Source organism: Pseudoalteromonas sp. SR44-5 (assembly GCF_014163675.1).
GTDB lineage: Bacteria > Pseudomonadota > Gammaproteobacteria > Enterobacterales > Alteromonadaceae > Pseudoalteromonas > Pseudoalteromonas rhizosphaerae.
The window spans coordinates 1-115343 of record NZ_JACJDT010000007.1; the positions used below are offsets into that span (position 1 = coordinate 1).

General features: G+C 40.9%; 101 protein-coding genes (1 of these 101 running past the window's edge). 65 read left to right on the forward strand and 36 right to left on the reverse strand.

All coding sequences use genetic code 11. The features are described 5' to 3' along the window. Positions 1-195 precede the first annotated feature (195 nt). From H5154_RS05450 to H5154_RS05485, 8 genes are all read left to right on the forward strand, one after another. Positions 196-1785 carry an alkaline phosphatase gene (locus H5154_RS05450; protein WP_145238328.1) on the forward strand — a complete coding sequence of 530 codons (1590 nt, stop codon included), beginning with the start codon at positions 196-198 and terminating at the stop codon, positions 1783-1785. Between the two features lie 11 nt (positions 1786-1796). Further along, the gene (locus H5154_RS05455) at positions 1797-3587 is read left to right on the forward strand and encodes an alkaline phosphatase (protein WP_182717652.1); all 1791 of its coding nucleotides are present in this window, start codon (positions 1797-1799) and stop codon (positions 3585-3587) included. A 120-nt stretch (positions 3588-3707) separates the two neighbouring features. After that, positions 3708-4418, forward strand: a complete 711-nt coding sequence (locus H5154_RS05460; protein ID WP_182717653.1) for a hypothetical protein — start codon at positions 3708-3710, stop codon at positions 4416-4418. A gap of 273 nt (positions 4419-4691) precedes the next feature. After that, positions 4692-5498: a VOC family protein gene (locus tag H5154_RS05465; RefSeq protein WP_145238336.1), complete on the forward strand. Its 807-nt coding sequence runs from the start codon at positions 4692-4694 to the stop codon at positions 5496-5498. A gap of 103 nt (positions 5499-5601) precedes the next feature. Further along, positions 5602-6267, forward strand: a complete 666-nt coding sequence (locus H5154_RS05470; RefSeq protein ID WP_182717654.1) for an SDR family oxidoreductase — start codon at positions 5602-5604, stop codon at positions 6265-6267. 127 nt (positions 6268-6394) lie between these two features. Continuing rightward, entirely contained in the window at positions 6395-6757 is a 363-nt protein-coding gene (locus H5154_RS05475) for a hypothetical protein (protein ID WP_145238340.1), read from the forward strand. A gap of 4 nt (positions 6758-6761) precedes the next feature. Then, complete coding sequence (locus tag H5154_RS05480; protein ID WP_182717655.1) at positions 6762-9095, forward strand: fatty acid cis/trans isomerase; 2334 nt, start codon at positions 6762-6764, stop codon at positions 9093-9095. A 123-nt stretch (positions 9096-9218) separates the two neighbouring features. Beyond that, complete coding sequence (locus H5154_RS05485; protein WP_182717656.1) at positions 9219-10946, forward strand: response regulator; 1728 nt, start codon at positions 9219-9221, stop codon at positions 10944-10946. Positions 10947-10951: 5 nt separating this feature from the next. Here the strand turns inward: H5154_RS05485 and H5154_RS05490 are convergent, their stop codons facing one another. After that, complete coding sequence (locus H5154_RS05490; protein ID WP_182717657.1) at positions 10952-11569, reverse strand: hypothetical protein; 618 nt, start codon at positions 11567-11569, stop codon at positions 10952-10954. 145 nt (positions 11570-11714) lie between these two features. Between H5154_RS05490 and modF the strand changes: the two genes are divergently transcribed. From modF to H5154_RS05535, 9 genes are all read left to right on the forward strand, one after another. After that, positions 11715-13157 carry a molybdate ABC transporter ATP-binding protein ModF gene (modF, locus tag H5154_RS05495; protein ID WP_182717658.1) on the forward strand — a complete coding sequence of 481 codons (1443 nt, stop codon included), beginning with the start codon at positions 11715-11717 and terminating at the stop codon, positions 13155-13157. A gap of 506 nt (positions 13158-13663) precedes the next feature. Next, positions 13664-14446, forward strand: coding sequence for an RES family NAD+ phosphorylase (locus tag H5154_RS05500; RefSeq protein WP_220491332.1), 783 nt, complete (start codon positions 13664-13666; stop codon positions 14444-14446). A gap of 443 nt (positions 14447-14889) precedes the next feature. Further along, positions 14890-15939, forward strand: coding sequence for an ankyrin repeat domain-containing protein (locus tag H5154_RS05505; RefSeq protein ID WP_182717659.1), 1050 nt, complete (start codon positions 14890-14892; stop codon positions 15937-15939). Between the two features lie 122 nt (positions 15940-16061). Beyond that, positions 16062-16625 carry a hypothetical protein gene (locus H5154_RS05510; protein ID WP_182717660.1) on the forward strand — a complete coding sequence of 188 codons (564 nt, stop codon included), beginning with the start codon at positions 16062-16064 and terminating at the stop codon, positions 16623-16625. Positions 16626-17190: 565 nt separating this feature from the next. Continuing rightward, entirely contained in the window at positions 17191-17517 is a 327-nt protein-coding gene (locus tag H5154_RS05515; protein WP_149982583.1) for a hypothetical protein, read from the forward strand. A 97-nt stretch (positions 17518-17614) separates the two neighbouring features. Further along, positions 17615-17935 (forward strand): hypothetical protein, encoded by a 321-nt coding sequence (locus H5154_RS05520; RefSeq protein WP_149982584.1) that lies wholly within the window; start codon positions 17615-17617, stop codon positions 17933-17935. Between the two features lie 18 nt (positions 17936-17953). After that, positions 17954-18265: a hypothetical protein gene (locus H5154_RS05525; RefSeq protein WP_182717661.1), complete on the forward strand. Its 312-nt coding sequence runs from the start codon at positions 17954-17956 to the stop codon at positions 18263-18265. Positions 18266-18376: 111 nt separating this feature from the next. Continuing rightward, a complete protein-coding gene (locus H5154_RS05530) occupies positions 18377-19012 on the forward strand; it encodes a DUF4272 domain-containing protein (protein ID WP_182717662.1) in 636 nt (211 codons plus the stop codon). Between the two features lie 66 nt (positions 19013-19078). Further along, on the forward strand, positions 19079-19354 hold the full coding sequence (locus tag H5154_RS05535) for a DUF6881 domain-containing protein (RefSeq protein ID WP_182717663.1): 276 nt from the start codon (positions 19079-19081) through the stop codon (positions 19352-19354). A 474-nt stretch (positions 19355-19828) separates the two neighbouring features. Here the strand turns inward: H5154_RS05535 and H5154_RS05540 are convergent, their stop codons facing one another. The 6 genes from H5154_RS05540 to H5154_RS05565 are packed head-to-tail and all read right to left on the reverse strand — an operon-like array spanning position 19829 to position 26903. Then, positions 19829-20707 carry a TraB/GumN family protein gene (locus H5154_RS05540; protein WP_182717664.1) on the reverse strand — a complete coding sequence of 293 codons (879 nt, stop codon included), beginning with the start codon at positions 20705-20707 and terminating at the stop codon, positions 19829-19831. A gap of 46 nt (positions 20708-20753) precedes the next feature. Beyond that, positions 20754-22202: a sensor histidine kinase KdpD gene (locus H5154_RS05545; RefSeq protein ID WP_182717665.1), complete on the reverse strand. Its 1449-nt coding sequence runs from the start codon at positions 22200-22202 to the stop codon at positions 20754-20756. After that, a complete protein-coding gene (locus tag H5154_RS05550) occupies positions 22183-22857 on the reverse strand; it encodes a response regulator transcription factor (RefSeq protein WP_182717666.1) in 675 nt (224 codons plus the stop codon). The genes H5154_RS05545 and H5154_RS05550 overlap by 20 nt, the downstream gene beginning before the upstream one ends. Before the next feature lie 56 nt (positions 22858-22913). Next, positions 22914-24878, reverse strand: coding sequence for an LTA synthase family protein (locus H5154_RS05555; RefSeq protein WP_182717667.1), 1965 nt, complete (start codon positions 24876-24878; stop codon positions 22914-22916). Beyond that, on the reverse strand, positions 24869-25243 hold the full coding sequence (locus H5154_RS05560) for a diacylglycerol kinase (protein ID WP_182717668.1): 375 nt from the start codon (positions 25241-25243) through the stop codon (positions 24869-24871). The genes H5154_RS05555 and H5154_RS05560 overlap by 10 nt, the downstream gene beginning before the upstream one ends. Next, entirely contained in the window at positions 25236-26903 is a 1668-nt protein-coding gene (locus H5154_RS05565; protein ID WP_182717669.1) for a phosphoethanolamine transferase, read from the reverse strand. The genes H5154_RS05560 and H5154_RS05565 overlap by 8 nt, the downstream gene beginning before the upstream one ends. A 567-nt stretch (positions 26904-27470) precedes the next feature. Between H5154_RS05565 and ilvG the strand changes: the two genes are divergently transcribed. The 7 genes from ilvG to can all read left to right on the forward strand — a co-directional run bounded on the left by ilvG (position 27471) and on the right by can (position 35975). After that, positions 27471-29120: an acetolactate synthase 2 catalytic subunit gene (gene ilvG / locus H5154_RS05570; protein WP_182717670.1), complete on the forward strand. Its 1650-nt coding sequence runs from the start codon at positions 27471-27473 to the stop codon at positions 29118-29120. Further along, entirely contained in the window at positions 29117-29359 is a 243-nt protein-coding gene (ilvM, locus tag H5154_RS05575) for an acetolactate synthase 2 small subunit (RefSeq protein ID WP_145238377.1), read from the forward strand. Before ilvG ends, ilvM begins: the two co-directional genes overlap by 4 nt. A gap of 115 nt (positions 29360-29474) precedes the next feature. Continuing rightward, positions 29475-31331 carry a dihydroxy-acid dehydratase gene (ilvD, locus tag H5154_RS05580; protein WP_145238380.1) on the forward strand — a complete coding sequence of 619 codons (1857 nt, stop codon included), beginning with the start codon at positions 29475-29477 and terminating at the stop codon, positions 31329-31331. A 2-nt stretch (positions 31332-31333) separates the two neighbouring features. Beyond that, positions 31334-32884, forward strand: coding sequence for a threonine ammonia-lyase, biosynthetic (ilvA, locus tag H5154_RS05585; protein WP_182717671.1), 1551 nt, complete (start codon positions 31334-31336; stop codon positions 32882-32884). 156 nt (positions 32885-33040) lie between these two features. Next, positions 33041-34090 carry an ABC transporter substrate-binding protein gene (locus tag H5154_RS05590; protein WP_182717672.1) on the forward strand — a complete coding sequence of 350 codons (1050 nt, stop codon included), beginning with the start codon at positions 33041-33043 and terminating at the stop codon, positions 34088-34090. Between the two features lie 32 nt (positions 34091-34122). After that, positions 34123-35316 (forward strand): methyltransferase, encoded by a 1194-nt coding sequence (locus H5154_RS05595; protein ID WP_182717673.1) that lies wholly within the window; start codon positions 34123-34125, stop codon positions 35314-35316. Further along, complete coding sequence (gene can, locus H5154_RS05600; protein ID WP_145238393.1) at positions 35316-35975, forward strand: carbonate dehydratase; 660 nt, start codon at positions 35316-35318, stop codon at positions 35973-35975. The genes H5154_RS05595 and can overlap by 1 nt, the downstream gene beginning before the upstream one ends. Positions 35976-36083: 108 nt before the next feature. Here can and H5154_RS05605 read toward each other — a convergent pair whose 3' ends face one another. From H5154_RS05605 to ubiK, 4 genes are all read right to left on the reverse strand, one after another. Then, positions 36084-36881 carry an AraC family transcriptional regulator gene (locus H5154_RS05605; RefSeq protein WP_182717674.1) on the reverse strand — a complete coding sequence of 266 codons (798 nt, stop codon included), beginning with the start codon at positions 36879-36881 and terminating at the stop codon, positions 36084-36086. A gap of 14 nt (positions 36882-36895) precedes the next feature. After that, entirely contained in the window at positions 36896-37681 is a 786-nt protein-coding gene (map, locus tag H5154_RS05610; RefSeq protein WP_182717675.1) for a type I methionyl aminopeptidase, read from the reverse strand. Next, complete coding sequence (locus H5154_RS05615; RefSeq protein WP_149982600.1) at positions 37674-37880, reverse strand: ParD-like family protein; 207 nt, start codon at positions 37878-37880, stop codon at positions 37674-37676. Before H5154_RS05615 ends, map begins: the two co-directional genes overlap by 8 nt. A gap of 112 nt (positions 37881-37992) precedes the next feature. Further along, positions 37993-38265, reverse strand: a complete 273-nt coding sequence (gene ubiK, locus H5154_RS05620; protein ID WP_145238407.1) for a ubiquinone biosynthesis accessory factor UbiK — start codon at positions 38263-38265, stop codon at positions 37993-37995. A 113-nt stretch (positions 38266-38378) separates the two neighbouring features. On the opposite strand from ubiK, the gene rep reads away from it, so the two are divergent. Continuing rightward, positions 38379-40397: a DNA helicase Rep gene (rep, locus tag H5154_RS05625; RefSeq protein ID WP_145238754.1), complete on the forward strand. Its 2019-nt coding sequence runs from the start codon at positions 38379-38381 to the stop codon at positions 40395-40397. A gap of 47 nt (positions 40398-40444) precedes the next feature. Here the strand turns inward: rep and H5154_RS05630 are convergent, their stop codons facing one another. The 3 genes from H5154_RS05630 to elbB form a co-directional block, all read right to left on the reverse strand. Beyond that, entirely contained in the window at positions 40445-43024 is a 2580-nt protein-coding gene (locus H5154_RS05630; RefSeq protein ID WP_182717676.1) for a diguanylate cyclase domain-containing protein, read from the reverse strand. 188 nt (positions 43025-43212) lie between these two features. After that, positions 43213-43605 (reverse strand): cytochrome c5 family protein, encoded by a 393-nt coding sequence (locus H5154_RS05635; RefSeq protein ID WP_149982602.1) that lies wholly within the window; start codon positions 43603-43605, stop codon positions 43213-43215. 192 nt (positions 43606-43797) lie between these two features. Then, positions 43798-44448, reverse strand: a complete 651-nt coding sequence (gene elbB, locus H5154_RS05640) for an isoprenoid biosynthesis glyoxalase ElbB (RefSeq protein ID WP_149982603.1) — start codon at positions 44446-44448, stop codon at positions 43798-43800. 567 nt (positions 44449-45015) lie between these two features. Here elbB and polA point away from each other — a divergent pair. Further along, positions 45016-47751 (forward strand): DNA polymerase I, encoded by a 2736-nt coding sequence (polA, locus tag H5154_RS05645; RefSeq protein WP_182717677.1) that lies wholly within the window; start codon positions 45016-45018, stop codon positions 47749-47751. Positions 47752-47888: 137 nt separating this feature from the next. Here polA and H5154_RS05650 read toward each other — a convergent pair whose 3' ends face one another. Together H5154_RS05650 and H5154_RS05655 are read right to left on the reverse strand one after the other, a co-directional pair. Beyond that, the gene (locus H5154_RS05650) at positions 47889-48698 is read right to left on the reverse strand and encodes a lipase secretion chaperone (RefSeq protein WP_182794221.1); all 810 of its coding nucleotides are present in this window, start codon (positions 48696-48698) and stop codon (positions 47889-47891) included. Between the two features lie 3 nt (positions 48699-48701). Continuing rightward, entirely contained in the window at positions 48702-49622 is a 921-nt protein-coding gene (locus tag H5154_RS05655; protein ID WP_182717679.1) for a triacylglycerol lipase, read from the reverse strand. 437 nt (positions 49623-50059) lie between these two features. Between H5154_RS05655 and H5154_RS05660 the strand changes: the two genes are divergently transcribed. Then, entirely contained in the window at positions 50060-50647 is a 588-nt protein-coding gene (locus tag H5154_RS05660; protein WP_182717680.1) for a YceI family protein, read from the forward strand. After that, on the forward strand, positions 50647-51168 hold the full coding sequence (locus tag H5154_RS05665) for a DUF1285 domain-containing protein (RefSeq protein ID WP_182717681.1): 522 nt from the start codon (positions 50647-50649) through the stop codon (positions 51166-51168). Before H5154_RS05660 ends, H5154_RS05665 begins: the two co-directional genes overlap by 1 nt. On the opposite strand, the gene yihA is transcribed toward H5154_RS05665, so the two are convergent. Beyond that, positions 51169-51831, reverse strand: coding sequence for a ribosome biogenesis GTP-binding protein YihA/YsxC (yihA, locus tag H5154_RS05670; RefSeq protein WP_145238434.1), 663 nt, complete (start codon positions 51829-51831; stop codon positions 51169-51171). Positions 51832-52126: 295 nt separating this feature from the next. Here yihA and H5154_RS05675 point away from each other — a divergent pair, with 295 nt between their 5' ends. From H5154_RS05675 to H5154_RS05685, 3 genes are all read left to right on the forward strand, one after another. Then, positions 52127-52759: a cytochrome c gene (locus tag H5154_RS05675; protein ID WP_149982610.1), complete on the forward strand. Its 633-nt coding sequence runs from the start codon at positions 52127-52129 to the stop codon at positions 52757-52759. A gap of 755 nt (positions 52760-53514) precedes the next feature. Next, positions 53515-54099, forward strand: coding sequence for a Der GTPase-activating protein YihI (yihI, locus tag H5154_RS05680; protein WP_182717682.1), 585 nt, complete (start codon positions 53515-53517; stop codon positions 54097-54099). Continuing rightward, positions 54099-54611 (forward strand): DUF2489 domain-containing protein, encoded by a 513-nt coding sequence (locus H5154_RS05685; RefSeq protein ID WP_220491317.1) that lies wholly within the window; start codon positions 54099-54101, stop codon positions 54609-54611. The genes yihI and H5154_RS05685 overlap by 1 nt, the downstream gene beginning before the upstream one ends. A 61-nt stretch (positions 54612-54672) precedes the next feature. Here the strand turns inward: H5154_RS05685 and hemN are convergent, their stop codons facing one another. Both hemN and H5154_RS05695 read right to left on the reverse strand, forming a co-directional pair. After that, positions 54673-56046, reverse strand: coding sequence for an oxygen-independent coproporphyrinogen III oxidase (gene hemN, locus H5154_RS05690; RefSeq protein ID WP_182717683.1), 1374 nt, complete (start codon positions 56044-56046; stop codon positions 54673-54675). A gap of 110 nt (positions 56047-56156) precedes the next feature. Continuing rightward, positions 56157-58187, reverse strand: coding sequence for a methyl-accepting chemotaxis protein (locus H5154_RS05695; RefSeq protein WP_182717684.1), 2031 nt, complete (start codon positions 58185-58187; stop codon positions 56157-56159). 126 nt (positions 58188-58313) lie between these two features. Here H5154_RS05695 and H5154_RS05700 point away from each other — a divergent pair, with 126 nt between their 5' ends. Beyond that, a complete protein-coding gene (locus tag H5154_RS05700) occupies positions 58314-59087 on the forward strand; it encodes an NADP-binding protein (protein ID WP_182717685.1) in 774 nt (257 codons plus the stop codon). Here H5154_RS05700 and hutH read toward each other — a convergent pair. The 3 genes from hutH to hutC all read right to left on the reverse strand — a co-directional run bounded on the left by hutH (position 59084) and on the right by hutC (position 63102). Next, on the reverse strand, positions 59084-60616 hold the full coding sequence (gene hutH / locus H5154_RS05705; RefSeq protein ID WP_182717686.1) for a histidine ammonia-lyase: 1533 nt from the start codon (positions 60614-60616) through the stop codon (positions 59084-59086). The genes H5154_RS05700 and hutH overlap by 4 nt on opposite strands. Positions 60617-60618: 2 nt before the next feature. Continuing rightward, positions 60619-62292, reverse strand: a complete 1674-nt coding sequence (gene hutU / locus H5154_RS05710; RefSeq protein WP_145238458.1) for a urocanate hydratase — start codon at positions 62290-62292, stop codon at positions 60619-60621. 102 nt (positions 62293-62394) lie between these two features. Further along, positions 62395-63102 carry a histidine utilization repressor gene (hutC, locus tag H5154_RS05715; protein WP_149982615.1) on the reverse strand — a complete coding sequence of 236 codons (708 nt, stop codon included), beginning with the start codon at positions 63100-63102 and terminating at the stop codon, positions 62395-62397. A 108-nt stretch (positions 63103-63210) separates the two neighbouring features. Between hutC and hutI the strand changes: the two genes are divergently transcribed. Further along, positions 63211-64458 (forward strand): imidazolonepropionase, encoded by a 1248-nt coding sequence (gene hutI, locus H5154_RS05720; protein WP_182717687.1) that lies wholly within the window; start codon positions 63211-63213, stop codon positions 64456-64458. Between the two features lie 130 nt (positions 64459-64588). Beyond that, on the forward strand, positions 64589-66244 hold the full coding sequence (locus H5154_RS05725) for a GGDEF domain-containing phosphodiesterase (protein ID WP_182717748.1): 1656 nt from the start codon (positions 64589-64591) through the stop codon (positions 66242-66244). A gap of 7 nt (positions 66245-66251) precedes the next feature. Here H5154_RS05725 and H5154_RS05730 read toward each other — a convergent pair whose 3' ends face one another. Both H5154_RS05730 and rraA read right to left on the reverse strand, forming a co-directional pair. Beyond that, positions 66252-67298, reverse strand: a complete 1047-nt coding sequence (locus tag H5154_RS05730) for a formimidoylglutamase (protein WP_182717688.1) — start codon at positions 67296-67298, stop codon at positions 66252-66254. Positions 67299-67301: 3 nt separating this feature from the next. Next, positions 67302-67799, reverse strand: a complete 498-nt coding sequence (gene rraA, locus H5154_RS05735; RefSeq protein WP_145238473.1) for a ribonuclease E activity regulator RraA — start codon at positions 67797-67799, stop codon at positions 67302-67304. Between the two features lie 218 nt (positions 67800-68017). On the opposite strand from rraA, the gene H5154_RS05740 reads away from it, so the two are divergent. From H5154_RS05740 to H5154_RS05755, 4 genes are all read left to right on the forward strand, one after another. Next, positions 68018-68557: a phosphatase PAP2 family protein gene (locus tag H5154_RS05740; protein WP_145238476.1), complete on the forward strand. Its 540-nt coding sequence runs from the start codon at positions 68018-68020 to the stop codon at positions 68555-68557. Beyond that, positions 68554-69582, forward strand: coding sequence for an MJ1255/VC2487 family glycosyltransferase (locus H5154_RS05745; protein ID WP_149982619.1), 1029 nt, complete (start codon positions 68554-68556; stop codon positions 69580-69582). Before H5154_RS05740 ends, H5154_RS05745 begins: the two co-directional genes overlap by 4 nt. A 116-nt stretch (positions 69583-69698) precedes the next feature. After that, positions 69699-71579: a methyl-accepting chemotaxis protein gene (locus H5154_RS05750; RefSeq protein WP_182717689.1), complete on the forward strand. Its 1881-nt coding sequence runs from the start codon at positions 69699-69701 to the stop codon at positions 71577-71579. 584 nt (positions 71580-72163) lie between these two features. Next, on the forward strand, positions 72164-72424 hold the full coding sequence (locus H5154_RS05755) for a hypothetical protein (RefSeq protein ID WP_149982621.1): 261 nt from the start codon (positions 72164-72166) through the stop codon (positions 72422-72424). Positions 72425-72704: 280 nt separating this feature from the next. On the opposite strand, the gene H5154_RS05760 is transcribed toward H5154_RS05755, so the two are convergent. The 5 genes from H5154_RS05760 to priA form a co-directional block, all read right to left on the reverse strand. Further along, positions 72705-73079 carry a gamma-butyrobetaine hydroxylase-like domain-containing protein gene (locus tag H5154_RS05760; RefSeq protein WP_182717690.1) on the reverse strand — a complete coding sequence of 125 codons (375 nt, stop codon included), beginning with the start codon at positions 73077-73079 and terminating at the stop codon, positions 72705-72707. A gap of 68 nt (positions 73080-73147) precedes the next feature. Then, a complete protein-coding gene (gene hslU / locus H5154_RS05765; RefSeq protein WP_182717691.1) occupies positions 73148-74476 on the reverse strand; it encodes an HslU--HslV peptidase ATPase subunit in 1329 nt (442 codons plus the stop codon). 11 nt (positions 74477-74487) lie between these two features. Continuing rightward, positions 74488-75006, reverse strand: a complete 519-nt coding sequence (gene hslV, locus H5154_RS05770; RefSeq protein WP_145238496.1) for an ATP-dependent protease subunit HslV — start codon at positions 75004-75006, stop codon at positions 74488-74490. Positions 75007-75086: 80 nt separating this feature from the next. Further along, positions 75087-75617 carry an SPOR domain-containing protein gene (locus tag H5154_RS05775; RefSeq protein WP_182717692.1) on the reverse strand — a complete coding sequence of 177 codons (531 nt, stop codon included), beginning with the start codon at positions 75615-75617 and terminating at the stop codon, positions 75087-75089. Between the two features lie 21 nt (positions 75618-75638). Next, entirely contained in the window at positions 75639-77825 is a 2187-nt protein-coding gene (priA, locus tag H5154_RS05780) for a primosomal protein N' (RefSeq protein WP_182717693.1), read from the reverse strand. Positions 77826-78058: 233 nt separating this feature from the next. Here priA and rpmE point away from each other — a divergent pair, with 233 nt between their 5' ends. Both rpmE and H5154_RS05790 read left to right on the forward strand, forming a co-directional pair. Continuing rightward, the gene (rpmE, locus tag H5154_RS05785) at positions 78059-78271 is read left to right on the forward strand and encodes a 50S ribosomal protein L31 (RefSeq protein ID WP_145238505.1); all 213 of its coding nucleotides are present in this window, start codon (positions 78059-78061) and stop codon (positions 78269-78271) included. Positions 78272-78835: 564 nt separating this feature from the next. Further along, entirely contained in the window at positions 78836-80077 is a 1242-nt protein-coding gene (locus H5154_RS05790; protein ID WP_145238508.1) for a malic enzyme-like NAD(P)-binding protein, read from the forward strand. A 109-nt stretch (positions 80078-80186) separates the two neighbouring features. On the opposite strand, the gene metJ is transcribed toward H5154_RS05790, so the two are convergent. Then, positions 80187-80507, reverse strand: coding sequence for a met regulon transcriptional regulator MetJ (metJ, locus tag H5154_RS05795; RefSeq protein ID WP_016709540.1), 321 nt, complete (start codon positions 80505-80507; stop codon positions 80187-80189). Between the two features lie 235 nt (positions 80508-80742). Between metJ and metB the strand changes: the two genes are divergently transcribed. Continuing rightward, entirely contained in the window at positions 80743-82005 is a 1263-nt protein-coding gene (metB, locus tag H5154_RS05800) for a cystathionine gamma-synthase (RefSeq protein WP_182717694.1), read from the forward strand. 6 nt (positions 82006-82011) lie between these two features. Next, positions 82012-84357 (forward strand): bifunctional aspartate kinase/homoserine dehydrogenase II, encoded by a 2346-nt coding sequence (gene metL / locus H5154_RS05805; RefSeq protein ID WP_182717695.1) that lies wholly within the window; start codon positions 82012-82014, stop codon positions 84355-84357. Positions 84358-84438: 81 nt separating this feature from the next. Here metL and H5154_RS05810 read toward each other — a convergent pair whose 3' ends face one another. Beyond that, positions 84439-86934, reverse strand: coding sequence for a penicillin-binding protein 1A (locus H5154_RS05810; RefSeq protein ID WP_182717696.1), 2496 nt, complete (start codon positions 86932-86934; stop codon positions 84439-84441). A 132-nt stretch (positions 86935-87066) separates the two neighbouring features. Between H5154_RS05810 and H5154_RS05815 the strand changes: the two genes are divergently transcribed. From H5154_RS05815 to H5154_RS05855, 9 genes are all read left to right on the forward strand, one after another. Then, on the forward strand, positions 87067-88146 hold the full coding sequence (locus H5154_RS05815; RefSeq protein WP_145238520.1) for a pilus assembly protein PilM: 1080 nt from the start codon (positions 87067-87069) through the stop codon (positions 88144-88146). After that, positions 88134-88697 carry a PilN domain-containing protein gene (locus tag H5154_RS05820; protein WP_149982630.1) on the forward strand — a complete coding sequence of 188 codons (564 nt, stop codon included), beginning with the start codon at positions 88134-88136 and terminating at the stop codon, positions 88695-88697. Before H5154_RS05815 ends, H5154_RS05820 begins: the two co-directional genes overlap by 13 nt. After that, positions 88697-89317, forward strand: a complete 621-nt coding sequence (locus H5154_RS05825; RefSeq protein ID WP_149982631.1) for a type 4a pilus biogenesis protein PilO — start codon at positions 88697-88699, stop codon at positions 89315-89317. Before H5154_RS05820 ends, H5154_RS05825 begins: the two co-directional genes overlap by 1 nt. Continuing rightward, a complete protein-coding gene (locus H5154_RS05830) occupies positions 89314-89850 on the forward strand; it encodes a pilus assembly protein PilP (protein WP_182717697.1) in 537 nt (178 codons plus the stop codon). Before H5154_RS05825 ends, H5154_RS05830 begins: the two co-directional genes overlap by 4 nt. After that, positions 89837-91921 carry a type IV pilus secretin PilQ gene (locus H5154_RS05835; protein WP_149982633.1) on the forward strand — a complete coding sequence of 695 codons (2085 nt, stop codon included), beginning with the start codon at positions 89837-89839 and terminating at the stop codon, positions 91919-91921. Before H5154_RS05830 ends, H5154_RS05835 begins: the two co-directional genes overlap by 14 nt. A 184-nt stretch (positions 91922-92105) precedes the next feature. Next, positions 92106-92624: a shikimate kinase AroK gene (gene aroK / locus H5154_RS05840; RefSeq protein WP_008466255.1), complete on the forward strand. Its 519-nt coding sequence runs from the start codon at positions 92106-92108 to the stop codon at positions 92622-92624. 25 nt (positions 92625-92649) lie between these two features. Further along, a complete protein-coding gene (gene aroB / locus H5154_RS05845; protein WP_149982634.1) occupies positions 92650-93720 on the forward strand; it encodes a 3-dehydroquinate synthase in 1071 nt (356 codons plus the stop codon). Further along, on the forward strand, positions 93720-95060 hold the full coding sequence (locus H5154_RS05850; protein WP_182717698.1) for an AAA family ATPase: 1341 nt from the start codon (positions 93720-93722) through the stop codon (positions 95058-95060). The genes aroB and H5154_RS05850 overlap by 1 nt, the downstream gene beginning before the upstream one ends. Before the next feature lie 53 nt (positions 95061-95113). Further along, positions 95114-95965: a Dam family site-specific DNA-(adenine-N6)-methyltransferase gene (locus H5154_RS05855; RefSeq protein ID WP_149982636.1), complete on the forward strand. Its 852-nt coding sequence runs from the start codon at positions 95114-95116 to the stop codon at positions 95963-95965. Here the strand turns inward: H5154_RS05855 and H5154_RS05860 are convergent. Next, the gene (locus tag H5154_RS05860) at positions 95928-96113 is read right to left on the reverse strand and encodes a DUF2970 domain-containing protein (protein ID WP_182717699.1); all 186 of its coding nucleotides are present in this window, start codon (positions 96111-96113) and stop codon (positions 95928-95930) included. The genes H5154_RS05855 and H5154_RS05860 overlap by 38 nt on opposite strands. Positions 96114-96117: 4 nt before the next feature. Further along, positions 96118-96411: a hypothetical protein gene (locus H5154_RS05865; RefSeq protein ID WP_145238548.1), complete on the reverse strand. Its 294-nt coding sequence runs from the start codon at positions 96409-96411 to the stop codon at positions 96118-96120. 284 nt (positions 96412-96695) lie between these two features. On the opposite strand from H5154_RS05865, the gene rpe reads away from it, so the two are divergent. The 4 genes from rpe to H5154_RS05885 all read left to right on the forward strand — a co-directional run bounded on the left by rpe (position 96696) and on the right by H5154_RS05885 (position 99565). Then, positions 96696-97379 (forward strand): ribulose-phosphate 3-epimerase, encoded by a 684-nt coding sequence (gene rpe / locus H5154_RS05870; protein WP_182717700.1) that lies wholly within the window; start codon positions 96696-96698, stop codon positions 97377-97379. Then, positions 97379-98044 carry an HAD-IA family hydrolase gene (locus H5154_RS05875; RefSeq protein ID WP_182717701.1) on the forward strand — a complete coding sequence of 222 codons (666 nt, stop codon included), beginning with the start codon at positions 97379-97381 and terminating at the stop codon, positions 98042-98044. Before rpe ends, H5154_RS05875 begins: the two co-directional genes overlap by 1 nt. Before the next feature lie 50 nt (positions 98045-98094). Next, positions 98095-99099, forward strand: coding sequence for a tryptophan--tRNA ligase (trpS, locus tag H5154_RS05880; RefSeq protein WP_145238557.1), 1005 nt, complete (start codon positions 98095-98097; stop codon positions 99097-99099). Positions 99100-99256: 157 nt separating this feature from the next. Then, on the forward strand, positions 99257-99565 hold the full coding sequence (locus H5154_RS05885; RefSeq protein ID WP_145238560.1) for a hypothetical protein: 309 nt from the start codon (positions 99257-99259) through the stop codon (positions 99563-99565). 156 nt (positions 99566-99721) lie between these two features. Here the strand turns inward: H5154_RS05885 and H5154_RS05890 are convergent, their stop codons facing one another. Next, complete coding sequence (locus tag H5154_RS05890; RefSeq protein ID WP_182717702.1) at positions 99722-100780, reverse strand: hypothetical protein; 1059 nt, start codon at positions 100778-100780, stop codon at positions 99722-99724. A gap of 30 nt (positions 100781-100810) precedes the next feature. Beyond that, positions 100811-103636 carry an excinuclease ABC subunit UvrA gene (gene uvrA, locus H5154_RS05895; RefSeq protein WP_149982641.1) on the reverse strand — a complete coding sequence of 942 codons (2826 nt, stop codon included), beginning with the start codon at positions 103634-103636 and terminating at the stop codon, positions 100811-100813. 164 nt (positions 103637-103800) lie between these two features. Here uvrA and H5154_RS05900 point away from each other — a divergent pair, with 164 nt between their 5' ends. The 6 genes from H5154_RS05900 to H5154_RS05925 all read left to right on the forward strand — a co-directional run bounded on the left by H5154_RS05900 (position 103801) and on the right by H5154_RS05925 (position 112046). Beyond that, positions 103801-105168 carry an MFS transporter gene (locus H5154_RS05900; RefSeq protein ID WP_182717703.1) on the forward strand — a complete coding sequence of 456 codons (1368 nt, stop codon included), beginning with the start codon at positions 103801-103803 and terminating at the stop codon, positions 105166-105168. Positions 105169-105188: 20 nt separating this feature from the next. Further along, positions 105189-105917, forward strand: coding sequence for a single-stranded DNA-binding protein (ssb, locus tag H5154_RS05905; RefSeq protein WP_149982642.1), 729 nt, complete (start codon positions 105189-105191; stop codon positions 105915-105917). 419 nt (positions 105918-106336) lie between these two features. After that, a complete protein-coding gene (locus tag H5154_RS05910) occupies positions 106337-107032 on the forward strand; it encodes a response regulator transcription factor (RefSeq protein ID WP_182717704.1) in 696 nt (231 codons plus the stop codon). Then, a complete protein-coding gene (locus tag H5154_RS05915) occupies positions 107023-108282 on the forward strand; it encodes an ATP-binding protein (RefSeq protein WP_182717705.1) in 1260 nt (419 codons plus the stop codon). The genes H5154_RS05910 and H5154_RS05915 overlap by 10 nt, the downstream gene beginning before the upstream one ends. 88 nt (positions 108283-108370) lie before the next feature. Further along, complete coding sequence (locus tag H5154_RS05920) at positions 108371-109819, forward strand: S41 family peptidase (RefSeq protein WP_182717706.1); 1449 nt, start codon at positions 108371-108373, stop codon at positions 109817-109819. A gap of 571 nt (positions 109820-110390) precedes the next feature. Continuing rightward, complete coding sequence (locus tag H5154_RS05925; RefSeq protein ID WP_220493369.1) at positions 110391-112046, forward strand: EAL domain-containing protein; 1656 nt, start codon at positions 110391-110393, stop codon at positions 112044-112046. Between the two features lie 25 nt (positions 112047-112071). Here H5154_RS05925 and H5154_RS05930 read toward each other — a convergent pair whose 3' ends face one another. Continuing rightward, positions 112072-112983 carry a 1-aminocyclopropane-1-carboxylate deaminase/D-cysteine desulfhydrase gene (locus tag H5154_RS05930; protein WP_182717708.1) on the reverse strand — a complete coding sequence of 304 codons (912 nt, stop codon included), beginning with the start codon at positions 112981-112983 and terminating at the stop codon, positions 112072-112074. An 87-nt stretch (positions 112984-113070) separates the two neighbouring features. Between H5154_RS05930 and H5154_RS05935 the strand changes: the two genes are divergently transcribed. The 4 genes in view from H5154_RS05935 to H5154_RS05950 are tightly spaced (each overlapping or abutting the next) and all read left to right on the forward strand, a layout consistent with a single transcriptional unit that may run on beyond the window. After that, entirely contained in the window at positions 113071-114012 is a 942-nt protein-coding gene (locus H5154_RS05935; RefSeq protein ID WP_182717709.1) for an MSHA biogenesis protein MshI, read from the forward strand. Continuing rightward, positions 114002-114607: a PilN domain-containing protein gene (locus H5154_RS05940; RefSeq protein WP_182717710.1), complete on the forward strand. Its 606-nt coding sequence runs from the start codon at positions 114002-114004 to the stop codon at positions 114605-114607. Before H5154_RS05935 ends, H5154_RS05940 begins: the two co-directional genes overlap by 11 nt. Further along, positions 114597-115277: a type II secretion system protein GspM gene (gene gspM, locus H5154_RS05945; RefSeq protein ID WP_182717711.1), complete on the forward strand. Its 681-nt coding sequence runs from the start codon at positions 114597-114599 to the stop codon at positions 115275-115277. The genes H5154_RS05940 and gspM overlap by 11 nt, the downstream gene beginning before the upstream one ends. After that, positions 115255-115343 carry the start of an agglutinin biogenesis protein MshK gene (locus H5154_RS05950; RefSeq protein ID WP_182717712.1) on the forward strand. It continues 232 nt past the right edge of the window, so the window shows 89 of its 321 coding nt (coding positions 1-89); the start codon lies at positions 115255-115257; its stop codon lies off the right edge, out of view. The genes gspM and H5154_RS05950 overlap by 23 nt, the downstream gene beginning before the upstream one ends.

Below are 115343 nucleotides of genomic sequence, written 5' to 3' on the forward strand. Positions count from 1 at the left end.
CCGCTTACCGCTTACCGCTTACCGCTTACCGCTTACCGCTTACCCATCATAACGTTATGATATAACAAATAAAAACAATGTAACTTTTAATTTTTATGTAACATAAAGTCACTTTTTAAGTAACAAAACCTACCTAATATTATGCTCTCATTACTACAGACATTCTTGACCAAATCGTATCAATGGAACTTAAAAATGAAAATTAATAAAATTGCGACTGCAATTGGTTTAACACTGGCGTTGTCAGCGGGTGCTAATGCAGGTGTGTTACCTGATAACCAAATGAAAAGTGATTGGTATAGCGCTGCACAGGCTAAATTAACCTCTAAAGAAACGATGGCTAATGCAACACCAGCCACTAAAGCAAAGAACGTAATTCTATTTGTTGGTGATGGCATGGGTATATCAACCCTCACCGCAGCACGTATCCTTGCAGGCCAAAAACAAGGCGCTTTAGGAGAAGAGGGCTTTTTGAGCTTTGAAGAATTTCCGTATTCGGCACAAATAAAAACGTATAACGTCGATGCGCAAACACCGGATTCAGCAGGCACCATGACGGCTATTATCTCAGGTGTTAAAACGGATGTTGGTGTTATTGGTGTTAACGAAGACATTGAACGTGGCAAATGTGCAACTGTAGCAGGTAATGAATTAATTACAGCTACAGAGCTTGCAGAAATTAAAGGCCTAGCCACAGGTATTATTTCTACTGCACGGATCACCCACGCAACGCCAGCTGCAACGTATGCAAAATCAGCTGATCGTAATTGGGAAGACATTTCCGACATGCCTGCAGATGCAGTCACTGCAGGTTGTGAAGATATTGCGTCGCAATTAGTTAATTTCGAAAAAAATCTTGAAGCGCGCTTTGCGGGTGTTGATGTTGATGGTCTAGAAGTGGTGATGGGTGGCGGCCGTCGTCATTTCTTACCAAAAGATGCTGCATTTAACTCTAATGATGCTATGAGTGCAGTCGAAGGTGATCGTACTGATGAACGTGATTTAACAGCGCAATGGCAGCAAATGTATAGCGATGGTAAATACATTACTGATCAGGCCGGCTTTGACGCAATAAATGGCGATACCAAACGCGTATTTGGATTATTTAATGAATCGCATATGCAATATGAAGCGGATCGCAGTAATGATATTGCAGGTGAGCCTTCATTAACGCAAATGACGACTAAAGCGATTGATATCTTAAAGAATAATGAAAAAGGGTTTTTCCTAACGGTAGAATCGGGTCGTATCGATCACGCCCACCATGCCGGTAATGCTTACAACGCATTAAATGACACAATTGAATTTGCCAATGCGGTAAAAGCAGCAGTAGAAAATACCGATCCAAATGAAACACTTATTTTAGTCACTGCGGATCACAGCCATGTATTTACCATTGCTGGCTATCCAAAACGCGGTAACCCAATTTTGGGTCAAGTTGTAGCAGTAGGTCGCGATACTCCAACCCTTGCAGCTGACGGTATGCCTTATACCACAGTCGGTTACGCAAATGGCTTGGGCTTTAGAGATTTAGGTGATGAAACAGATGCAGACGCTTCATATTTAGCCGCAGCCGTTGCTGGGCGTGTTGAATTAAGTGGTGTTGATACCTTAACACCGGGCTTTCATCAAGAAGCAGCAGTCCCACTTAGCTCGGAAACTCATGCAGGTGAGGATATTTCATTGCATGCTAAGGGCCCTGGGGCACAGTTGGCACAAGGCGTTGTGGAGCAAAATGTTATTTTCCACATTATCAGTCAAGCGCTCGAACTAATAGAAGAATAATGGTGATTACAATGAAAAAACTTAACTTAATATCTCTTGCTGTGGTTGTTGCGTTAGCGGGTTGCTCTGATGATGACGATAAAATTGAGTCAATGACGGTTAAAAATACGCTTGCAGTTGGCTCTGAGCAATGTATCAATGGTGGCATTGAGACCCTAACAGGTGACGACAGCAATCAAAATGGTGAGCTGGATGCAGATGAAGTAACTACAACCACTGTAGTGTGTAACGATGCTGAAACTTCATTGAATCCACAACAGTTAGCGCCGCTTACTACCAATACTTGGTATAAAGAAGCACACACTAAATTAGCTAGTAGCCAAGATAATATTGCTAATATTGTTAAAGAGTCTGGCAAAGCGAAAAACGTCATTTTGTTTGTTGGCGACGGTATGGGGATTTCAACAGTAACAGCTGCGCGTATTTTAGCGGGTCAGTTACAGGGCAAAATGGGTGAAGAACATCAGTTAAGCTTTGAAACACTACCGTTTTCAGGGTTTGCTAAAACTTATAATGTTGATGCACAAACACCTGATTCTGCCGGTACGATGACAGCAATGGCATCAGGCGTAAAAACTGATGTCGGTGTTATTGGTATTGATGAAGCAGTGGTTAATGGTAATTGTTTGTCAGGTAAAGGCCATGAATTAGTAACGTCATTAGAGCTTGCGGAAATTGCAGGTAAATCAACGGGACTTATTTCAACGGCACGTATTACCCATGCCACACCAGCTGCAACGTATGCAAAAGCGGCAAACCGCAATTGGGAAGATGTTTCAGATATGCCTGAGTCGGAAGCGGCTAATTGTGAAGATATTGCATCGCAACTGGTTAACTTTGAAAAGAACTTAGAAGCGCGTTTTGCTGGGATCGATGTTGATGGTCTTGAAGTGGTAATGGGTGGCGGTCGTCGTCATTTCTTACCAAAAGACGCAGCATATAATTCAGCTGATGCAGTAAGCTCGGTAGAAGGCGATCGTACTGATGGCCGTGATTTAACTGCTGAATGGCAAGCTCAGTATCCAAATGGTCAATACGTAATGGATCAAGCAGGTTTTAATGCGATTGATGTGACTAATACTAAACATATTTTTGGCTTGTTTAATGAATCTCACATGCAATACGAAGCTGACCGTGGCAATGATATTGCGGGTGAACCATCGTTATCAGAGATGACAGCAAAAGCACTGGATGTATTGGATAACAACGAGAAAGGCTTTTTCTTGACGGTTGAAGCTGGACGAATTGACCATGCTCACCATGCGGGCAATGCCTATAACGCTTTAAGTGATACCATTGAGTTATCAAAAGCGGTGCAAGTGGCGCTTGATAAAACCAGCATTGAAGATACGCTGATTATTGTTACTGCCGATCACAGCCATGTATTTACTATCGCAGGCTACCCAAAACGCGGTAATCCAATTTTAGGTAAAGTGGTTGCCGTGGGTGAAACCGAGCCAACACTTGCTGCCGATAATATGCCATACACCACCGTAGGTTATGCTAATGGTGGCGGCTTTAGAGATTTAGGTCAGGAAACGGATGCTGAAGTAGGTTACGACTTTGCCCCAGTAACCGGTCGTGTTGATTTAACCGATGTGGATACGCAAAGTCCAGGTTTCCACCAAGAAGCACTTGTGCCGCTGTCATCTGAAACTCATGCTGGTGAAGATGTTGGTGTTTATGCAATTGGCCCTGGTGCGCATTTGGTAACAGGTACTAACGAGCAGAGCTTTATTTTTCACGTGATGGATTATGCAGCTGACTTAGTAAAACAAGCGGATGCTAAAGTTACAAATTAAGTAATTGTCATGTAATACGCTTTACTAAAGAGCAACCCAAAACTGAGTTGCTCTTTGTCATTAATCTGCAAAATAAACACATTACAGTGACCCACGGTATTAAATCGAAAAGAGAATCCAGTGAAAAAAATTATCCTATCTTTAGCGTTAATAAGTCCATTGGCCAGTGCCACGCAGTGTGCGTTGGACAGTCAATATGTGCAAGCAAGCTATCAGGTTGGTAAGCAAGTTGCGGGCAAAGCTGTGGCTGAATCTCAACAGTTTACATTATGGCGAACACCCCATCAGGTTGCAGAGCAAGGCCTTGAATTAGTTGAAGTGTGGCAACAGTTGAGTAATCAGCAAATTCGGCCAATTCGTTACTTTCAAACACCGCAGCGTGGTATTGAATATCAACCTTCAGATGTGCAAGGTCAGCAAGATTGGAGTACTAAATACCAATTAGTGAGTGATGATTTTATTGCCAAGATGACTTTAACCGATGAGCAAGGTGATGGCTGCGATAAAATACAGCATTATCAATTAGTGCAAGGTGATACTACGATTGAGCTTGCATGGTTGGTAAATCAAAAGCTGGTAAGCGCAATGAGTATTGCTAAACCGCAACTTACTCAAACATTAACGTTGGGCACTGTGGACTTTAAAAAAGCTCAGATACAGCAGCAATTTGCCCTGTGGGATGCTTATCAAACGACTGACTATGCAGATATTGGTGATAACGAAGGCGACCCATTTTTAGCCAAAATGATTAACTTAGGATTTATCGAGCATGGTGCGTCTGGCTTTTATGATGCTAATGGTAAAGCGCTTGGTGGTGGGCACAGCCACTAAAAAGGGCCGGTGAATGCTCTTTTAAAGTCTCGATTTGGATGTTAAAAGGCCAAATTTCAGCTTTATAAATTAGCATGTGGCCAGTGCCCGCAAAAGTATCGATTCGTTTAACCGTAATAAGTGATATTACACTATCGCAGCTGTATTTAGGCCGGGTTCAAATCATTCGTTGTTTGTTTTGCTATAAAGATCACCTTACGATACAAATAAAATTGGCTAAAATGGCTTTCCTCTTTTAACTTTAGTAGATGTACTATTTAAGGAGATTGAATCGTGAGTGACACACAAAGTAATCACCCCCACGGGGTTTTCTGTTGGTCAGAGTTATGTACATCTAACTGGAAAAGCGGCAAAGCTTTTTACACTGAGTTATTTGCTTGGGGGGCTGATGATCAACCCATTGGTGATGGTCTTTATTACACTATGTTACAAAAGCAAGGTGATGATATTGCTGCCATGTATCAAATGCCGAACGAACAAAAAAACGCAGCGACATCAAGTCATTGGTTAGCCTATATTGCAGTAGATAATATTGATGAAGTAGCTGAAAAAGCCAAACAATTAGGTGCTGATATTATCGCCGGTCCTCATGATGTAATGGACGCGGGTCGCATGGTGTTGCTAAATGAGCCTGGTGGTGCATTATTTGCCTTATGGCAAGGTAATCAGCATAAAGGTTGCAAACGTTTAGGTGAACTTAATACTCCCTATTGGCATGAACTGGCAACCCGCAACAGTGCTGCAAGCCGTGAGTTTTATTGCCAGTTATTGGGTTGGCAGAGCGTTGAAAAACCTATGCAAGGAATGAGCTACACATTATTCACTGTTGCTGACCAACCCGTTGCAGGGATGATTGAGATGACCGATGAATGGCCTGCAGAAATTCCTGCTCACTGGATGATTTATTTTGCTGTCGATGATTGTGATAACTATGTCGCAACGGCTCAGCAACTTGGCGGTGAAGTGTGTGTGGCACCAACCGATATTCCCGAGGTGGGCCGCTTTAGTGTGATCACCGATCCACAAGGCGCAGTGTTTTCAATTATGACCTCCGCTATGAATGATGTGAAATGTAACTAGTTATGCTTAATTTAATTAACTAAAAAAGCACTTAGGTGCTTTTTTTATTTTTGTTTGCCCCAAGCTCTCAGTTATAGAGTGTATATAGAATGGGAGTAAAAGTATGACAAAGCATGTGGTAATTACAGGCGCTAATCGTGGCATCGGCCTTAATTTATGTCAGCAATATTTAGCAAAGGGTTACCAGGTTACGGCCGTGGTGCGTACTCCAAGCGATGAACTTAAAGAATTAGATGTGACAGTGATCAGCAATATCGATGTTGCCAATGCAGCAGATATCGAAACACTTGAAAACCAGTTACATGGGCATAAGATAGATCTGCTTATTAACAATGCCGGTATTTTCCATAATGAAAGTATGGCAGAGATGGATTTTGATACCATTAATCAACAGATAGCCATCAATGCTGTAGCACCAATTCGAGTTACCCATGCGTTAATACACTGCTTAGGTATTGACGCTAAAGTTGCCATGATCAGCAGTCGCTTAGGGTCGATTGCTGATAATGACTCAGGTGGTTATATTGGTTATCGTATGTCAAAGGCTGCACTTAACGCGGCATCAGTCAGTTTAGCTCATGAGCTAAAAAGCAAAAAAATTGCGGTTGGTTTATTTCATCCGGGCTTTGTGCAAACACAAATGGTTAATTATGCCGGAGACATTTCGCCTGAATTATCTGCAGAGCTTTTAGCACAACGTATTGATGAACTAAACCTAAGCAATAGTGGTGGTTTTTGGCATTCAAATGGTGAAACCCTACCTTGGTAAATAATATTTAATGTAGGTTATCTTTAATAGCTAAACAGGCTGTAAATCAGCAGTCAGTTTAGCTAAATTTAATTAATTTTTGCTATAATACTGTCATATTAACGATTTTAGTATTTGAGAGCAGCACATGGAATTAGAGCAAGATAGTAGTTTAACACTTCCGTTATTTCTTTTTGATGAGACCTTAAATGAGCGAGATTTATCGACCCCTGATCTCTCAATAAGCGTACTTTTAGATGACGACTTACTGACCCAGCTTTGTCAAAATCCAGCACCGGATAGCAGCATTGCTATTACTATTTCAGATTATATTGTAGAAGCCCATAACCCGGCGTTTGCAGACTTAGCAAGCAATGCACATCAAGCACAGCTAACTTTAACGCGTGGACCATTATTGAGCGCAGTACTCGATACCCAATCAGAGCAAACATTTGTGTCCCCACAAATGGATATGATGCCGACGTTTGACTTGGGCGATGAGGACGAATAATTCGATGAGAAAGTCTTTTTTGCTGAGTGCACTAATTGTTGTGCTCAGTGGCTGCGCTTATTTAGGTGCCGCTCATTACAATGAGCTATTCGGGCCAGAGCAAACACAGCAGCGTATGGTTGAACATAACTCAGGTAGCGGTGCTGAGTTTTTACAGCATGTACAACCTGTGCTCGAGAGTCGTTGTGTGGTTTGTCATGGCTGCTATGATGCACCATGCCAACTGAAACTTTCATCTCCAGAAGGAATTGACCGCGGCCTAAGTAAGGAACGTGTTTACAATGGTACTCGTTTATTAGCATCGACTCCCAGCCGCTTACTTTTTGATGCAACGAATACTAGCCAGTGGCGTGATAAAGACTTTACCCCAGTATTGAATGAACGAGCGCAAACAGAGCAAGCAAATCTTGCCGGTAGCGTGTTGTACAACAGTTTAGTGTTAAAAATGAGCTCACCGCTACCAAATGATGAGATCTTAGGTGATGAGTTTGATTTTTCTTTAGATCGCTCGCAAAGCTGCGCCACTATAGGAGAATTTGACAGCCTTGCCAACAGCCTACCTCATTCCGGGATGCCATATGGATTACCTGGTATTTCGCGTACTGAATTTAAGCACCTTGAAAAGTGGCTTAAAGAGGGCGGTAAAATGGCGCATATTAAACCGCCAAGCACAGCTGCTTTAGCTCAAGCACAACGCTGGGAGAGCTTTTTAAATCAAGACGGTTTAAAGTATCAATTAACAGCACGTTATGTGTTTGAACATTGGTATTTAGCGCATATTTATTTTGCTCAAGATGATGAAAAAAGCTTTTTTAAATTGGTGCGTTCGAGTACACCACCAGGGCAGGACATTGAGTTAATAAATACCCGCCGCCCTTACGATGATCCTAAAGTGGAACGTGTGTATTATCGCTTAATGCATGACCGTTCGACTATTTTGGCAAAAACTCATTTACCACTGGCACTGAATGACAGTAAATTAGCGCGCTTGTACAGCCAGTTTATTGCGCCAGATTATCACGTTGACAGCATGCCAAGTTACTTGCCAGAAATAGCATCCAACCCATTTAAAGTGTTTGCCGCCATGCCGGTTAAATCTAAATATCAATTTATGTTAGATGAAGCTGAATTAATCATTATGGGCTTTATTAAAGGGCCTGTTTGTCGTGGTCAAATAGCGTTAAATGTTATTAATGATCATTTTTGGGTGGCATTTGCTGATCCAGCTAAAGCGGCAACGCCAGAAGTGGGTGAAATGCTGCTACAACATGAAGATGCCTTGGCATTGCCAGCGGCTGAAGAAAGCAACGCTTTACCTATTTCTAGCTGGGTCAAATATGCCAAACGTCAGAATACTTACCTTAAAGCCAAGGCAACGTTGGCAAATAGCATGTTCAAAAATGGTGAAAATCTAACCACAGACCTATTATGGCGTGGTGACGAGGTGAATGATAATGCTGCTCTGACTATTTTCCGCCATTTTGATAGTGCGACTGTGGTTAAAGGTTTTATTGGCCAAGAGCCAAAAACCATGTGGGTATTAGATTACGCACTGTTTGAGCGGATACATTATTTATTAGTTGCCGGGTTTGATGTCTACGGTAATGTTGGCCATCAGTTGATCACTCGTTTATACATGGATTTTTTGCGTCTAGAAGGCGAGCAAAACTTTTTAGCACTGTTACCTAAGCCTCAGCGTAAAGAGTTAAAAGCAAACTGGTATCGTAAAGCACCACCGAGTTTAACTAATTTCTTTGAAAGTGGTGATGAGTTTAGTCAGCCAACTGGTATTGACTACAAAACACAGGATCAACAACACGAGTTATATGGCTTAATTAAACAAACGCTAAAACCGGTGTTAAGTCCGCGCTTTGATTACACACAAGTACCAGAGCCGTTACAGCAGTTAAATAATATGCCTGCAAAAGCAATTAATTTACTGCCGCAAATCTCGTTTATATTAGTGAAAGACGGTGCTGCAGAGCATCAAGCGTATACCATGATCCATCACAATGCCCATTATAATATTTCTAGTTTATTGAACGAGGAAGGGCAGCGCGCTTATGCAGAAGATACCGTCACCATTGTGCCTGGTTTCATTGGTGATTACCCTGAAACAATTTGGTATTTGAATAATCCACAACAACTTGCATCATTTGCCGAGCAACTACCATTGATGCAAATAGAAGCCGATTACAGAGCATTAAAGAGTCAGTTTGCAATTCGCCGAACACATCCGCAATTTTGGCAATACAGTGATATTTTGCACAAAGTTGCCAAACAATACGGTGGTGTTGAATACGGTTTGTTTGATTATAATCGTTTAGAAAATCGGTAATTATTAAACCAAAACTGATAAACCCCGCATTTAAGCGGGGTTTATTTTTTTAATAATATCATTGCGTAAAGTGTCACTTTATCCCCTTTGGTCTACACTTATTAAAAAATAATAGGGCCTATTATGATTCAAATTATTGCTAATATTCGGTCGCGCTATCGTTGGGCGTTATTAGCGATAGCGATTCTCTCGAGCGCGAGTGCTTTGCTTATTCAGTTTATGTTTTTTGTGCAAAAAGACGATGCTCATATTATCAATGTTGCAGGTAAGCAGCGGATGTTGTCACAAAAAATCGCTTGGCATAGTAATGCCATGGTTACTGAGATTGGTAGCAATATTAAATTACATCGTAATGTATTAGCTAAAGCGAGCGCAGAGTTTAGAGCAGGGCATGAATTTTTAGTGCAACAGCATTCTAATGGCGATTATTTATATTTAGACGACGAGTTGGTTGCTTATTATTTTTCGTCACCGATTAATCTTGCGCAAACGTCGCTAGCGTATTTGGCTAAAGTGCAGCAACTGTTAAATGATCCTAGTGTAAGCAAAGTAGAAAAGCGATTTACAGTTGCAGAGGTTGAACGCTTGCTCAAGGAGCTTGATGGTGCAGTCTCGCTATTTGAACAACAAGCAAAGTTCAAAACCCGAGTGCTGTCCAACCTAGAGCTGGCTTTTTGGCTATTAACTTTAGTGTTGCTATTCATTGAGCTGAAATTTATATTTCAGCCTATGGAGCTGCAAATTATCGCTGCGATTAATAAATACCAACAACAAAAGTTGCGAGCAGAGCAGATAAGCACTTATAAAGAGCGCTTTATCGCACGGGCAAGTCATGAATTTAGAACACCGCTACAAGGGCTGATAGACTCGATTGAGCAACTTCAGCTATCAGAATCTCAGCAAGCATTGCAAAAACAAGCAAAATATTGTGCCAGCAGGATTGTAAGTATGCTGGATGAGTTACATGAACTACAGCAGTTTAATACTGGGCAATGGCAGTTAAAATTTATCAAGCGTAATTTAATAACCACGCTTGAGTCGGCTATTACACCTTTTCAGTTTGCCTGTGATAACAAACAGTTAAAGTTTGAAGTAAAACTCAGTCCTGAGTTAGATCGCTATACAGAGTTTGATCATTTACGATTGCAGCAAATCATTACCGAGCTACTTAGTAATGCCATTAAATTTACTAGCACTGGGCAGGTTTCAATATCCGTTAGTTACCAAGATGATCATATTAAAATAGTGGTCGCTGATAGCGGCGTTGGTTTTGCTCAATGCTATCCATATTTAAATCATCATAGTATAGAACAGAGCAATGACTTTCAGGGCTTACAAACCGGTTTGGCACGTGTGCAACATATTGTCAGTGCTATGCAAGGCGGCGTTGAGTTTAAAGATGTCATACCGCATGGTGCACAGATTAAGATCCGTTTGCCATTATCTAAAGCTGCACTAATAACGAATCAAGGCAACTTACCCGCACAACTGCATTGCTTAATTGTGGAAGACAATTTATTAAACGCGACAATTTTATCGCGAATTTTAACCGAGCTTAATTACACGGTTGAAGTGGCTGAAAACGGTTTAATAGCAACACAAAAAATCGCGGAGAGTGAGTTTAATGTAATTTTTATGGATTTGAACATGCCGGTTATGGATGGCTTTCAAGCGATAGATATCATTCGCCAAGAATTAAATTCAACGGTTCCGATCATTGTGATCACCGCCAACACTGCGCCAAGTGATTTAGAGCGAACTTATGAACTTGGCTCTAATGTACATGTTTATAAACCATTTTCGGTTGCGGATATTAAAAAAGCCCTCATGAATGTATTTAACGAGGGCTGATAGTTTTAGTGGCTGATTTTTATATCACCTACACCGACTTTAACGTTAATGCGGTATTGGCCGTCACCGTTATATTTACTAGTTGAGGTGACCAGCTTACGGCTATGTTTAGCATCATTTTTCATGCCTGCTATTTTGGTGTCGCCAACACCGCTATCTAAGGTGATCGTTTGATAGTCAGCTAACGCACTGCTGATCCGTACTGCGCCCACACCGACATCGATGCTGGCAGTGTTAGCAAAATTGTTTACTTCAATATCGCCCACACCTAGCTCTAAATCTATCGCCATGGTTGTTGGTATACTTACCAGCCAGCTTTGTTGCACATCGTCATTATCAATCGAGAGGCTCAGCTTATCGCTACTTTGTTGATTTTTTAAAGTGATATCTTCAAGTGCAACATCATCACTAAACCAATTATCATTTTTCGCTTTTAGCTCAATCGACACGGTTACTTGGTTACCTTGATGGGTGCTAAGTTCAAGGCTGCCAACGGGCACGTTGATCGCCAATGCCTGCTTGGCAGTGACATCAAAGGTCTGTTCAATTTTTTGCTCAGCATGAGCAGCTAAACTACTGGTTAATAAGATTACGGCTAAACTAGAGATACTAAGTGTATTCATTATTTTTACTCGTTGTTAATGGCTTTATAGATTAGACGTTAGCAGATTTAAAAAGGTTTAAACCGCGTGAATTTTATTCTATAGCCATGCTAATAAAAGTCATGTATTTTCAAACTAATTAATTTAAAAGCTAAAAAGGATCGCTGTGCAGTCAATTAAACTCAATAATGTGACGGCTAACCTTGGTACCAATGAACGCGAAAGTTTTCTCGTAAGTAAGCTAACTTGGCAGGTTGAGAGCGCTCAGCATTGGGTGCTGCTTGGCGGTAACGGAGCAGGAAAATCAGCCATAACAGCAGTATTACTCGATCAAGCTAATATTGTCAGTGGTACACGAAGTTGTGATTTTAAGCGTACAGAAATAGTCTCTTCAGATCTGCAAAAGCAATTGATTACCGCTGAGTTATTAGCTGATCAAGACGACATCACCGATGGTAAAACTAGCCCTAAATTGGTGTCAGAGCTGATTTATCAGCAATCAAGCCAATGTTTTGATCAACAGCTATGCCAGCAGTTAATTACAGGGTTTGCTTTTGAGACATTGCTTAAGCAACGTTTGCGCGCACTCTCAACCGGGGAAACACGTAAACTAATGTTAATTAAAGCACTGAGTAATCGGCCCGAACTGATTGTGCTTGATGAACCGTTTGACGGTTTGGATGTACAAAGCGTTGAGCTATTACGTAGCGTATTAATCGAACTAAGTGCCAGCATTACCATGGTCTTTGTGGTTAATCGGTTAGATGAAATCCCCGTATTTATTACGCATTATGGTTATGTGAAAAATGGCGAATTACAACAGCAACTAGCAACTCCTGACCTTAAGCAGCGCGATGATTTATTTAAATTATTACACCTACAACAAACTGATTTAACGATTCCTAGCAAAGACGTGGCACACAGTGCCCCAGAGTTTAATGAGCCTGAGTTAGTAAGATTGCGAAATGCTATGGTCAGTTACAGTGGCAAGGTTATTTTTAGCCACTTAAATTGGACAATCAAAGCACGACAGCATTGGCAGCTCAGTGGTCAAAACGGCTCCGGCAAAACCTGCCTGCTTAACTTAATCACTGGCGATAATCCGCAGTGTTATAACAATGATATTAAAGTGTTTGGCTATCAACGCGGCAGTGGTGAGAGTATTTGGCAAATTAAGCAGCATATTGGCTATATTTCGAATGCTTTGCATATGGAATATCGGGTTAGTATTTCGGCGCTCAATACCATAGTGTCAGGCTTTTACGACAGCATTGGCTTGTATCAAAAGCCAACTCAAATTCAGCTTGATATCGCCATACAATGGTTAGCATTATTAGGTTTGAGTGAGTTAAAAAACACCCCATTTACACAACTGTCTTTTGGTGACCAACGCATGCTATTGATTGCCCGCGCTATGGTAAAACACCCTACATTACTGATTTTAGACGAGCCATGTTTGGGGCTTGATGAAGCCAATCGGCAGCGTGTTTTACTGTTAATCGAAAAAATATGCGCTGCCGGCAGTAGCACAGTGATTTATGTCAATCATCATGCGAAAGATAAAATTACCGGGATAGAGCACTATTTAGATATGGCAGATTTTAGGTAAGGAAAAGGTTCTAGGTTTTAGAGGCCAGGCGCTAGGAAAAACCAGAGCAGCTCGGGGTTAAGTTTATCGCCGTAGGTTGTGGTTGAGTAAAACGAAACCCAACAGACACTCTTGCGAAGTAACGCCTTGATATTAAGCACCAGATAAATGCATAATTCTGCATCAAGAGGTGGTTTGGGTATATGGATAGCAAACAGTTACATAATTTGTTATTAATGAGTAATGTAAATAAGAGAACGCGCCTTTTGTATAAAAGAGGAACGTGCTCTTTGATTAAATTTTTATATGACAAGGATAGCTCAATGGAAGTAGCAGCTCAGGTTACATTTATCAAAATTGATAGACCATCTCATGCATTCATGCATTCAGGTATTTTGGTGATAATTGCTGGCCAAGAATATAATATTCACCTGATTTAGATGCTAGTAGTAGAATAATTTTGTGGAAGAACGTCACAAAACTGCTTGTTGTAAGTGTTATGTGTTACTACAAACTAAGGAGTATGAATGAGCTTCAAATCTTGGTTAAGCTATTCTGACTTTTCTAAAAAAGCGTGCTCTAAGTTGCACTACACTTTAGATCATGAGTCGAGTGAATTTCTAAATTCAATTAATGACACTTGTAATGACAGGATTAAAACCTTGAAATCTGGTTCTGTGGTATGGCGTGCACAAACTGGATGCGATAAGGAAAAGGCTACTGATAGTGCAGAACAAGAGTTCCATGTTGATAAGCGTATTCCTTATTCATTCAAGCGAATGAAACCCTTGAGCAATAGCCCCTCAGAGGGGAGAGCGAACTTAAAAGGGAACCCTTGTTTATATGTAGCAGCAGATGCAGAAACTGCGGTACACGAAGTGAGGCCTTGGCCTGGATTACCCGTAACAATCGCTAAATTGCATTTGACAAAGGATATGAAGTTGATAGATTTTTCGGAGACTGCTGAGGCCGAGCAGTACCCATATTTTTACATCGACGAACCTTCTATTGAGCAGAAAATTGACGCTGTGTGGGCTGCGATGGATATTGCTTTTTCTTGGCCTGTAACGGAATCTAATTCCAAATCAGAATATGCGCCGACGCAAATAATATCAGAGTTTATTAAATCGAAAGGGTATGACGGGATTATTTATAAAAGCTCTTTAACTAAAGGGCATAATTATGTCCTTTTTAATTTAAATGATGCGGCAGTTGTTCAGTGTGACTTGTTTGTCGTATCTAAGGTTAAATATGACTTCGAGAGGTTGGATGAAAGCTCATCTTTGACAGCGGAGCGTGGCAACACATAACACATATGAGCCTTAACTCTGGCAATAGTGTTCTTTTTGACTGTTTTTATATAGTGATGGTCAATTCTAAATCAATAAACAAATTCGTTTACTTCCTCTAAAGTGCAGGCCTCTTAACCTTATTGTGAATAATTCACTAATTTTTTTGCACAAAGAGTAATGAATGAGCAGTAAATGAGGGGGGAGCAAAATAGCTACTCGGTTATGGTTGAACCATCAATAACAATAAATTAAAAACGAGTGATTCTACAGCTCGCCTCCATTAAAAATGGGGGAATTACCGTTTGTCTGTTAAAAACACCGATCTATAGGGAAATTATTTTTGTATAATAGCGCCTCTAAAATAAGCCATATCAGTCTTCGGGATATTATATAAAATATAGACCCCCAGTTCACTTAGCGCACAGTGAATATGTTATATACAAAGGATAGAGTACGTAACCATGGCACGAAAAAGAAAAACACTTCCCAAGAATTTTGATGAGCTGATCAAAAAAGAAAATCTCTCGACTCTTATCACTATTTTTGACAAATGCGAGCTGGATGCTTACAGCGGCTACGGTAAGGTATCGGCACTAGGGTTTAGTCATTGTCCCGATGAGTTGTCAAAGTGGCTTGTTGATAGTGGCGCGGATTTGCATTATTTAAATACCTATGGCAATACGCCGCTACACCTTAGAGCAGGCGCTATACACTCGAACTTGGACGTTCTTATTCAAATGGGAGCGGACGTAAATTTTCAAAGTAAAGCGGGCAATACGCCACTGCATAGCGCAGTAACCTTTCATAACGTCCACAATGCGGCAGTATTGCTTGCGGCCGGTGCGGATATTAACGTTAAAAATGAATATGACTTAACACCATTAGAATACAGCTTGCAGCGCTGCGGCAATTTGGATATTCCCAGTATGGTTGATATGACAGAGCTATTCGTTCGTTATGGCGTAGAAATTACGCCTAAAATGCAAGAATTGGTGACCGCTATTGGCGATAAGTTCGAGTTTATGCGAGAAGACTTTAATAAAGATAGTGTAGATGAGTACAGTCACGCCTTAAATAACTTGTATCGCTTATATGGTGTAACGCCTGTGGCAACGCGTTTGCTTCACGACGGACAGTCAGCTATTGAGTTAGTTGGTGATACTTGGGAGCAAACATACGATAACCTTTGGGATTATTTAGTCCCGCCTAAAGGCGCAGCATTAACCGTACAAGGTGAAGTTATTCGTATCGCAGGGCGAGTGACTGATGAGCTGTATGGTAATGGTGGTGTTAATTGGGATCGCGCATACCGGCAAATGTGCAATGCTTATCTTAAGCATATTGCTTCACACAATTCATTGGAAGAAAAAGAAATTGCTGCATTAAGTAATCTAGTTTCCGATATGGAGCTGTTAATGGATGAGACCACTCAGCTGCAACAATATGCTGTTAAGTGGATTTCAAAAAACACTCATCCAATTAAATTAGAAACCCCCAGCTATAAACGTTAAAGTATTTATTACTGAGGCCATCTGCTATGTGCTTTTTATGTGCTCTATGCAAGGTATTTTAATTACTAGTGTCATCAGTTATTGATGAGACTCCATCTGTATTATTTAAATAGGAAAATTAAGTGAACGAAGAACAATTACTCGAAATTATTACTAATCCGATCCCCGATAACTATTTTCCAGTCCAGTTTCTTGAAGAATGCAAAGCGTTGAAAGAGTTAGACTATATTTCACCGGTTGTATTAAAAGAGGAAGTAGTATCTCGATGTAAAACGATTATTTCACCGCAATGGCATTCTTGGATTGAAGCCTATTTCCAGCTTGTTTCGAGCGGCAAGTTTCCGTTTTTATGGCCTTTTAGACAGGATATGATTGGTTTTAACTTCAGAGAAGAGTTGGATGACTTTGAACGTGACGATGAGTTATTTTCATTAGGCTCTGACCCAGTTGGTGATTGGTTTGTGATGACCAACAGTAGCGGATCACAAGTGTTTTTATCAGATCATCATATTTATGATTTATATGACGGTTGGAAAAACCCCAATCATCTAGTGGCTTGGGCGTTACGCTCTGCATTGGCTGATGAACATGGGTTGGCTGTTGCAGATATTATGAATGCTTGGGAACAACGAAATGATAAAGTTGAACTCGATGCTCTCAAGCGGATCATATCGGATCTTAACTAAACCGAACATGTCGTCGGTTGAATATGGGGGAAACGCTTTATTCTGACGTTACCCCATACATCTTTAACGTTATGGTTTTTAACTATTCTTATGTACAGCAGTAGCCAGTACGTTAGGCAAATAAACTCAAAAAAGAGTAAGTTAATGTCCAAATGGCAGTTATTTAAAAGCGGTATATGAGAAGAGATTAAGACCCCATTTTAATATCAGAATGTTTTTTATTTAATGAGTAAAGTCAATCACTTGAGTATCGCATAGGCTTGTTAGCAAAGAGTTTAGTTGCAACTGATAATCTACACAGGGGCATGGTGCTGTAGCATAGCCAGTATCACATGAGGGGATTGTGAACATTTAAATGGCAAACGACAGGTAAATGTCAGTAATTCGAAAAATACGAATTTTCGGTCATTCACATTTTGAAATCAATTATGGTAATAGCGATCAAAGTAGAAAATCAGCAAACGATTGAATCAAAATAGCAACTCGGCTATGGTTGAGAAATAAATAAAAATAAAATTGCGTTATTCTACAAGTTCGTTAACTACTTGAAATAGGGTTATCCTGAATGAAAACTAATGTCGAAAATACAGAACAGCTGGCTACTGTAAATCAGAAAGTAGTTAAGGACGGGGAGGTTTTACCTTCAGTTCATTTAAAAGATGGGAGTCGGGTTCAGACAGGAACCGTGGCAACAATGTTATATAACATTAATCTTTATAATGCTGGCGAGCGAGAGCTAGTAGAGAAAGAGCTAGAACTTGCTGTGCCAACGCTTGTGAAAGTCGGCCTATTTGATCTTTTTCCCATTGAGGACTGGATTGCTGGCACTAATCCTGGCCGGCGTTTCGTCGGTGAATGTGCAAGAAACTATTTATCTCGATTAGGTAGCTAATAAGTGATTATTTGACACTGACTGCGTGACGTGGGCATGAAGATAATTACAATGAAAAATTTCGAACTGTTTATTAAAAGCTTCGCGTTAAGAGCCTATGAGCAATAAATTACGAAAATATAAAATGTCAGGATTTTTGCGGGCATCGGTATTACCAGACTACGACATCGATCCTAATGGGTATGCTGCATATAAAAATGCACAACTCATATTAGACTCATTCTGTGAGTTAAAAGATGAATCTGTATTTCTACCTTTTGGGGTATTTAGTCGAGTTTACAATTTTTTGGGCCAAGAACTAACGCTTGATCACGATTCGGATGCAGGCGATGTAACGTTTATCCCAAAAACTGATGTGCAATTAGAGGGCTTACTATCACTACTGATAACCGAACATGGCTACGAAGTCAGCCCTTAACAAGTTTAGGCTGTATATTTGAAATTTAAGTTTGCATGCCTGTTTGCTTTAATATTCAGCAGTAATGCGGTTTTGCATGCTGATGAATTAGATTTTTCTCAGTATAAAGGAAAAAGCTATGAAGTAGTTAAACGTGAGTTTTTAAACAGTGGTTGGCAGCTAGTGCCAAACCAAGAAGGTGAAACTTCCATCAGCGAACAATATCCTGAAGTGACATGTGGCTTAGGTAGTATGGCTATTTGTTCTGTTGGTTTCAAAAGTAAGCAAAACTCGGTTGCTTTCATAGTCGTAAAATCGCAAAGTGAATTAATTATTTCTGGTGAATATTGAGTTAGCCACTAATACATATGAGCTCAGCTATGGTTGATACATCAATGGCAATAAATTTAAAACGAGCAATTTTACAGGCTTGTTATATTTAGGGAAAATTAGGGAGAGGTTATGGATACTCAAGCAATTAAAAAAGAAAGCGAAACTATTGTTTCAAGTTTTGATGGGGAAATTTGTGATTGGCTTCCTGTCTATGATATCTCACAGATGAGATCAGATAGTGAGATCATAAATAGAGCACTGATTATGAATGCAATGATCAATATTGCATTCAACGCCCCAATTGACTTCATAAAAAACTATATCGATGAAAACCAACTAGCTGAACACTTGTCAGACGTTGAGAAAACTATTCTTACACAATCCCAAGAAAACATAAGTGAGCAAGATAAAATCAATTTACATTGGTATCTTGAGTCACTCTGGGCGTTGATTTGGGTTATGAATAAATTCGATGACCTCAGTTTTCCATACCCAATACCGGACGATATGATCGACTACTGCCCGGATCTACAGCAAGAAGAAGGCCCAGAAAAGTTTACGAAAGATATTAAAATCCGCTCGTTTGAAGAAATATATAAAATGAGAGATGTATATTATCGAGCTATGTGGAGTTGTAGGCATTACCAACTTAATAATGACCCCCATGATAATTTTAATATGAGCATAATCATGGAGCGCCGTCGAGCGCTAAGCTGGTGTCTTGATAAACAATTAGATTGGGATGATGTCCCTCAAGACACATAAAAAATATAGCAGGGTGATCACCCGAGGTCAGCTAATTAGCGGGTGATGGCGCTATTGGAGATAAATATGAGATACATTGATGTCGAGTGGATACATGACCTTGAAGATGAGCCGTTTCGTCTCGTATCCGAAATTGGTGATGATAATTTTGAACTCCGCAAGCTTGAGTTTTGTCGTAATGGAAAGCTTGGATTTGCTTCGGGTGAAACCCACACCGAAAATACGATGCTCGGTATTGCTGAAGTGCCGCAACTAGAGGAGATAAACTCTGATGTTGAATTTCAGGGAATAAGTATCTCAAAACAAGAATTTGAGCAGCTATGGCAGAAATATGTACCATAGCTGCTTGAGGCATCAATAATATGCAAGAATATAAAGTGTCTCATAAACAGGGAAGCTCAAAGAAGCATATCGAGTTTTTTTCACCGCCAGAGTCTGCTGATTTTAGAGCTGCATGTGAATCTGCTTTTTCTAAGCATAGCTTCACTATCGAATTTGATGGAAATTATTTATGTGTAACACATTCAGATAAATCGTCACGGTTGTCAGATATAAGTATTTAGTCTGATGAGTGGGGAGTTATTTGGGGTGAGGCATCTCAATGGGGATCGGATGAAGAGAGCCATAGTGCAATAGAATTATTTGAAAAAATACTTGCATAAAGTGGTGAGTTTATTGCTAAATAAATGCCATAACAGCGTTTTAAGTAAGAGTTTTTTGCAAAAGCTTGTCAAAAATTATAGCCGCTTTTGCATTGATACCTATAACCGCTTGGCTATTACTAGCCAAGCAGGTGAGTTGTCTTTTCGTGAGTAATTACAGGCGAGTTACTGTAAAACCTTGGTTTTTAAACTGCTTTAATAAACCGTGTTGTTCTGGCAAATGCAGGGCGCCTACGGCGATAAATAGTTTTTCTTTACCAATGCGAGGTGTGAGCTCTTTTATCCAATTATTGTTACGTTCAATCAGCATAACTTGTTCGCTGATCTCACCGTAGTTGCTGTCATCAAAGCTTTCATTGTAGTACTTAGTTAAGGTGGCCATATCGCCATTTTTCCATGCATTAACTAAGGTTATAAAGTAGGTTTCAACATCGGCAAGCTGTTCAAACGTTTCTTCAATCATTTCGTTACTTAACAACGATAGATTATTAAACATCTCCATTTGATATTCGAGCGTTTCTAATTCGCCAACCGGTATATTGTTCGCTTTTGTATAGGCAAGCACTTGTTTATCAATGCCATATTGATCAGAAAAACCAATATTTTGAAATTCCATTTGCAGCATAGTAACCATTACGGCCCATGGAGCTAGGTTATTAAACATCGCTATATCAATTGATTTGTTGCTGAAGTATTGCTGAAGCTTTTTATAGTTTTGCTCAGATAATTCGCTTTGTAGAGTATTACCGTTTTTTAGCATCATAAATGGCATAGAGCGGCGCTGCATTTCCATCGGGCTGATTGCACTAACATCGACTTCAACAATTACTTGATCGCTGGCATCAAGCGCGTCGGTTACTTTTTTAGGTAGCCCTTTCATAGTGGCATCACCGACATGCACAGTGCCAAACAAATATGATTTAACGCCATTTTTTTCTATTTGCCACAACCCAGGTTCACTGTGGCTAGCAAAACTAATACACAGTAAAAGGGATAAAATAAAGTAACTGCTAATACGCTGAGTGAGGTTCATAATTGTCCTTATTGGTTGGGTATATATCCATATTAAACCAATACGCTTAATTGGGTAACGTTAAAATTAATGCTAAGCGAGAGTTTGGCTTGTTTTTTGCGCTGATGGTAAAGTTATTGAGATTACATAAACTGTTAACTATCGCTAGCCCCAAGCCGTGGCGTTGGTTATTCGTTCGTGAGCTATCAAGCTGGTAAAGGGGATCAAAAATAGCCTCAAGTTGTTGTTCACTTAAAGGCTTAGCTAAAGCGTTGCATAGCGTGATTGTGGTGTGATATTTAGTTTGTTCGACCTGTAAGTTGATAGGTTGGGTGCTAAGCCCATAAAACAATGCGTTATCGAGCAAGTTAGATAAAATGGTATGCAGGCAAAATCGGTCAGCGGTGATCATCAGCTCAGTTGCAACATCTAGCTGTAAGCGCTGCTCAATATCGGCATGTTTAAACTGCAGTTCATTGCTTAATTGCGTAATAAAGTCACTTAAATTAACGCTTTCTAAATTGAGCTCTACAGCGCTACTACCAGCGCGTTGTAATAGCAGTAAGTTATTGACGATGGTTTTCATACGCTGTGATATAGCCAAAATGTCGCTGGTATATGTGGCGCTAATACGCTCATCATCAGGGTAACGCAGTGCCACTTCCGACAAGCTGATCAGCTCAGAAATTGGTGTTTTTAATTCATGTGCGATGTCGCTGGTTAGGCGTTTTTCATTTTGATAGAGCTGTTGATTGGTGGTAATAAATTTATTCAGCTCATTACGAATAGGTTCAATTTCCTCTACTTGAAAGTCGCTTTTGATAGTTTGTGAGGCGCCAGTGATATCGAGTAATTTTATTTGTTCATTTAAGTTGTTCAGTGGAAAGAGGCCACGGTTAACGATTCGAGTGACTAAATAACGTACTCCAAAAACTGCGATAATGCAGGTCAGAATAAAAACCACATCAATGATCAGTAATACTTTATTTAATGATGAAATAGGAGCGGCGATAGTTAAAACCATGGTCTTAAAATGACCGCTGCCGCGCGCTGCTTCATTTTCTTGCTGGGCAATGAAGTGGCTGATCATAGCGCGACCCTCTTCACCGTTAGGCAGAGTGTAATCAATAATTTTAAATTCGTTAATGGGGATAGCTAAATTGGGTAAATCAATATTTTGATATAGTTGCAATGAATCTGATTTTTCAAACGTCAGTTGTTCGTGCCATAGCTGATAAAATTCGCTGGCATTGGCCTGCTCATATTCAGACATAAACTCGCCAGCAAAATCAAATTCTAGTTTGCCATTATGATCTTTTACTAAGGTTTTTAAATAATTAGATTTATTAGTTAAAGATTGATTAAATTGATTTTCAACCCAAGAATCAACACTCAAATCGACGGTTAAAAAAATAGTAACCAGAATAATCGATAGTACGGCACTAATATTATTGACTAGTTTACGCTTGATAGAGTGACGTTTAGTTTTTGGCAGCTCAGTTTTGAGAGGCGACATAACCAAATCCACGTTTATTTTTAATTGGTAGTTCGCCGCCGAGCAGCCGTACTTTTTTGCGGATCGCTGAAATATGCGCTTCTAGCGCATTTTTTGACAGCATATCAAATTGGCCGACCACGGCTTCGCTGATCATCTCAAGGCCTAATACCCGTTCTTTGGCACTAAATAAGCACTCAATGATTTTATATTCGTTGCGAGTAAGGTTTATAGGCTGCTGCTGATAATGCAGTGTTTTTAAGCTCAAATCTAACACGCATTCTCCTACACAGAGTGTGTTTTGCTGGTTTTGTAATTGGCCTCGCCGAGACAGCGCCAGTACTCTGGCATGTAGTTCTTCAAACGAAAACGGTTTCGTTAGATAATCATCAGCACCTTTCATTAAGCCGTTTATTTTGTCTTGTGCTTCAGAGCGAGCAGATAAAATTAATACCCGAGTTTGACTCGAGCTGCTACGCAGTGCCTTGAGAATACTCATGCCATCAACACTTGGTAGCATTAAGTCGAGAATGATTAAATCATAGTCGCCACACAGTGCCATGCTTAAACCGTGTGAACCATCACCGGTACCGTCCACGGTAAAACCGAGATTATTAAGGCCGACATCTAGGCTGCGTCTAAGCGGTTCAGAATCTTCGATTACGAGTATCTTCATGATCTTAACTCAATTAAATAACATGTTCGCCTTGCTACTTTAGCAAGGCTTATAGATTAATGATACCAACTCTTTTGATAGGCTAAATTACCTAAATTGGCATGTGCCAGTGCTTTTTTCACCAATTGTGGGTCGTTGCTGGTGGGCACTAATTTATCTTGTGTGTATATATAAGTGGTTGCTGGTTTTTGTGGTTGTAAAATTACGACCTTATTACCTTGGCCACTATTACCGGTTATGTAGGCAAAGTTTTTATCGTATTGCATCATTGCGCGTTGTTTATTATCTGCGATTGGCTGCGTAAGATCGCGACCTATCATTGGATGTTCACCACTGGCTCCAATCAATGATAATAATGTCGTCGGAATATCAAGTTGGCTAGCCAACTGATGATCACGCTTGGCATTGATACCTTTACCAAAAATAACCGCAGGAATACGAAAGTGATCAATCGGTACTAAACTTGCCCCCGATACGCGCGAGTCATGATCAGCAATCACTATAAAGACGGTATCGTCCCAGTAACTTGATTGCTTTGCTTTTTCGATAAAGGTGCCTAGCGCATAATCGGCATATTTTGCTGCATTATTGCGAGTTTGTTTTTCATTATCGTAAAGTGCAATTTTATTATCAGGGAACTCATACGGGCTATGGTTAGAGCTGGAAAATACTAAGCTAAAAAATGGCTGCCCTTGCTGCTGTAACTTGGTGAGTTCTATATCTGCTTGGTTGTATAAGTCTTCATCCGATGCACCCCATGAGCCATTAAAATCAATATTGGCAAAGTCATTACTATCTACAATGTGTTGAAAACCATTACCCAAAAAGAAGCTTTGCATATTATCAAAGTGGCTTTCACCACCGTAAATAAACTGGGTTTGGTAATCTTGTTTGCTTAAAAAGTCAGCAATGGTAAAAAAATCACGTTGCGATTTATCAAGCTTTACTACTGCGCGAGAAGGGGTGGGGGTAAATCCAGTAATAACCGCTTCTATACCGCGAACTGAGCGTGTGCCCGTGGCATATAGATTATCAAACCCCCAACCTCGCTGAGAAAGTTTATCTATATTAGGGGTTAAAGGTAAGCCGCCTAAAGTACCCACATAACGTGCTCCTAAACTTTCTTGCAAAATGATAACTAAGTTTTTGGGCTTCCCTTGATACGCCGCTTGATGAAAGGTTTTGGTTGGTGCGCTGGCATCGTTAAAAACAGCTTGCTCATTTTGCATACTCGCGCGTACTAAGGCTAATAATTCCTCTTCGGCCATGGAGCCATAAAAGTCTTGGCTTGATTTTTCATTACTGAGTTGTTTAATTGCAAAGGCTACGCTATACAACGAGTTAAGACTAAGATCATTAAGTAAATGATCAGTTGAGAATGCCACCATTGCAGGGTTTAACGGTCGATGACCTAGTGAGTTACGTGCACCTAGAACGGTTAAGCACAGTAAGCTAATCACCAATAAGGAGTGTTTTATGATTGGCAACTGACAGTGGCTACGCCATTGGCTGGTAAAAACTTTTGTAGCCAGTTTTACCCCAACGATCAAGAATAATAAAGTGGTGAATACCTCTATTTTATACCCCGCAAAAATCATTCGAGAGACTTCTTTTGGGTATATTAAGTATTCAATAAATAAGCGGTTTGGACGCAAATCATATTCACTAATAAAGGTCGCAGTGATCACTTCAAAGAAGATCAGCAACGCGGTCATTAGCAATAAATAGTATTTAATGATGCCACGAATAAGCTGCTGTTTAGAGACTAATGTGCTGATAATTATCAACAACAATGCCGGCATTAAAATATAACTTAAGGTAGCCGTATCAACGCGCAAGCCGCCAACAAAAATATTTAGCCAAGCATGAGAGCTAAATACTCGCTCACCTTGCCATACACTTAAGCTAAAACGAGCCAGAGTTAACATAGTCAGTGATAAACTAAAAAATGTTAGCAATACCCAATATGGACCGAGTCTATTTTGTAGTTGCGCAAGACTAAATTTATCAGTTATGCCCATAAAATAGCCCACCAAACCAGTGTGCTAATCATCATTGCTATAAATACACTGGCAGAGGCAATATCTTTAGCCAGCCCAGAGAGTTCATGATGTTCTGTACCAATACGATCAACCACCACTTCAATCGCGGTATTGACTAACTCGGCGAATAGTACAAACAGCAAGCTGGCAATTAAAATAAGTTTATCGCTGGTGGGAATATTCGCCAGCCACGCAAACACTCCAAGTAATAAAAATAGCGCGAGTTCTTGCTGAAATGCAGCTTCAAATCGCGTCATCCATTTTAAGCCATTGAAAGTATGGCGTAAGGTAAATAAAAGGCGTAGTAGTCCTTGGCGTTTGAGTACCGTTTTCGAATTATTCATTATTGTTTTTCACTTTTTTATTAATTGCTTTACAGTTACTTACTAAATCTAAAGACTGTTCATAGGCTTTACTTTTGATGCCTATTAGACTTATTAATGTATGGAATATATTGTCGTGAGAAGCAGCTTGTTGTTGATCAACACTCTTTAAGCAACTTTCTGTAATACGTTGGTTGCCTTTGGCAGCCCACATATACATAGGGACATGGGTTTGGCCACTAGGAGCAAAGCTATACGGAAAGCCATGTAAGTAGGCGCCATTTTCGCCGAGCGACTCACCGTGATCTGAAATATATACAAAGGTTTTATCAATATTGTCAGGTAAGTTATTCAGTTCGGTTAACATTAATGAATTTACGTAGTCGCTATACGCTATGGTGTTGTCGTAAGTACTAACTAACTGCTCAGTGCTACAGTTTTGTATATCACTGCGGTCGCATGTTGGTGTGAATTGCTTAAATTGATCTGGGTAGCGCTGAAAGTAAGTGGGTCCATGAGAGCCCATCATATGCAATACAATGACCGTATTAGCTTGGCTTAAATTAGCTAGTTTACGTTTAAGTGGTGCTAGTAACGCTTCGTCATAGCAATGCTGTTGTTCACAAAGTGCAGAGTTATCTACCTTGATGGTAATGTTGGTAACGCGATTACAGACATTTTTACAGCCACTGTTATTATCAACCCACAACACATCAGCGCCAGCGCTTTGGGCTATGTCGAGAATGTTTTGCTGGTTATCAGCTTCGTTACGTGAGAACTCAGCTTGGTTTTGTTGTGAGAACATACAAGGGACCGATACCGCTGTTGCGGTTCCACAGGACGCTACATTGTTCAGGTACGTTACTTTGAAAGGTCGAGTGAAACGGTTGGTATCGCGTGTATAGCCTTGGTAAGCAAAGTTTTCAGCACGTGCTGTTTCACCTACCACGATAACGGTTACTTGAGTGTGTTGTGATGCACTTAGTACTGGTGCTGGGTCTAAAATTTGAAATGGTTCGTCAGAGACCAGCCATTGATCGCGAATATATTTATAGCCACTGCTTAAATATTGGAATGGAATTAACTCTTTCTTTAATAATTGATTGTTACGTCCGGTAGCGGCATAGTCGGCATAAAAACTCAATACAATCACGGCGATTAAGGCAAAGCAGCCCAGTAGCAGTTTACAACGACTCACCAGCTCTTTGCTAACCAGACTAAAGCGAACCTTGGTTTTGATTAAAACCAATAGCGGCAGTAAGGCGAACAAACAAAAGAATATAATAAATTGCAAGTTAAGATAGCTTGCCGCTTCATGACCGTCAGTTTCAAAGGTGTTTTGAATCATAGAATAGTCAAATACCACTCCATAATTTAAAGTGCCGTAAAGAACGGCGCACGAGCTTAACAATAATATGTAATTAATTGGTTTGAGTAGCCAGCGACTAGATAAGAATGAAAAGAAAATAATTAATAAGCACAGCAACAGTAACGGCACTGAGAGTAAAAATAACCACGAAAAAGAGGGCAATGTGGTGATTGCGTTAAATGCACCATGCATAAAAGGGATATTGATGATTAAGCAGTAATAACATGCTAATGCGATGATAAAAGTATTGGCGCTACAGGTAATGTAGAAGCGCTTTTTAAAACCTGTGCTGAGAAATTGGCTTACCAACATAAATTGAGAACTCAATAATAATAATTTAATACCTGCATGGTAGAGTCCAAGACTTAAGAAACACTTAAGGGTAACTAGTCATTTCCTGAATGAGGTGATTTAAAAAAGAATGATTTATTGTGATTTCGTCAAAAATTAATCAAACCAGTAATTGGTTATAACGAGGTATGAAATATCAATAGCTTCATATATTAGGAAAATTAATCTATTTAGGCTTATATATTGGATTTTTATGCCTTTAAAATTGATTGGTGAGTGTTTTTTTAGATTGATTTTAAGGTTGACTTAGCACTCCCATCGCGGTACTAATATAAAAAGACAGCGGGGGAGTTGCAATTCCTTCGTAAATTAACAAATTTTGGTATTTATTACATGCTTACAAACGCACTAAACCTAGTCCTTATTAACGTCGTGGTGATTATTATTACCGCGGGGGCTACTTAGTGCTTTAAAAATACGTAAAGCATTATAAAAGCCCCCCGCACTTAACCAGTCGGGGGGCTTTTTAGTTTCAGGGTTTAGCAATAGTTAAGTATAGATATGTCACTGAGGAATGAGGATTATTTAATGACAGGCGCAGAGTTAACAATTGATTTATTAGCCAAACACGGCGTAAAAGAAGTATTTGGTTACCCTGGAGGGGCAATCATGCCAATTTACGATGCGCTGTATGGTGCGCCGGTTAAACATTATCTCACTCGTCATGAGCAAGGTGCGGGTTTTGCTGCTGTTGGTTTTGCTCGTAGCACGGGTAAACTTGGGGTGTGTTTTGCGACTTCAGGCCCTGGGGCTACTAACTTAATCACCGCGCTTGCTGATGCGATGATGGACTCAGTACCATTACTTGCGATCACAGGCCAAGTACCAACTGCTGCCATTGGCTCTGATGCGTTTCAAGAGATTGATGTATTAGGTATGTCATTATCCTGCACTAAGCACAGTTATATGGTTGAACGTCCTGAAGATTTAGCCGAAATACTGCAAGAAGCCATGCATTTAGCGCAATCAGGTCGTCCAGGCCCTGTGTTAGTAGATATACCAAAAGATATTCAAATGGCGCAAGTGCCTTTTCATCCTTGGCTTGCGGCTGATGATTACTTACCGGTGTTAGATTTAAAGCAAGTGGCTATTGCTAACCAATTATTAAGCGAAGCCAAACGGCCTGTTGCCTATGTTGGCGGCGGTGTACAGGCGGCTGATGCGCAAGTACAACTAATGCAATTTTTAGAAAAAACTCACATGCCTGCGGTTTCAACGCTAAAAGCATTGGGCAGTGTATTACCTGATTACGAATATAACTTAGGTATGTTGGGTATGCATGGTGGCCAAGCTGCAAATTTAGCGGTACAAGAGTGTGATGTACTCGTATGTATCGGTGCGCGCTTTGATGACCGTGTAACAGGCAATTTAGGCAAGTTTGCGGCTAAAGCAAAAGTGATCCATTTAGATATAGATGCTGCTGAAATTGGTAAGCGTAAACCAGTTAAAGCATCATTAGTTGCTGATTTAAAAACCTCATTGCCGCAATTAGAGTGCTTTGTAACAGAACAAGCATGGCGTGATCATGCCAAAGAGATGATGATTGAACATGCATGGCGTTATGACTATCCGGGCGAAAAAGTATATGCCCCGTATTTATTAAGCCAACTAAGCCAGCGGATGCCAAGTACAGGCGTTGTGTGTTGTGATGTTGGTCAGCACCAAATGTGGGTGGCACAACATATGAAGTTTAGTCATCCAAGCAACCATTTAAGTAGTGGTGGCGCAGGCACTATGGGCTTTGGTTTACCTGCGGCCATTGGTGCGCAAGTCGCTCGACCAAATGATTTTGTGATCACTGTTTCTGGTGATGGTTCAATCATGATGAACATTCAAGAGTTAGCCACTATTCGTCGTAACAATTTACCGGTAAAAATATTAATTTTAGATAACCAACGTTTAGGTATGGTTCGTCAATGGCAAGAGTTATTTTTTGAAGGGCGTTATTCTGAAACTGATTTATCAGATAACCCTGATTTTGTGCAATTGGCTGCCGTATTTGGTATCGCTGGGCAAACGATCACCCACGCTAACCAAGTTGATGATGCAATTACAGCATTAGTGAATAGTAAAGGTCCTTATATAGTACATGCCTGTATCGACGATAAAGAAAATGTTTGGCCGCTAGTACCGCCGGGTGCCGCGAATGACGAAATGATGACGGAGAGTGGAAAATGAAACACAGTTTAACAGTCGCTTTAAAAAATCAAAGTATCGCCGTTGAGCGCTTTTTGCGTGTAGTTCGTCATCGTGGTTTTGATTTAACCCATTTTCAATTGAATATGGATGATGGTCATTACCATGTGGCTATGACGGTCGACAGTGATAAGCCAATTCACTTATTAACCACACAGCTCAATAAGCTGGTGGACGTTAAGCAAGTAACGCTAGAAAATTTACAACAGCAAGCAATGTAGTTTGCTGTAAAAACTAAATCAACAGGGCTATTGGGTCTTTTCCCCTTAGCAATAAAAATTTAAGAATGAGGATGTCAGTTACATATTAAAAGTAACTGCAAACACTGAGGTAACTATGGCTAAATTAAGAAGTGCAACAACAACTGAAGGTCGAAAGCGCGCAGGTGCTCGTGCATTATGGCGTGCAACAGGAATGACAGATAGCGATTTTGGCAAACCGATTATTGCGGTTGTAAACTCATTCACGCAATTTGTACCGGGTCATGTGCACCTTAACCAACTCAGTGAGCTTATGGCAGAAACCATTACTCAAGCGGGTGGTGTGCCAAAAGAATTTAATACTATTGCCATTGATGATGGTATTGCCATGGGCCACGGCGGTATGCTGTATTCATTACCATCGCGCGACTTAATTGCTGACTCAGTTGAATACATGGTAAATGGTCACTGCGCCGATGCAATGATCTGTATTTCTAACTGCGACAAAATCACCCCTGGGATGATGCTGGCGGCACTTCGTTTAGACATTCCAGTAATCTTTGTGTCTGGCGGCCCAATGGAAGCCGGTAAAACTAAGCTTGCTAATATTGATATCAAACTAGATTTAGTGGATGCCATGGTAAAAGGTGCAGATGAATCAGTAAGTGATGCTGACTCAGAGCAAGTAGAGCGCTCAGCGTGTCCTACCTGTGGCTCGTGTTCGGGCATGTTTACCGCCAACTCAATGAACTGTTTATTAGAAGCAATTGGCCTCGCACTACCTGGTAACGGCACTACACTTGCGACTCATAAAGATCGTAAACAACTGTATGTTGAAGCCGGTGCACGAATTGTTGATTTATGCCGTGAGTATTACCAAAAAGATAATAAAGAAGTCTTGCCGCGTGCTATCGCTAATAAAACCGCGTTTATGAATGCCATGGTGGTTGATATTGCTATGGGTGGCTCGTCAAATACCGTATTGCATTTACTTGCCGCTGCGCAAGAAGCCGGTGTTGATTTTGATATGTCGCACATTGATGCGTTATCTCGTAAAACACCTTTCTTATGCAAAGTAGCGCCTGCAACCGCGCAATACCATATTGAAGATGTGCATCGTGCTGGTGGCATGATGGCAATAATTCGCGAGCTTGGCAAAGCTGGCTTAGTGGATCTGTCGGTAAACCATGTTGCTGGCATGACTATGGCAGAGCTAGTTAAAAAATGGGATGCCACTGATCCAAACAACGAAGCAGCACAAAAGTTTTACCGAGCGGGACCTGCGGGCATTCGTACCACCAAAGCAATGAGCCAAGAATGTCGTTGGGATGAAGGCGATAATGACCGTGAACATGGTTGTATCCGTAGCGTTGAACATGCGTTTCGCCAAGATGGCGGCTTAGCCGTACTATCGGGTAATTTAGCTGTTGATGGTTGTATTGTGAAAAGCGCGGGTGTGGTTGATGAAATGCTACACTTTGAAGGCACCGCCGTGGTGTATGAATCACAAGATGATTCAGTTGAAGGCATTTTAAATGACGAAGTAAAAGCCGGTGACGTAGTCGTTATTCGCTACGAAGGACCGAAAGGCGGACCTGGCATGCAGGAAATGCTTTATCCAACCAGTTACTTAAAATCAAAAGGTTTGGCTGAGCAGTGCGCACTTATAACCGATGGTCGCTTCTCGGGCGGTACGTCAGGTTTATCAATTGGCCACGTTTCACCAGAAGCGGCCAGTGGTGGTGCCATTGCTTATGTTGAAAACGGCGATAAAATTATTATCGATATCGCTACCCGCGAAATCACGTTAGCGTTAACAGATGAAGAACTTGAAGCGCGTAAGCAAAAGCAACTTGCTCGTGGTAAACAAGCTTACAAACCACTCGATCGTGAACGTTATGTATCATCTGCGCTAAAAGCGTATGCGCTACTTGCAACCAGTGCTGATAAAGGCGCGGTGCGTGATTTAGCCAAACTGGAGGAGCTTAGTTAATTATGGTTTCTCAAGAGCTCGATTATTTTCGCGCTATTATCCAGGCTAATATGGAACCACTGGCAAAAGTTACTGAGGTTAGCGAAATGGCTGAACTCAGTGCTCGTCTTGGTAATCAAGTATGGCTAAAGCGCGAAGATCAGCAGCCAGTTTATTCGTTTAAACTGCGTGGTGCATACAACAAACTGGCTAAACTGCCAGCCGGTTCAGTGGTGATCACTGCCTCAGCAGGTAATCATGCTCAAGGGGTGGCGCTCAGTGCGTCACACTTAGGGCATCAAGCAACGATTGTAATGCCAGTGACGACCCCTGAAATCAAAGTCAATGCGGTACGTGCGCTTGGTGGCGAAGTGGTTTTACATGGCCATCATTTTGATGCTGCCAAAGCTTATGCACTAGAACTTACTGAGCAGCGCGACGGCATATTTGTTCCTCCATTTGATGATCCTGATGTAATTGTAGGGCAAGGCACGGTTGCACGTGAATTAATGCAGCAGCTTAATCAACTTGATGCGGTATTTATTCCAGTTGGTGGTGGTGGCTTACTTGCTGGTATGGCCGTGTATATAAAGTCATTGCGCCCAGATATAAAAGTAATCGGTGTAGAAGCTGATGAAAGTGCCTGTTTACAAGCGGCACTTGCAGCAGGCAAGCCCGTCGAGCTTGAACGGGTTGGCAGTTTTGCCGATGGTGTTGCGGTAAAAATTATTGGTACCGAAACCTTTCGTTTAGCGCAAAAGTTTTGTGATGAAGTAGTCACTGTAACCGGTGATGAAATATGTGCGGCGATGCAAGATATTTTTGTTTCAACCCGTGCGATTGCTGAGCCATCAGGTGCGCTGGCAACGGCTGGGCTGAAAAAATGGTGTCAGCAAACAGGCCAAAAAGGGCTGCATTTAGCAGCTGTGTTATCTGGCGCAAACTTAAACTTTGACCGCTTACGTTATGTGGCTGAGCGTACTGCGCTGGGAGAGAAAAACGAAGCGTTGTTAGCAGTAACCATCAATGAAGAAAAAGGCAGCTTTAAACAGTTTTGCGCCTCATTAGGTGGTCGCGCAATTACTGAATTTAACTACCGTTACGCAGGCCCTGGTGAAGCGCAAATATTTGTTGGTGTTGCACTGCGCCAAGGTCAGCAAGAGTTAGATGAACTGACAGCTGATTTAACCACCAATGGCTATCAATTTTGTGATTTATCAGATAACGAACTGGCTAAATTACATGTTCGTTATATGGTTGGTGGTAAAGCACCTGAGCAGATGCATGAGCGGTTATTACGCTTTGAGTTTCCTGAATATCCAGGCGCACTAGCGCGCTTTTTAGATACCTTAGGTAGCAATTGGAATATTACTTTGTTTCATTATCGTAATCATGGTGGTTCGATGGGTAATGTATTAGCAGGGTTTGCGATTGAGCCTAGTCAGTATGAGGTATTCAACGAGCATTTAAATCGCTTAGGTTACAGTGTGCAAGATGAAACACTGAATCCATGTTTTACCCAATTTTTAACTACTCAACGTCCCATTGATAGGGTGAAAGCGGTTAATAATTAAATATATACTAAAACCACCTCAAGATACGAATTCTGTAGCTTGAGGTGGTTTTAGTATAAGCAAGCACCTCAATTGAGGTGCTTTTTTGTCTCTTTGCAAACTCAATGTCTTGGGTTTATAGTTATAGCAATATTAGCCAACTAATTAGATTACGATTTGTCATTAAAAGGACTGAAATTTCAGCTTTATGCTACTTTGCTTATACTCAGCGGGCAAAGTGTTGCGGCAGCGGATGTGACTTTACAACTAAAGTGGACGCATCAATTTCAATTTTCTGGTTACTATATGGCTCAGCAACAAGGCTTTTACAAAGCGGCAGGGCTAAACGTCACTATTTTACCGGCAGATCCTGAGAACCCAGATACCTTTAGTAAAGTGTTGGCTGGCCAAGCTCACTTCGGGGTCGGGCACTCAGGTATTTTACAGCAACGGATCGCAGGTCAACCCTTGGTGGCAATGGCTGCTATTTTACAATTTTCTCCTTATTGTTGGATGGTAAAAAAAAGCTCCGATATTTTTCATCCTCGGGATTTTGTCAATAAGCGTCTTAGCAGTATCAGCCGCAAAGAAAATGCCGAATTATTGGTAATGCTCGAACGCAGTGGTATCCAAACAAATAATTTACCTTCTTATGAAAGTGGTAACAGCATTACGGATTGGTTAGCTGGGAGTATTGATGCGATGCAAGTGTACGTGACTAATGAGCCGTATATAATGCGTGAGCAAGGCATCGACTATAGACTTATTTGCCCGCAGAAGTATGGAATTAATGTTTATAGCGATATTCTTTACACCACAGAAAATATGCTCGAACAACATCCGCAAACAGTTGAAGCATTTTATCAGGCCAGCTTAAAGGGCTGGCGCTATGCAATGATGCATATGGATGAAACAATTGCATTAACTCAACACCAATACGCACCTGATAAAAGCTTTTCTCAGCTTGCCTATGAAGCTGAAGTATTGAGTGATTATATTTTACCACCTGGCACTAATTTAGGATCTATGTCGATAGCGAAATGGCGGTTGATTGCTGATCTATACGGGATTGAGCAAGATGCCTTTAATCAGGCGCAAGATGGCTTTATTTACCAGTATGTTGAACCTGAAAAAATTAAAATGTCGTGGATGCTTATTACAGCAATTATAATTAGTTTGTTATCGATACCACTTTATTTACGCTTGATGTTCAGAAAAAGCGTATAATGCATAAATGAAATGACCATCGCTAAAATCACATGAGCCTTGCTGAGCAGTTTACAGCCCTAGATAACTTATTACATAGTACTCGCCACTATTGGCAATGCACTGCATTCGATTTTGATCAGCTGCCATGGCCTGAATTAGAACAACCATTAACGCTGTTGAGCGATCAACAAGTTGCTGAACTCGATAGCAATCAAGATGCCTTGTATCAATTTTTTAGCCCGTATATTCCCGTAGTCAATAACTTAGCTACATTGTGTGACTTACCTCAAGCCTCCACTACGCGTTGCGAATATCCGTTTTGGATCAGCAATGGTATTAAAGGGCGCAAGTTTGCACAGCTGCAAGATTTTGTCTGTGCGCTTGGCCAAGAATCACAATTACCTGTATTAGAATGGTGTGCAGGGAAAGGCCATTTAGGACGTATGCTGGCATTTAACCGTGCGCCGAGTGTGCACAGCATCGAACTGCAACAACATTTATGTGAACAAGGTCAGCAAAGTGCTCTGCAACAAGGGTTAGCCATGCACTTTAGCCAAGCAGATGTACTTAAAGATGATGTAACTGAGTATTTTCAACAAGCACAACATGCCGTAGCGCTGCATGCTTGCGGAGCGTTACATCAGACGTTTATGAGTAACGCGGCTAGCGCGCAAACGCAAAAAATCAGTCTATCGCCGTGTTGCTATCACTTATTCACCCCGAATGATTATCAAGCTATGAGCGATGCCGGTAAGCGTAGTCAACTGCAGTTAACGCATCGTGATTTAAAATTAGCACTACAAGAGACGGTGACAGCGCCTTCTCGGGTAGATAAAGTTCGTAAAACTGAAGTGCAATGGCGATTGGGTTTTGATGCTTTACGCAAAAGTCTCACCAGCGAACAAAACTACGTCAGTGTGCCCTCAGTTAACAAAGCTATTTTTTCAGATTCATTTAAAGCTTTTTGTGCATGGGCCGCGGAGAAAAAGGCGCTAGATATACCGCAAGGTATTGATTATGAATCCTTTTTAAAAAAAGGCGAAATGCGCAAAAAAGTCACTGAACGTATCGAACTGGTCCGTCATGTGTTTAGAAGAGCAATTGAGGTTTGGCTTGTGCTCGATCGTGCTTTATATTTGCAACAACAAGGTTATCAAGTCAGTGTGCAGACGTTTTGCGAAAAACAATTAACGCCACGTAATATCTTGATCCAAGCTACCGTCAAAGACAGAAAAGAGATGTAATGAGAAAATTAAAAAACTTATTTGAAAACAATAAACGCTGGGCTGAACGAACGTGTAAAGATGATCCAGAATTTTTTAAAATTCTATCCATGCAGCAAAACCCAGAATACCTGTGGATTGGTTGTTCGGACTCTCGCGTACCGGCTAATGAAATCGTTGATCTAATGCCGGGTGAGCTATTTGTTCATCGTAATGTGGCGAATGTGGTGGTGCATACCGATCATAACTGCTTATCAGTGATGCAGTACGCCGTTGAAGTGTTAAAAGTTAAACATATCATGGTTGTTGGTCACTATGGCTGTGGTGGTGTTCAGGCAGTACTCAAAGATGCTAAGTTTGGTTTAATTGATAACTGGCTTCGTCACGTCGGTGATGTAAAAGAAAAATACACCTCAAAGATCAATGCACTCGCAGAAAAAGATCGTCTCAATAGCTTGATTGAATTGAATGTGATTGAGCAAGTACGCAATGTATGCCGTACTAATATCGTCCAAGAAGCATGGCAGCGTGGTCAGGAGTTAACTATTCATGGTTGGGTTTATGGTCTAGCAAACGGTCACTTACACGACTTAGAGTCAGTAGTTACTTGTGCCGATGAAGTTGATGTTAACTATAAAAGTGCTGGGCTTAAAGTGTTTGAACGTTACGTAGTAGAATAAGCACGTAACCTAAGCACTGCGTCTTATCTGGGCGCGGGCTACCTTCAGTAATTGTAATCTTAGTTTAAAGGCTAAGTCGATGTGTTTTTTGTGTGATGAAAACACCCTCTATACTTTCGGTGTTTTTCGCTTGCGATATTGCAGTGGTGTTTCAAAAGTAAAATTATGAAAGGCATGACAAAAGTGAGCATGATCATAATAGCCACATTGCAAGGCTATATCTGTTATCGGTGTTTGGCTGTCAGCTAGAAGCGTGCGTGCGGCTTTTAGTCGGTAAAATTGCTGTAATTGAGCTGGACTAACCCCGGCTTCTTTTTTCAAGCGACGCTCAAGAGTACGACGTGTCAAGCCAAGTTGCTTGCCTACACAGCTGGTGGAATTATTGAGTTGAATAAGCTGCTTGATCACTTTAATTGTATTGCTTGTTACGAGTTGATTGCTAATTGCTTGGCTGAGTAACCACTGCTCGAGTAAATACAGTTGGCTGGTTAGTGGACTGCTTTGCATTTGTTCAACACATGCTATTAAACTGTGATACCAGCTTGGGGTAAAATCTTCCCCGAGTAGATAATTTCCTTCAGCTAATTCGTGTAGCGTTATACCTAATAAGTGATAAGCACCAGTAGGCGCAAAACGAATACTAACTAAATAATCCTGATTGCTGAAAGTTATTGCCTGCGTTTGACGATTAAATGCGAAGGTAATAACGGGTGTCGCGTTGCTAAAATCAATTGTTAGGCTTGCGCCAGCATCAGGGTAGAGCTTTTCTGTAAATAACTGTGTTGTTTGTGTAGTGGTTGAACCTATTTTCCAATAACACTGCACCCAATCAGCTAAGCGTTGATCGGGTGCGAATTTTTGAAAGCTCAAATGGGGCAATGGATCATTTACTAATAAAATGGCCATGGTGTTAACCTGACTTATACCGTCGCAATAGCGATTTCTTCTTCGCGTAAAGTCAGTACTTCATAGCCGTCAGCGGTGACGACTATGGTGTGCTCCCACTGCGCAGAAAGCTTTTTATCACGAGTAACCACAGTCCAGCCATCCGGTTTAGTTTTTACTTTTGCCGCCCCTTGGTTGATCATTGGCTCAATGGTAAAGGTCATACCTTCTTTAAGTTCAATGCCGGTATTGCGTTTACCATAATGTAAAACTTGCGGCTCTTCGTGCATTTGCTCGCCAATACCATGTCCGCAGTATTCACGTACAACGCTATAGCCATTAGTATGGGCAAAATTAGCGATAGCGTTGCCTATATCGCCTAACCTCACTCCCGGTTTTACGAGCTTGATGCCTTGCCACATTGCTTGATAAGTTTTTTCGACTAAGCGCTTGGCCAACGGAGACACTTCACCAAGCATATACATTTTACTTGAATCGGCAATAAAGCCATTCTTCTCAAGGGTAATATCTAAATTGACGATATCGCCTGATTTTAATGCGCGTTTAGGGTCTGGAAAACCATGACAGACTACTTCATTTACTGAGCTGTTTAACACATAAGGATAATCGTACTGGCCTTTGCTGGCAGGACGCGCAGCAAGCTCATCAACAATATAGCGCTCTACTAAATCATTGATCTCCATGGTGGTGATGCCGATTTTGACCTGTTGATCTAAATAGGCAAATACCTTTGCCAGTAGGCGACCAGACTCACGCATTAGCTCTATTTGTGCGGGAGTTTTAATAATTATTTCACTCATGCAAAGATTCTCCTGCTGTTACATCGGCTTGTGCAAGTTGCTGTTTGATTATTTCGGCGTAGGTCATGGTTGGATTAAGCTCAGCTAGCATGCCTATCTTTATCCAGTATTCAGATTGAGAGTTTATAGAACGTACCATAGTGGTACTGGCTTTGCGGATCTCTTCGTGCAGTTGGTCGCTGATTTTTACGATACCCATAACAGTGCCTATATATAAAACGTATACGTATCGTATATAGATGTTGAGCTGTATGCAAGGCGTAAAACAAATCAAGCAGCCGAAGCTGCCTGAAGTAATAACTAAAACGGTATTATTCTGGTTGCTCGCTTTGCTTATTGCTACTGAGTTGTTGCTCAAGTAGTGCAACTTTCGCTTCTAATGCAACGAGCTTTTCGCGGGTGCGAATTAGTACTTGGCTTTGTACATCAAATTCTTCACGGCTGACAAAGTCCATCTCAGCAAGCTTATTTTGAATAGCTTGTTTGGTTTTCGCTTCAAACGTATCGGCAAGGTTTTTAACGCCTTGCGGCATGTTACTGGAAATCTGTTTGGCAATTTCTTCAAGTTTTGCTGGGTTGATCATGTCTGTCCCTTACTGTCGCGTAAATGATAATGGCTAATGTTACCTTATTGGCTAGGCGTATTGTAGTGATTACGTTAAAATTGCCCGTCTTTAATGCAATCTCTTTGGTCGATATGAAACTCAATCCTAAACAAGATGAAGCGGTAAAATATATTAGTGGTCCATGCCTAGTGCTGGCGGGGGCGGGATCAGGAAAAACTCGTGTAATTACTAATAAAATCGCTTACTTAGTACAAAAATGTGAGTATCAAGCACGTAATATTGCCGCGGTGACCTTTACTAATAAAGCGGCGAAAGAGATGCGCGAGCGAGTTTTTCAAACGTTAGGTAAAAAAGAGTCAAAAGGCTTGTGGGTATCTACCTTTCATACCTTAGGCCTTGAGATCATTAAAAAAGAACTAACAACGCTGGGTTTTAAACCTGGCTTTTCATTATTTGATGATCAAGATACCGGGCAATTAATTGCTGACTTAACTGAAGAAGAGCTAAAAAAAGACAAAGATTTACTCAATCTATTAAAAATGCAAATAGGCAGCTGGAAGAACGAGCTTATTTTACCAGAGCAAGCGATTCGCGAAGCCCGAGAGCCACAAAAAGCGCTATTTGCGCAATTATATGCGCGTTATCAAACCCAGTTACGCGCCTATAATGCTTTGGATTTTGATGACTTGATCATGATCCCCACCTTATTACTGATCAATAATGCAACCTCGCGTGAGCGCTGGCAACAACGTTTCCGTTACCTGCTGGTGGATGAATATCAAGATACCAATACCAGTCAATATCAATTAGTTAAGTTGCTTGTGGGTGAGCGTGCGCGTTTTACCGTGGTAGGCGATGACGACCAATCAATCTATTCATGGCGCGGTGCACGACCACAAAACTTAGTGTTATTAAGCAAAGACTTTCCAGGTTTACGACTCATTAAGCTTGAGCAAAACTATCGCAGTGTGAAGCGTATTTTAAAAGCTGCTAATATCTTGATTGCCAATAACCCTCATGAATTTGATAAAAAACTGTTTAGTGAGTTAGAAAATGGCGAGCCGATCAAAGTGATTGGCTGTCGTGATGAAGAGCATGAATCAGAGCGGGTCGTCGCCGAGATCATCTCGCATAAATTTATGAAGCGCACCAGTTATAAAGATTACGCTATTTTATACCGTGGTAATCACCAAGCGCGTGGCTTTGAAAAGTCGTTAATGAGTAACCGAATACCTTACAAGATCAGTGGCGGAATGTCGTTTTTCTCACGCTCTGAGATCAAAGATATAATGGCGTACTTGCGCTTATTGGTGAATCAAGATGACGATAATGCGTTTCTACGTATTGTGAATACTCCGCGCCGTGAAATAGGCACAGTTACGCTGGAAAAGTTGGGTACCTTAGCCAATGAAAAACATGCCAGTTTATTTGCCACCTGTTTTGATAACGACTTAGGTTATCGCTTAAAAGGTCGTGGTTTAAACTCGTTGGCCGGATTTGCACGTTGGGTAGTTGAGCTGTCAGATAATGCGGTACGTGGTGATACCCTTGAAGCGGTAAAAGATTTAGTCAGACAAATAAATTACGAAGCTTATTTATACGAGTCATCACCGAGTGCGAAAGCCGCAGAAATGCGCATGAAGAATGTTTCTGAGTTGTACCGTTGGATCACAGATATGCTCACAGGTGATGCGGATAATCCGCCGTTGACGCTTGCTGAAGTGGTGAGTAAGTTAACGTTGCGTGACATGTTAGAACGTAACGAAGAAGAAGATGAAGCCGATGCGGTGCAATTACTCACGTTACATGCCTCTAAAGGCTTGGAGTATCCTTACGTATTTATGGTCGGCATGGAAGAGGGCTTATTACCGCATCAAGTAAGTATTGATGAAGAAAACGTTGATGAAGAGCGTCGCTTAGCCTATGTGGGGATCACTCGTGCTCAGCAAGAGCTGACCATGACCTATGCAAAAATTCGTCGTCAATTTGGCGAAACATCACAAACCGAGTTGAGCCGCTTTATACAAGAGCTACCGCAAGATGATTTAGCATTTGAAAATAAAAAAGCGCCAAATACGCAAGCCGAACGAATGGAAAAGGGCCAAGCCAGAGTCGCTAATTTACGTGCCATGCTGAAAAAGCCTGAGTAGTTCATCTAAACTGCGGATAATAAACTGGTTATCCGCGACGCATATCGTTAATTTAAAATTTGCTCGTTCGAAGAGTCAGCTGGGAGTGTTGCTGTGGAACTAATTGCATGCTGCCTACCAATAAATAGCGATAAACCATGAGTGTCGAGTAAGGCTCTATAATTTAATATTGAAGGGCCTTTCGCGATTACTTTTATTTGTTTTATCTTAGTTATTGCTAGTACACCTTGTAGTTGTAAATCAAAGCTTTGTTGTTGTAACACTCGCTTACTAAAGGTAGAGCTAAGTAATAAATAATCGAAATTAAGATCGCAAAGTAAATTAAGTTCGCAGCGATCTTTAGCAAAATCATTTAAGCCAATCGAATAGCCTTGTTCACTTAGCATTTTTAAATTACTAATTTGCACCGCTGAAGCGTAACGGATCTCTTGTTCGTTAAATAATAAACAAATTTGTTTTGTTATGCTGTGCTTTTGCATTGTTAAGCATAACGCCTGAAATTCATTTTTCTCCAGTAATAAACCCGAGCAAGGGAATAACACCATTTGCAGTTGTGCCGTTTTGATCTGCTGGCACGCCTTGGTTAATAACTGTAATTCCACTTCCAGCTGTTGTGCTTTATCAGCGGCAAACTTCTTTAATATTTCAAAACTGGTGCTGCCAAGTACTGGGTGTTCGCCAAATGCCTCAAGCAATGATTCTGATTGATGCTGTTCATCAAGTGTAATAATTTCAGAGCAGCGAAAATGCATTGGTAAAGAGTCTAAGTGATGACTGGTTTCCAACTCATATGGGCTTGTGCCGGCACTAAGCAGTGGATGGTAAAACTCAAACCGGCTGCGACCAGCATTTTTTGCATAATACATGGCAGCATCAGCATCACGAATAATTTCATCCGTGTGCTTGTAGTTTGTTTTTGAGTAGGTAATACCGACACTGGCACCACTTTGTACACAAATACCTTTCATACAAAATGGTTTTTTCATCAGTTCAATTAATCGCTTAGCAACATCTTCGGCTTGTTGGCGATCGGTTAAGTGCGTTAATAAAATTACAAACTCATCGCCACCTAAGCGCGCAAGTAAATCGTGCTCCCGAATACATTGTGAAAAAGACTCACTGACGCTAATTAAAAACTGATCACCGGCTTGATGACCAAGTTGATCGTTAATATCCTTAAACTTGTCTAAATCAATAAACAGCACAGCAAACTGTTGTTCAGGGTAACGTTGATAATGCTGTAGAGTTTTTTCTAATTGGGTTAAAAACAGACTGCGATTAGGCAAGCCAGTAAGTGGATCGTGGTGGGCATCATGATAAAGCTGTTGCTCTATTTTTTTGCGCTCTTCAATTTGCATTTGTAAATGCATATTGGTTTGGAGGATCTCTTTGGTTTTTTCAGCAACTCGAAACTCTAATTGTTGATGGCTTTGTTTTAAGGCTTGAGCAGCTAAATGTGCTTGTAATACAGTCGCTATTTGATGCGATACAAAGGTAATTAATTCAAAGTCGTCTTGATTAAAAATATGCTTATGATTGTAGGCTTGGCAAGTTATTAAGCCAATCACACCTTGCGCTGTTTTTAATGGCGCACCTAACCAGCTAGTTGCTGAGTTTGAAGTGTTGACTTGCCCTGGTCTTTCTACTTCACCGGATTTAAGCAGTTTTTGTGCTCGGGTACAATCAATGAGTTGAGTTTGTTCGGTACGTAACACTAATTCGCTATAACCTTTGGCGAAAGGGCGCGGTTGAGTGTTATCTCTATATTCATCCACACAGTACGGAAAGTTTAACCAACCCGTTTCGCGATCATACAATGCAATGTATAAATTCTCAGCGTAAGTTATTGATTTTATTATTTCATGTACTTGTTGATATACTTCATCAATATGCTTTGTTTGCGTCGCTAGCTCTGAAATTTTAAACAGAATATGTTGCCGTGCGAGGGTTTTTTTATGTTGTTCTACTTCGAGGTTAAGTGCTTCATTACTTTGCGTTAATGCGCGAGTTCTTATTTTTACTTCAGACTCTAATAGTTCGCGTTTTTTTACCCGCTCGATAGCCGTTGATAAGTAGAGCGACATTACTTCTAATAGCTCGATTTGTTGCTCAGAGTAGTTTTGTTGTTTATCGTAACTTTGTGCGACAAGCACCCCAATAATGCTTTGTTCTCGGTATACCGGCACGCCTACCCAATGTTCTGCTGGTGTGCCAAGTAATTTAAATAACCCCTTGTTGGCAGCAGCCTGCATTTCATCACCTTGGAAGTAGGTGGTTTTACCTTGTTTAAAAACATACCCAGTGACACCTTGGATAAAATTATTATCTTGATTAAGTGGCACAGAGATACCATCTTTTTCATCAGCAAAGTAAGAGAGTTCAAGGGTGTTACTAAATTGATTTAACAGCACCACGTAAAAACTTTTACTTGGCATATAATCTTGCAAAATATCATGAATAGCAGGGTAAAGTAGCGTTAATTCGGCAACAGAACTAGCTTGCTCTGATAATTGGATCAGGGCATTTTGTAAGTGGTGGGATTGCTTATACTTTTGGACTAGAGCTTTTAAACGATTATTTTTATGCTCCAGCTTATGTAGTAAAGCTGTTATATCTTCCAGTGACATTAAACCGATTTTTATTATTGTATATTTATTGGACTTATATTTTCACTTTTTTGCTGAATCGTCAAGCGGCCAATAGTATTAGAAAATGATAATAATAAGTAGTGATAAAGGTGTGGGGATATTTATTTTTATAATGAAAAAGGCTGATAAAAATCAGCCTTAATAAAAAAACAGTACAGAATTAAGTATTATTTTTTGCTCATAAAATCAATAGCTGCGCTTATTTCATCATCTGAGCAATCCATGCATGTACCGCGTGGTGGCATTGCATTAAAACCATTAATTGCATGACTTAGAAGCGTGTCAGCGCCTTTCGCTAAGCGTGGAGCCCAGTCATCTGCTGATTTTGGTGCACCAAGTGCGCCAGTACCATGACATGCAAAGCACGCACCTTGGTAAACTTGTTCACCGGTACGAGGACCTGTTGGCACTTCAGCAACTGCTGCTTTATCGCCTTCAAAGTAAACGGCACCTATAGGCGCGATACGTTTTTTGATCGCATCTTCAGTCATAGAGTTATCATATGGCTGTGCGTATGCGGTGGTTGCTAGCAATAATAATGCTGCTGATAGTTTTTTCATTTTGCCTTGCTCACTTCGATTTGAACGTGATCAATCACGATAGATGACGGAATTTAGAACGATTATAACGCTAAGCCGCAATTTATAAAACGCTACGATGTATTTTTCTTATGAAAAAACACTATTTTTTTGCGCCAGCGCAACAAAGCAGCTACTTTAGAATGACTGATTTGCGGTTTTTTTAGCACCTAATTAGCTCATTTTCAAAAGCGCAGCGACTAGTTTTTCAATACCTGCATCAGCATCTAAAATTGATTGCGCTAACATGTAAGCTGGAGTGCTTACGAGTTTATGTTGCTCATCAATTACAATATCATCTACTGCACAATTAATGTGTTGAGCGCCTAAACTTTGTAGTGCGTTGGCAGTATCAACATCATTACCAATAGTGGTTTTTACGCCAGCACTGTAGATCAATGGGATCATTGCTGGAGCAATGCACATATAGCCTGCTGGTTTTTTGGCATTCGCAAATGCTTTAGCAGCACGGAGCATTTCAGGGTTTAATTGTGCTTGCGCACCATTGATCGCAAAATCACACAGGTTTTTAGCCGCGCCAAATCCACCAGGCACAATCAAAGCATCAAAGTCATTAGCATCTAACAGTGTTAACGCTTTGATATCGCCACGGGCAATGCGTGCCGCTTCGACTAATACGTTCCGGTTAGGGGTCATTTGTTCCCCATTCAGGTGATTGATCGTGTGCAATTGCTCAATATCAGGGGCAAAACACTGGTAGCTTGCTCCGGCTTTGGCAATATGTAATAACGTTAATACGGCTTCGTTGATTTCTGCACCGTCATAAACTCCACAACCTGCTAAAATTACAGCTATTTTTTTCATATACTATGCCCTTATTTATTATTCATAAAGTCAGTTTAGCATGACTTTTGCTGACTGTTATGGCCTTATTAAGATCATTTTGTGATCATCAATAATGATGAGTTAAAGATTATTTTTATTTGATCAATCCACTCGAGGCAGAGCAAAAACGCGCTATATGCTTTTTTTTAAGTTGGCTAATAGGAAAAAATTATAAAGGATCGCTATGATCTTTGATCCATTGTGATAGAATGCTCGTCCGGTTATTTATAAGGAATGAATTAACCGTTTTTTAGTTGTAAAAAGCCACAATCAAGCAAAGCAATAAAATGTTTTTCCACATTGTGATAAAAATAATAAAAAAAGAACCTCGTATTATCTTTTTAAAACAAAACATACACTTAACTTGTTTCTAAGTAGTTTTAAATTACTTTGGAGGAATAGCTTGTGGGTGTTATCTACATAGTTATCCACAACTTACTCTTATTTAACGGTTTAAACAAAGCTTAATTCACAGTCGTTTTATGCGTGCCCTTATGGCATGCTTACAGATATTTCGTTTTCTCTCATTTAGGATCCAATTACATCATGGCTCAGATCCCTGAAAATCCACTTATTTTAGTCGATGGCTCTTCCTACTTATTCCGTGCATATCATTCACCACCGCATTTAACTAACTCAAAAGGTGAAGCAACAGGCGCTATTTATGGCGTTGTTAACATGATGAAAAGCCTGATCAAACAGTATGATCCAAGCCATATGGTGGTGGTTTTTGATGCTAAAGGTAAAACTTTCCGTAATGATATGTACAGTGAGTACAAAGCCAACCGCCCGCCAATGCCCGATGATTTGCGCACGCAAATAGCGCCACTGCACGATATTATTAGGGCGATGGGTTTTCCGCTTATTAGTATTGAGGGTGTTGAAGCGGATGACGTGATTGGTACATTTGCCCGTATTGCTTCAGAGCAGCAGCGCCATGTATTGATCTCAACCGGTGATAAAGACATGGCTCAGTTAGTGAATGAGCATGTCACTTTGATCAATACCATGACCGACAGTATTTCTGATCCAGACACTGTGGTTGAAAAATTTGGCGTTGGTCCTGAACTGATCATCGATTACTTAGCTTTGATGGGCGATAAAGTAGATAACATCCCAGGTGTCGATGGATGCGGCCCTAAAACGGCGGTTAAGTGGTTACAAAAATACGGATCATTACAAGGTGTGCTTGATCATGCTGATGAGATCAAAGGTAAGATCGGCGAAAAGCTTGCCGCCGCAGTCGATCATTTACCGCTAAGTTATGAACTGGCTACCATTAAATGCGATGTTGAAGTTGAATCAGACTTAGATACCTTTAAATTGCAAGAGCCAAATCGCGATGAACTGATTGCCTTGTATGGCGAGTGTGAGTTCCGTCGCTGGTTAGCTGAGTTATTAGATAATCCAAAAGATGCAGACACTCACTTGGCTGTCCCCAGTGAAGCGAATGAATTACCGCAAGTGGCTGATGCTCACTATGAAACAATCCTGACAACAGAGCAATTAGATACTTTAGTCGAGCAATTAAATGCCGCTGAACTATTTGCCTTTGATACTGAAACAACCAGCCTTGATTACATGCAAGCTAAACTTGTCGGGATGAGTTTTGCTGTTAAAGCTGGCGAAGCCGTGTATTTACCGGTTGCCCATGATTATCCTGGCGCGCCCGAACAGTTAAGTTTAGAGACGGTGATGGCGAAGATCGGGCCAATTTTAGCTGATGAAAACAAAGCAAAAGTTGGTCAAAATTTAAAATATGATAAGAGTGTATTGGCTAATGCCGGTTTTGAGCTAAAGGGTATTAAATTCGATACTATGCTTGAATCTTACGTATTTAATAGTGTTGGTACTCGCCATGATATGGACTCGTTGGCGCTAAAATATTTAGGCCATAAAAATATCAGTTTTGAAGACATTGCTGGTAAAGGTAAAAAGCAGCTGACATTTAATCAAATCGAACTTGATAAAGCGGCACCTTATGCCGCAGAAGATGCGGATATTACGCTTCGTTTACACCAAGTATTATGGCCGAAACTTGCAGCCGATGAAAAGCTTAAATCGGTATTTGAAGATATAGAGATGCCGCTTGTCAGCGTTATTTCAGATATTGAGCGTACCGGTGTTGCGATTGATAGCAAAATGCTTGCCGCGCACAGCCAGCGTTTGGGTGAGCGTTTAATTGAGCTGGAAAAAGAAGCGCATGAGATTGCTGGTGAACCATTTAACTTAAGCTCACCAAAGCAATTACAAGTATTGTTGTTTGAAAAACTTGAACTGCCAGTTATTAAAAAAACGCCAAAAGGCGCACCTTCTACAGCTGAAGAAGTACTACAAGAGTTGGCTCACGATTACCCGCTGCCTAAAGTTATTATTGAGCACCGAGGTTTATCTAAGCTTAAATCAACCTACACTGATAAATTACCACTGATAGTGAATGAGCAAACGAAGCGTGTGCATACTTCTTATCATCAAGCGGTAACGGCAACTGGCCGATTAAGTTCAAGCGATCCTAATCTGCAAAATATTCCTATTCGTTCAGAAGAAGGACGCCGTATTCGTGAGGCTTTTATTGCTGCAGATGGCTATAAAATAGTGGCTGCCGATTACAGCCAAATCGAACTACGTATCATGGCGCACTTATCGCAAGATAAAGGCTTGTTAAATGCGTTTGCCAATGGTCTTGATGTACACAGTGCAACTGCTGCGGAAGTGTTTGGTGTTGAGTTAGAAGATGTAACCACGGATATGCGCCGTAAAGCTAAAGCGGTTAACTTTGGTTTAATTTATGGGATGTCGGCATTTGGTTTGGCACGTCAACTTGATGTTCCGCGCCATGAAGCGCAACATTACATTGATAAGTATTTTGAACGTTTCCCTGGTGTGCTTGAGTACATGGAATCAACCCGTGAGAAAGCTGCTGAAAATGGCTATGTTGAAACTATTTTTGGTCGTCGCTTACATTTACCAGAGATCAACGCCCGTAATGGCGCGCGCCGTAAAGGAGCCGAACGTGCTGCGATTAATGCACCAATGCAAGGCACCGCTGCTGATATCATCAAAAAAGCCATGCTAACAGTCAACAAATGGGTGTATGAACAAGCACCGAATACGGTTAAATTACTGATGCAAGTACACGATGAATTGGTATTTGAAATCAAAACTGAGTGTGTTGAGCAATACACCGCAGAAATTTGCCGGTTAATGTCTGATGCTGCGAAATTAGATGTGCCATTAGTGGTTGAAGCTGATAGCGGAGATAATTGGCAACAAGCCCATTAATCACTGAGCTTTTTAAATCATATAAGCGCGGCTGCATTGAGTGAAGCCGCGCTTTTTTATGTCTGTGAATGGGTAGTCAGTTTTTTTTAAAAGGTGGCCATTCGGCTACTTTCTTAACGCTATAGTAGGTCACTCATTTAATGCAATGGATATAACACTAAAAACCGTCGCTTTTGATTTGTGGTTAAATGCTCATCAAGTAGCTGGGTAATTTTTTGCTCTGCTTGTTGTGGCTCATAGTGTTGCTTTAACTGTTTAATTTGTTGTGTGAGTTGCTCACTCAATGTTTGCCATTGCCGGCGCTGTTGCTCTAGAGCGATTAACCTTGTTGCCGCAGCATCGCCAAATTCCGCTGCTAGTTGATTGTAGTCTTGTTGTTGCAGGGCATCTTTTAGCTCAGTGTTTAAAGCTTTTAGATCGTTACTAGGTTTAAGTGCCTGGGTAATACGCTCAGGTTGCTCGCCCTCTAAATTAGATAACAATTGTTGCTTTAATTCATCACTAATATGGTTGTTCTGATTAATTTCAAGCTTGGCAATTGTATAGTGCTGCCACTCATTATCATCGTTAAATAAAAGATTAATTTCAGCTGCATTGAAGTAGCGTTGTTGAAAAGCGATCATTGCAATTAATTGTTCGCTTAGCGGCAAATGAGCGAGTTGTTGCTGCAGCTCTGCCAGCGCTATTTTAAAGCTGAGGTAGCGATTAAATAGCTCACTATTGATTTCGCATGCAGCTAACTTCTCGCACTGTTCTAGAGCCTGCGAAGCACTAAACTCACCGGACTCTTGGCTAGCTAAAATAACGTGTTCAAAAATGCTATCGATTGCCATCGGTTGATCGATATGTGGTGGCGTTGCACTTGTAAGCTTATCGTCGCTGAGTAAAAAAATCATAGCTGTGCTAGTGATAGATATCACTAACACTAAAATGAGCAACTGCTTCATTGTTTATAAGCCTAATTTTTTCAAGCGATTAGCATGTTGACGGTAGACTGTCAGTGGATCGGTTGTAAATAAATGATGAAAGCCAATCAGTTGATTCACTTCATCAAGGTGATTCATGCGGTAATTATCTTTTAATACATAACCTAAATGGCTACTACAACGAGAGACTAAGCCATCGTCATCGCCTGGGATCAGTATTGCAGTGATCGCCAGTGCTGCATCTGATGGGTCAAATATATTTGTTAAAGTTCGAGTGCCACTCCAAGAAAAGTAATATACGCCATTACTGGCATACATAGGTCCTTGCTGGCATTGCTCAGCAGGTAGGCCTTCTGGATATTTTTGATTAAAGGCCAGCGCGCTCTCAGTGGTTAAGCTCTCCAGTGCACCAAGCGCATCTTGTGGTAACTGACTATTGTCAGAGAGTAATGCGATTAACCCGCCAAATGCATCAAAGGCTGTTTTAGCTATACCTTCTAGCTTAGATCCAGGAGTCAGTCCTTGGCGCACCACATCAGCAACAGGGCTACCAAAATTAACACCGCCAACACTGGTCGCTGAGGCAACTAAGTCGGGGCGTAGTGAGGCAACATAGCGAATACTTTGCGCACCTTGACTATGACCAATGAGATTTACTTTTGTTGTACCAGTTAGTGCAATAATCTGTTCAACTTGCTGTAGTAACTGCTCGCCTCGTTGTTCAGAACTATTCAGCGAGGATACGGCCGTGACGAAAACCTGTGCGCCATCACGACTGAGGCTTGCTGGTACCCGATAAAAATAATCGACACCTAATACATCGTCAAAACCCATCAAGCCATGTGCTAATACAATTGGGTATTTAGTTTGGGTATAGCCTGCATTAGCGCTATTACTGAAGATAAATAGCAGGCAGCATAAGTATAGAGTGGTTATTTTTTTCATGATCAGTGCTCTTTTATTGTGTGTGTTTGATCACGCTTTGAACTGCTGTTTACAGACAAAGTGTGTGGATTTTTTATTCTAATTAGTTAATAGAGCAAATTTTGAGCTGAAATTCAATGTTAATATTAAGTTAAATTAACATGCAATTTGTAGTATTAGTTATATGTTTATCAATTCGACTAGTTAGTACCTGTATTTAGTTTATTTATCATGGTTAGTTTGGTAAAGTCCGCGTCGTCCTCATCCTGTAGGACATCCTGTTGATGATGCACTCGAAAGGGTGCTCGTATTGATAGCTTCTCCCCAGTTTGCTATACCGGCCCAGCATTAATTTGTTGGGTCGTTTTTTTGTCTCTGTTATTTATTATGCTATTGATTGCACTTCATAGAACAAGTGATACCATTGAATCTCATTTTCATTTTGAAAGGAATGCGTGATGGTTAAATCAATTGCGATATTAGGTCTTTCGTTATCAAGCCTATTAGTCTCTGGTGTTGCCTGTGCTGACTGGCAGGTTAACAATGATCAAAGCAAAGTAAGTTTTGTGTCTATTAAGTCAAATAGTATTGCTGAAGTGCATCACTTCAAAAATGTGTCAGGTAGTTTAGCTGAAAATGGCTCTTTATCAGTCGATATTGATCTGAGCTCAGTTGAAACGATGATCCCTATTCGTAATGAACGCATGACCAAGTTGTTATTTGAAACAGCGAAGTTTCCAACCGCAACCATAACAGCTAATTTAAGCAAGCAATTAAAAGCGCTTAAGCCTGGCCAACATGTATTTAAAGGTATTAGTGCTGAACTTGATTTTCATGGTGCTAAGAAAGAGATTACAGTGGATGTTATCGCCAACTTGTCATCGCAAGGGGATATCAGCGTTTCATCAATGAGCCCAATTATCATTAATGGCGCAGACTTTGCTGTCATTGATGGCATTATGCAATTGCAAAAGTTAGCAGGTTTACCATCGATAGCAACGGCAGTACCTGTTAGTTTTTCATTAACGATGAACAAGCTTAAATAATGCACTCTTTGAATGAGCTTGCCACTGCACTTGAGCAGCCAAGCAAGCCATTTTCTCAATGGCAGCCGCAGCATTGTGGCGAGCTGCCAATTATCATCAATCAGCAAGGTGAGTGGTTATACGGTGGCAGTAAAATTACTCGTATCGCTATGGTTAAGCTGTTTGCCTCAGTTCTTTGCAAAGAGCAGGATACTTTTTACTTAAAAACACCAATCGAAAAAATAGCTATTACTGTCCATGATGCTCCCTTTATAATCGTTAATTGGCGCTTTGAAATGACAGAGCAAGGGCAAGTGTTATGTTGTGTGGATAATTTACAGCGAACTTGGCTAGTAACCTGCGAACAACCTTTAGTAGTACAAGATTATCAGGGCAATAATGTGCCGTATTTACAGTTACCGTATGGCTGTAGTGCTCGGGTATCAAGAAGTGTGTTTTATCAGTGGGCAGAAATAGCACAAGCTGATAAGCAAGGCTATTTCATTCAATCTGCGGGTCAGCGTTTTTACTTAAACGTGTGATTAAGCATCTGATTCAGGCGTTTGTTCAACATCAGTAGGTGGTATTGCAACAATTGGCCCTAGGAACCATTCATCTAATTTCTTAGCAACTTCAGGTAATCCTGTGCCTTTTAAAGATGAAAACGCATGAACGGTAATATCACCTTCTAAGCTGCTTAACTCGCGACGAACTTGCAGCACCTGTGCTTTACGTGCACCTTGCTTTAGTTTGTCGGCTTTAGTTAATAGCGCCAATACTGGAATTTCACTACCAATTGCCCAATTAATTAAATCGCGGTCTAAATCTTTAAGAGGATGACGAATATCCATTAAGATCACGATACCTTTTAAACTTTGACGTTTTTGCAGGTACTCACCTAATGACTTTTGCCATTTCTTTTTCATTTCGATCGGTACCTTAGCAAAACCATAGCCAGGTAAATCGATTAGGCGCATATCATCAACATCGGCTAATTCAAATGTGTTGATCAGTTGCGTACGACCAGGGGTTTTACTAGTACGTGCCAGCTTTTGGTCAGTTAATGCATTAAGAGCACTAGACTTACCGGCGTTGGAGCGGCCAGCAAAGGCAACTTCAATTCCCGTATCAGCAGGCAATTTAGTGATATCTGGAGCGCTGGTAACGAACGACGCAGTGTTATATTTGATACGAGATTTGAGCACAGGCTCTCCTAGAAACTTAATTAAGTATTACAGCGAGTAAACTTTACTTAATTAAAGTTCACTTAAGGGGCGCATTTTATACTATTACTACACTATTAAAAAGCGGATTTAGACTAAGATAGCAGCCTAAAATCAACTAAAATGATACGGCCAAAGCTTAATCTAGGTCAAAACCCTATAATTTATAAGTTTAATATGAGTAGAAAACGTGCCAGAGAATTTATTATCGTGTAGAATATGTAAATCACAACATCCATATTGTAGATGATACAGGGTCGGAAACAGAGAATTCACCATGAAAAAAATAGCACTATCTTTAACTATATTGCTTGGTGCGTTGTCAGCAAGCAACGCAACAGCATTTGATGGCGATGTAAACGCAGGTAAAGAAAAATCAGCAACGTGTGCGGCTTGTCACGGCCCAGACGGTAACGCGCCGGTTAATATCTACCCAAAACTTGCAGGCCAACACGCGGATTATATTTATAAGCAACTTACTGAATTGAAGTTAGGTATGACTTCAGGTGGTAAAGAGGGTCGTATGGATCCAGTCATGAGCGCGATGGCAATGCCATTGAACGATCAAGACATGAAAGATTTGGCTGCTTATTTTTCGTCACTTAACATGTCAGAGGGTGCAACACCTAAAGATATCGTTGACGTTGGCGCCATGCTTTATAAAGCAGGTGACGCAGAACGTGGTATTCCAGCATGCGCAGCATGTCATGGCCCACGTGGTAATGGCTCATCATTAGCTAAGTTTCCAAAAATTTCTTTTCAACATCCAGAATACATCAAGTCACAACTTGAGAAATTCCGTGATGGTGTGCGTCATAATGATTTAAATGGCATGATGCAAGATATTGCCACCAAGCTAACAGACAAAGATATCGAAGTGCTTTCTAAGTACTTAGGTGGACTACACTAAAGTAGTATAGATTAGTTTTATTATTAATCCTAAAATCTATAGTGGTTACAAAAAGCAGCGTAAGCTGCTTTTTTTGTATTTGTGTTTTGTCGATATTACCTCTTTCCTTGTAAGACATTGACCATGCCTTGCTGTAAGCTAAATCCTATTTTTATTTTTGTTTTTATCATAACTTATTGTAATTTAATGTTTTGGTTATGTTGCAATTTGTATTGCGTAAGAAAAATTATATAAATTAGTTGTAACAAAATTATTAATGCGTAAATTAACCCTTGTCGCTGAAACAATAAGAACAAAATGGACTAAACTACACGGAAAGTAGTGTGACGTGATTATCGGGGATAAGACATCGGTTGATGTCACCGAAGGAATATTAAAAAAGAGTCAATGAAGACCGAGAATAATAAAATCTCACGGAAGTTTAAAATAAAAACAAAATGGAATGCTACACGGAAGGTAAAAATAATAACAACATGGAACAACAAAAATAATAACAATAATAAAGACTAAAAAGTCGAAGGGAGAAGTGTCCAGTTAAATGGCGCTCAGATTAGCAGGCGGTAGAGATGTTTTCTCTACCGCCTTTTTATTTGTCCTGTTACAATAGCCATCGTTTATACTTAAATGTATAGAAAGTGCGCAAGTAGTCGAGTTACCCAACCTCAATCCGCACAAACCGAATTCTTCTGGCAAGGCCAGCATCGCAACGCCAAAATGCGCGTTGCTCAAAACCTCTTAAGTGAGATGATCAAGATATGAGTAGAACTAAAAAGTCACGTAAAATCCCGTCTAACGGTCCTGTTCGTTTAAGCAAAGATAAGCTTAAAGAAATGCGTGCATTGAAAGAACAACGCGTTAAAAAGACCAAAGGTGCAAAGCCCGGTTCACGTAATTCGATAGACGCTTTACAGCCTGAGAGTAATAGTAATCAGCAACATAAAGACAAACGTGTTGGTAGTAAAAAACCAATCCCTTTAATTGCCGTTGCAGTTGAACCAGTTATTGAGCTTAAACGTAACTTGAAGCCACAAGTTGAACTGAAAAAAGTAGTTCAGCCTGAGCTTTCACCAGAGCAAGAATTAGAAGCGCTAGAAAATGACGAGCGCTTATTGAAGCTGGTTGAGTTACATGAAAGTGGCCAGTTATTAACAGGTAAAGATGCAAAATACTTCAACAGCCGTATTGCACGTCATCAAGTGTTATGTGAATTGCTTGGTATTGAAGACGAAGCTGATGATTTTGATGATGAAGAGTTTAGCGAAGAAGCTAATAGTGACTTTGATCATTACTTGTCGAATGATTTAGCCAATGAATGGTTAGATGACGAGGACGATAAATAATGAACATAATGATCTTGGCTCTGTGTGTTGGCGCTGTGATCATTGCGGGGTTGGCATTTTATGCTGGCCAATTACTGTATAAACTCAGTGCGCAAAAAAAACTGATCGCGAAAGAGCAGGTAAAGCAGCAAGCTAAGTTAGCTAAGTCGCGCTTAGAGCGTAATGCCAAGCTCGCAGACAGCATTCATTTAATCGCCCGTGCTATGCACCAAGAGCAATGTGAGTTCTCAGAAGGGTGTTTGCGTATTTGGGTGCTAATGTCGCAATACAGCTTTGAGGATGACGAAGACCTTCCAGGGCGTTATCCAGGCATATTTGCGATGTATGAAGTGGTAAAAGAAATGCCAACTCATGACGCTCGTAAAAAATATTCGAAAAAAGAAATATTTAAACAAGACAGCGCTCGCTGGCGTGCTGAAGAAACTCATGCAGAGCAAATTAAAGCTGACTGTGAGAAAATCATTGAAGAGTTTAAAGCAGCCCCTGGTAGCGAAAACGTGGTGTTTAACTAATTTTACAGTATCAATAAAAAAGCAGACCTCGGTCTGCTTTTTTTATGCTTGTGCACTCAGATTAAATTACCCGAGAGAACCGAGTCGCGTTAATCTGTTTTTGTAAATGAGCATCAAAACACATACAAATGATACGAATAAACAAATTGCCGCGTGCTGTGACGGTTATTAAGTCTGCATCGATAGTCACCATGCCATCTGCTATTAGTGGCTCAAGAGCTTGCAGTGAGCTGGCAAAGTAATCTTTAAAGTCGAGTTGATAGGTATTAGCAATACTTTGCATATTCAGTTCAAAGTGGCAAATAAGCTGTTTGATCACATCAGCGCGAATAACGTCATCATTATCAAGTTTCATACCTTTGCTGATTGCACTGCCAAGCTGATTATCAATCGCGTGATAGTAATGCTTTAACTCTTTTTGATTTTGCAAAATAGCAGTGCCAATTTGTGAAATTGATGACACCCCTAAACCCAGTAAATCACAGTCACCATGAGTGGTGTAGCCTTGAAAATTACGATGTAATTGCTGACTATTTTGTGCAATAGCTAACTCATTACTGGTTTTTGCAAAGTGATCCATACCAATAAACTGATAACCTGCGTTACTCATTTGTTCTAAGGTATTCTTAAACATGGTGAGCTTATCGTGAGCGCTAGGTAAATCTGCATCCTTAATTTTTCGCTGAGCGGCAAAGCGATCCGGTAAGTGCGCGTAATTAAATACCGATACACGATCAGGACTAAGGGCAATTAATTGCTCAATAGTCTCTTTAAAGCTCTCAGGGGTTTGCAGTGGTAAGCCATAAATCATATCTGCATTAATTGATTTGAAGCCGAGTTCACGGGCTTCACCAATCAAACTTTTTACTGCATCAGCACTTTGTGGACGGTTAACGGCAAGCTGTACATCATCATTAAAGTCTTGAATGCCAAATGATACACGGTTAAAGCCAAGGCTACGCAAGTGGCTGAGCATGTCAGTTGCCAGTGAGCGAGGGTCTATTTCAATACCACGCTCTGCATCGGGAGCAAACTTAAAGTGCAGCTCAAGTAGCGCGATTAAACGGCTCATTTGGCTGGTTGTTAAAAAAGTGGGCGTGCCACCGCCTAAATGCAGTTGCTGTACTTGATAGCTATCAAATAGCAGCGCTTGAGCGATGATTTCTTTTTCAAGATAATCTAGGTATAAGTCAGCTTTTGATTGATGGCGGGTTATTACTTTGTTACAGCCACAGTAATAGCAAAGCTGACTGCAAAACGGAATGTGGATATATAAAGATAAGCTGCGACTGTTTGATGAGTTAATTGCACTGATCAAGTCTTGTTGTTGATAGCCATCATTAAACGACAATGCTGTGGGGTAGGAGGTGTATCTTGGTCCAGACACATTGTACTTATTTATTAAGCTTTGATCCCATTTGGGTAAATTAATCATCACGCGCACCTTTTATATCATTTTCGTTAGTATAAAAAGGATGCGTCGAGGGAATATTGATCTACAACAAAAAAGAGTGCCGGAGCACTCTTTTGCTTATCAATATTGGCTTACTTAAGCTTAAACTGATTAACTGTTTTATTTAGTAAGCTGGCAAGCTCGTTAAGGTCCCTGGCTTCATCAGCAAGCTCAAGGGCATGATCTGCAGTGCTGTTCACTAAGTGATTAATTGCCGCTAAACTATTATTTATATCTTCGGCAACCACCGTTTGTTGCTCGGTTGAGGTGGCAATGTGATGACTTTGATCTTGTACTTTAGTCACTGAGTCAGCAATGTTTTGCAATGCATCTAGTACTTCTTGAGTTTGCGTAACCGAGCTTTGCGCGCGCTCTTGTCCTTGTTGCATCATAGTTGAAGCTTGCTGTGCAATTTGCTGTAAGCGTGAGATCATGTTGCGAATATCATCAGTTGACTCTTGTGTGCGACTGGCCAACGAGCGAACTTCATCGGCTACGACCGCAAAGCCACGGCCTTGCTCACCAGCACGGGCGGCTTCAATTGCAGCGTTCAGCGCCAGCAAATTGGTTTGCTCTGCAATGGAATTGATCACATCAACTACGGCGCCGATGTTACCACTTTCTTGCTCTAGGCCTGCGACCACTTTAGCAGCTTCGCCAATATGCTCAGCTAAGGCGGTCATCACGCTTTGTGCATTTTGCGAGCGAGTGGCGCCATCTGCGGTGATCTGTTGGACTTCCTCAGCTGCATTGTTGGTGTGTTGTGCATTACGCGAGATCTCCATAACCGTGGTCGCCATTTCGGTTACTGCAGCGCTAACACTATCAACCTGCTGTTTTTCTTGTTGAATTTCGTCATTAGTTTGTTGCGAAACCGATTTTAATTGTGCCGCCGCATCGGTAAGTTGTTCAGCCTGTGCTGCGGTATTAAGCATCATAACGTGCAACTTATCAATAAAGGTATTCATATGATGAGCTAACTGGCCAACTTCATCTTTGCTATCAATAGTAATTTTTTGGGTTAAATCGCCATCCCCAGAAGCAATATCGCGCATAATATGGGTTAAGGTGATGATCGGTTGTGAGATCATCTGTGTGGCCCACAAAATCATTGCGATGATGATTAATAAAATAATAACGACCGAGCTGGTGGTGGTCATGACCGCGTCATTTACTGGCTCATCAATCATAGTGTGTGGCACTAAAATACCCACGTACCAGTTTAGATAAGGATGCTCTAATTGTAAGCGGTTATAAACCACAAAGTACTCTTGCCCTTGCAAGGTTACTTTGGCATCACCAGCGACGTTATTTTTCATTTGCTGGTTGAGCGCACTGAAGCCTTGCGTGTCGCTAAATTGTTTTTCAAGTACTTCTAAGCCTTCTTTACCGTTAGGGCCTTCATCGGTGATTGAAAGTTTATGGTTGGTACGTTTTGAGAAATGCACCACTTTTTGGTCGCCATCGAGTAAAAAGCCAAAACCTTGACCGTTAAAACGAATATCTTCGACCATTTTATTGATTTTATTCAGTTGTAAATCTACGCCACCAAAACCAATTAGTTCGCGTTGCTTATTATAAACAGGCTGTTGCACAACCGCAGAGGCATTACCTGTGGTTAAATCAACTGAAATGGGCCCGACATATAAACGGTTAATTTTTAATGCATCTTGCCACCAACCACGTTTATAAGCGTAATACGGCTGGCCATTATAGTGGGTAGTACGTTCATGCTCTTTAAAATATTCACCGGTTTTGGCGGAGGCAAAAAATGCCGAGAGAATATTTTCATCATTGCCACTAATGCGTATAAGGTCTTGATTTACTTCGTCGTAGCCTAGCGCACCTTGGAGTGTTTGGTCGCGTTTATCCCATGCGTCAAACCAGTTAACGAGATGAGGATTATTCACAAAAGTTTCTACAACTTTGCCATATTGAGCAAAATAGCTCTGCATTGACAGCTGTTCACTTTGTAAGTAGCTGTATGCTTCGCGTTCAATACTTTGACGAGACAAGGCGGCGATATGGTTCACAAAGTAAGCCGAGGCAATAAGTAACAGCACACTGATAGTGCCACCAATTAATAACAGGATTTTTTTTCGTAATGATAGATTTCGTAACATAAGTGCACACATTCTTATTATTTAGTAGAGTAAGCACTCTTATCTAATCATATCTTTATCTTAATCGCTATTGTGTGCGATGAGAGAAGTGAACAAATTTCTATTTAATTGTAAGAGGAATGTTGCGTGGCGGGTACAAATAAAGACCAATTAATAGTATTGGGCGCAGGTTGGTTGGGTCAGCCATTGTGCTTACAACAGCTTGCAAAAGGCTGGGATGTTCAAGGCACTCATCGTAGCGCTGAGCATCAACATGTTTTTCAGCGCCAGTTAGTATTTGCGGATGAGCAATTAGTTCATCAACTAGATTTACATAATGCGTGGTGGGTGTGTGCTATACCACCACGTAGTCGCCACGCTGATAGCCATTATTTAGCCACGTTAAAATTAGCCATTGAACTGGCAGGCACCATGAATGCAAAAGGCTTTTTGTTGTGTTCATCAACGGCTGTGTATGATCAAGATAATCTAACCTATACAGAGCAAAGTGAGATTAAAGTAAGCACTGCACGCCAACAGCCATTAATTGATGCTGAGCAACTGGTATTAAATGCGGGTGGAAAAGTACTTAGACTCGGTGGTTTAATTGGGCCAGAGCGAGAGCCTGGGCGTTTTGTGGCAGGCAAAGAACTACAAAGTTCGAGCAACCAAACCGTTAATATGGTGCAGCAACAAGATGTTATTAATGCGATTGTTAGTGTGTTGGAGAATTGGCAAGTTGCAGCGCCAATTTACAATGTCGTCAATCCAGCTCATCCAAGCAAAGCAGATTACTATCAGCAAAAATGCCAGCAATACGGAACAACCCCTCCTACATTTACGAGTGACGAAAGCGCCGAACGCATCATTGATGGTTCGGCTATTGAATCACTTGGTTTTAACTATCAGTTTGCTATTTAAAACGACGGTAATACGCCTTTAGGTAATAAATTACACAACTCACCTTGCTGTAATAATAAATTAGCTGCTTCGATATCTGGGCCAAAATAACGGTCTTTATCGTAGTAGCTCACTTTTGTGCGCAGTGTTGCTTTAGCTTGTTCAACTTTGGCTGATGCCTGCAATGGCTTTCTAAATTCTAACCCTTGCGCAGATGCCAACCATTCAATTGCCAGTACGCCTTGCGTGTTATCAGCCATTTCTTGCAGACGACGTGCTGCAAAAGTTGCCATAGAAACATGGTCTTCTTGGTTCGCTGAAGTTGGTAAGCTATCCACAGAAGCAGGGTGCGCCAATGATTTATTTTCAGACGCTAATGCTGCTGCGGTTACTTGTGCAATCATAAAGCCTGAATTAACGCCGCCGTTTTCAACTAAGAAAGGTGGCAACTTTGATAAGTTTGAATCAATCAGTAACGCAATACGACGCTCAGCTAGTGCACCAATTTCGGCAATCGCTAATGCTAAATTGTCGGCTGCCATAGCCACAGGCTCGGCGTGGAAGTTACCTCCCGAAATAATATCGCCTACATCAGCAAATACTAATGGGTTGTCGGTTACACCATTAGATTCACACAACAACACTTCGGCGGCTTGGCGAATTTGTGTTAAGCATGCACCAAGTACTTGTGGCTGACAGCGTAGGCAATACGGGTCTTGTACTTTTTCACAATCCACATGAGCTTCGCTGATCTGTGAATGTTCACCGAGCATATCGCGAAACATTGCCGCGGTATCGATTTGACCAAGTTGGCCACGAATTTCATGAATACGTGCATCAAATGGCGAACGACTTCCCATTGCAGCTTCAATACTAATTGAGCCAATCGCGCAGCTTTGTGCATATAAATCCTCGGCCCGAAATAGCCCTTGAAGCGCAAATGCGGTAGAGGCTTGAGTGCCATTTAACAAAGCCAAGCCTTCTTTAGCGGCCAGTGTTAATGGCTCAAGACCGGCTATTTTAAGACCGTCAGCAGCGCTAATGAGTTTACCTTGATAGCGCATTTCGCCTTCGCCGAGCAGTGGTAAACACATATGTGAAAGTGGCGCTAAATCGCCAGATGCACCTACCGAGCCTTTTTTTGGCACGCATGGATAGACTTGTGCAGCAAGTAACTGCATAAAGAATTCGATCACTTTTAGGCGAATGCCAGAAAAGCCACGTGATAATGAATTAATTTTCAATACCATCATCAATCGTACTGTGCTGTCATTCATATAAGCACCGATGCCCGCAGCATGGGAAAGTACAATGGATCGCTGGAGTAACTCTAATTCATGTTCAGCAATTTTAGTATTGGCGAGTAAGCCAAAACCGGTATTAATGCCATATACCGTTCTGTGTTGATCAATCACGTCTTGCACGGTTTGTGCACTGGCTGCTATTTTTATCTCGCTATCTTTGGCGAGCGTTAACGTCACTGGTGATAAATTAATTTGACGCAGTGTTGCTAAATCGAGCTTTCCAGGTGTTAGGGTGAGTTTAAACATGATTATTCCTTATTTAACATTGGCAGGTCGAGGCCTTGCTCGGTCGCACAATTAATTGCAATATCGTAACCTGCATCCGCGTGGCGCATAACGCCCGTTGCAGGATCATTCCATAATACGCGGCCAACCCGCGCAGCTGCTTCGTCGGTGCCATCAGCAACAATGACTACGCCAGAATGTTGGCTAAAGCCCATACCTACACCACCACCATGATGAAGTGACACCCATGTTGCACCTCCTGCGGTATTCAGTAATGCATTAAGTAATGGCCAATCTGATACTGCATCTGAGCCGTCTTTCATTGCTTCGGTTTCACGGTTTGGACTCGCAACTGAGCCTGAGTCTAAATGGTCACGGCCGATCACAATCGGTGCTTTAAGCTCACCATTTTTGACCATCTCATTAAACGCCAGCGCTAAACGAGCGCGGTCTTTTAAGCCAACCCAGCAAATACGAGCAGGTAAGCCCTGGAATTGAATACGTTCACGAGCCATATCAAGCCAGTTATGTAAGTGTTTGTCGTCAGGAATAAGCTCTTTCACTTTTGCGTCGGTTTTATAAATATCTTCAGGATCGCCTGATAATGCCACCCAACGGAATGGACCAATTCCTTCGCAAAATAATGGACGAATATAAGCTGGCACAAAACCTGGGAAATCAAAGGCATTTGTTACGCCTTCGTCAAATGCCATTTGACGAATGTTATTGCCGTAGTCAGTTGTTGCAGCACCAGCTTGTTGTAGTGCTAACATTGCGTTGACTTGCACAGCCATAGATTGCTTAGCTGCTTTGACAACCGCTTGTGGATCTTGTTCACGCATTTTAGCCGCGTGTTGCATGCTCCAACCTTGCGGTAAATAGCCATTCAACGGGTCGTGAGCAGAGGTTTGATCGGTCACTACATCGGGAGTAATAGCTCGGTTAACAAGCTCACTAAATACATCAGCGGCATTACCAAGTAAGCCGACTGACAGCGCTTCGCCTTTGCCACACGCCTCGTTGATAAGCTCCAGTGCATGATCTAAATCGGTTGCTTTAACATCCACATAGCGGGTTTTGATCCGAAAATCGATACGCGTTTCATCGCATTCAACTACGAGTGCGCTAAATCCCGCCATGGTTGCCGCAAGTGGCTGCGCGCCGCCCATACCGCCTAAGCCACCGGTTAGCACCCACTTTCCAGCAGCGTCACCATTAAAATGTTGTTTTGCCATTGCTACAAAGGTTTCGTAGGTACCTTGTACTATGCCTTGTGATCCAATGTAGATCCATGATCCCGCAGTCATTTGCCCATACATCATCAAACCAAGTTTATCGAGCTCGTTAAAATGCTCCCAATTAGCCCAGTGAGGTACTAAGTTTGAGTTGGCAATTAATACTCGCGGTGCATTACTGTGAGTTTTAAATACCCCAACAGGTTTGCCTGATTGTACGAGTAGCGTTTCGTCGTCTTCGAGTCTGTCGAGAGTTTCGATGATTTTATCAAAGCAAGGCCAATCACGCGCTGCACGACCAATCCCACCGTACACAACTAAAGCATGTGGATGTTCGGCTACTTCAGGATCTAAATTATTCATTAACATGCGCTTAGCTGCTTCGGTGAGCCAGCTCTTAGCGCTGATTTTATCGCCGTGTGGGGCGCGGATAACGCGAGATTCATCAAGTCTGTTGTTCATAGATTACTCCTGTTGTATATACAAGCTTATTGGTTTCAAAAAATACGCTGTGAAGCGCATCATTTTGATTTTTATATTCTTTCTAATGTTATTTTTTACATATTACTTTTTAAAAGTTAAATGTCCGCCTAAGCGATACTTACTACCCGGTGATACTAAACGGGCAAAACTAACAATCCCAGATGATGACCAAGTACGCCTAATCACCTGTAAGCATGGCTCTTCATGGTATAAATTAAGCCATTGGCACATTTCGCTGTTAGGCATTATTGCTTCTACCGTATGGCGCGCTTCAGTTAATGGTGCGACGCTCGATAAATATTCGTGCGGAGTTAACGCAGTAAAGTCTTGTTGAAGGTAGCTTGTTGCTAGGGCCGGGTTAACAAAGCGCTCCTCAACTTGCAGTGGCTGTTCGTTTTCGTTATGCACTAATACACTGCGATACACCACGCTATCTACTTCAACACCCAGTGCAATCGCAATTGGCGCAATGGCGCTGATAGATTCAAGCACTAATACTGTACAGCTGTAATTGCCGTTACGGGCTTTGACTTCATCTGCTATATTTTTAATTTCAAGCAATGATGATTGTGATTTAAAACTGGCAACAAACGTGCCTAAACCTTGGCTACGAGTAAGAATACCTGCTTCGGTTAATTCGCTTAACGCTCGGCGCGCAGTCATTCGACTAACACTAAATTGTTCGGCCAATTCATTTTCAGAAGCCACACGTTGGTTTTCAAGCCATGCGCCGCTGCGGATATTATCAACAATAAATTGCTTTATTTGTGCGAACTTAGGTGTCGTCATTAAATTATTATGGTCTTTTAAATTTACTATTAACTATAAGATGGCATATTTACCTTGTATATACAAGATGACTTGTTAGACTGAGAAAAAATAATTTTCGGAGTTAATATGACAACAATCACTGCAAATGATCCGGCTAATGACTGGGATTTATTGATCACCGATGCCAATATCGCAACTATGGATTGCAGTATTGCAGCACCTTATGGCGCCATCGAAAATGCAGCGCTGGCAATCCGTAAAGGTGTCATTGTGTGGTTGGGTAAACAGGCCGATTTACCTAAATTCGACGTATTAGCAACGCCGATGCTTTCAGCAAAAGGGCAGTGGCTAACACCTGGTTTAATTGATTGTCATACCCACTTAGTGTTTGCCGGCTCAAGAGCTGAAGAGTTTGAACAGCGTTTACAAGGTGTTAGTTACGAGCAAATAGCAGCGCAAGGTGGGGGGATCGCTAGTACGGTAGCAGCCACACGAGCTGCGGATCATGAGGCTTTATTTGTGCTCGCGAAGGATCGTCTCAATGCCCTCTATGCCGAGGGAGTGAGTACCGTTGAGATCAAATCTGGTTACGGACTTGATTGCGAAAATGAAGTTAAAATCCTCGAAGTGGCACGTTTGTTAGGTGAAAATCACCCAATTGATGTAAAAACGACATTTTTGGGGGCGCATGCCCTACCTTTGGAATATAAAGGTCGCAGTGATGAGTATATCGATCTGGTTTGTAATGAGATGCTTGAGCAAGTGGTCACTGCAAATTTAGCCGATGCTGTCGATGTGTTTTGCGAAAATGTTGGTTTTAGTAATGAGCAAACTCGACGAGTTTTTAATGCCGCAAAAAAACATAATTTGCCAGTGAAATGTCATGCTGAACAGCTTTCAAATCAGCAAGGAGCACAATTAGTCGCTGAATTTAATGGGTTATCTGCTGATCATATTGAACATTTAGATGAAGCTGGAGTAAAGGCCATGGCTGCAGCAGGCGCTGTGGCGGTATTATTACCCGGGGCATTTTATTTTTTACGCGAAACCAAACAGCCGCCAATTGAGCTATTAAAACAGTATCAAGTACCAATAGCGATTTCGACAGACTTTAATCCAGGTACATCACCCTTGTGTTCTTTGCAATTAATGATGAATATGGGGTGTACTTTATTTCGCTTAACTCCTGAAGAAACTCTCGCCGGAGTTACGCGTAATGCCGCCAAAGCATTGGGTTTAACTGATCGCGGAGTGTTAAAAGTCGGCATGCGTGCCGATATAGCTCATTGGCAAATATCCCACCCAGCACAATTAAGTTATCAATTTGGCGTGAATAAACTGTTAAATCTGTGGATTTTGGGTAGACTAAATTAGTCTGTTGTAATGTTGTGCTCAAAAAATGATTTTAATCGCGCTATTAACAAATACGGGACTTGAATATTCTGCAGGGAGCGCTTTTTTAAACAATATATTGACGCCTACTTTTTTAGCCGGCGCTATTTTTATGGCGATGATCTGTGCCTTGTGCGTGGTTAAAAAGCCATTACTGCGCTTTAGCTATCTCAGCAATGGGGTACTTGGGCTGGCAGTATTAAGCGGCGGCTTTAACTTTTTGGAGTTACTATTTGCACTGAGTATTGGTTTGCATTTATGGCTGGCATTTTCGCAAAATAAATGGACTATGCTCACTTTGAGCTGTTGCTCAGCACTTGTATTTACGGTGTGCTTAGCGGCTCATTTACTACTTGAGTTACCTCTTTATTTAATTGTACTGGCGAGCATTGTACTGGCTATGTCTGGCTATTTTGATGATGAAGAGCTTGTTGCTGAGGCTGATGACGCAGCGCATATAAATCACTTTATGGAGCCTGCGCCGTTATTAAATCTTCCCGATATTAAGCAGTTACGACAAGGTTATTTCGACTGGCGTAAAAACAATCAACAACGAGCTGCGTTGGTGGTTATCCGGTTGGAGGGGTTTGCTCAGGTTAATCAGCATATTGGCCGAGACTTTGGGGATTTACTATTAGCGCAGTCTGCAAACCGTATTAAGCAACTACTGCTTATTGAAGAAGTGATTAATTTAGCTGGGGAACAAAAATTAGCTCACCTTGGTGGCCTTAATTTTGCATTTATATGTAATTTAGCGCAGCAAAAACATTTACATGAGCAATTAATCAATCAAATACTAGGGGCCACCTTGAAGCCGTTTAATGTGGCTAATTGCACTATTAAAGTCAATGCACGGGCCAGTTTCGTTGATTGCGATGAACAAGAAAATAGCTTTGATAATTTAATTTCGTTTGCTTACCTCGCTTTAGATAGCCACCCAAAACAACAAGTGGTGGTGTACCATCAACAAATGAGAATAGAGCAATTAGAACAGCAAGCGCGTTTGCAAGAATTAGCAAATATCGATTTTTCTAGCGAACTTGAATTGTATTTCCAACCCATCATTTGCAATCACGATGAAAAAATTGAATTTTTAGAGTTGTTACTGCGTTGGCAACATCCCAGACAAGGGATTTTATCGGCTAATCGATTTATTGATGATATACGTGTTGCAGGGCTTGCTTATCCATTAGCCACATTTGTTATTGAACGCGCCGCAGAGCTTGCAATGGCACTGCGCATGGAAGGCATAACGATGCCTTTGAGTATAAATTTATTTGGCTCTGAAATGCTAAATGAAGAATTTATCGAATTCCTTGATCACATTTTTATCGAACATCAACTACAAGCTGGCGATTTAATTGTCGAGTGTCCACTTAATCTGTTTATGAGTTTAGATGAGCAAGGTAAAGCAATGGTCGCACGCATAAATAGCATTGGTATTAAAGTCTGCGTGGATGGCCTTGGTGATAGCCCTATTTGGCTTGCTAAGTTACCAAATTTAGCCGTTGCATATGTAAAAATAGCGCCTTCATTAACAGCTGATTTCAGTCATCAAAGCCATGTTCGTAGTTTGATCAGCGGTATGGTTGATATGCATAACCAACAAAATGCGAAGGTAATTTGCGAAGGGGTAGAAACACTGGAGCAGCTTAATTTTGTAAAAAGTTTAAACGCCTATGCCGCGCAGGGTTATTACTATAGTCATCCACTGAGCAGTGTTGGCATGATCTCTTGGTTAAAACAATGGCAAATAGAGCATCCGTAATCGTTTTTTAGTTTGCTTTGGCTTGTAAATAAGCATTCACGAGAGCTGTGATTATTTGCCCTGCATCGCTCATTCCAGCCTGTATACCACTAGGATGTTGGTTGGGGGCTGCTTCACATAAATGCAAGTATTGGCTGTTTACTTGACTGGCAGCTAAATGCACAAAGTGTTCGGCATCGCTAACACTAAAACCACAATTGGTATACGCACTGACGGGCATTAATGAAATGCTATCAAGATCCACTTCAACCCCAAGTGGTGCATCAATTAGATTATATAGTGCCTGCTGGCATGCTTCAGTTAAGGTTTTTTCGCGCCTAACTTGCAGCGCTTGGTAGCTATCATAACTAAATTGGGCAGCAGCTAAAGCATCAATAATTGCTTGATTGTTTTTCAGCTCGTGCATGCCAATAACATGATAATTATTTAAGTGTTGCTCGTTATATGCATAGCGAAAACCATTACCACTATGGCGGCCTTCACAGTCACGGAAATCGGCATGAGGGTCAAAGTTGATCGCGTTTATTGGGTGCTGTTTATGCTTGCTTAATGCGCGAATAATACCAAGGCAGTTATTATGGCCACCGCCAATAACGATTGGCTCTAACCCTGCAGCAAAAATTAAGCTCAGCACTTGCTCAACACGTTGATCAAGTTGGGCGCATAACTGGCGTAATTGTGTTAGTTGCTGAGGGTTTTGGTTTGATAAATCGCGCGCCGCAAGAGTCAAATCGCTGATCGCGACTTCGCCTAATAACAAAACTTTTTCGTTCGCTAAGAATTGGTTATCAGGTTGATTTAAAAAGCGCTTAAGAAATGCTTGCCAGCCATCTTCGGCACCACCATTGCCTAAGTTGGCGCGTGGCCCGATATCTTCGCAAATACCTAGTAATACATACTTAATACCAAATTGCGCGGCATCGCGCATGGCTTGTAAAGGATCAACACCAGTGTCAAGTAGGGCTATTGACTGCCATGCTTTTCTTTCATTAGCGCGACTGCTACACCAAGGTTTTACAGTCGCTTCATCATAGATATGTAGGTGGTTTGACACTCGTTATTCTTCTACGATTTCCAGTTCAAGTTCTTCACCAGATAATACAATACCGGTGCTATCTGCATAGATAAAGTCGTCATCAAAGAATGATACACCAGCGAAGTTAACGCCAATGCCGTCTTCACCAGCACCGGTGCTGTCTGCTGCAACAGGGATTGAAGCAATTGCTTGAATACCTAAATCAAGCTCTTCAAGTTCATCAACATGACGTACTGCACCGTATACCACAATGCCTTGCCAGTTATTTTCTACAGCTAGTTCAGCAAGCTCGATATCGATTAATGCGCGACGAGTTGAACCACCCCCATCAATTAATAATACACATTCTTCGCCGTCTTGAGAGAGTATGTCGCGGATCAGTTCATTATTTTCAAAACATTTGACGGTTTTAATACGGCCACTAAAATTGTGGCGACCACCAAAGTTAATAAACATAGGTTCGAGCACATCGACCACATCGGCAAAGTGATCGCATAAATCTGAAGTGCTGTAATCCATTTTTCTATCCTTTCTAAAGATACGTGAGCTGATGTTCAGTATACCTTTCTTAAATGCAATAACAACGACTTAATAACAGTAAATTGCGCTCTTTTTAAACAATTATTGCGCTAAAACAGGAAAAGCAATATTAGTGTCTTAAAAGCGTCACTCAATTGTTATTTTCACCGCCTAAGCTGAAATTGTGTACAGAGTTTGCACAATTAAAGGAGCAAGTAATGAGTGAGAACAACATGCTAAAAAAAGTTGTCCAACTGGACCAAAGTTTGTTTTTGATGCTATTTAATGGCAATGCCCCAAAATGGTTAAAAAATTCAGCTTTAGGTTTCTCAAAAACAGGCAATGGAGGGCTTTATGTATTAATCGCTGTTGGTTTTGGCTGGCTTAGCAGTGAAGCTGAATTACGGCTTATGGCGATGACTCTATTGCTGGGCTTTTTAATTGAGCGACCCATTTATTACGTGGCTAAAAATAGTTTTGCCAGAATTCGGCCATGTGATTGTTTAGTAAAAGGCGCATACATTACGCCCAGCGATAAATTTAGTTTACCGTCAGGGCACAGTGCTGGCGCATTTTTAGTTGCCGTTATCTTAGCGCAGTATTTCCCGCAATTCGCAGAGTTATGTTTTTTGTGGGCAACGGGGGTCGCAGCATCGCGGGTGTTACTTGGGGTACATTTTCCTGTTGATGTAGTGCTTGGTGCATTGATGGGGGGAAGCTGTGGTTTATTGGCAATCTTGATAGTGGCTACCTTATGAAAATACTTTATGGCATTCAAGGGACCGGTAATGGTCATATAACCCGAGCAAGGGTGATGGCGAATGCGTTTAAGCAAATGGGGATTGCTGTAGATTATGTGTTTTCAGGGCGAGCCCAGCAGAATTACTTTGATATGGACGAGTTTACTAATTATCGCAGCTTTCGGGGGTTATCTTTTACTACTCAAAATGGTCAAGTCAATAGTTACCAAACAGTGAAAAATAGCCGTATATGTAGATTACTAAAAGACATAAAGCAGTTAGATGTATCGGGTTATGATTTTGTGTTTAATGACTTTGAACCGATCACTGCATGGGCAGCAAAACGCCAAGCAGTGCCAGTAATAGGCATGAGTCATCAAGCTGCATTTTTATCACCCAAAGTACCAATGTTTGGCCATAGTTTACTGCGCCGCTCATTAATAAAATATTATGCTCCTGCTGATACCTATTTAGGCGTGCATTGGCAGCCATTCGCACAAAATATCATCCCTCCTTTTATTGCTCATCATCGACATGATAATCCGGTCAATGTTGACAATAAAGTATTGGTATATTTACCTTTTGAAGAACTGCGAAGTGTGATTGATTACTTACAAGATTTTCCTGAAAAAGAATTTTATTGTTACCACCCGCAAGCTCAGGATAGTTCATCCGCTAATATTCATCTACGAGCCCCTTCACGTGGTGGCTTTTTAAATGATTTAGCCAATGCCAGTGGCGTGATCGCAAATGCGGGTTTTGAGCTCTCTAGCGAAGCACTAAAATTAGGTAAAAAACTGTTATTGAAACCATTGTCAGGGCAGTTTGAACAAGACGCCAATGCACAAACATTATTAGCAATGAAAGCCGCGCACGTAATGAATTACTTAAACCCCAATGCGTTGGATGACTGGCTCAATAGTACATCACAAAAACAGATTAATTTTCCAAGTGATCCACAGCCATTAGTTGAGTGGTTAGCAGCTAAACAGTGGCATAACACACAGGAATTACATCAAAATTTGTGGGCTTCGGTAGGTTAAATTCAAAATCAACGGATTTTTTAAAGCGCTGTAGTAAAAAACAATAATAATGTAAGCCAATTGTTAGTTATTTAACTATACTATCTTGCAGTGATTTATTTTATAGGCTGTTGTTAATGAGTTTACTCCAAAATTTGACTATTAAACGTCGTTTACAAGTCAATGCATTAGTTGTTGGTCTCGCTATGGTCGTTATGTTGTGCGTCATTATCTATGAGGCACGCATTATGCTGAAACTAAATGAAACGATTCAGTATGCTGAAGAGCTTGATATACACGAACTGTCAATGCGTAAGTACGAAAAAGACTTTTTGTTTTATAAGCAAGAAGGCAGCTTAGAGTTATTCGATCAAGAATATGAGCAGCTACAGGTTAAAATAAAAATGTTGGCTCAGTTATCAGCCGAGCTTGATATTGCCACTGCGCAAGTCGAGCAATTTGTAGCACTTGCTAAGCAGTATAATGACGACTTTCAAAAAGTTGTAAAATTACAAAAGAAAATTGGTTTGCACCCTAAAGATGCGCTTTATGGCGAACTACGAGATGCTGTACATCAAATGGAAACGCTGTTAAATAAGCAAGATAACTATCATTTACTCACTTTGATGTTGCAGCTTAGACGCTCTGAAAAAGATTTTATGCTGCGTTTTGACCTAAAATATTTAACTCGTTTTGAAGACGGCGTATCGCAGCTAGAACGTCAAATTCGCAACGAAAACTTGGCTTCAAGTGACCAGTCTGAGCTGTTACGTTTACTTGCAATTTATAAAAGTAAGTTTAAGTCGTTAGTTGATGCGCAAGTTGCATTAGGTCTGGATTTAGGTTCAGGTGCACTTGGTAAAATGAGAGACAGCGTTAAACAAAGTGATGATTTAGTCACTTTAATTACGACTGCAACGAAACAACAAGTTGAGTCTACTGCTGCACAAGCACAAATGATTGCTATCGCAATTTTTATTGTTGCCAGCTTACTGGTGATGATTTTGGTGTACTTTACAAGTCGCTCGATTATCGTGCCGATTGAACGGGTGTATCACACCATCAATGAAATTCGTCGCAACAATGATTTACGACTTGTTATAGAACACAGTGGTAAAGACGAAGTTACTACCATGACGATCGATTTTAATAGTCTCATAAATGATTTTAAAGAACTGATCTACGAAGTGAATACAGCTTTAACAACTTTAAATATCGCTACCGATCATTTATCGGAGACTACTGCTGCAACCAGCTCGGGCATGCAAGAGCAGTTGCATGAAGCTGATATGGTTGCAACCGCCGCAACTGAAATGCAAGCTACCATTCAAGACATTTCTCATAATACCGAGGCTGCAGCCAAAAAAGCAGAATCAACCAATCAAAGTGCTCAACAGGGACGCAAGGAAGTTGAAGCAACGGTTAAGCAGATCAATCAATTATCTGATTCACTGGGTAATGCCACTACCGTAGTATCACAGCTTGAAAAAGACGGTGAAACCATTGGCTCAGTATTGGATGTTATTCGTGGTATTGCTGAACAAACTAATTTACTAGCACTCAATGCCGCAATCGAAGCTGCGCGCGCCGGAGAGCAAGGCCGTGGCTTTGCTGTTGTTGCTGATGAAGTGCGTTCACTTGCACAGCGTACTCAAGAGTCAACCAAAGAGATTGAGAGCATTATCTCGATTTTACAAGGGCGTACTCAAGAAGTCGTAAGCATAATGCAACGATGCCGAACACAAGGCGGCGAAAGCGCAGCACAAGCAACAAAAGCGGGTGAACTACTGAACTCTATTACCGAAGATGTGCAAACTATTATGGAAATGAGCACGCATATTGCCACCGCAATTGACGAGCAAAGCCAAGTTGCTTCTGAGGTGAATAAAAACGTCGTGCGTATTCGTGATATCGCCGAAGATGCCTCAGCTCATTCATCAAAAAATGCACAAACTAGCGAAGAGGTATCAGAGCAAGCAAGAGTGCTTTACGCCGCGATAGATAAGTTTAAGGTTTAAAAACAGAAGCTAGGTTCTAGGATTTAGGTTCTAGGAATTAGCTGAGCTTTAAGCGCTAAGCCATAAGTTTTAAGCAGCCCTGAGTTGTTTGAAAGTTATGGCTTTTTTGTTTGGATAATTAAATAAGCGCCGCGCCTCTGAGCCTCTTTGTAAATATTTCAATTAAAGATCTTTTGCACAAAGAGAAGGGAGTGAAAAGCTTCAGGTTTTGAGCAACGAGCTGCGGGTATACGCCTAGCTCCATTGTAGGTCGTCATTTATGGCGAAAATCAATTAACTATTGGAATTGACTGCTAAAGCACGACCTACGCCAACCTCAGCCTTTAGGCCCTACCTCTAAAACGCAGCGTCTCTTGACCTCTTTGTGAATAATTCACTAAATTTTTTTGCACACAGAGAAGGGAATGAGCAGTAAATGAAGGAAACTTAGCGCTTAGTATTGGCATGCTTAAATAACTGATAATCTAACATGAATATTACTAAGCGATTGAATCAAAATAGCAACTCCGCTATGGTTAAACCATCAATAACAATAAATTAAAAACGAGTTATTCTACAGGCTCGTTAGGATTACGAGAGTATCAATGAAACTTTTAAGCTGGATTTTACTGATATTATTTATATTATCTTATGGTGGTTCTGCATTATTTTGTTCAGGTTTTGTTGATATTATTGAGCCAAATTTTGGTGAATGCTTTAACAGTGGTGTTTCATATTTTGATTATTTTCCAAAAGGTCAGTCTCCTCTTGAAATGTTAGGTGTAAAACTAATTGCGGCATGCTTAGTAATATCATTTGTTATTGGTTTTATTTATCATAAGTTTAAAGTCAGAAAGCAACCCTAACATATATGAGCCTTAACTCAGTCAATAGGCAATAGTATTACCTTTGACGGTTTAAATTCGGTAACGGCCAAACTTAAAATCAATAAACAAATTTGTTTACATCGTCTGTCGATGCAGCTGCAAGTAGCTTACGGTAATCATACTATTTTAGGACTTATTAAAAACCTAGTTACCTAGCACCTTCTCGTTACGCTTCGCTACACTCAACCAGAATGACATAGTTAACTTTAACGCCGAGCTGCGCTAACTTTCACCTTGAACCTTTTAACTCGCAAACTCGCTAAGGTACAAACTTGATCGGTACACTGTCTTTATTGGCTTGATGTTCTGCGAGGCGTTGTTGGTAGGTTTGCCATAAATCGTCATGTTGGGCTTGTAGATGGCTGAAATATGCCCAGCTAAATAAACCGCTGTTGTGGCCATCGTCAAAGTCTAAACGCAGTGCGTAGTGGCCGACTGGCTCGATGCTTTTGATGCTAACCTGCGATTTACCGAGTACCAATTTCATTTGTTCGTTACCATGGCCTTGTACTTCGGCAGACGGTGAATGAACACGTAAAAACTCACTACTAAAAGTACAGTGGGTGTCATCGTCAAAATAGACATCAAGGGTTTTGCTAACGGTATGATGATGTACCTTGATCACTTGCTTCATTGTTATGCCTGTGTATTGAGCCTAGAACCAAGAACTTAGAGCCTGGGCCCTAAGTTCTAGTTTTAAAATTAAAGAATAAAGCGACTTAGGTCTTCATCTTCCACCAGTGCACCTAAATGCTTCTCAACATAGGCGGCATCAATGACTAAACTGGTGCCAGCTTGCTCTGATGCATCATAGGAAATTTCTTCCATCAGTTTTTCCATTACCGTATGTAGGCGACGTGCACCAATGTTTTCGGTTTTTTCATTAACTTGCCATGCCGCTTTGGCAATGCGCTCGATGGCGTCATCGCTAAACTCTACACTTACTTGCTCTGTTTTAAGTAGTGCATGTTGTTGCTCGGTCAGTGAGGCATGTGGTTCGGTTAAAATACGTTTAAAGTCGTCAGCGGTTAATGCTTCAAGCTCTACACGAATAGGTAAGCGACCTTGTAGCTCTGGGATCATGTCAGATGGTTTTGCCATTTGGAATGCGCCAGAGGCAATAAACAACATATGGTCAGTTTTCACCATGCCATGCTTAGTGCTCACGGTTGAGCCCTCAATCAGTGGCAGTAAGTCACGCTGTACGCCTTCACGGCTTACATCTGGACCTGATGATTCACCGCGTTTACAGATTTTGTCTATCTCGTCGATAAACACAATACCGTTTTGTTCGGCTGCGAAGATTGCTTGCTCTTTTAGCTCTTCAGGGTTTACTAATTTAGAGGCTTCTTCTTCAACCAATAATTTAAACGCTTCTTTAATTTTAAGTTTGCGTTTAGTGCGCTTGTCACCCGCCATATTTTGGAACATGCCTTGCAGCTGGTTGGTCATTTCTTCCATACCAGGTGGTGCCATGATCTCAACATTTGGTTGTGCTTGGGCTAAATCAATATCAATTTCTTTATCGTCTAATTGACCTTCGCGTAATTTTTTACGGAAGATCTGACGCGTTGAAGATCCTTCATCGCGTTGGCTTTCACCAGACGAATCTTTAGCAGGAGTCAGTAGTGCATCTAAAATACGTTCTTCGGCAGCTTCTTCTGCGCGATGTTTGAATTTTTTAGTTTGTTGTTCACGGGTCATTTTGATTGATACATCAACCAAGTCGCGAATGATGGTTTCAACCTCTTTACCAACATAGCCCACTTCAGTGAACTTAGTCGCTTCGACTTTAATGAAAGGCGCGTTGGCAAGTTTTGCTAAACGACGGGCAATTTCAGTTTTACCAACACCGGTTGGACCGATCATCAGAATATTCTTCGGCGTTACTTCAGCGCGAAGATCTTCATCTAATTGCATGCGGCGCCAGCGATTACGAAGGGCAATAGCCACTGCTTTTTTTGCTTTTGCTTGACCAATTATATGCAGGTCAAGTTCATGAACGATTTCTCTGGGAGTCATATCAGACATAGCAGTTCCTATTACAATTCTTCGATGGTTTGAAAGTTATTTGTGAATACACAAATGTTGCCGGCAATTGTCAGGCTTTTTTCAACAATTTCGCGGGCGCTTAAATCGGTGTTTTCAAGTAGGGCAGTTGCAGCTGATTGGGCAAAGTTACCACCACTACCAATGGCAATTAAATCATTTTCAGGCTGCACAACATCACCGTTACCAGTAATTATCAGTGAGGCTGTGGAGTCGGCAACAGCAAGCAATGCTTCGAGTTTGCGCAAGGCGCGATCGCTACGCCAATCTTTAGCCATTTCAACAGCGGCTTTGGTTAGGTTGCCTTGGTGCATTTCAAGCTTGCTTTCAAAACGTTCGAACAGGGTGAAGGCATCAGCAGTGCCGCCAGCAAAACCGGCGATCACTTTGCCATTATAAAGGCGTCGAACTTTGCGGGCGTTGCCCTTCATTACGGTGTTACCAAGTGAAACTTGGCCATCGCCACCAATGACGACTTTATCGCCGCGACGTACACTTACAATAGTGGTCATGTTATTCCTCATCATCGAGTCGCAGGGGCGACTCGTTAAAAGCGATTGATGATGAGTTAATATGGGTTAATGGGCTAAAATCAAGTCCAATTCCAAATTCCGCAACCAGTTATTTTGTTACGCTTTAGTTTGTTTTTATCACTTTCGGCTAAACGTTTGGTTTTATAAGGACCTAAACGCACTTTATACCAGACACCGTTAGTGCCAGTTGTTTCACGAATTTCGGCGATTAATCCGGCAAATGCAATTTTAGCTTTTAAGGTTTCTGCTTGGCCATGGGTTCTGAACGAACCGCATTGCATTACATAAGGGCCTTTTTGTTCAAGCTCTCTTACTTCAACTTGAATTTCATGCTCTTTGATTTCTTTTATGAATTCAGGAGGGCGTGGTTTAGGCAACTCTTGTTGCACTTTTGCAGGTGTTGGGTTTGCTTGTTGTTCAACCAGCTTTGGATCTGCATTGGTTTTGACATACCATAAACCAAAACTAAAACCGCCAACAAGTAGTACGGTAACCAGTACTAATAATACGGGGAATGGTTTTTTCGGTGGCGCTGTTTTTTTGCTATTACGGTTGCCCGGTTTTTTATTAATAAAATCGTGTTGTGCCATGGTGGTATTGGGCTTCTAACCTTAAATCATATCTATTGGATCTACATCTAAGCTCCATCGCACCTTTTGCGCTAATTTACTGGTACTTAAGTAGTCTACCATTTGCGCGAGATATTGGTGTAATAGAGGGCGTTCGAGCGCTTGAATATGCAATTGAAAGCGATATTTCCCCGCAATTCGCTCGAGCGGTGCAGGGATCGGACCTAGCAATTGTATACCAGTTAGACCTTGGACTGGAACTAAATCTGTTAAAAAATCGACCACTTGCTTTATGTTGTGACCTTCAGCGCGGACAATCGCCATATTAGTTATTGGTGGTAGCTGTGCGTCATCGCGCTCTTGCAGTGCAAAACGGGCGAAATCTTGATAACCATTATTGACTAAATCTTGTAATAAAGGATGTTCGGGAAAGTGAGTTTGCAATAATACATGACCTGGTTCGCCACTGCGCCCAGCACGGCCAGCCACCTGAGTAACCAATTGTGCTAAATGCTCTGTGGCGCGAAAGTCGCACGAGTACAAGCCGCCGTCGACATCAAGGATCAATACTAAGCTCACATCAGCAAAGTGATGACCTTTGGCAAGCATTTGGGTGCCAACTAAAATCCTTGCACCGCCTTGGTTTATATCGTCTAGGGCTTTTTCTAAACTGCCTTTACGACGCGTTGAGTCGCGATCAATCCGGCTAATCGGGGTATCAGGAAACTCGGTTGTTAAAAACTCTTCTATTTGTTCGGTGCCTTTGCCGTTAGGAAATATTTGTGTACTACCACAGTCTGGACACTGATGCGGCACGCGTTCTTGCTCACCGCAGTGATGGCAAATCATCTGGCCGATGGCTTTGTGAAAAGTCGCACTAGTGCTGCAACGTGTGCACTCACTTAACCAACCACATTCATGGCAAATCAGGGTAGGCGAAAAACCGCGACGGTTTAGAAATACCATCACTTGTTTGCCTCGTTTTAAATGCTGACGCATAGTGGCAAGACTGGCATGGGCTATACCAGCTTGATCCGGCTGGCCTTTCATATCAATCAGCTGAAATTTATTGTCGGTACTGGTTTGCGCACGTTGCGTTAGGCTCAGCAGTTGGTATTTATTATGAATTGCCTTATGCAAGGTTTCGAGCGCCGGGGTTGCTGAGCCTAAGATCAGCGGTATTTTATGTTGAAAAGCGCGGTATGCGGCTAAATCACGGGCATGGTAACGTAAGGTATCTTGTTGTTTAAATGAACCGTCATGTTCTTCATCAACAATGATCATACCAAGCTTTAAAAATGGTAAAAAGATACTCGAACGTGTACCAATCACAATTGCGCAACTGGCTTTTTCACAAAAGCGCCAAGTTTGTAAGCGTTCGTTATCGGTCAGTGCTGAATGCCACAGCATAATCGGCGTATCAGGAAAGCGACGACGAAATCGATTAACCGTTTGTGGCGTAAGGCCAATTTCAGGCACTAGTACGAGTGCTTGTTCACCGCGTTTTAAAACCTCTTCAAGGCATTGTAAGTAAACCTCGGTTTTACCACTGCCAGTAACACCTTCTAGTAAAAAGCTATTGAAACCGACCGCTTGATTAATGGTGGTACAGGCTACTGCTTGCTCTTTATTTAGAGTCGGCTTAGTGCCTACGGTGGGAAGTTGTTGTTGCCATTGGTTGTCGTGTTCAATCGTTTGGCTGATCAGCTCTTTGTTAAGTAAGCTGTCGATAGTTTTTTTACTAAACCCCAGCGCTTTTAATTCTGTAAGTGATGATTTACCCGAATCTGCCAGTTGTTTGAGTAAGCTTAGTTGGCTCTTTGCTTTTAAAGACGGTAATTTAGCGCCTTTTGCAGTTAGTGCCACCATACTAATACTGCTTTTATCTGGGCACAGTCCTTGACGCAGCGCGCCAGGCAGGGCGATATGAATTGTTTCACCTAGTGGGTAGCAATAATAGCGCGCAGTAAAACGCAATAATTCGATATGTCGCTCTGATAAAACGGCTTCATCATCAATCACTTCAAGCACTGCTTTAAGTTTATTAACCGGCACATCGGTGTTGGTTTTTAGCGCCAGTACGACCGCAACTTTGCGCTGATTACCAAATGGCACCCATACCCGCGCACCGACTTTAGGCATCACCGATAAACCATCGAGTTGCTCTGGAATGCGATAATCAAAGGTGCGATGCAACGGTACTTTTATAGCAACTTCAACAAAACTCATAACAACCCAAACAAGAACGAATAAGGGAGTTAATGTACTAAAATTATGGCTGAAAACCTACCTGCAAATACCTTCTTTAAAACTTTTGTTCATTTTATTAGCAAAAACGACATTTAAAGCTTGTAGCAAGTGGGGTTGTTGCTTAGAATACGCGTCCTAAATAATTTGTTTTAACGACGTATGGTGCCAGACTCCGGGTTTGGAGAGCGATGCGGCCTTAACTAGAGGTTTCTATGAAAGAAGGTATTCACCCTAAGTACGAAGTAATTTCAGCATCATGTTCATGTGGAAATAAATTCGAAACTCGTTCTACTCTGTGTAAAGACATTCACTTAGACGTATGTTCTGCGTGTCACCCGTTTTACACTGGTAAGCAAAAAGTTTTAGACACAGGTGGCCGTGTTGATCGCTTTAACAAGCGTTTCGGTTCACTTAGCAGCAAGTAATTCTTGTTGTTTTGTCGGAAAAAGCACCTTAGGGTGCTTTTTTTTATGCCTGCTATTTATTAAAAACACCGCCTTTTAGTCTTTATTTCTTGCTCTAGTGCTCCAGCTTTACGCATTCATTATGTTGTGACTATTTCCCACTTTTATATCCAGTATAGCGAGTAAATAACAGACAAATAGTGATTTGTTGACTATATTGTCATTCTCGTTAAAGCGATAAATTAAACGTTTTTGTCGGTAAAGTTAGGTCTTTTGCGGTTAAATGTTGTTAACGTCTTACTTTGATGGTTTTTAGTCATAGGTCATTATTTTTGCTTTAAAGCGTTGCATAATGAGCATTTTAAGATGGGTTTTTTGATGCTTTGTGGCGTTTTTATAGCCGAAAATTGAAGCTTTTTTGCAAAAAATGCTGACAAAACGCATAAAATTAACGGATATAGCATATAACAGGATAGACCTGATATTGCTTGAATTTAATTATAATATAGGTATCGTTCCCTATAAGATATAAGAACTGCTTACTCTCACTTTCAACTTAACTTACTTGCAGGATAAAATCGCGTTATGTCAGACTTTCGTGAACAAGCTTTACATTACCATTCGCACCCCGTTCCAGGAAAAATTAGCGTTGAGCTTACAAAGCCAGCTGAAACCGTACAGGATCTTGCACTCGCATACAGCCCCGGTGTTGCAGAACCGGTACGTGAAATAGCTGCTGATCCCGCTAATGCCTACAAATACACCGGTAAAGGCAATATGGTTGCGGTTATTACTAACGGCACCGCTATTTTAGGTTTAGGTAACTTAGGTCCATTGGCTTCAAAACCGGTTATGGAAGGTAAAGCGTTATTATTTAAACGCTTTGCGGGTCTAGATTCGATAGATATTGAGGTGAAACACAATACCACCGAAGATTTCATCAATACAGTTGCTAACATCGCTGATACGTTTGGCGGTATTAACTTAGAAGACATTAAAGCGCCAGAGTGTTTTGAAATAGAAAAAGCATTGATCGAGCGTTGTAGCATTCCAGTGTTCCACGACGATCAACACGGTACCGCGATTGTAACGGCTGCTGGTATGATCAACGCACTTGAAGTACAAGGCAAAGAAATCGAAGATGCGATTATCGTTTGTTTAGGAGCCGGTGCCGCAGCGGTTGCGTGTATGGAGCTACTGATCAAGTGTGGTGCATTGCGTGAACATATTTACATGTTAGATCGTAAAGGCGTTATTCATACTCGTCGTGATGATTTAAACGAGTACAAACAGTTATTCGCTAACAATACAGATAAGCGCACACTGCAAGATGTTATTGCTGATGCCGATGTATTTGTTGGTGTATCTGGCCCGAATTTACTTTCTCCTGACGATCTTAAGTTAATGGCTGATCGACCTGTAGTGTTTGCCTGTTCAAACCCAGATCCAGAAATCTCACCAGTGCTTGCTCATGGTGCTCGCGATGATTTAATCATGGCAACGGGTCGTTCAGATTATCCAAACCAAGTTAACAACGTGCTGTGTTTCCCATTTATTTTCCGTGGTGCGCTAGATGTGCGTGCAAGCAAAATTAATGATGAAATGAAAATTGCTGCGGTTGACGCTATTCGTAGCATTGCTAAAGAACCAGTACCAGCGGAAGTATTAAAAGCGGCGGGTGTTGAGACACTTGAATTTGGTGCGCAGTATATTATTCCAAAACCGATGGATCCGCGTCTATTACCGCGCATTGCCAAAGCAGTAGCGCAAGCGGCAATTGATTCTGGTGTTGCACAAATTGATATGCCGGAAAACTACATGGAGTAGCTGCTTCGCTGCAATTGGTAATGGCACAATAATAAAAACCTCAGCAACTTACGTTACTGAGGTTTTTTTGTAGCCAATTCCTGAAGCAGGAATATATACAAATGATAACTTAATCTTCGTTGAGTACAGGTACTTCGAGACCCATCTCAAGCATGATTTTTTTCACTTCTTCAGGCACTTTCTCTGGATTATCTTTACGTAAATCTTCATCGTTTGGCAGTGGTTGGCCAGTAAATGCGTGTAAAAATGCTTCACAAAGTAATTCGCTATTTGTTGCATGGCGAAGATTATTAATTTGACGACGAGTGCGCTCATCAGTCAAAACTTTTAATACATTTAGCGGGATCGAAACGGTGATCTTTTTAACTTGTTCTGATTTTTTCCCGTGTTCTGCGTATGGGTGAATATATTCACCATTCCATTTAGCCATAGGATGTATCGTTGCCTCAGGTTGTTAATTGTTTGCGCGACCTTTTGCAGCGCAAAGATGGCGAAATTCTATCGTGTTAAAAAAGATAGTCAAATACTTGTTTTTTAGCCATCTAGCAGCTTAAATGTTTTTACTTCTAATCTTGCGGCTAAAACCGCATAAATGCTTTGACTTATTAAATTTGATCCTCTAACCTTTTAGACGTCTAAACATCCATTTAATTTTAGGTGACGGTATGAGTCAAAAGAATAAAGCAACCATTGCAGTACGCAATGGTATTGATGCAGATAAACATCACGGCGCGGTTGTGCCTCCCATTCATTTATCGACCACCTACTCATTTGCTGATTTTGATAAAAAGCGCCAATATGATTATGGCCGTAGCGGCAACCCAAACCGTGATTTACTCGCTGAAACGCTCGCTAAGCTTGAAGGTGGCGCTAAGGGGATTATCACTGCAACGGGCATGGCTGCGGTGCATTTAGCTACTCAGCTGCTAAACAGTGACGATACCTTAGTGATCCCACATGATTGCTATGGCGGTAGTTACCGCTTATTCACCTCACTTGAAAAGCGTGGCTTATTAAAGTTAGTGGTTTTAGATTTAACTAAATCTGAAAATCATCAAAAAATTCTTGAGATAAAACCAAAGCTAATTTGGATTGAAACACCGAGTAATCCTATCTTACGGTTAACCGATATTAAAGCGATCACCACGATTGCTAAGCAGTGCGGTGCGTTGGTTGGTGCCGATAACACATTTTTATCACCTGCTTTGCAAAACCCAATTGAGTTTGGTGTTGATATTGTGGTGCATTCGACCACTAAATATATTAACGGTCACTCAGATGTTGTTGGTGGTGCGGTGATCGCCGCTACCCAAGAGTTGGGTGATGAGCTTGCTTGGTGGGCTAATAACATTGGCATTACCGGTGCCCCGTTTGATAGCTACTTAACGTTACGTGGTTTACGTACTTTGAATGTTCGTTTACGTCAGCATCAAGAAAATGCCTTTATTATTGCCCAATATCTAGAAAACTCCCCTTATGTAAGCCAAGTATATTACCCTGGATTAGTATCTCATCCACAGCATGAACTCGCTAAACAGCAGCAACGTGGTTTTGGTGGCATGGTAAGCTTTGATATCAAAGGTGATATTAATGATGCTGCAGAATTTTTGACCAGCTTAGAAGAATTTAGCTTAGCTGAGTCATTAGGTGGGGTTGAGAGTTTGATTTGTCACCCTGCAACTATGACCCACGCAGGTATGGAGGCAACTGCTCGTCTTGCTGCGGGAGTAGGTGATACCCTGATCCGTATTTCGGTGGGCATTGAAGATGTAAAAGATTTAATCGCTGACTTAGATCGTGTATTCAATAAAGTGAAACCAGGTCAAGCTCAGCACGGCGTAAAAGTAATTGCTTCCTCTGTTCAACAACAAGATGATGAGCAATCAAACTCATTTAAACTGACTCCTGCACATACGGCTTTGTGGTAATAAAAAATGGTAAATATAGTTCATAAATTTGGTGGTTCTAGCCTTAGTTCTGCAGAGCGTTATCAGGCCGTAGCAAATATTATTCTAGCCCATACGGAAGCCGGTGATTGTGTGGTGGTATCCGCAGCCGGTAAAACTACCAATACGTTAGTTACGCTATGGCAGAGTTACCAGCAAGGTGATCAACAGGCAGTGAGTGATATATTATTGCAGCTTGATAATCATCAACGTACTTTGATCGAGCAGTTATTGAGTCCAGCAGCGCGACATACGGCATTAAACGTATTAGAACAGGAGCTAGCCTTAATTGCACAGCAAACTCAACAGCAAAGCTTACAGGAAGCCGCATTGCTTGCTCACGGTGAAGTTTGGTCGGCACGATTATTGGCTAGCTATTTAAAACAGTTAAATGTTGCAGCTCAAGATGTTGATGCTCGTCAATTGTTTACCCTTAATGATGGGCAATTATTACATCAAAAAAATCAACAAGCCTGTGCCGAGTTAATTTCAGCCAATTGCATTAATATTGTTACTGGTTTTATAGCCGCTGATTGCCAAGCAAATACCGTTACTTTGGGGCGCAATGGCAGTGATTACAGCGCGACTTTGTTAAGCAGTTATTGTCATGCTAGTCAGGTATCAATTTGGACTGATACCCAAGGGGTGTTTAGTACCGACCCTCGTAAAGTAAAAAAAGCGATTAAGTATTCTAAAGTATGTCGTGGCCAAGCAAACTTACTGGCGCGTTTGGGCAACCCAGTGTTACATGCTAAAACTCTCTCGCCATTAAAAAATACTGATATCAAGTTAGTCGTTCGCAGTAGTTACGACAGCGAAGCTAGCGCGACAGAAATTGTCAAAGAAGGTTACAGCAAAGCTAAGCGTTTTATCACTACCTTAGAAAATATTGATTTACTGCGCATTGATCAGTTGCGTGGCGGTGAAATTGGCGAATTAAGTCAGCTTATTCAACACAGCTTGCATCATTTTATTAAAAACGGCGATACCTACTTACTAGTGCCGGCAGCAGCGACTCATCAGGTGGTGAGTCATTTGCAAGGGCGCGCTAATATTATTGAGTCGAACTTACATGGTTGCGCTGTTGTGGCGCCACGAAATGATGTAGCGCAATTATTTGAACAAGCAACGCAAGTGCTTAGTGAGCAAAGTTTAGTGCCGCGCTTTAGCCATCAAGACGCAGACTACATATTACTACTAACGGATCAATCTATTGATAGTGATGTGTTGACCTTATTGCATGATAAGTTGATTAACAAAGGCCAAGAGCTTGCCATTATTGTTGCTGGCCTTGGTAATGTTGGTGAAGTATTTATTGAGCAACTAAGTCAGCAGCTTAATCGTTTGCAGCAACACTTCAGCGTTAAGCTGGTTGGTTTATTACGCTCGCGCTCTATGTTGTTCAGCCCAAGTGGTATCGTGCTTGAGCAATGGCAGTCACAGTGGCAAAACGAAGCAATAGATTACCAAGAAGCTGATTTACTGACACGTATCAGCGAACTCGATTACGAACACAAAGTGCTGATTGATATTACTGCTAGTGAAGCGTTTAGTAAGCTTTACCCGGCGTTTGTAAATTTAGATTGTCACCTGATCAGTGCTAATAAATATGCGGGCACTGCAAATAATGACTGGTATCAAAATTTACGCCGTAATTTAGCTGAACGTAACTTATTATGGCGTTATAACACCAGTGTTGGTGCGGGTTTACCAATTAATTTTGCGTTAGCTGATTTACAAAACAGTGGCGACAGTATTACCCATATTGAAGGCGTGTTCTCAGGCACTTTATCGTGGTTGTGTAGCAGTTATGATGGCAGTGTGGCGTTTTCCGATTTAGTGTTGCAAGCGCAAAAAATGGGTTACACCGAGCCTGATCCACGGGAAGATTTATCTGGGCGTGATATGCAGCGTAAGCTATTAATTTTAGGGCGTGAATTAGGGCTCACCTTAGAGCTTGATGAGATTGGCTTAACACCGTTGATGCCAGAGCAACTAGCGCAAGGTGATTGGCAGTCTTTTTTAGCTAATAAGCAGTTGCTTGATGACTTTATTGCTGAAAAAGCGCAGTTAGCTGGCAAAGAAAACAAAGTACTGCGTTATACCGGTGCGTTAACAATTGCTGATGGCAAAGTAACCGCTAAAGTCGGTTTGGCTTATGCAACACAGGGTGATGCCTTAGCTAACTTAACTCCAGGTGATAATATCTTTGTTATCAACAGTCAGTGGTATAGCGATAATGCGTTGGTGATCCAAGGTCCTGGTGCAGGCAAAGAAGTTACCGCAGCAGGCGTGCATTCTGATTTATATTGGTTAATACAAAACTTAAAATGAGCTCTGAGTTTGTAAAATAAAAAAAGCGCCGATTGGCGCTTTTTTTATGTAGCAGCGATTTTATATCGCGATAGAGTAATATTAAAACAGCTCTTCTTCTGTTTTAGTTTCTTCTTCAAAAACGTTTTCTACATGCTGCATCACATACTTAGTGGGCGAGGTGCCTTTTTCAAAGTATTCAAAGCGACTAGTGTAATCGTTCTTTTGACTCAAGAGTCCCGTTGCTAAATCGATTCGTACCGACACTAATCCTTCAGGTGGCTCGATTGGTGCTTCTGGCTTATCTTTGAGTGCTACTCGCATAAAGTCAATCCATGCTGGTTGAGCTGTTTTAGCACCAGATTCTGCACCAGAGATCTGGGTATTATCCATGTTGTTATTATACGTCGAGCGACCAAGCGGGTTACCTGGATTATCAAATCCAACCCAGACCGAGGTCATAACATTACGGTTAAAGCCGCTAAACCAAGTATCGACAGAGTCATTAGTAGTACCCGTTTTACCGGAAAGATCGCGACGATCTAAGGCCTGAGCACGCCAGCCTGTGCCACTCCAACCCGTTTTATGAGCCCAACTACCGCCTCCCCAAATTGCGCTATTCATCGCATCGGCTATCAAAAACGCGTTTTGTTTAGATATGATGCGCGGTGCACAATGATTTGCAGCTTGGCTGGTATTTAACTCAGAAGTAGACTCAAATTGAGTCGTTGTTAGCGGAGGAGTAACGGGATCACACGCTAATAGTGGTTCTGTTTTAAATAACACATTACCTGCAGAGTCTTGAATCTCATTAATGAAATAAGGGGTGATCAAATGACCGCCATTGGCAAATGTGCTCATGCCACGGGCAAGCTCTAAAGGAGTAATTGACGCACTACCTAAAGCTAGCGATTCACTGCGATTGATATCATTATTTTGAAAGCCAAATTTTAATAGGTGATCAGCTGTGCGCTGCAAGCCTACCCCGCGCAGTAAGCGCACCGAAATAACGTTTTTCGATTGTGCTAAAGCACGACGAATACGGATTGGGCCGTTATATACCGCAGGGCTGTTTTTTGGTCGCCATGCAACCCCTAGGCTTTTGTCCCATTGATTGATTGGCGCATCATTTAAAATAGACGCTAAGGTATAACCATTATTCAGCGCCGCCGAATAAATAAACGGCTTAATGTTAGAACCTACCTGACGTTTTGCTTGCACGGCTCGGTTATATTGGCTTTGTTCAAAGCTATAGCCACCAACAATCGCTTTAATGCGACCATCATTCGGATCCAGCGATACTAATGCACTTGACGCTTCAGGCAATTGGCTGAGTAGATAACTACCATCGTCATTTTTACGTAGCCAAATTTGCTCCCCTGGATTGAGTATGTCGGTAGCGGTTTTTGGAGGAAAACCTTGACGGTAACGGGTAATGTATTTGCGTGCCCATTTGAGATTATCCCAGTCTAGAGTGGCTTGCTCACCACTTTTTAATAACACTGTTGCCGTTTGATCTGCTACAGACAAAACTGCTGCTGTTAATAACGGGGCAATTTCTTTTACCGGTTTTAGCTTTGCTAAAATTTCACTAGAACTTAGGGCTGGTTGCGTTTCAAAATCCCACAGTTGCTGCTCTGGGCCACGATAGCCATGGCGCATATCGTATGCATGGAGATTATTAACGAGTGCTTTTTGCGCTGCGGCTTGTACGTCAGATTCAACACTGGTGTAAACTTTAAAGCCGGTATTATAGGCTTTTTCGTAGCCATAACGAGCGACCATTTCTGCACGCACCATTTCAGATATATAAGGCGCATATAAGTCTATTTCGGCACCATGAAATTTTGCCGTAATTGGTTCTTGAGAGCTTTGGTTGTAGTCTGCTTGAGAGATATAACCTTCATCGAGCATACGTCTGAGTACCACATTACGGCGTGCCTTGGCGCGAACTGGGTTTCTTATCGGATTTAAAGCTGACGGCGCTTTTGGTAAGCCTGCAATCATTGCCATTTGCGCTAAAGTTAACTCGTTTAGTTGCTTACCATAATAGACTTGTGCAGCGGCTCCGATACCAAAAGCACGATTACCTAACTCTATTTTATTTAGGTATAAAGCGAGTATTTCATCCTTGGTAAGTAAGTTCTCAATGTGTAACGCAATGAAGATCTCTTTTACTTTACGAATATAGGCCTTTTCACGTGTTAAGAAGAAGTTACGAGCTAACTGCATTGTTATAGTACTTGCGCCTTGTTTTTTCTCACCAGTTGAAATTAATACGAGCGCTGAACGTAAAATACCTATAGGATCTATACCTATATGGTCATAAAAACGGTTATCTTCAGTAGCTAAAATAGCATTTATGAGTGGTTGTGGGATCTCTTCTATAGTCACTGGAATGCGACGTTTTTCACCGAACTGGTTGATTAACAAACCATCTTTCGAAAAGACTTGCATAGGAGTTTGTAATTGCACGTCTTTTAAAACTTGCACACTGGGGATATCAGATTTAACGTAATAATAAAGGCTTACTAAGGTAATGAGCCCTAAAAACGCGCAGATGATAAAAAATTGTAAAGTTCGTTTCAATAAAATCACTTATATTTTCCCTAAATGGACTCCCAATTAGAATCGGAGACTGCTAGTATATATTGATTAAAAAATGAATAGTATTTTTTCATATAAAAATTATAACTTGTTTATTCTTAAAACAAAGGCCAAGTTGCGAACATGCTAAGTCAACTATTGAGTAAGTCTTCATCGATGATGGTAGGGATAGATATCGGTTCACATGCTATAAAAGCGGTGTTGCTGAATGAAACGGACAGTGGCTACAGGCTCGAAGCGCTAGCAATTGAGCCAATGCCAAAAGGTACAATGGCTGAGCGCAATATTCAAGATATTGAGGCAATTGGTAATATCATTACTAAGCTAAAGCGTAAGTTACCTAAGTCAATTCGTTCGGCAGCAGTGGCTGTATCGGGACAAACCGTCATTACTAAAGTAATTTTTATGGATGTTACGCTTAGCGATGCAGAGCTTGAGTCGCAAATAGAAATCGAGGCGGACAGCCTTATTCCCTATCCTTTAGATGAAGTTAGCCTAGATTTTGAAAAGCTCAGTACCAACGAAGCCGATCCTTCCAAAATGAATGTGTTGCTTTCAGCTGCGCGTACCGAAAGTGTTGAAGCTCGTGTTGGTGCCTTAGAATCAGCTGGTTTAATAGCAAAAGTAGTTGATGTAGAAAGCTATGCGCTGAGTCGCGCAATGGATGTGTATTATCAGCAATTACCAAGCGATGCATTTAATAAGTGTGTAGCAGTGGTCGATATTGGCGCGGTACTTATGTTGGTAAGTGTGGTACTTGGCGGTGAAACGATTTACACCCGAGACCAAGTATTTGGTGGCGATCAATACACCAACAGCATAGTGGCTTATTACAATAAAAGTTTTGATGAAGCTGAAATAGGCAAAACTACTGGCGATCTTCCGCCTAACTATACGTTTGAAGTATTGGCACCATTTCAAACCTCATTATTACAGCAAGTGCGCCGCGCAGTGCAGATGTTTTTAACTACCAGTGGCAAAGATCAAATCGATTACATTGTGCTTACTGGTGGCACAGCGATGATTGATGGCCTTGATCGATTGCTAATTGAAGAACTAGGTATTCATACCATAGTGGCTGAGCCTTTTGAAAATATGGATATTTCCCACCATGTCGATCGCAATGTGTTACAGCGTCATCGTACTCAATTTGCAATAGCGACAGGTTTGGCATTAAGGAGTTTTTCATCATGCCACATATAAATCTACTGCCGTGGCGCGAACAGCAGCGAAAACAATCGCAGAATAAATTTGTCACTATTTTATTTTTCGTGGTGCTTGGCAGTTTTATCAGTATGTATTTATTGAGTAGCTATTACGGTGGTTTACGAGACGGTCAAAATATTAAAAATAATTACCTTTCAACTGAAATAGGGCAATTAGATCGGCGTATTAGTGAAATTCGTGAGTTAGATAAAAAGAAAGAAAACTTACAGCAACGTATGCGCTTAATTGAAGAGCTGCAAAGTAGTCGTAATTTAGGCACACAAATTATGGATGAAGTTGCCAAAATTGTACCAACGGGTGTTTATCTAACTAAGTTAGAACGCCGTGGTAGTGCAATTCATGTGGTTGGGCGTAGCGAATCAAATAATTATTTGTCAAACATGTTGCGCCAAGTACAAAACTCCTATCTGCTCGAAAAGCCGACAATGCAAGGCATTATTGCAGGGGAGAAATCGTCTCGTTTATTGAGTGATTTTAATATGGAATTTTATGTAAAACCCTTTGATAAGATTGGAGAGGTTAAATAATGAACCTTGATATCAAAGCGTTAACAGAGATTGAATGGAACGAAATTGAGCTTGAAAATATCGGCGATTGGCCAATAGTTGTCAAGGTTATTTGCTGTACTTTTGTAGCTGCCTTGGTGCTGTTTTTTAGTTACAGCTTATTGGTTTCAGATGAAATAGATAGCTACCACAATGCAGTTAGTAAAGAAGTTGAGTTACGCAGTACCTATCGAGTGAAATATGCTGTGGCCAGTAATCTAGAAATTTACCGTCAACAAATGGTTGAAATGGAAGAAAAGTTTTCTTTACTACTAAAGCGCTTACCGACTTCAAACGAAACACCAGGCTTACTTGATGATTTATCTTATGTGGGCACGACCAGTGGCTTAACCTTTCTTAAAATTGGCTGGTTACCAGAAGTGGAAAAAGAATTTTATACTGAGTTACCGATTAAAATTGAAGTAATAGGTAGCTACCATGAGTTTGGTGATTTTGTTGGTAAAGTGGCGCAACTTCCTCGTATAGTAAGTTTGCATGACTTTTCAATTAATAGTTCAGACTCAGGCAAACTGACATTTAGCGTGGTTGCCAAAACTTACCGCTATGAAGGCGGCGTGAAGAAAGTAGGGGCTAAAAAATGAAAAAACTAGCCTTTGTTTTACTCAGCGGTATTTTGGTGAGCGCATGTAACGATGATACTTCTGAGCAAAAAGAATTTATTGATCAGGTAAAAGCCAGCACTACACCTAAGGTAGAGGCCATTCCAAAACTGACCCAATTTGAGCACTTTGAATACAATGCACAGCAACTACGTAGTCCTTTTGTTGCGCCGCAACCGGAAATTATTCAAAATAACATGATCCAAGTTAAAAACTGCTTACACCCTGATCCTGATCGTACGCGTGAAGTATTAGAGAAATATCCGTTGGATAACCTAGCAATGAAAGGCACGCTGGGTTCTGGTGGCCAAACATGGGCATTAATTAAAGCTGCAGATGATACTTTACACCGAGTTACTATCGGTAATCATATTGGTTTGTATCATGGTGTTGTACAAGATGTTAAAAGTGATTATATAGAATTGTTAGAATTAATACCCGACGGGTCTGGTTGTTGGAAAGAGCGCCTGACGAAGCTGGAAATGTTAGAGGCGGGATCCAATGGCACTAGTTAAAAATAAAAAAGGTAAAATTAAAATGCATAAGGGAGTATCTTGGAGTAATCGCATTCAGCAGGCTTTGTTTGTTGTTATTGCCCTTTTTATCACGCAATCAGCAATGGCTACGCCGCTATTGTATGATGTTCGTTATAGCCCGCTAATAGCTGGAGAAACACAGTTACAGCTGGTATTTGATGAAGAGCTGACTGAAGAGCCAAAAGTTCAGGTATTTAATAACCCGGCTCGTATTGAAATGCGCTTTAATGCAGCTAGTGTTGAACAAGGTTTAAGTGAAGTACAAATCAACCAAGCAGGTATTGAAAAAGTTAATAGTGTAGCTGTTGATGGTAACTTGATTGTCACTGTTCATTTAGAGCGTTTAAAAATTTACCAAACAACGGTGAACAATAACCTTGTTTCATTACACGTCTCAGATAATCCGATCACGTCACAACAAGATGCTAATACCGCTAAAGAAGTGACTGGCAATTACATCAACTCAATCCAGTCTATTGATTTTCGTCGCGGTGAAAAAGGTGAAGCGCGAGTCTTAGTCTTTTTACAAGATACTCAAGCTGCGATTGATGTGCATGAAAGTGGCGGTAAAATTATTGCTGAGTTTCATCATACCGATATTTTAGATGACTTATTATATGAGCTAGATGTGCTAGATTTTGGCACTGTAGTGAGCTCAATTGAGACATTTAAAGAAAATAATATGAGTAGGGTAGTGATAACCCCTAATGCCGCGTTTAAATTCACTTATCAACAAATTGAAAATATTCTTACACTTACAGTTGAAAAAGATGAATCGCAACGTTCATATTTAGAAGGTGGTAAAGAATACCAAGGTCGCCCAATGACCCTAAACTTTCAAGACATCTCTGTGCGTGCCGTATTGCAAATTATTGCCGGCTATAATGATTTCAACCTAGTAACCAGTGACTCAGTCAGTGGCAACATAACTCTGCGTTTAGATGGTGTGCCTTGGGATCAAGCTCTTGACGTGGTATTACGCGTTAAAGGTTTAGATAAGCGTATGGATGGCTCTATATTAATGGTGGCACCATCTGAAGAGCTTGCCGCCCGCGAAGCGAAAGATCTAAAAGCCAAACAACAAGTTGAAGACTTAGAGCCGCTTTATAGTGAATATATTCGTTTGAATTATGCTAAAGCGGAAGAGTTTGCTGATTTACTGAAAACCGACACTAACAGCATTATTAGTGCTCGCGGCAGTGTATCCGTTGATAAACGTACCAATACCTTGTTAATTAAAGACACCGTTAAAAGCATTGCAAGTGTTCGCCGTATGGTCGAAACTTTGGATATAGCGGTTAGACAAGTTATTATTGAGGCACGTATGGTTACTGTACGTGATAACGTAAAAGAAGACTTAGGAGTACGTTGGGGGTTTAGTGATCAACAAGGCACTGATGGTATTTCAGGTACCTTAGAAGGTGCTAATACGATTTCTAACGGCACCATTCCAAGTATTTCTGATCGCCTTAATGTAAACTTGCCTATCACAGGTGCCGCTGGCAGTATTGGTATGCACGTTGCTAAATTAGCAAATGGTACGTTACTTGATTTAGAGCTAACCGCGCTTGAAGAAGAAAACCGTGGTGAAATTATCGCAAGTCCGCGCATTACGACTGCCAACCAGAAAAAAGCACGTATTGAACAAGGTACCGAAATACCGTATGTTGAATCTGCTTCAAGTGGTGCTACAACTGTTAGCTTTAAAAAGGCAGTATTGAGTCTTGAGGTAACACCACACATCACCCCAGATAATAAAGTTATCTTGGATTTAATCATTACCCAAGATACCCGAGGTGATACGGTACAAACTGGAACTGGTCCTGCAGTTGCAATTGATACCCAAGAAATTCAAACCCAAGTACTGGTTGAGAATGGTCAAACCGTGGTACTTGGTGGTATATTCCAGCAGCAAATCATTAACTCAGTTAAAAAAGTACCATTATTAGGTGATATTCCTTACCTAGGAGTGCTGTTTAGAAGCACTAGTGAGTTTAATGAAAAGAAAGAATTGCTGATTTTCGTTACTCCGAAAATCCAAATAGAGTAATTTACACTGATTTATTCTTACACAATGGGCAATTATTGACTTTAATTGCTCGTTAATTGGCTTTTTGTTCTAATTGACTTGAAATACCCAATCAATTACTGAGATAATCCCCTCCTTAATTTTGGGGCCAGGTCGTTAGGCGGGGTTTTATTTCAAATTTTAGAGTTCGTTTGTACTAAAAGATATGGCTGAAAAACGTAATATATTTCTAGTTGGCCCTATGGGGGCTGGCAAAAGCACAATTGGTCGTCACATTGCAGATCAATTGCACCTTGAATTTGTCGATTCTGATCAAGAAATCGAACGCCGTACCGGTGCAGATATTGCCTGGGTGTTCGATCTTGAAGGTGAAGAAGGCTTTCGACTTCGTGAAGAATCTGTCATTGGCGATCTAACAGAAATGCAAGGTATTGTACTTGCAACTGGTGGTGGTTCTGTGATGAGTAAAGAAGTACGAAACAAGCTTTCGGCTCGTGGTATTGTTGTATACCTAGAGACACCTATCGAAAAGCAAGTTGCACGCACGCAGCGCGACAAGCGTCGCCCATTACTGCAAACAGAAGAAGCACCTCGTGATGTATTAGAGCGCTTAGCTGAAGAACGCGAACCGTTGTATAAAGAAGTAGCTGATTTTGTTGTACGCACTGATGAGCAAAGCGCTAAAGTTGTCGCTAATCAAATCATCGAGAAATTAGATTTTTAAATACCAATAAGAAAGGATACTAGCGATGCTTGAATTAACAGTTAATTTAGACGAGCGAAGTTATCCTATTTATATTGGTCAATCTGCTCTTCAACAGACTGACAGGCTGCATCATCATATTGGTGATTGTCGACCTATCATTATCACTAATGACACCATTGCACCTTTGTACTTAAGCGATGCAATGGCGTTATTAGCTGATTTAAATCCGCTAAGTTTTATTATTCCTGATGGTGAGCAATATAAATCACTGGAATGGTTTGAGAAAATCTCGGCATTTTTGCTTGAAAACAATTGCGGCAGAGATACTTGCTTAATCGCCCTTGGTGGTGGTGTGGTCGGTGATCTGACTGGTTTTGTTGCGGCCTGCTATCAACGCGGGGTACCGTTTATTCAAGTACCCACTACCTTATTATCGCAAGTTGATTCATCAGTTGGCGGTAAAACGGCGGTTAACCATCCTTTGGGTAAAAACATGATTGGGGCTTTTTATCAGCCGCAAGCCGTGTTTATTGATACTCAATCATTGCATACACTTCCTGCTCGTGAATTTGCAGCCGGTATGGCTGAAGTTATTAAATATGGCTTAATTTACGATACAGAATTATTTACTTTTCTAGAAAACAACACCGCGCAATTACAGGCTTTGGATGAAGAAACCATTCAGCATGTGATTTTTCGTTGTTGTGAAATTAAAGCACTGATTGTCGCTCAGGATGAAAAAGAAGCAGGACTACGAGCGTTACTTAATTTAGGCCATACCTTTGCACATGCTATCGAAGCGCAAATGGGATACGGCCAATGGCTACATGGTGAAGCTGTTGCCACTGGCATGGTATTAGCTGCACAGCTAGCTCATACTCGTGGTGATTTAAGTGCACAAGAAGTTGCAAGGATCGTTACCTTAATAGCACAATATAATTTGCCTAGTGAGATCCCTGATGTGATGACTGCTGAACATTTCCTTCATCATATGCGTAAAGATAAAAAGAATAAAAAAGGCACGATCCGTTTTATTCTTCCTACTGCGTTTGGTCAATGCGCGTTGGTTGATGATGTATCAGATCAACAGGTCCGAAATTTAATAGGGCGCTAATGCAATCGCAAATCTTACCTAGCCGTGCGGCTTTGGTTGATCGGATTGCCCTACAGTTTGAATATGGGCAAAATTTAATTGTCTTACTGGGTCCTTCTGGACTTGGTAAAAGTTATCTTCTCGAAACCTTCATTACTGATAAATACAGTGATTTTAATAAGTCATTTGTGCAGCTTAGTGCGCGTATGAGTGATATGCAATTGATGAGTGAGTTACTGGAACAAAGCTTCCGCTCGCCGTTAATTGATCAAAACCTAAGCCTGTCAGAAAATTTTTACCAACTAGCTAAACAGCAAAACTGTGGTCCATGTTTATGGGTGTTAGATGGTGGACGGCATTTATCTGAAGAAATGGTCGAAGAGTTAACAACGCTTGCCAAGCATAGTCCTACTACTTTATATGTCTTACTGGCATCGCAATCAGTGGGGCAATTTAAAAGCGCTGTTGAAATTCATCTCGAAGCACTTTCTATAGCAGAAAGTAAACAGTTGATGAAGTGCTATTTTAATGATTTACCTTATGATGAAGACCCGGTATTTCAAACCTTTTTGCGCGAAGCACACGGTAATCCGAGTTTATTGTTAGCGTGGCAACCAACACAGCACACAGCTAAGGTTGTAGTCACTGATAAAGTATCTTGGCGAGTACATTTAATAACGCTGCTAGTGATTATTATGTTACTCATCATTGGTTTTTTATATAAATCTGATATGACCCGTTGGTGGCAGGATTTTTATCAGCCACAACCAGAAACTCCAGTGGCGACGGCAATCGCAGTCGATACTTTAAAGCAAGCTGTAACAGAACCTGCGGTGACAATAGATTCCTCACAAGTAGAAGCTGCAGATGCTCAATCAGCTGCTCAACAAGCCCAACCAGAGCAAGACAAGCCGCTTATTGATAATCCTACTCAGGAAAATAATGTTGCGGCAATACTAGATAGTTTAGCGCCAGTTGCAGAGCCTGTTGATATCACGACTAGCTTGGCTGAAGAACCCACTGTGGTAGAGCTTGTTCCTCAAGCGCAGCAAATTATGCCAGCAGATAATGCTTGGTATCTACAACAGCCGGATAGTAAGGTCGTGATCCAGTTACTAGCGGTAACTCAGCAAACAATCGCCGAGCAGTTTGTTGCTAAACAGTCGCTGCAAGTACTTGGTAAAGTCTATCAAACACGCCGCAACGATAAAATGTGGTGGGTGGTAACCTATGGCAGCTTTGATAACTTAAATACGGCTCGCGAAGCGCTAGCAAGCCTACCTGAAGCGGTGCGTAAAAATCAGCCGTTTTATAAAAAAATCAGTAAAATAAAACAAGAAATCGCGTTACTAGATCAGTAAATTTACACTGTTTAGTGTAAAATCGCGGCACACCAGTTTGAAGTAAAGAGCCGATGCAGAAAAAGACCAGAGCCTTCCTTAAATGGGCTGGCGGAAAATACAGCTTAGTTGAAGATATTAGCGCGCGCTTAAATGAAGCGAGCAAACACGCTGATACCTTAGTTGAACCGTTTGTAGGTGCTGGCTCGGTATTTTTAAACACAGATTTTAAAGATTATATTCTTAATGATATTAATGCTGATCTCATTAACTTGTATAACGAATTAAAAAATTCTCCAGATGAATTCATCAGCGATGCTAAAAAGCTGTTTGTTGATTTAAACAACCAGCCTGACGCATATTATGATTATCGCGTACAGTTTAATCAAAGTAATGACATTTACGAGCGAGCGATTTTATTTTTATATATGAATCGCCACGGCTACAACGGTTTATGCCGCTATAACCTGAAAGGAATTTTTAATGTTCCGTTCGGTAAGTATAAACGTCCGTATTTTCCTGAAAAAGAAATGTACTTTTTTGCCGAAAAAGCGCAACAAGCCACGTTTACTTGTTTAGGTTATGACGATGTATTTAAATTAGTACCCGATAACGCCGTGATCTATTGCGATCCACCTTATGTGCCTTTGAGTAAAACGGCGTCGTTTACCTCTTATGCTAAGGGTGGCTTTAATTTAGATGATCAGGCGAATCTAGCTAATTTAGCTGAGCAAGCGGCATTTGAAAACAAAACACCGGTATTGATCTCGAATCATGACACTGTATGGACACGTAAAATATATAGCCAAGCAACGTTAGCTGAAATTCAAGTTAAGCGGACGATTAGCCCAAAAGGTGGTTCGCGCAATAAAGTTAATGAGTTGATGGCTATGTACTTAGCACCCAAGTCACCACGCCATAGATAGCGGTTACAAAAGATATAAATAAAATAATAGCGATGATAATAATACTGGTAGGCGAGTGTTGTTTAAAGTCAGCGTGACGCTTGTGTTCAGATTGCACGCCAAAAAATGCCGCAACAACACTTTGTATAGCGCTGATCAGTTGCCGCATTTTACTAGAACCTAGGACTAAGTGAACGTGCTTTTTGTGGTTCGTCTGAGCTGGTTAATAATTCAAGTAAATCTAAATAATGAAATTGTGCACTGCGACTATCACCAGTGATCCATGACATCCAACTTGATTCTTGTTCGACCTTCATACATTGCACTGCATTATTAATTTTTAAATGGCCTGAGCTACATTCGCAATCGTTAGCTGCGATAAGTGTATTATCACTTTTTGAAAAATAGCTTAGTGTACCGATAGTTATAGCAGCCGCAGTTAAGATCCCGATTTTAAAAGCACGCATTTTACTAAGTCCATAATAGTGTTACTCACTAGAGCATACATAAAAAATGCTCAAATAACAAACTTAATTTATCCTTAACAAATATAAAAAATTAATAAAATTAGAAGGTTAAGGTAAAAATAATGTTTATATTTTGCTGTTTAAAATATAACCGTTGCAAAACTTCAAATAGAGTTAAAGCTTTAATTAACTGGGATTCTTGGGGAATAGCTTGATTTAGGTTACATTATGGCAATTAATGGCCCTGCTATTTTGCGCATTTTTAATATCACTAAGGATTGTTTATGTTAGAAACACTACAAAAGTACCTTATCGCCCCGTCTATTTTATCTGCTGATTTTGCCCGTTTGGGCGAAGATGTTGAGCGTGTTTTAGCTTCTGGTGCAGATGTAGTTCATTTTGATGTGATGGATAATCACTATGTGCCAAACTTAACAATTGGGCCTATGGTGTGCAAAGCGCTACGTGATTATGGTATTACTGCGCCTATTGATGTGCATTTAATGGTTAAACCGGTCGATAGTTTAATACCGCAATTTGCTGATGCTGGTGCTTCAATCATTACTTTTCATCCTGAAGCGAGTGAACATATTGATCGCACTTTGCAGCTGATCAAAGATCATGGTTGCCAAGCTGGTTTAGTCTTTAACCCTGCGACGAGTTTAAGCTATTTAGAACATGTGATTGATAAGCTTGATGTGATTTTATTAATGTCGGTTAATCCAGGTTTTGGCGGTCAAAGTTTTATTCCTCATACTTTGGAAAAACTACGCCAAGCACGGAAAATAATTGATGATTCAGGTCGTGCTATTCGTTTAGAAGTAGATGGTGGTATTAAAGTCGATAATATTGCGGCGGCGGCTCAAGCCGGTGCTGACATGTTTGTTGCCGGCTCTGCTATTTTTAATCAGCCAGATTACCAACAAGTAATTGAGCAAATGCGTGCCCAGTTAGAGGGTGTAAAATAATGAAGTATGAAGCCGCTTTATTTGATCTTGATGGTACTTTAGTTGATAGTGTTTATGATTTATATATAGCGATGAATCTGACTTTATCTGATTTAGCTTTTCCAATTGTAAGTCAGGGGTTGGTACAAAGCTGGGTTGGTAACGGCATTGAAATGCTGGTTAAGCGAGGCCTCAGTGGCGACATGAAAGTCAGTGAACACCTAGATCCAGCATTAGCAGATAAAGCAATTGCGCTTTTTTATGATCATTATGAGCAACAAGTAGGTGAATACAGTGTGCTTTATCAACACGTAGAAACAGGCCTTGCGGCGTTACGTGGTATACCAAAAGCGTTGATCACTAACAAAGCCCGCTGCTTTACTGAAAAGCTACTTGATAAGCTCGCTTTGAGAAGTCATTTTGAGGTGATAGTGTGTGGTGATGACATGGCCAAAAAGCCTTCACCAGAGCCTCTTTTATTTGCTTGTCAGCAATTAAATGTACCAGTGAGTCAAGCAATTATGATTGGTGACTCAAAAAGTGATATCTTAGCGGCGCAAGCGGCACATATAGACGTACTTGCCGTTAATTATGGTTATAACCAAGGTGAAAATCTTGCTGATTTGAATCCACAGTACCTCTGTGAGAATTTCTTAGATATAATACCTGTTCTTACCCAGCGTTAAGCGATTTTTTAATTTTAGCATTTTTTATTTTTGTAATATAAAGGAACATCATGAGTAAACCAGTAGTGTTAAGTGGCATGCAGCCAACCGGTGGAATGACAATAGGCAACTATGTTGGCGCTATTAACCAGTGGGTAAAGCTACAGGAAGAGTATGATAGTCACTTTATGTTAGCTGATTTGCACGCGATTACGTTACGCCAAGATCCAGAGCTTTTAAAAACCCGTGTATTAGATGGTATAGCTTTGTATGTTGCATGTGGTATTGATCCAGATAAAGCTGCTTTATTTGTGCAGTCGCAAGTGCCTGAACATGCACAGCTAGGTTGGGTACTAAACTGTTATGCGCAAATGGGGGAGCTTAACCGCATGACCCAGTTTAAAGATAAGTCAGCAAAGAACACCAGCAACGTAAACGTTGGTTTGTTTGCTTATCCGGTATTACAAGCAGCTGATATTTTACTTTATCAAGCGGCGCAAGTACCAGTAGGTGATGATCAAAAGCAGCACCTTGAACTAACACGCGATATCGCAACGCGCTTTAATAACTTATATGGTGAAGTTTTCACGATCCCAGAACCTTACATTCCAGAGTTTGGTGCGCGCGTAATGAGCCTGCAAGATCCACTGAAAAAAATGTCTAAATCAGATGAAAACCCAAATGGTTTTATCATGATGTTAGACGAACCAAAAAAGATCGAGAAAAAGCTTAAAAAAGCAGTAACCGATTCAGACGAGCAAGCGCGTATTTATTTTGATCGCACTGAAAAACCAGGCGTATCAAACTTACTAACACTTATGTCTGTTGCAACTAAGCGCTCAATTGAAGAGTTAGTGCCTGAATACGAAGATAAAATGTATGGCCATCTGAAAAAAGACACCGCTGACGCAGTAGTGAGCATGATCGAGCCAATCCAAGCGCGCTTTAAAGAGATCCGTGAAGATCAAGCATTGCTCAACAACATCATGAAAACCGGTGCTGAAAAAGCCAGCGCACGTGCAGAGATAACCTTAAAGTCTGTTTACAACGCGTTAGGATTTATTCCACGTCCGTAACGCTTGCTAATAACTAATCATATAAAGCCAGATGGTTCCAACTACAACGGAATATCTGGCTTTTTTGTTGCTGTTATATACAAATTTAGGCTCGAAGCAGCAGCTTTAATCTTATTTAAATTCAAGTGTTAAGTGCAATCGTTATGAGATTAAGTTCATGGAATACTTCAAAATTACGTTAAAGTTCGAAAATGGACGTATATCTTCTTCTGATTTAAAGACGCTCAAGTCTTATTTAGGACAAGGTCTACATGAAATAAAGCAGCGCATTGCGCTGCAAGATGATCTCTTGGTGTGTATTTTACGCAGTAGCGAGTTTTTTAAAGGTGTTGCTGAGGCAAGAGAATTGTTGGCAGGTTTGGAGTCGGATTACCGACTATTTAGTAACGGCGAAATAGTGGATTTGTCCTTTCTCGATGAATTGATAACTCGTATTGCAGGGATTGAACTTAAAAGCATCAGATAACAAGCTATTTAGCTCGCGGGATATAAACATGCTTATTATATAAAGCTCAGCTTCCACCTATTAACTCAAAGTAATTGCCAAATTAAAAAACAGGTTTGACTTTAATTAACTGACTTTAGTATTTTCCGTAGCCCGTAGCCCGTAGCCCGTAGCCCGCTATGGCGCTTTAATGCCCGGCGATTGGCATGCTTTTACCGTAAAGCTGTAACCGTAAGGTTTGCTGTTATCTGGTGCAATTTCAACAATTTCGTAGTCGTTAATCTCAATCGATTTACTGTCGTCAGATTTTTTGCAACGGGAGTATTGGTCTGCTTCGTAGGTGTAAGCAAACATAGCAATTAACCGTTTGCTGCGTTCAAAGTAACCTTTGGTGTTAAAGAATAATCGTACGGATTGAGTGCTTTCATCTTCTTCCGTCGGAGTTACTGGCAGTGTGGAAGGTGTTTGGGTAATATTTTCACTTGGTAGTTGCCCATGTATTTTTTGGCTGAGCTCTTCTACAACTTCAACTTCTTGTTGCTTTGTTAGTGCTCGACTTGAGAGCTGCTTGCTGCTGACGAAGTTGCTTACTATGTCATCAAAAACGGCACCGGTATCTTTGTCATCAACAAAAGACATTAGATTGATTATTACAATCGTTGATAAAAAAAACCGTATAGAAGCTGTAAGTAAAGGTGAATAGCTTTGGCTAATAAACTTTACCCGCTGTGAACCAAACGGTTTGATGATTAAGAGCATAAAAATATAGAACGGCAATATCAATTGTAATAATAGTAATGTCGATAGAGAGATGCCCAACGCCCAGGGTGGTAAATAAAGTAGCGTGGCAAAATTGTGGGTGTAATTAAAATGTGTTGCTGAAACATGAGTTACATTATTCACAATGCCACTGGCATTGGCCAGTACAAAGTTGGCGATACTGGCATAGAAAATAAGTATAAGTGCTTTGCCAGCAAGTGAATGCCAGAGCTTATTGAACTTTGGCCAAAACTCAATAGTAAGCGCTACGATAGTGATACTGGCGCATAGCCAACCACTTTGAAAGATGATTAGGCAGATTAACGCCAATAAGTAGAGCTTTTGCGCGGTGTTAAGATTAAACCAAATAGCTTTACCTTGCTCATAAAAGCGCAGTTTATGAGGTTGCAAATTTTGCTGTTGTTGCCTCAGCTGTTTGTTTGCACGCCATCTGGCAATTTTTATGTATCTTAACACCGGCCAACCTTAGTACATAAAGCGAAAACCCTATTTTGATAATAGGGGTTTTAAATAGTGGCCAGTATGTGAACGCTCACATTCGGCTACTTCATCCGGCGTGCCTGCAATGAGGATCTCACCGCCGCCAGCACCACCTTCGGGACCTAGATCAATGATCCAATCGGCTGTTTTTATTACATCAAGATTATGCTCAATAACCACAATCGTATTACCGTGGTCACGCAGGCGATGCAGTACTACTAATAATTGTTCAATATCAGCAAAGTGCAAGCCTGTGGTTGGTTCATCTAAAATGTATAAGGTTTTACCTGTGTCACGTTTAGATAACTCGCGGGCTAGTTTAACCCGTTGCGCTTCACCACCAGAGAGCGTTGTCGCGGCTTGGCCTAAGCGAATATAAGACAGGCCCACATCCATTAAGGTTTTTAGTTTACGCGCAATGGCGGGTATTTTATCAAAATAGTCGTGTGCGTCTTCCACCGTCATTTCTAATACTTGATGGATGTTTTTGCCTTTATACTGCACTTCTAACGTTTCACGGTTATAACGTTGCCCTTTACAGACATCACATGGCACATATACATCAGGTAAAAAGTGCATTTCGACTTTGATCACGCCATCGCCTTGGCAAGCTTCACAGCGGCCACCTTTTACATTAAAGCTAAAGCGACCGACTTTGTAACCACGAGAGCGAGATTCTTGCGTGCCCACAAACAGTTCACGAATACCAGTAAAAATACCGGTATATGTGGCTGGGTTTGAGCGTGGGGTACGGCCAATCGGGCTTTGGTCAATATCGATGACTTTATCAAAATGCTCAAGGCCACTAATTGATTTGTACGGTGCGGCTTCGGCGGTGGTCGCTCCGTTTAGTTCGGTATGAGCAAGTTTGAATAAGGTATCGTTGATAAGCGTTGACTTACCAGAGCCTGATACGCCAGTAATACAGGTCATTAAACCAAAAGGTATTTTTAAATCGACATTTTTTAAGTTATTACCGCTAGCGCCAAACAGCTCTAACCACTTATCGTTGATTTTATGACGCTCTTTGGGAACTTCAATTTTGCGTCGGCCAGATAAAAATTGCCCTGTTACTGACTCTTCGCTAGCTAAAATGTCATCACGAGTACCTTGGGCAATGATATAACCGCCATGCACGCCAGCTCCAGGGCCTATATCAATAATATGATCGGCGGCACGTATGGCATCTTCGTCGTGCTCTACCACAATCACGGTATTACCTAAGTCGCGTAGATGGATCAGCGTTTGTAGTAAACGGTCATTATCACGTTGATGCAAACCAATCGATGGTTCATCAAGTACATACATTACGCCTACTAAGCCTGCGCCAATTTGGCTGGCTAAGCGAATACGTTGAGCCTCACCGCCAGATAAAGTATCAGCACTGCGCTCTAAAGAGAGATAATTTAGCCCTACGTTGATCAAAAACGATAAACGGTCGCGAATTTCTTTTAAGATTTTCTCAGCTATCTGGCCTTTTTGGCCCGTTAAGCTTAGTTGCTCAAAAAAGCTCATCGCTTCACCAATACTCATACTGGTGATAGCAGGTAAGTTAGTCTGACCGATAAATACACTGCGCGCTTCTTGGCGTAGGCGCGACCCTTTACAACTTGGGCAAGCTTGGCTGGTTTGATATTTAGCCAGCTCTTCGCGCACGGAATTTGATTCTGTCTCACGATAGCGGCGGTTCATGTTATTTAACACGCCTTCAAACTCATGGTTACGAGTGATCAGGTCGCCACGGTCGTTGCGGTAGTTAAAAGCAATTTTTGTATCGCCAGAACCTTCTAAAATGATTTTTTTAGCATCTTTAGATAGTTCCTGAAATGGCATTTCTAAATCAAATTTATAGTGCTCAGCAACGGCTTGTAGCATCTGGAAATAGTAAAAACTGCGTTTATCCCAGCCTTTTATGGCACCGCCAGATAAACTAAGCTCTGGGTTTTGAATCACTCGATTTGGGTCGAAATACTGACGAACTCCTAAACCATCACAACTTTGGCATGCGCCTGCCGGATTATTAAATGAGAATAACCGAGGTTCAAGTTCGGTCATGGCGTAGCCACACGTTGGGCAAGCGAAATTGGCGGAGAGCAGCAGCTCTTCGGCGTTTGCGTCATCCATCGATGCAATAGTTGCTACACCGGCTGACAGCTCTAACGCGGTTTCAAACGATTCGGCTAAACGCTGTTGTAAGCCATCTTTCACTTTAAAACGATCGACCACGACTTCAATAGTGTGTTTTTTATGTAGTTCTAAAGTCGGTGGATCAGAAAGGTCGCATACTTCCCCGTCAATACGGGCGCGAATATAACCTTGGCTGGCTAGTTGCTCTAACAACTTAACGTGCTCACCTTTGCGCTCTTTCACAACAGGGGCTAGCAACATCAGCTTGCTGCCCTCTGGGAACGCCAGCACAGTGTCGACCATTTGGCTAACAGTTTGTGCAGCGAGTGGCAAATCGTGAGTAGGGCAACGCGGTTCACCGACACGGGCAAACATTAAGCGCAGGTAATCATATATTTCGGTAATGGTGCCAACGGTGGAGCGGGGATTATGTGACGTTGATTTTTGTTCAATTGAAATTGCCGGCGACAACCCTTCAATATGATCAACATCCGGTTTTTCCATTAAAGATAAAAATTGTCTGGCATAGGCCGATAAAGATTCTACATACCGACGCTGCCCTTCTGCATATAAGGTATCAAATGCTAAAGACGATTTACCCGAACCAGATAGACCGGTGATAACAATTAATTTATCACGGGGAATGGTTAGGCTGATGTCTTTTAAATTGTGCGTGCGGGCGCCTCGGACTTCAATGTTTTCCATGCTATCTCGTTTCATTACCAAATTGATTTACTGAGTATCTCATAATACGTGCGAAGATTAATCCTTGATCAATGAAAAATCATCGCATTGGGACGATTATTTCTCTGTAAGCTTGTGGTAGAATCCCTGCTCAAATTTTAATAGACAGCAAGAACACGCGAATCATGACAGCTTCTTCACTCAATTCACGAGAAAAACGCGCCGCAGTTTCCTTAGCGAGTGTGTTTGCATTTCGTATGCTTGGCCTATTTATGTTGATGCCAGTATTGGCTATTTATGGGCAAGAATTATCAGGATTTTCACCTATATGGATTGGTTTTGCGATTGGCGCCTATGGTTTAACACAAGCTGTGTTACAAATTCCCATGGGCTGGTTATCGGATAAAATTGGCCGTAAAAAAGTCATTGTTGGCGGTTTAACTGTTTTTGCCATCGGTTCGGTGATTGCTGCCACGGCTGATTCAATGCAAATGGTCACGTTAGGGCGAGCATTACAAGGGATGGGCGCAATTGCCAGCTCGTTATTAGCTTTTGCTTCTGATTTGAGCCGCGATGAGCAACGACCAAAAGTGATGGCCGTGATTGGTATGAGCATAGGCATGAGCTTTGCTATTGCTATGTTACTTGGTCCAATGATTGCCGCAGCGTGGGGTCTTGCTGGAGTGTTCTGGTTAACTGCTATTTTGGCTGTTGCGGGTATTTTTATTGTGTTGTTTTTGGTCCCCAAAGCGGTTAGCAAAGCCCCCAAAGGCGATACCTTAGCAAGCGTTAGCGATATTAAAAAACTCATTAAGCACCCGCAATTAGCACGTTTAGATTTAGGGGTGATGCTATTACATTTGACCTTGACGACGATTTTTGTCGCCTTACCAGGGCAGTTAATTGCCAAAGGTTTAGCAGCACAAGCGCATTGGCAAGTATATATTCCCGTTTTATTACTGGCATTTTTATTAATGGCGCCAGTGATGATCATTGCGATCCGCAAAGAAAAAGAGAAACAGGCATTTGTTGGCTCTATCGCAGTGCTCGCTCTAAGTATGTTGGCAATGGCAATTGGTGTTGACTCAATCATCGGCATGGCGATGTGTATGCTGGCGTATTTTGTTGCCTTTAACTTTTTAGAAGCGACGATGCCGGCATTAGTATCGCGCTTAGCACCTGCTAGCCAAAAAGGCTCGGCGATGGGAGTGTTTTCGTCAGGACAATTTTTTGGTGCATTTTTAGGTGGTATTTTAGGCGGTTACGTTGCGCAATCAACAACACCGCAAGCAGTGTTTGCCGCAGCCGCAGTTGTTGGGGTAATATGGCTTATCCTTGCGTGGAATATGCAAGTCCCGCCACGCAGTAAAATGATAAGCTTAATGACAGAATTAAGTAACGAGCAGCAAGCGCAAACCCTTGCTTCTCGTTTAGTTGCTTTACCAGGCGTAATTGAAGCAACAGTAGTCTGTGATGAAAATCGCAGTTATTTAAAGATTGATGATAAAGAATTTGACCTAGACCAAGCCCGCAAAGTGGCTGGTTTAATATAACGTTTATAGGAGAAAGGTCCATGGCACGCGGTGTGAACAAAGTAATCTTGGTTGGTAATTTAGGTCAAGATCCAGAAGTGCGTTATATGCCTAACGGCAATGGTGTAGCGAATATTACTCTAGCTACGTCAGATAGCTATAAAGACAAAAACACCGGTCAAATGGTTGATAAAACAGAATGGCACCGTGTTGTGTTTTTTGGCAAGTTAGCTGAAATTGTTGGTGAATATTGCCGTAAAGGTTCACAAATTTACGTTGAAGGCAAACTTCAAACCCGTAAATGGACTGACCAACAAGGCCAAGAGAAATTCACCACTGAAATCGTAGTGGATGGTTTCACTGGTCAAATGCAAATGTTAGGTGCCCGTGGTGGCGACCAACAAAGTGGCGGTTACCAAGGTGGCCAACAGCAAAGCCACGGTGGTCAATCTCAAGGTGGTTACGGCCAACAACAGAGCGCACCGCAGCAAAGCGCACCACAACAAGGTGGTGGGTATGCTCAGCAGCAAAGTGCAGCACAGCAAAGCGGCGGGTATGCACCAGCGCCACAACAAGCGCCAGCAGCTCGTCAGCAACCAGCTGCAGCACCACAGCAAAGTAATCAATACCAAGGTGGCGGCGGCTATGCTCCACAAGGTGGTGGACAAGCGCAAGGTGGTTTTGCACCTAAGCCACAAAGTGCTCCGCAAGGCGGCGCATCAAATCCAATGGAACCACCTATCGATTTTGATGACGATATCCCGTTCTAACCAAAGACAAAAGTAAAAATGTTTAAAAAATCCTTTGAAGCCACTGTTTAGTGGCTTTTTCAATTTCATAAGTATTTATAATTTTATTAGTACTTATGAAATAATGTGGTAATTATTAATGAAAGCCTCTTTAAATATTAAGTTTAAAGGTTTTTTTTGTTATTACGCAAACAAGAATAAGCAGGGGGATTAAACATTTTTTAAATCTCCAGCTTAACCTGAAAATCATTTAATTTAATAATATAACTGATAGTTTAATAATAGTTTGCAGACTAAATTGTGCTTTTAGAATATTAAATCAAAATTTGCCTCATGATGAATCTCAAGGCAATATTAAAGAAAGCGTAAAATTGTGTCTAAAACAAAAGATGAATACCATCGTAGGCATTAAGTAAAGGAATACATTTATTTCTAAGTCATTGACTATTATTGAAGACAATCTAGAACTTGCAGCATTGCTTAAGAGTTTTTTTGAAAAGCATGGCTTTTTGGTTAACACGATATATAGCGGTTCTAGTGGCTTAGAGTATGTGCTGTTACATCAACCTGATTTTGTCCTACTAGATTTGATGCTTCCCGAAGTGGATGGCTTTGAGGTGTGTCGTGCTTTACAGAATAAGTATTTTGGTAAAGTGATTATCTTAACGGCTAGTAATGACGACATCGATGAGATCACCTTACTGGAAATGGGGGCTGATGACTTTATTCAAAAGCCGGTTAATCCTCGAATTATATTGGCTAGATTTCGCAAGTTGCTCAGATTAGCTCAAGGAGTTGAGAGTAAAAGAAAATTGGATCATATACTCAATGTTGGGCCGTTTAAATTTAATTTGCTCACCAGAGTTGTAAGCCAATCCGATATCAAACTTGAGATGTCGGATAGTGAATTTGATCTCTTCTATTTTTTAGCTTCACATGTAGATTCTATAATTAGTCGCGATGATATTTCTCGGCAATTATATGGCAGGGAATTTGATGGATTAGATCGCACAATTGACAATAAAATAATGAAAATACGCAAAGTCATTGGGGATAGTATACCTTATCGCCACCTCATTACAGTTAGGGGGAAGGGGTACATTATTGTCAATAGCAAGGAAACCGAATGTTGTTAATACGCTTTTGGGTAAAGAGCTTAATTTTCATTTTGATATTTTTAACGATTAATCCCCTTTTAACTTCACTTGCTACGGATTATTTTTCTACTGAATTGAAGCAAGATGTGGAATTAGACTATAGAGCCTACATTTATGCTTTAGATGCAGCTCGCCCAGCACTGAGCAATGAACAATGGCTTGCTTTGCTAAAGCGAATCTCGGAGCAAAGCAACCTAACTGTTAAAACTATTAGTACCCCAGCTTCAGAACAGACGCAAACTATACTTGTAGAAAATGTTCATGATGGGAATTTGCAAGCTGTTACAGCAAAAATACAGGGGAATGAGTTAATTCAATTTTCAGCATTTAGAGTGAAAGATAATGTCGAGACCATTCTGTTTTTTATTCAATATGGGCTGCCTTTGGGTTTAATATTATTTCTTTTTTTATTGCATACACTTTGGCTGCAATACAGACTTTTTAGATTAGAGCTTGCAAGCAAACTAATTGCAAAGGGCCAATTATCGGGGCGTGCTGATACTGGACTTTTCGCTATTGGACGTGTAAATGAAACTTTCAACCACATGGCAGAGAAGTTGGAGCGCTTGTTTGCTCAGCAAGGGCATATGATAAGAGCAATTTCTCACGAACTAAAAACCCCTATTTTTCGATTGCAACTGAAGCTTGAGCTGTTAGATAAGTCCTCAAATAATGAAAAGCTTATTTACGAGTTATTTGAGGAATGTGACGAACTGGATACTTTAGTCCATGAAATATTAGAATATAGTAAAGTAGAGCAGTTTTCTTCATCTTTGAATTTTACTGAAATTAATTTGAGCAATTCACTTCAAAACTATGCGAAGTCTATAGAAAAGTACTGTAACCATCCTATTATTTTGGATGTCCAACAATCTATATTTGCGCGAGTAGATAACGCTGGTATCAAAAGAGTTATACATAATTTAGTTGTTAACGCGGATAAGTACGCTGTAGAGCAGATTCATGTGTCACTACTTAGGCAAGGTAGACGTTTGCTGTTGACAGTTGAGGATGATGGAATAGGAATTGCCAAGGGCAAACGAGAGTTAGTTTTTCAACCCTTTTATACCGTTGATGAAAGTAGGACAGGTAAGCGCCATGGTGTGGGTCTAGGGCTTGCAATCGTAAAAGAAATTTTGTCTAGCCATGATGCGAATGTAAAAATAAGTAAAAGCCAGTTTGGTGGCGCTTGTTTGACTATTGATTTGTCTAGTTGTTTTGTCGAATAGGCATTACGAAACTCCGACATTAAAGTGACAAACCGAGAGTGCTTTGAATATTAGAATAACTTCTTATTTCAATTTATAGGAAGTTGTAATGATCAAATGTATTGCTAAATTAGTCGTCACCATATTTTGTATCAGCTTACTTGGATGTAACTCTGATAGTGATCAAAGTGACATTATCAAAGAGCAGCGAAATGAGCTTTGGTATTCGGATATTTATGGTGAAATAAAACAGATCAGCGGTGATTCCGTTGTTACTTGGCAGGTAACAGGAGCTTTCTGTTATCCAATAATTACTTTAGACCCCTTGCCACTTTTTGATTCTTTTAGCCAAAAGTATAAAGACCAACTTATTTATGAACGACCGTATGATAGTGGTCCTGCTTCATATAGATCTATACAAAACATTGAAGATGTTTGCACTGACGGCATACTAGATACAATCGCCGGTAACAGCTATGAATTTGATGCCGAAGTTATTTTTCAGTTGTTTTGGCTAGATATGCAAAATCACTACGCCTTTTTTAAGGAGCGTAACATTGATTGGGAGCATATCTATGAAATGTACGCCCCGAAATTAAATGAAAATGATGAAGAGCAACTCATTAATATAATTAGTGAAATACTAGAAATTTTGAGTGATGGTCATACTCGCTTGTATTATAACTTAGACGAAGAGCCAATCAGCTTTGAAGCTAAGCTAACACTTGCAAAACGACTGGAACAAGAAGCGCAGGATTTAGAGCTAAAAGGCGAACCTGCTGAGAATTATATTATCGAGCAAACTGTACTTGTTAGAGAAAATATTACGCAGTACCTAAATAAAGCAACCCAGCCAGCGTTTATTGCACGTAATACACTGAACTCATTTAGCCCAAACTGGGGGATCATTGATGTTGAAGGTATTCAAGTTGGATATCTATCACTTCCTCACTTTGTAAACTTTATTGAAACAGACAGCCTCGATCGCCAAGATATCAGTTATGCGAACGAAGCATTTAATAACTTGCTCGATGAGGTTTTTATTGCATTGGATGGTACGCAAAAATTGATAATTGATATTCGTGATAATGAAGGCGGCTATGATATTCAAGCCTTGGAATTAATCAAAAGGTTTATATCTGGTAATACCTTAGTTTGGGATATTAGTACTTTTTATGCTGGTAGCCTTCATGAACTAGTTACTGTTTATGCGGAACCTGATAGCAGACCATACTATCAAAATGATATCTACTTACTAACGTCAAATGGTACTTTCAGTGCAGGCGAGAGTTTTGCGCTTGCTATGTCAACGCTTCCTAAGGTTACTTTGGTTGGAGAACCCACTGCAGGGGCCACATCAGATACCTTCCCTCGTATGTTACCTAATGGTTGGGCCTATGAACTTAGTAATGAATACTATAAAAATGGTGAGGGGCTAAATGCTGAAGTGCTCGGTGTGCCTGTTGATATTGAGGTTGACCCTTATGATAAATTCGCAAGAGGCGAGAAAAAGGACCTTACGATAGAGAAAATAATTACGCTGCTAACTGAAGACTAAACATAATATGGCACTCGTCTTTATTTGAGGTCTGTCTGTATAGTGGCTTTTATGTTAGATAATCACTTGTATTTATTTAGTAAATCTCGTTTTAAGAGTTTCCGGTTGATGATGAGCCCGTAGCTTATACGTTTAATATAGGGGAGTTAAACGAATATCAATAAAATTGATGGCTTCTGAGTGATTATAATAAACCTTTCGAAGTCATTACCATATTTGCTGTCTTAGATAACTGTTGACTAAATAGATAAAAATTACAAACAAGTGAAACATCATAAGTGTTTTGTTATTTTTAGGAAGCAATTGTGATGCGCTAAAAATTATAAATATTTATTCCGACTTAGGTAGCTAAAAATGCGATGGTTTTATTCATTATAATGTTCGTTAACATTTAAACATCGCTCTCAGCCTTGTGTTTATAAGGATCTTGAACAACACTTTAGCTATTAGTACAAACAGCGTAACAGCCATGGTGACTCAATTTAAAAATGCTCAAGTGCGGATGTTCAGTTTTTATGTAATTGCTTTTATGCTTTTACTAACGGTATTTAATCTTTTTCTAGGGGAAATATTGCATCAAAAAGTACACATCACTGGGAGCCAATTAGCTAAACAGATCTACAACTTAAAATTGCAACCAATTGCAGATAAAGAGATCATTGCCGCACTTGCTGAAAGTCATGGTTTTATGCTTGAATCAGGCAGTGATTCGTTTCATTATTCTGCTTTTATGGCCCAAAAGAGTGATATCTTTAAATATAAAACGGTTAGTTTAAAGCTTTATCATTTGCCTTTTTGGGTTGTTGAAAGTCCGCTATTTATTTTATTAAACCTAGTGATGATTGGCGCTGCTATTTGGAGTTATCGCTGGTGGCGTCTGCTATTTAAACAGCGCGATGGCGTAGATTCAATCGCATTATTAACTGGTGGTAAAGTATCAAGCAGCCAACAAGCGCCTAAAGATGTGGTTAAATTAGCACTAAATGATATTGCTATTAATAGTACAAAAGTACTGACAGCCAAGCGAAAATTAAGTTCCGCAGACGATGTTGCAATTACCGCAATGTACGGTATCCAAAATAATCATAACCACCTTTTTGCTTTACTTTATTGGACACAGCCATTTCCAGATAACGTTGATTTAGAAAGCCACTTTAAACTTATTGTGAGCAAAGGCTTTAAAGAGTTATCTCGGGTATCAGTTAAGTTGTTATCTTCAGGTGGGCTGGCAATTACCTTGGAGAATATACCTCAACCTGATATCGATGCTTACACTAAGCGCTTGCATCAAATTATTTATCAGGCTTCTTTGCTTTATCGCGGTGATTTATCTCGCAAAGAAATTAAAATAGGCGTATGTAATTACCGCGATGGTGCCGATCAAACTGTGGTTTATCAGCTAACTAAATCAGCACTCGCATTAGCAAAACAAAGCCCATGGCAGCATACTCATCGGGTACCGTTTAACCATACGCGTTCAACGGTGCTGGCAAATAGCGATGAGAACTTAACTGATTACATTGGCAAAAAGAAATTTATGTTGTTTTTTCAGCCGTTATTTGAGTTCGCCAGTGGTGATATTTTACAGCATGAAGCTTTGATCCGGGTTCGTCATAAGTCTTTAGGGATGCTTTCTGCTAAGCAATTTATTCCTCAACTAAAAAATGATTCAGCGATTGTTTTATTGGATAAAACAGTATTGGATCAAGTTGTTAAGTTATTAGAAAGTGAAACAAGTGCGTTAACCGTGAGTATTAACTTACACGCATTTAATTGGTTTTCTGATGACTATTGGCGCTGGTTTGGGCAGAGGATGAAAAATGTAAAAGGTGCTGATAAACTACAGTTTGAGATATCGGAGGTGGATTTTTATCAACATCAACAGCGATTGAATTTTGCTTTTAGTACAATTAAATCAGTGGGGAGCTCAGTATCAATTGATAATGTTTCATCGCACGATAAAATCGCTTTATTAGCGCCTTACAAAGGGATCAAAGGACTCAAGCTTAGCTATGATTTAATCCACGACATTGATAAAAATGTAACGCAGCAAAAAGTGGTGCGCCAAATTGTAGCCAGTGCAGAGCGAGTGAACTTACCCGTATACGGTGTTGGCGTGGAAACCCAGCAAGAACTCAATATGCTTAAAAAGCAGGGCGTGCTTGGCGCACAAGGGTTTTACTTTACCGAACCTTTGCAAGAGTTTACTAATGTCACGGTAAATTGATTTTTAGCTCATTAAGTGCATGAACTCAAGTTATTAAGCCACGATAACGCAGCCCGTTTAATCCTTGCAGGCCACCGGTATGAATGGCAATGATGTTACTGCCTTTAGGAAAATAATCCTGAGCGATTAACTGCCATAAAGCGTGCATCATTTTTCCTGAGTAAATCGGCTCGAGCGGGAGTTGATGTTGGCTTTGCATCTGCAGGCAAAATTGCCAAAGTTCAGGGCTAAACTTGCCATAGCCACCGCCATGAAACTGGGTGAGTAATTGCCAGTTTTGCTGTTGTGCTGCTACCGGGCTGAGCGATTTTATTTCATCGATTAAATACTCAGCTTGCTTTAATACCGCGACTCCTAAAACCTGTGTGCTGTTATCGCAGCCTTCAATTAACCCTGCCAGTGTGCCTCCGCTCCCCGTTGGACAGATAACATAGTCGGCGACGGGTAATGACTGCGCAAGCTCTTTACAACCAAGTAGAGCGGCTGTGTTTGTACCGCCTTCTGGCAATAGGTAGGCATTAGGAAAGCGAGTTTGTAATTGCGCTAAATAATCAGCATTGTGTCGCTCACGATACTCTAAGCGGGTAACTGGGTGCAGTTGCATACCGCATTGTTTGGCGAATTGTAAGGTCGGGTTTTGCTGATCAAGTTCAGGGCCGCGAATAATGCCATGGGTTGTTAAGTTAAAATGCTTTCCTGCGGCAGCACAGGCATGGATATGATTTGAAAAAGCGCCACCAAACGTTACTAACTCCTGTTTATTTTGTGCTTGCATCTCAATTAAGTTGTACTTGAGTTTTCGCCATTTATTACCGCTAATGAGCGGGTGTAGCAGATCATCACGTTTAATGCATAATGAAATATTTCTTTTTTTTAACTTGGTACTATCTATTTGTTGTATCGGGCTATTTTCATCAATAGTGAAAGAGTTATGCATTCAAGTTCCTTTTTTCTTATGTGAAAACTTGCGGGCTAGTAAAAATATACGATACTTAAAAAATCAATAGCCAACATAAGTAGCTATATGAAAAAGAAGATTTTTTCATTATTTCCTTGGTTGCAACAAGGGTTAGATTCGAATTGTGTAATAGGGATAGCTACATATGCAAAAACAGTGAATGCTGTAAGCTTAAAACGCTTGCAGGGGCACTGGCAAATCGATAAAACCCACAGTGTTGTAGTGACAGAACCTCGGGATTATACAAAAGCAATTGTAACTTGTACAAATGAAGTTAGTAAGCTGTGTTGTGCGATTAATTTAGTGATACCTCACCACTATTATCAAATTGTGCAAATGGAAAAACCTAACCTGACAGATGACGAAATTGTGCAGTCGTTACCATGGACTACGAAAGACCTTGTCAACGTTGCGCCAGAGAATATCATCGCAGACTTTATTGATTATCCCATCTCATTACCAATGCAAGCGAATAAAATGAATGTGTTTATTACTGATAAAACACAGATTCAGCCGTTCATTAATAGCTTTGCAGATACCAACGCAATTTTACGCTCAATGACGTCAGAAGAAATGGTATTACTCACTTTATTTGGTAAAGATAAAGATGCGCATATGTTGGTGGTGCAGCATGTTGAACATGAGCCGAGAATATTGATTATTTGTGACGGTAAGCTTGTATTGGCAAGGCGGCTAAATGGCTTTGTAGGCATTACAGAAAAAGATCAAAATAGTGCGTTCATTGACGCTTTAGGTTTAGAGGTACAACGGTCGATGGATTTTTTTGAAAGTCAGCTTAAGCAGCCCCCTATACGCAGTATTCAGCTGCAATGCGACGATTTATCTTCTTTAACACTCAGAGCTGAGCTTGCAGAGCTATTACAAGTTAAGGTTGTTGATTTTCAACCTAACCTTGCCTTATCAGAGGGTTTAGATAGTCAGTACTTCTATGCCCTAGCTGCAGCTATATCTATGGCTGAAAGTAAAGAGCCGCGCAATGAAGAATAGAATTAATTTTTACCAAAAATCACTACGTCCTCGTCGTGACTTAATGCCATTGCAAAGTTTATTAGCGCTGTGGGGCATAGCGTTATTTGTTATTGCCATAAGTTGGGGTGGGTTTGCGTTATCAGTTCACTTTAACCAAATAGAGGCGCAACAAACTGAATTAACATTAAATGAAATGAGCACCCAGTTACAAGCTGTGAAAGCTAAATTAGATGAGAAACAAAATAAAGATCAGTTTGTTAAGCAGTTAAAAAAGATGGAACAAGAAATTGCCCACAAACAACAAGTGTTTGGTTACTTGGAGGCTGCACAAACTTTATCGAGTATGGACTATAGCCAAGTGATGCTTGATTTAGCGCGTTACCATGTGGCAAGTATTTGGTTAACCCAAGTAACGTTTTCTGAGCAAACAGTGACTTTAAAAGGGCAAGCAAGTCAATCGGCTCAGTTACCTATTTGGTTGAGTAGTTTAAAACAATCAAGATACTTTGCAGGTAAAGAGTTTTCGGTTTTAGAGTTTGAAGATAAAAACGGCTTAAGTGAATTTAATGTAGCTACAGAGGTTGCAGCTAAGGAGGACAGCCATGAAAACTGAAAAATCCTCTCGTAGTTGGCCTATTTGGGTGAAGTATCAAGCGCGTTTTGCTGCACTGCAAATAAGAGAAAAATTGGCTATTTTATTTGCTGGGTTATTTATTATTTTATATTTAGGCTATCTATTTATTGTCGAGCCGACGCAAATTCAAGCAAATAAACAGCACCAAGCTAACACTCAAGCACAACAAAAAATAACTCAAAATAGAACACAATTAGCGATGTTAGAGCAAGCTCTAAGTAATGATTACACAAAAGAATTACGCTCTCAAATAGAACGGGCAAAGAGTGAATTGACTATTGCTGATGAAAAATTGAGCCAATTTAGCAAAGGCTTTGTCAGCGCTGAACGGGTTCCTAATATGTTGCAGCAGCTATTAAAAGAAAGTACCGAGGTTAAGGTTGTTAGTTTTAAAGTGTTAGAGCCTAAAGCTGTCGATGTTACTAAGGTTGGTGCAAACGAAGCTAAAACACTGTTTTTTGAACATCAAATGGTGCTCACATTACAGGGACAGTATTTTAACTTGCAACAATATTTAGCATCGCTAAAACAAAGTAAAGAAAAACTCTTAATCCAGCGTTTTGACTATCAAGTAGAGGATTACCCTCGGGCGCAATTAATCATACATATAGCAACGGTGAGCGCGAATGAAAAATTTATTGCTCTTTAGTGTGCTTGGGTTATTTGTTTGCTCAGCAGACGTGGTTGCGCAGCAGTTGGCCGATCCAACTAAGCC

Bases quoted from the DNA above. Each gene is read 5' to 3' on its own strand.
- hutC (WP_149982615.1), bottom strand. From the start codon at position 63,102: ATGACGACACCTAAGTTCGCACAAATAAAGCAATTTATTGTTGATAAT.
- aroK (WP_008466255.1), top strand. From the start codon at position 92,106: ATGGCTGAAAAACGTAATATATTTCTAGTTGGCCCTATGGGGGCTGGC.
- H5154_RS05825 (WP_149982631.1), top strand. From the start codon at position 88,697: ATGAACCTTGATATCAAAGCGTTAACAGAGATTGAATGGAACGAAATT.
- H5154_RS05920 (WP_182717706.1), top strand. From the start codon at position 108,371: ATGATCAAATGTATTGCTAAATTAGTCGTCACCATATTTTGTATCAGC.
- elbB (WP_149982603.1), bottom strand. From the start codon at position 44,448: ATGAAAAAAATAGCTGTAATTTTAGCAGGTTGTGGAGTTTATGACGGT.
- H5154_RS05940 (WP_182717710.1), top strand. From the start codon at position 114,002: ATGAAGAATAGAATTAATTTTTACCAAAAATCACTACGTCCTCGTCGT.
- ilvD (WP_145238380.1), top strand. From the start codon at position 29,475: ATGGCTAAATTAAGAAGTGCAACAACAACTGAAGGTCGAAAGCGCGCA.
- H5154_RS05725 (WP_182717748.1), top strand. From the start codon at position 64,589: ATGGCGATGATCTGTGCCTTGTGCGTGGTTAAAAAGCCATTACTGCGC.
- yihI (WP_182717682.1), top strand. From the start codon at position 53,515: ATGAGTAGAACTAAAAAGTCACGTAAAATCCCGTCTAACGGTCCTGTT.
- hslU (WP_182717691.1), bottom strand. From the start codon at position 74,476: ATGTCTGATATGACTCCCAGAGAAATCGTTCATGAACTTGACCTGCAT.
- H5154_RS05675 (WP_149982610.1), top strand. From the start codon at position 52,127: ATGAAAAAAATAGCACTATCTTTAACTATATTGCTTGGTGCGTTGTCA.
- metL (WP_182717695.1), top strand. From the start codon at position 82,012: ATGGTAAATATAGTTCATAAATTTGGTGGTTCTAGCCTTAGTTCTGCA.
- metJ (WP_016709540.1), bottom strand. From the start codon at position 80,507: ATGGCTAAATGGAATGGTGAATATATTCACCCATACGCAGAACACGGG.
- hutH (WP_182717686.1), bottom strand. From the start codon at position 60,616: ATGTTTAAACTCACCCTAACACCTGGAAAGCTCGATTTAGCAACACTG.
- gspM (WP_182717711.1), top strand. From the start codon at position 114,597: ATGAAAACTGAAAAATCCTCTCGTAGTTGGCCTATTTGGGTGAAGTAT.
- H5154_RS05775 (WP_182717692.1), bottom strand. From the start codon at position 75,617: ATGGCACAACACGATTTTATTAATAAAAAACCGGGCAACCGTAATAGC.
- H5154_RS05595 (WP_182717673.1), top strand. From the start codon at position 34,123: ATGAGCCTTGCTGAGCAGTTTACAGCCCTAGATAACTTATTACATAGT.
- map (WP_182717675.1), bottom strand. From the start codon at position 37,681: ATGAGTGAAATAATTATTAAAACTCCCGCACAAATAGAGCTAATGCGT.
- rraA (WP_145238473.1), bottom strand. From the start codon at position 67,799: ATGGATTACAGCACTTCAGATTTATGCGATCACTTTGCCGATGTGGTC.
- rep (WP_145238754.1), top strand. From the start codon at position 38,379: ATGAAACTCAATCCTAAACAAGATGAAGCGGTAAAATATATTAGTGGT.
- H5154_RS05935 (WP_182717709.1), top strand. From the start codon at position 113,071: ATGAAAAAGAAGATTTTTTCATTATTTCCTTGGTTGCAACAAGGGTTA.
- H5154_RS05535 (WP_182717663.1), top strand. From the start codon at position 19,079: ATGAGATACATTGATGTCGAGTGGATACATGACCTTGAAGATGAGCCG.
- H5154_RS05480 (WP_182717655.1), top strand. From the start codon at position 6,762: ATGAGAAAGTCTTTTTTGCTGAGTGCACTAATTGTTGTGCTCAGTGGC.
- H5154_RS05650 (WP_182794221.1), bottom strand. From the start codon at position 48,698: ATGAAGCAGTTGCTCATTTTAGTGTTAGTGATATCTATCACTAGCACA.
- H5154_RS05530 (WP_182717662.1), top strand. From the start codon at position 18,377: ATGGATACTCAAGCAATTAAAAAAGAAAGCGAAACTATTGTTTCAAGT.
- hslV (WP_145238496.1), bottom strand. From the start codon at position 75,006: ATGACCACTATTGTAAGTGTACGTCGCGGCGATAAAGTCGTCATTGGT.
- rpe (WP_182717700.1), top strand. From the start codon at position 96,696: ATGTTAGAAACACTACAAAAGTACCTTATCGCCCCGTCTATTTTATCT.
- H5154_RS05515 (WP_149982583.1), top strand. From the start codon at position 17,191: ATGAAAACTAATGTCGAAAATACAGAACAGCTGGCTACTGTAAATCAG.
- ilvA (WP_182717671.1), top strand. From the start codon at position 31,334: ATGGTTTCTCAAGAGCTCGATTATTTTCGCGCTATTATCCAGGCTAAT.
- H5154_RS05865 (WP_145238548.1), bottom strand. From the start codon at position 96,411: ATGCGTGCTTTTAAAATCGGGATCTTAACTGCGGCTGCTATAACTATC.
- H5154_RS05755 (WP_149982621.1), top strand. From the start codon at position 72,164: ATGAAACTTTTAAGCTGGATTTTACTGATATTATTTATATTATCTTAT.
- H5154_RS05635 (WP_149982602.1), bottom strand. From the start codon at position 43,605: ATGAAAAAACTATCAGCAGCATTATTATTGCTAGCAACCACCGCATAC.
- H5154_RS05760 (WP_182717690.1), bottom strand. From the start codon at position 73,079: ATGAAGCAAGTGATCAAGGTACATCATCATACCGTTAGCAAAACCCTT.
- H5154_RS05665 (WP_182717681.1), top strand. From the start codon at position 50,647: ATGCACTCTTTGAATGAGCTTGCCACTGCACTTGAGCAGCCAAGCAAG.
- H5154_RS05605 (WP_182717674.1), bottom strand. From the start codon at position 36,881: ATGGCCATTTTATTAGTAAATGATCCATTGCCCCATTTGAGCTTTCAA.
- H5154_RS05660 (WP_182717680.1), top strand. From the start codon at position 50,060: ATGGTTAAATCAATTGCGATATTAGGTCTTTCGTTATCAAGCCTATTA.
- H5154_RS05830 (WP_182717697.1), top strand. From the start codon at position 89,314: ATGAAAAAACTAGCCTTTGTTTTACTCAGCGGTATTTTGGTGAGCGCA.
- H5154_RS05615 (WP_149982600.1), bottom strand. From the start codon at position 37,880: ATGGGTATCGTAAAAATCAGCGACCAACTGCACGAAGAGATCCGCAAA.
- ilvG (WP_182717670.1), top strand. From the start codon at position 27,471: ATGACAGGCGCAGAGTTAACAATTGATTTATTAGCCAAACACGGCGTA.
- trpS (WP_145238557.1), top strand. From the start codon at position 98,095: ATGAGTAAACCAGTAGTGTTAAGTGGCATGCAGCCAACCGGTGGAATG.
- H5154_RS05850 (WP_182717698.1), top strand. From the start codon at position 93,720: ATGCAATCGCAAATCTTACCTAGCCGTGCGGCTTTGGTTGATCGGATT.
- H5154_RS05505 (WP_182717659.1), top strand. From the start codon at position 14,890: ATGGCACGAAAAAGAAAAACACTTCCCAAGAATTTTGATGAGCTGATC.
- H5154_RS05565 (WP_182717669.1), bottom strand. From the start codon at position 26,903: ATGTTGGTAAGCCAATTTCTCAGCACAGGTTTTAAAAAGCGCTTCTAC.
- H5154_RS05885 (WP_145238560.1), top strand. From the start codon at position 99,257: ATGGAATACTTCAAAATTACGTTAAAGTTCGAAAATGGACGTATATCT.
- H5154_RS05545 (WP_182717665.1), bottom strand. From the start codon at position 22,202: ATGTCGCCTCTCAAAACTGAGCTGCCAAAAACTAAACGTCACTCTATC.
- H5154_RS05860 (WP_182717699.1), bottom strand. From the start codon at position 96,113: ATGCGGCAACTGATCAGCGCTATACAAAGTGTTGTTGCGGCATTTTTT.
- uvrA (WP_149982641.1), bottom strand. From the start codon at position 103,636: ATGGAAAACATTGAAGTCCGAGGCGCCCGCACGCACAATTTAAAAGAC.
- hemN (WP_182717683.1), bottom strand. From the start codon at position 56,046: ATGATTAATTTACCCAAATGGGATCAAAGCTTAATAAATAAGTACAAT.
- H5154_RS05875 (WP_182717701.1), top strand. From the start codon at position 97,379: ATGAAGTATGAAGCCGCTTTATTTGATCTTGATGGTACTTTAGTTGAT.
- H5154_RS05740 (WP_145238476.1), top strand. From the start codon at position 68,018: ATGAGTGAGAACAACATGCTAAAAAAAGTTGTCCAACTGGACCAAAGT.
- H5154_RS05500 (WP_220491332.1), top strand. From the start codon at position 13,664: ATGAGCTTCAAATCTTGGTTAAGCTATTCTGACTTTTCTAAAAAAGCG.
- polA (WP_182717677.1), top strand. From the start codon at position 45,016: ATGGCTCAGATCCCTGAAAATCCACTTATTTTAGTCGATGGCTCTTCC.
- H5154_RS05695 (WP_182717684.1), bottom strand. From the start codon at position 58,187: ATGTTACGAAATCTATCATTACGAAAAAAAATCCTGTTATTAATTGGT.
- ubiK (WP_145238407.1), bottom strand. From the start codon at position 38,265: ATGATCAACCCAGCAAAACTTGAAGAAATTGCCAAACAGATTTCCAGT.
- hutI (WP_182717687.1), top strand. From the start codon at position 63,211: ATGACAACAATCACTGCAAATGATCCGGCTAATGACTGGGATTTATTG.
- aroB (WP_149982634.1), top strand. From the start codon at position 92,650: ATGCTTGAATTAACAGTTAATTTAGACGAGCGAAGTTATCCTATTTAT.
- H5154_RS05835 (WP_149982633.1), top strand. From the start codon at position 89,837: ATGGCACTAGTTAAAAATAAAAAAGGTAAAATTAAAATGCATAAGGGA.
- ssb (WP_149982642.1), top strand. From the start codon at position 105,189: ATGGCACGCGGTGTGAACAAAGTAATCTTGGTTGGTAATTTAGGTCAA.
- H5154_RS05540 (WP_182717664.1), bottom strand. From the start codon at position 20,707: ATGAACCTCACTCAGCGTATTAGCAGTTACTTTATTTTATCCCTTTTA.
- H5154_RS05815 (WP_145238520.1), top strand. From the start codon at position 87,067: ATGCTAAGTCAACTATTGAGTAAGTCTTCATCGATGATGGTAGGGATA.
- hutU (WP_145238458.1), bottom strand. From the start codon at position 62,292: ATGAACAACAGACTTGATGAATCTCGCGTTATCCGCGCCCCACACGGC.
- H5154_RS05790 (WP_145238508.1), top strand. From the start codon at position 78,836: ATGTCAGACTTTCGTGAACAAGCTTTACATTACCATTCGCACCCCGTT.
- H5154_RS05915 (WP_182717705.1), top strand. From the start codon at position 107,023: ATGTTGTTAATACGCTTTTGGGTAAAGAGCTTAATTTTCATTTTGATA.
- H5154_RS05520 (WP_149982584.1), top strand. From the start codon at position 17,615: ATGAGCAATAAATTACGAAAATATAAAATGTCAGGATTTTTGCGGGCA.
- H5154_RS05470 (WP_182717654.1), top strand. From the start codon at position 5,602: ATGACAAAGCATGTGGTAATTACAGGCGCTAATCGTGGCATCGGCCTT.
- priA (WP_182717693.1), bottom strand. From the start codon at position 77,825: ATGAGTTTTGTTGAAGTTGCTATAAAAGTACCGTTGCATCGCACCTTT.
- rpmE (WP_145238505.1), top strand. From the start codon at position 78,059: ATGAAAGAAGGTATTCACCCTAAGTACGAAGTAATTTCAGCATCATGT.
- H5154_RS05930 (WP_182717708.1), bottom strand. From the start codon at position 112,983: ATGCATAACTCTTTCACTATTGATGAAAATAGCCCGATACAACAAATA.
- H5154_RS05630 (WP_182717676.1), bottom strand. From the start codon at position 43,024: ATGTCACTGGAAGATATAACAGCTTTACTACATAAGCTGGAGCATAAA.
- H5154_RS05750 (WP_182717689.1), top strand. From the start codon at position 69,699: ATGAGTTTACTCCAAAATTTGACTATTAAACGTCGTTTACAAGTCAAT.
- H5154_RS05855 (WP_149982636.1), top strand. From the start codon at position 95,114: ATGCAGAAAAAGACCAGAGCCTTCCTTAAATGGGCTGGCGGAAAATAC.
- H5154_RS05485 (WP_182717656.1), top strand. From the start codon at position 9,219: ATGATTCAAATTATTGCTAATATTCGGTCGCGCTATCGTTGGGCGTTA.
- H5154_RS05550 (WP_182717666.1), bottom strand. From the start codon at position 22,857: ATGAAGATACTCGTAATCGAAGATTCTGAACCGCTTAGACGCAGCCTA.
- H5154_RS05455 (WP_182717652.1), top strand. From the start codon at position 1,797: ATGAAAAAACTTAACTTAATATCTCTTGCTGTGGTTGTTGCGTTAGCG.
- H5154_RS05450 (WP_145238328.1), top strand. From the start codon at position 196: ATGAAAATTAATAAAATTGCGACTGCAATTGGTTTAACACTGGCGTTG.
- H5154_RS05555 (WP_182717667.1), bottom strand. From the start codon at position 24,878: ATGGGCATAACTGATAAATTTAGTCTTGCGCAACTACAAAATAGACTC.
- H5154_RS05490 (WP_182717657.1), bottom strand. From the start codon at position 11,569: ATGAATACACTTAGTATCTCTAGTTTAGCCGTAATCTTATTAACCAGT.
- H5154_RS05685 (WP_220491317.1), top strand. From the start codon at position 54,099: ATGAACATAATGATCTTGGCTCTGTGTGTTGGCGCTGTGATCATTGCG.
- H5154_RS05900 (WP_182717703.1), top strand. From the start codon at position 103,801: ATGACAGCTTCTTCACTCAATTCACGAGAAAAACGCGCCGCAGTTTCC.
- ilvM (WP_145238377.1), top strand. From the start codon at position 29,117: ATGAAACACAGTTTAACAGTCGCTTTAAAAAATCAAAGTATCGCCGTT.
- H5154_RS05745 (WP_149982619.1), top strand. From the start codon at position 68,554: ATGAAAATACTTTATGGCATTCAAGGGACCGGTAATGGTCATATAACC.
- H5154_RS05655 (WP_182717679.1), bottom strand. From the start codon at position 49,622: ATGAAAAAAATAACCACTCTATACTTATGCTGCCTGCTATTTATCTTC.
- H5154_RS05560 (WP_182717668.1), bottom strand. From the start codon at position 25,243: ATGAATAATTCGAAAACGGTACTCAAACGCCAAGGACTACTACGCCTT.
- can (WP_145238393.1), top strand. From the start codon at position 35,316: ATGAGAAAATTAAAAAACTTATTTGAAAACAATAAACGCTGGGCTGAA.
- metB (WP_182717694.1), top strand. From the start codon at position 80,743: ATGAGTCAAAAGAATAAAGCAACCATTGCAGTACGCAATGGTATTGAT.
- H5154_RS05475 (WP_145238340.1), top strand. From the start codon at position 6,395: ATGGAATTAGAGCAAGATAGTAGTTTAACACTTCCGTTATTTCTTTTT.
- H5154_RS05820 (WP_149982630.1), top strand. From the start codon at position 88,134: ATGCCACATATAAATCTACTGCCGTGGCGCGAACAGCAGCGAAAACAA.